The sequence below is a fragment of the Flavobacterium sp. W21_SRS_FM6 genome, assembly GCF_052119645.1.
GTDB lineage: Bacteria > Pseudomonadota > Gammaproteobacteria > Enterobacterales > Alteromonadaceae > Paraglaciecola.
On record NZ_JBGQOM010000005.1, the window covers coordinates 230,686 to 346,028 of the forward strand.

A 115,343-nucleotide genomic window follows, 5' to 3' on the forward strand; every position below is an offset into this window, starting at 1 on the left:
AATGGCCAAAATCGCCCATGAATTGCTGGCTGATCTAGACAAAGAAACGGTTAACTTTGTGCCCAACTATGACGGTCAGGAAATGATCCCTGAGGTCCTTCCTACTAGAGTGCCGAATCTGCTTGTCAATGGTTCGTCGGGTATAGCTGTAGGCATGGCCACCAATATTCCGCCTCACAACTTAACTGAAGTGGTCAATGGTTGTATCGCTCTTGTTGATAACCCTGAATTAACAATTGATGAGTTGATGACCTATATCCCAGGTCCAGATTTTCCAACCGCAGCTATTATCAGCGGTAGAAAAGGAATCGATGATGCCTACAGAACAGGGCGTGGCAAGATATACATGCGCGCTCGAGCGGAAATTGAAACCGAAGCCAATGGCAAAGAAACCATCATCGTTCATGAAATTCCGTATCAGGTTAATAAAGCACGTTTAATTGAAAAAATAGCCGAGCTTGTTAAAGAGAAAAAAATTGAAGGCATTTCTGCGTTACGTGACGAATCTGACAAAGATGGTATGCGTATAGTAGTTGAAGTACGTCGTAACGAGTCTGCTGAAGTATTACTTAACCATTTATACACACAAACACAAATGCAAACTGTGTTTGGTATCAATATGGTGGCATTAGACAAAACTCAGCCTAAAGTTATGAACCTGATGGACATTTTGAAGGCGTTTATTTTACATCGCCGAGAAGTGGTCACCAGACGAACGGTATACGAGCTTAAAAAAGCACGTGAACGGGCTCATATATTAGAAGGCTTGGCGATAGCCTTAGTCAATATTGATCCTATCATTGCGTTAATTAAAGCATCCAAGAGCCCTGCAGAGGCTAAAATAGGTTTAACCGCACAAGGTTGGTCTTTAGGTGATGTCGCTGAAATGCTTGAAAGAGCCGGCGATAATGCCGCGCGTCCTGATTGGCTAGAACCGCAATTCGGCATTCGTGAAGGTTTGTATTACCTAACTGAGCAACAAGCTCAAGCGATTTTGGATTTACGTTTAAATAAATTAACGGGTTTAGAACACGATAAGATTCTCGATGAATACAAAGAATTACTAAATATCATTGCTGAATTGTTGCACATTCTTGCGAGTCCTGAGCGTTTAATGGAAGTCATTCGTGAAGAATTAGAGAAAGTTCGTGACGAATATGGCGATGCTCGTCGTACCGAAATAACCTCTGCATCTCACGATATTGATATCGAAGATTTGATCGAGCAAGAAGAAGTGGTCGTCACCTTGTCTCGCGAAGGTTATGTTAAGTATCAAAAACTCAACGATTATGAATCTCAGCGTCGTGGCGGTCGTGGTAAATCAGCCACTAAGATGAAAGACGAAGATTTCATCGAGAAGTTATTAGTCGCCAATACCCATGATCATATATTGTGTTTCTCAACACGTGGCCGCTTGTATTGGTTGAAAGTCTATCAACTACCACTGGCTAGTCGAAACGCGCGTGGTCGTCCTATCATCAACATATTACCTTTGGAAGAAAACGAGCGCATCACTGCTATTTTACCAATCAAAGAGTTTGAAGAAGGTAAATATGTATTGATGGCAACTGCCAACGGAACGGTGAAGAAAACTCCATTAGTGGAATACTCCCGTCCTCGTTCGAACGGTATTATTGCGGTTAATTTAAATGACGGTGATGAACTTATTGGCGTCGATATTACTAATGGTACCAATGACATCATGTTGTTCTCTGACGCGGGTAAAGTTGTTAGATTTAATGAGAAACAACGTGACGCTGAAACCGGTGAAGTCAAACTCGATCCAGAAACTGGCGAAGAATTATTAGCCTTACGCCCAATGGGTAGAACCGCTACTGGTGTTCGTGGTATCAGATTGCAATATGGTCAGCGAGTTGTATCGTTGATCGTACCAAACGGTGAAGGTGCGATATTAACCGCAACAGAAAACGGTTTTGGTAAACGTACTCCGGTGCAAGATTACCCAGCTAAGAGTCGCGCGACCCAAGGTGTCGTTTCAATCAAAGTATCTGAGCGAAATGGTAAAGTAGTTGGCGCGGTTCAGGTTAACGAAAGCGACGAAATCATGTTGATCAGTGACCAAGGTACGTTAGTGAGAACACGCGTGAGTGAAGTGTCTACTGTTGGCCGTAATACTCAAGGTGTTCGCTTAATTCGTACCATTGAGGGTGAACATGTTGTCGGTTTACAACGTATTGATGAAATAGAAGAAGCTGAATTAGGCGACTTTGAAGATGTTGATAATGAAGTAGAGACCTCTGACGCTGACAGTATCGCGCCAGACACCGAAGAAGGAAGCGACGCTGAATAAGACAGCGTTAATTCTTCTATAAAAACACTGTCAAATCGAATATTAAACTTTAATAATCGAATTCCAGAGTAAAAACGAGTGGCTTGTGCCACTCGTTTTGTTTGTATTAGGGCTAAATAGGAAGCAAATGTCAGATATATTTAATTTTTGTGCAGGTCCCGCGATGTTGCCAACAGAGGTTATGCAACAGGCACAAGCTGAGTTCATTAATTGGCAGGGATTAGGTTGTTCAGTGATGGAAATTAGCCATCGTAGTAAAGAATTTATCGCGCTTGCAGAACAGTCAGAGCAGGATCTTCGGGACTTACTTAACGTGCCTAAAGATTATGCAGTGCTTTTTGCTCACGGTGGCGGTCGCGGTCAATTTTCAGCGGTACCACAAAACTTAGCACATGCAGATCAATCAGCAGCGTATTTAATCAATGGCTCATGGTCAGAAGGAGCTCACAAAGAAGGCAGTAAATATCTTAACGCCCAAGTTATAGGGCGCTCAGTGATTGAACAAGGTTTAGCCTTAGTGCCTGAAATTAACGCTGCGGAGATTGATCAGAGTCTTGCCTATTATCATTATTGTCCAAATGAAACCGTAGAAGGTATGGAGATCAACTGGTTGCCAGATAGCGGCAATGTACCATTAGTCGCTGATATGTCTTCGTGTATTTTATCAAAAGAAATTGACGTGTCTAAATTTGGTGTAATTTATGCCGGTGCGCAAAAGAATATTGGTCCCTCAGGCTTGTCTGTTGTGTTAGTTCGCAACGAATTATTGGACCAAGCGCGAAATACTACCCCGTCTTTCATGCATTACAAGACCATGGCTAATTTTCAGTCAATGTATAATACACCACCTACTTATGCGTGGTACTTAGCAGGACTGGTATTTAAATGGTTAAAAGCGAAAGGTGGAGTCGCAGCAATAGAAAAAATAAATAACCAAAAAGCCGCGCATTTGTATGACTGCATTGATGGCTCAGATTTTTTTCTAAATCATGTGCATGCAGATTATCGCTCAAGAATGAATGTAGTCTTCCATTTAGCCGACCCTACACTTGATGCTCTTTTTTTAAGTGAAGCAGAAAAAGCGGGTTTACGAGCTTTAAAAGGACATCGAATAGTGGGCGGTATGCGAGCGAGTATATATAACGCAATGCCACTAGAAGGGGTTAAGGTGTTAACAGAATTTATGCGCGAATTTGCTAGGAGTCATGGTTAATGGAACAATTGCTATTAGAGCCGATAAAACATGTATCAGGTACTGTAAATGTACCGGGTTCCAAGAGTCTATCGAACCGAGCTTTATTACTTGCTGCACTTGCCAAAGGCGAGACGCATTTAACGAATTTATTAGACAGTGAAGATATACACCACATGCTGACTGCCTTGACTGCATTAGGTATTCAATATCGCTTGTCGTCTGATAAGACAGAATGTTGGGTAACAGGCAATGAAGGCGTGTTTAACACAGGCCAAGAGCTAAGTTTATTTTTAGGCAATGCGGGTACAGCAATGCGTCCTTTATGTGCCGCACTTGCATGTAGTCACGGTCGGTTTGAATTAACTGGTGAACCCAGAATGGAAGAGCGCCCTATTGGTGCCCTTGTTGACTCATTAGAGCAAGCAGGAGCACAAATTACCTACTTAAAAAGTAAGGGCTATCCACCTCTAAGTATTCAAGGAATACCGCTAAAAGGCGGTGATATCAGTGTAGATGGCAGTGTTTCAAGTCAGTTTTTGACTGCCTTACTAATGGCTGCTCCTTTATTTACTGGTGACTCACGTATTCAAATCAAAGGGGAGTTGGTTTCTAAACCCTATATCGATATTACCCTTGATACTATGGCAAAGTTTGGTATTGAAGTCGAAAATGAAAACTATCAAGCATTTAAAGTTAAAGGTAATCAGCAATATCAATCGCCAGGCAAATTTTTAGTTGAAGGGGATGCCTCATCTGCGTCGTATTTTCTTGCGGCGGGCGCAATTAAAGGTGGTAAGGTCAAAGTGACTGGGGTTGGCAAAACCAGTATTCAAGGCGACGTGAGATTTGCTGATGTACTTGAAAAAATGGGCGCTCATATTTCATGGGGAGATGATTATATTGAAGTTGAAGGTGCACCTTTGCACGGTGTGGATTTAGACTTAAATCACATTCCAGATGCTGCGATGACTATCGCTACCACCGCATTATTCGCTACCGGTCCAACGACAATCCGAAATATTTATAATTGGCGGGTCAAAGAAACTGACCGCCTAGCTGCAATGAGTTGTGAATTACGAAAAGTGGGAGCGACAGTAGAAGAAGGACATGACTATATTTCTATAACGCCTCCGGTCAAACTGACTCATGCCGCAATTGATACCTATAACGATCATCGAGTAGCAATGTGTTTTTCCTTAGTTGCACTTAGTGATACTGCGGTGACTATTAATGATCCTGGCTGCACCGCGAAAACATTTCCAGACTACTTTAGCCGGTTTGCCACCATATGCAGTGATTAATTAACGTTCAAACACGGCTAATAATTTTTTCTGCAGCATTAGTGTCATTGCTTATAACTGGGCAATGCGTATAATTGCGCCCGATTTTCACCACTCAGGAGAGGGCATGTATTCTGAACCCATAATAACTGTGGATGGACCCAGTGGTGCTGGTAAAGGAACTATTAGTGTCTTACTAGCCAAAAAGCTTGGTTGGCATTTTTTAGATAGCGGCGCAATTTATCGGGTATTAGCCATTGCTTCTATTCATCATCAAATTCCAGCTGATGACGAAGCAGGCTTGTTACCTTTGGCAACCAGTCTTGATGTTAATTTTGAAACCTCGGAATTTGGCACCAGAATTATGTTAGAGGGAGAAGATGTCTCTGACGCAATTCGGACCGAGGAAGTGGGTGCTGTTGCATCTCAAATTGCATCATTACCAGCAGTAAGAGAAGCCTTGTTACGACGTCAGCGGGCATTTAAACAATCGCCAGGCCTTGTTGCCGATGGTAGAGACATGGGCACAGTGGTTTTCCCAAACGCCCAGGTAAAAATATTCTTAACTGCAAGCGCTGAAGAAAGGGCCTCTAGACGCTTTAATCAGTTGAAAGATGCTGGTCACGGTGTTAGCATATCGCGCCTTTTGGAAGACATCAAGGCTCGTGATGAACGAGACGCCAACAGAAGTGTTGCTCCTCTTGTGGCTGCCGATGACGCATTAATTATTGATTCTACGGACTTATCTGTAAATCAAGTAATTGAAAAGATTGAGGAATTTATTGATTTGAAGTTAACTGAAACTTCTGTTCATAAAACTCTGTAAACCGTAAATTTGCCGACGTCAGGATGACATTGGCTATGAATAACAACCCCGCGTTAACTGGATTGTAATGTGGCTGTCAATTAAAGAAACTATTGAAAACTATGATTGAAAATTTTGCTCAACTATTCGAAGAGAGTTTGAAAGAACTCGAAACCCGTCCTGGTTCTATCGTTAAAGGTACTATCGTCTCTATTGATAAAGACATCGTATTGGTAGACGCCGGTTTGAAATCTGAAAGTGCTATTCCTGTTGAGCAGTTCAGAAATGCAGACGGCAGTTTAGATATCGCTGTTGGTGATAAAATTGATGTTGCACTAGACGCTATTGAAGATGGCTTCGGTGAAACAATTCTATCTCGCGAAAAAGCTAAACGTCATGAAGCGTGGGTTGAATTAGAAGAAGCGTATACTCAAAAGAAAACCATCATAGGTATTATTAACGGTAAAGTTAAAGGTGGTTTTACAGTAGAAGTGAACACAGTGCGTGCATTCTTACCTGGTTCATTAGTAGATGTTCGTCCAGTACGTGATACTGCGCATCTAGAAGGCAAAGAATTAGAATTTAAAGTTATTAAACTTGATGCAAAACGTAACAACGTTGTTGTTTCTCGTCGTGCTGTAATCGAAGCAGAAAGCAGTGCAGAACGTGATTCATTACTTGCTAACCTTGAAGAAGGTCATGAAGTTAAAGGTATCGTTAAGAACCTTACTGACTACGGCGCATTCGTAGATTTAGGCGGTGTTGATGGTCTACTTCACATTACCGACATGGCTTGGAAACGTGTTAAACATCCAAGTGAAGTTGTAAATGTTGGTGATGAAATCAATGTTAAAGTATTGAAATTTGACAAAGATAAGTCTCGCGTATCTCTTGGTATGAAGCAAATGGGCAACGATCCGTGGCAAGAAATTGCTAACCGTTACCCTGAAGGTGCTAAATTAAGCGGTGCTGTCACTAACCTAACTGATTACGGCTGCTTCGTAGAAATCGAAGACGGTGTTGAAGGTTTAGTACACGTTTCTGAAATGGATTGGACCAACAAAAACATTCACCCATCTAAAGTGGTTAACTTAGGTGATGTGGTTGAAGTTATGGTTCTTGAAATTGATGAAGAGCGTCGTCGTATTTCTCTTGGTCTTAAGCAATGTATTCCTAACCCATGGGAAGAATTCGCTAAGGCTCAAAGCAAGGGCGATAAAGTTTCGGGCAAAATCAAATCTATCACTGACTTCGGTATATTCATCGGTCTTGATGGCGGCATAGATGGTTTGGTGCATTTGTCTGATATTTCTTGGAATAAAACAGGTGAAGAAGCTGTTCGTGACTACAAAAAAGGTGACGAAATCTCAGCTGTTGTATTACAAGTTGACCCTGAGCGCGAGCGTATCTCTTTAGGCGTTAAGCAAATCGAGGAAGACCCATTCAATCAATATTTGACTGACACCAAAAAAGGCACAATCGTTACTGGTACAGTAACTGCAGTTGATGCTAAAGGTGTATCTGTTAAATTGGCAGATGAAGTAGAAGGCTATATTCGTGCCGCTGACCTAGCACGCGAAAGAGTTGAAGATGCTTCTGAAGTAGTAAGCGTTGGTTCTGAAATCGAAGCTAAGTTTATGGGTGTTGATCGTAAGAACCGCATCGTAAACCTTTCTGTTAAAGCGAAAGATCAAGCTGATGAGAAAGATGCAATTGATAAAGTGAACCAGCAAGAAGAAGTGACTTTCACTAACGCTTTTGCTGACGCTTTCAAAGCAGCTAAAAACGACTAATATAAGTGTGAGTGCGTACAATTAGTTTTACATTAGTTGCTGCGCACTTTAATATCGGAAATAACAGTTTTTTTGATTAACGGAGAGGTTATATGACCAAATCAGAACTTATCGAAAGACTCGCCGATAAAGCACGTCATATTCCGGCCAAAGATGTTGAATTGGCTATAAAGGAAATACTCGAACAAATGGCACAAACCTTACAAAAAGGTGAGCGCATTGAAATACGTGGCTTTGGCAGTTTTTCTTTGCATTTCCGTGCTCCACGAGTTGGCCGTAATCCTAAAACAGGTGAGACTGTGAAGTTGGACGGTAAATACGTCCCTCATTTCAAACCAGGTAAAGAGTTACGCGAACGAGTAAATGAATTTTAGTAGTAACAGTTTTTATTGAATTCTTATTAAACGGCACTCCAATTTGGGTGCCGTTTTTGTTACAGTAGAAAACAATTCATTATTCTTTAAAGCATTATCGTTTAGCCGGTTATTAATCCCGCAGATTTAACAATGTTTTACTCAATTCTTATAGGTAACAATGAAAGTTAAAGGCTTATTAATACTTATTGCTATACTGATCCTGCTTGTTATAGCCAGTTTTATTGGCTCTTACAATGGTCATCTTGTATTACTTCACTATTTGATTGCTAAATCTGAGATCAAGTTATCCTATGTTTTAGCCGCATCATTTTTGTTAGGGGTATTTGTTTGCTTGTTGAGTATTTTGCCTTACATATTACGGTTGAAATGGAAAATGGCCTTAGTGAATCGTCAAAACAAGAAACTGCAACAAAGGAATACTGATTCCTAATGCTAGAACTGTTATTTTTGTTGTTACCTGTTGCCGCCGGGTATGGTTGGGTAATGGGCAGAAATAGTGTACGCCAAGCGCAGCGTAAACAATCCAGTATTTTATCCAAACACTATTACCGTGGTCTCAATTTTCTCTTATCTGACGAGCCAGACAAGGCCGTAGATACGCTAATCAAGATGATTGATTTGGATAGTGACACAGTTGAAACCCATATTGCCATGGGAAAATTTTTCAGACATCGCGGTGAATTAGATCGTGCTATTCGTGTTCATCAAAATCTTGTTAGCAAAGATGAAATATCCGCCAGTCAAAGAGAGTCAGCGTTAAAAGAATTAGGTAGAGACTATGTATTGGCAGGTTTTTTAGAGCGTGCTGAAAATGCTTTTTTACAATTACTCAACAGTGAAAAACATTTTGTCGAAGCACAAACTCAGCTGTTTAACATTTATCAAACCACCAAAGAATGGGGTAGGGCAATTGAGTTAGCCGAAAACATGATAAACGCCGGAGGCGACAGTGATGAGTTGTGCGCACGGGTTGCACATTTTTATTGTGAACAGGCTCTAATCGAATGGCGTAAAGACAATTTGAGTGCAGCGGAAGACTACTTAAAACAAGCCATTAAAGTTGATGAAAAAACCGTTAGACCTTGGTTAATGTTGGGCGAGTTAGCGATTCAAAAAGAGCAGTATGAATTAGCAATCGAACACCTATCGCAGGTACCCATGCGTGACATTACTTGGCTTTCTGAGGCAATCCCATTAATAGAGAAATGCAGTGAGAAACTGGGTGACGAACGCAAGCTGAGCGGCATTCTTGATTTGTATTGGGAGCAATGTGCTACAGCTTATTTGGCTAAAGTTAAGTTGGTCGCCAAGGATGAATCATCTGTTAAAGCTGCAGAATTGTTACTTGGCCAACTTAGAACGCATCCCACCATGAAAGGCTTCAAGACGCTGATGGGTTTGTATATCGAGCAACAAGAGGATGAAAATTCTACAAATAGTCTTCGACTGTTAAAAGAATTAGTTGAAGAACAAATCAAGTTAAGACCCAAATACCGTTGTCATAGCTGTGGTTTTTCTGGCAGTCAATTACACTGGTTATGCCCATCTTGTAAAAAGTGGGGAGTGGTAAAGCCCATTAAAGGTTTAGATGGTGAATAGTATGGTAGAACCGAAAATTGTCGTTGCATTAGATTTTGACGATGTTAAAAAGGCCTATAACTTTATCGACAAAGTTGAGCCAAGTTTGTGTAAATTGAAGGTTGGCAAGGAAATGTTTACGCATTTCGGACCTGATTTTGTCACATATTTAATCAAAAAAGACTTTAACGTATTCTTAGATCTTAAGTTCCATGATATCCCCAATACCGTCGCTAAAGCCTGTGTTGCCGCGGCCGATCTTGGTGTATGGATGGTGAATGTTCATGCTTCTGGCGGTCCTCTTATGCTGGAGCAGGCTGCAAAAGGCTTGGAGCAGTTTGGCAACGAAAGACCACTGTTGATTGCAGTAACAGTCTTAACCAGTATGGATCAAGCGCAGTTGAATGCGATCGGCATTACTGTTTCACCAACTCAGCAAGTGATGAATTTAGCAAAATTAACTAAATCGAGTGGCTTAGACGGAGTTGTATGCTCCGCCCAAGAAGCGAGCATGTTAAAACAAGAACTCGGTCAGGACTTTGTTTTAGTCACTCCAGGAATCAGACCAGCAGGGAGTGACAAAGGCGATCAAATGAGAATTATGACGCCAAGAGAAGCGGTGATAGCCGGTTCTGATTATTTGGTTGTTGGTCGTCCAATTACTCAAGCCCTCGATCCCTTAGCGACATTAATTGAGATCAATAATACCCTTGTGGATTAGTATGGTGTATCACCTCAATAGAAAACGAAAAGGCCGCTTACAAAGCGGCCTTCATTTTTAACTTTATGGATATCGGTTATACCTATTGTTATTACAGAGTCTCTAGCGCTGTTTTTGCATCCATGTATTCCAAGTTTAACGTTTTGCCTAAGGCATCGGTCACTGCTTTGTAGGTCACCTTTCCTTGATAAACATTCAAGCCATTAAGTAGATGCGGGTTGTCTAACATGGCTTGTTTGGGTCCTTTATTAGCCAAGGCCAAACCAAATGGCAATGTGGCATTGTTCAACGCCATTGTTGAGGTCCTAGCAACGCCACCAGGCATATTAGCAACACAATAATGAACTACGCCGTCAACGGTATAAACGGGTTCTTGGTGAGTCGTTGCTTTTGATGTTTCGAAACATCCACCTTGGTCAATGGCCACGTCTACAACGACAGATCCTTCTTTCATATTTTTAATATGTTCATGGCTTAAGAGTTTTGGCGCGGCAGCGCCAGGAATTAAAACGGCACCAATCACTAGGTCCGCTTTACTAGAGTAATACTCTATTGCGTCTACAGTAGAAAATACGGTTTTAAGACGACCATCAAAAATATCATCTAACTCTCGTAAACGGGGAAGTGATCGATCAAGAATCGTCACATCAGCACCGAGACCTAAAGCCATTTTAGCAGAATTAGTTCCTACCACTCCACCACCTATAATCAATACTTTGCCGGGGGCAACGCCAGGTACGCCACCGAGTAAAGTACCGCTACCGCCATGGGCTTTTTCTAAGTAGTGTGCACCCGCCTGGACAGCCATACGGCCGGCTACTTCACTCATAGGAGCAAGTAAAGGTAAGCCATTTTTGATATCGGTTACGGTCTCATAAGCGATGCACGTGGCACCTGATTCTACTAACAATTTAGTCTGTTTAGGGTCTGGCGCTAAGTGCAAATATGTATAAAGAGTCTGGCCTTTACGTAACATAAGGCATTCATTTTCCTGTGGCTCTTTTACTTTTACAATCATGTCTGCACTTGTAAAAATAGTTGGCGCGTCGGCAATTATCTTCGCTCCGGCGGCAATGTATTCTTCGTCAGTAAAGCCAATGGCGCTACCAGCATTAGTTTCTACCCAAACTTCATGAGAGAAGGTCACGAATTCTTTAACGGCGGCCGGGGTTAAGCCAACACGATATTCATGGTTTTTTATTTCTTTTGGTACACCAATTAACATAGTTTCGCCTTTTCAGTTGGATAGAGTTTGGGTTTAATTTTGCAGCGGCAGTATAGGCGAACTTTGTTAGAAATTTATCCTGTAATTAAATAGCAATAAGTATAATATATTGATAAATAGTGATTTTGCAGAATTTAATATGCTCATCAAAACGCCTAAACACCTAGATAGGATCGATAGAAACATCCTAATCGAATTACAAAAGAATGGAAAAATATCTAATACTGACTTAGCGACTAAAGTAGGGCTTAGTGCAAGTCCTTGTTTAGAAAGAGTAAAAAGGTTAGAGCAGCAAGGTTACATCAAGGGCTATCATGCCAGAGTCGACCCAACAAAACTGGGCGCGTCTATGCTGGTCTTTGTTGAAATAACCTTAGTAAAAACTTCAGTCGATATTTTCGAAGACTTTTCTGCTGCGGTGAGAACCCAAGAAGATATTCAAGAATGTCACCTAGTTTCAGGCAATTTTGATTTTTTGCTAAAGGCTCGAGTGGCTGATATGTCGAGTTATCGTAAATTATTAGGCGACACCCTGCTCAGATTACCCGGTGTGAGTGAATCTCGAACTTACGTGGTGATGGAAGAAATTAAAGAATCAATGCAGGTAAAAATTAGTCTCAAATAGCCATGATTTATTAAATTTGGTGAAATAACCAGCGAAAGCATTGGCTTAGCTAGGATTTTGAAGTTTGCACTGGTATCTTAGCTTTCTTAAATTTGTAGATGTACATATAAACGATAATTGGAACTATGGCGCGACTAACTGGTATTCAAAGGATAATGGAAGTAGGCATGATGCTGAGCTGTGCATTTGCCTTTTTCATTTTATTGGCCTTATCCTCATTTCATCCAGCCGATCCTGGTTGGAGCCAAGCCGGTTTGCAAAGTGATGTGCATAATTGGGTAGGTCCTATTGGCGCGTGGTTTGCCGACATATTATTTTTTACACTTGGCGCTTTCGCTTATGGTTTACCTTTTTGCGCGGCTTTCTTGGGATGGTTTTTATTTCAACAAACTAAAAGTATCTTAGAAATTGATTACCTTACTATTGGGCTAAGAATTATAGGTGTGTTGTTGTTGGTATTGGGTGCTACGGGTCTACTAAGCATGAATATTGACGATATATACAGTTATTCTGCTGGCGGTTTGGTGGGGGACGTCATGAGTACCGCCCTTGTTCCTTATTTTAGTGTGGTGGGTACCACTTTATTGTTGCTATGCTTTTTTTGTACAGGCTTTACCTTAGTCAGCGGTATTTCCTGGTTAAGCATCGTGGATAAGCTAGGTGCAATTACCATTGCGGCTGGCAAGCTGATTTATCGCACGCCCAGTAAAATCAAACAATCTACCGTACCTTTACTCAATTTTACTAGTAAAGAAGCAAACGAAGATGATTCTGCAGAAAAGTTTGTAGCGACAAAACCTGTTATTAGTTCACCCTTTACTAAGTCTAAAGTGGATGCTAAAAACGAGGTAAACACACGCAGTGAACCCAAGATTTTTATTCCTGACGATGTATTTGATGATCCACAAGAGTCTGAGCCCCATATTCAATCAGCGAACGAAATTCGCGCCAAGGTTAATGAGGCGCGCAAAACTAAAGTTGTCACTGCGCCTGTAAGCCAAACTGATGTTAGTGAAGAAACTACGGATGAAACAGATCTCTCACAACCTTTACCCTCTTTTGATTTATTGCAGCGCGCTGATAAGATTAAAAATCCTATTACTCCTGAAGAACTCGAAATTGTTTCACGCTTGTTGGAAGAGAAATTAGCGGATTTTAATATTGAGGCTAACGTGGTTGGAGTGTATCCAGGACCGGTTATTACCCGTTTTGAAATGGAATTAGCGCCCGGTGTGAAAGTCAGCAAAATATCCACTTTGTCTAAAGATTTAGCGCGCGCGATGTCTGCTATGTCGGTGCGCGTGGTGGAGGTGATACCAGGTAAATCTGTTATTGGTCTAGAATTGCCAAATAAAAATCGCGACATGGTTCGATTAAGCGAAGTGATAAGTTGTGATGTGTTTCAGTCAGCCGATTCTGCATTGACTATGGTATTAGGCGCAGATATTTCGGGTGAACCCGTTGTGGTTGATTTGGCTAAAATGCCTCATTTACTCGTGGCTGGTACAACTGGCTCGGGTAAGTCTGTGGGCGTCAATGTCATGATCCTTAGTTTGCTTTACAAATCAACGCCCGAAGATGTGCGTATGATCATGATTGACCCCAAAATGTTAGAACTTTCTGTTTATGAAGGGATTCCGCATTTATTGGCGGAAGTTGTCACTGATATGAAAGAAGCTGCGAATGCTCTGCGCTGGTGTGTAGGTGAAATGGAGCGGCGCTACAAGTTAATGTCAGCACTTGGAGTGCGTAACTTAAAGGGTTACAACCAAAAAGTGAAACAAGCAATTGCTGATGGTGAGCCTATTCGAGACCCTTTGTGGCGATTTGAAGAAAGTATGCTTACCGAAGCCCCATTTTTGGAAAAGCTCCCTGCTATTGTTGTAGTAGTGGATGAATTTGCCGACATGATGATGATAGTCGGTAAAAAAGTGGAAGAACTCATTGCTCGTATCGCACAGAAAGCGAGGGCGGCTGGTATTCATCTAATTCTTGCCACCCAACGTCCCTCGGTTGATGTTATTACTGGGCTTATAAAGGCTAATATTCCTACCCGTATCGCTTTTCAAGTATCATCAAAAATTGATTCAAGAACTATCCTCGATCAGCAAGGCGCTGAAGCTTTATTAGGTATGGGGGATATGCTGTATTTACCGCCCGGCACAGGTGTACCTACTCGAGTGCATGGTGCGTTTGTTGATGATCATGAAGTACATGCGGTGGTCGCTGACTGGAAAAAACGTGGAGCACCGCAATATATTGATGAAATACTCAATGGTGATGCAAACGCTGAAATATTATTACCCGGCGAACAAGCTGAAGGCGAAGATCAAGAGTTTGATGCATTTTATGACGAGGCAGTGGCCTTTGTGACTGAATCACGCCGAGCGTCAGTGTCTAGCGTGCAGCGAAAATTTAGAATTGGTTACAATAGAGCGGCGCGTTTAGTTGAACAAATGGAACAAAGTGGCGTCGTAACACCACCAGGTCACAATGGCAGTCGTGAAGTACTCGCGGCCGCACCACCACGAGATTAATAATACATGTTTAAATCTAGCAAAGTGATACGCATCGCAGTTTGTATGATCACAGTTATCAGCACGCAGGTTTTTGCTGGTTCAGTAGATGCTTCGCTACTATTGAAACAAAGGCTTACGCAATTACACACCTTTGAGGCACAATTTAATCAACGAGTGACTGATGCTCAAAACACCGTGTTACAAGAAGCGACAGGGCGCATTGCGCTGCAGTACCCAAATAAGCTTTATTGGCAGCTATATGCTCCCAATGAAAGTGAGTTAATTGCTGATGGTCAAACACTGTGGCAAATCGACCCTTTTATGGAGCAAGTAGTTGCTGTTAATCAAAATGCTGCCATTGATAATAATCCGCTAATTTTGCTGACCAATCCTAATGGCGCTGCTTGGGATGATTTTAACGTTAGTGAAGATAATAATGAATTTAGTATTACACCTAAGGAAGACCAAGCTACTGTGGTTGAATTGATTTTAACTTTTAATGAAGCCGCATTAGTCGCCATGAAAATTGTCGACGGTCAGCAGCAAATTAGTGCATTGACGTTTAACGACATAAAGCAAAATAACAAATTGAATGAGTCATTATTTATCTTCAAAAACAACAGTAACTTTGAACTAGACGACCAACGTACTCAATGAATAGCGAGTTTAACTTTAATCAGAGCGTAAACTCTTCTGCATTTTTACCTTTGGCCGCAAAGATGCGGCCAAACACTGTTGAAGAGTATTTTGGTCAACAACATATCATTGGCCCTAATACTCCTTTGCGTCATGCCTTATTACGTAAACAATGCCACTCGATGATCTTGTGGGGGCCGCCCGGTACAGGTAAAACAACCTTAGCGGAATTAGTTGCCTTACATTGTGATGCGCACATTGAACGTTTGTCAGCGGTCAGTGCTGGCGTTAAAGATATCCGTCAAGCCATCGATTCTGCTAAGCGTTATCAAGAACAAGGTCAACGTACGATATTATTTGTTGACGAAGTACACCGCTTTAATAAAAGCCAGCAAGATGCTTTTTTACCCTATATCGAAGATGGGACTGTCACGTTTATAGGTGCAACCACTGAAAATCCTTCATTTGAGTTAAACCGCGCTTTACTCTCTCGTGCACGGGTGTATGTATTAAAAAGCCTTTCAGAGGCGGAGTTAAATGCGGTACTAATCCGCGCTTTAAACGACAAAAAATGGGGCTTAGGTGAGTTTAATCTGCAAATTGAGCCAGCGGCTAAAAGCCTACTAATAGACTTAAGTGGTGGCGATGCTAGGCGGCTGCTTAATTACCTTGAGTTAAGTGCTGATTTTTTACCCGCAGATCTCGAGCACAAAGTACTTAATGTTGAGCTAGTTAAAAAGGCCGTCGGTGAAAAAGTCGCTCAGTATGATAAACAAGGTGATCAATTCTACGACCTGATTTCAGCCTTTCATAAATCGGTTCGCGGCTCTTCACCTGATGGCGCTTTATACTGGTATGCCCGCATGTTGGTTGCAGGTTGCGACCCTTTGTACATTGCAAGACGACTCCTAGCTATTGCTACCGAAGACATTGGCAATGCAGACCCTAGGGCGATGCAAGTGTGTTTAAATGCTTGGGATATATTTCAGCGTGTTGGCCCTGCAGAAGGAGAGCGGGCTATCGCTCAAGCGACCATTTATTGCGCCAGTGCTCCCAAAAGTAACGCCGTTTATGTTGCATTTAAACAAGCACTTAGAGATGCGAAGGAACAAGCGGACTACCCGGTACCTGAACATTTACGTAACGCGCCTACTAGTTTGATGAAAGACTTAGGGTATGGCGCAGAATATCGTTATGCCCATGATGAAGCCCATGCTTTCGCAGCTGGAGAAAGTTATTTTCCTGAACAGCTTAAACAAACCCAGTACTACCAGCCCAATGAAAGGGGGCTAGAAATCAAATTAAAAGCAAAATTAGCATTTCTAAATCAATTGAATAATCAGAGCCCAATTAAAAGGTATGAATAAATGCAAGGTGCAATGATATACCTTTACATTGCAGTAGGCGGTGCGAGCGGAGCTTGTATGCGCTATTTTCTATCACAATTGATCTTTCAATGGTTTGGCAAAGGCTTTCCCTTTGGTACACTAGTGGTCAATGTATTAGGTTCGTTCAGCTTGGGTTTGCTATATTCGTTAATCGAACACGGGCAAATGGAAGCTACTTTGTGGCGTGCTACTGTCGGTATTGGCTTTTTAGGCGCATTTACCACCTTCTCTACATTTTCTGTTGATACCTTGTATTTGCTTCAACAAGGCCTCTGGGTAAAGGGAATACTAAATATGTTCCTGAATATGCTGGGGTGTTTATTGGCAGCTTGGTTAGGTACTATTTTTGTTACTTTTTTTGTTAAAGGCTAATTAATACAATATGTTAGATGCAAAATATCTCCGCAGTGATATTGAACAAACCGCTGCAACACTTAAAAAACGGGGTTTCGACCTAGACGTTGCGACGTTTAATTCTTTAGAAGAAAAACGTAAAACCTTGCAAATGCGCACACAAGAATTACAAAACGAACGTAATGTGCGCTCCAAATTAATTGGTAAAGCGAAAGCCTCAGGTCAGGACATCGCCCCCTTGTTAGCTGAAGTAGGTCAACTTGGTGAAGAACTAGACAGTGCGAAAGCAGAACTGACCGCATTGTTAGATGAGATCCAGCAGCTTTCTTTAAGTGTGCCAAATTTACCTGACGAGTCAGTGCCTGTCGGCAAAGACGAGAGTGAAAATCAAGAAATTTTGCGCTGGGGAACACCGCGCACTTTTGATTTTGAGATTAAAGATCACGTTGATTTAGGAGCAAACCTAGCTAATGGTCTCGATTTTGAAACTGCAACCAAGATCACTGGGTCTCGGTTTGTGGTGATGCGAGGGCAAGTTGCTCGCCTAAATCGTGCAATTGCACAGTTTATGTTAGACCTACACACCTCTGAACACGGCTACCAAGAGATGTATGTTCCTTACTTAGTTAATGTAGAAAGTCTTCTAGGTACAGGCCAATTACCCAAGTTTGGTGAAGATTTATTTAATATTAAGCCAGCAACTGAAGAAGGGCAGGGTCTGTCCTTGATCCCGACGTCTGAAGTGCCCTTGACTAATATTGTGCGCGATGAAATCGTTGCAACCGATAAGCTTCCCTTAAAAATGACGGCACACACCCCTTGTTTTAGAAGTGAGGCAGGTTCGTATGGCCGTGATACACGAGGCCTAATTCGTCAACATCAATTTGATAAAGTCGAGATGGTCCAAATAGTGACACCTGAGACCTCATTTGATGCTTTGGAAGAGTTAACTTCTCACGCTGAAAATGTATTACAACGTCTTGAATTACCCTATCGAAAAGTATTATTGTGTACGGGAGATATGGGCTTTGGCGCGTGTAAAACCTATGACTTAGAAGTGTGGTTACCCGCGCAAAATACGTATCGTGAAATTTCATCATGTTCTAATATGTTAGACTTTCAAGCGCGTCGCATGCAGGCTCGCTATCGAAACCCTGAAACCAATAAACCTGAATTAGTACACACATTGAATGGCTCTGGTTTGGCGGTAGGGAGAACCCTAGTTGCTATTTTAGAAAACTATCAACAAGCTGACGGCAGTATTGTTATACCTAAAGTCTTACAGGCTTACATGGGGGGCCTTGAAGTGATCGGCGGCTAATATTAGCTAGAGTTTGAATTTTCAAAAAAACGACACGATTTAAGTGTCGTTTTTGTTTGTCTCATTCATTGTGTTTATCGTTTGTGCTGTGAGTGTGGTCATCTGACAAGTTATCGACTATGCAGGACGGACGTTCCCCTTAACGTGACGATAATGTCGTATAAAAACCAAACTCGCTACCCTTTGGCTCCATGTAAGAATAATCGACCTTTGTCGCTCAAACTTTTCATGTAACAACGATGCTACATCTCTGGAGTAATGATTTAATCGCTCTTAGATTGAACAAATCCTAACTTTGAAAGATAAAAAACGTCTCAGTCCTTAAAGGCATTTTGCTGGTTTTGGTAAACCTGCAATTTTAGTCGCTTGTTTGGCAGGACCTTTGGGGAACAATCGAAATAAATAGCGGCTATTTCCTTTCTCTGAGCCCAGTGTTTGAGCCATGGCTTTGACTAAAGCACGCATTGCAGGGCTTGTTTCAAATTCGAGATAAAAATTACGTACAAAGTTGACTACCTCCCAATGAGCTTCACTGAGCTCTATGTCTTCTTGCTTGGCTAACTCTGGCGCCAAGGCAGGTTGCCAATCAGCCACACGCAGCAAATACCCCGCTTTGTCGGTCTCGATCTGTTGGCCATTAAATTCTAAATAATAATCCATCTTATTTTGCACTCATATTCAATTTATGACCACGTGACTACTTTGTGGTATTGCAAACATAAAGCCAACCACTGCTCGTCATTTACTACTGTAATATTGGTAGTCTGCAGAGTTAGGCCGCGAGCAGCCAGATCTTTATGTGAGACATAGACGCTCAGTCCTCGAGCAATTGCGTGTTTTATAAGGCTGTGCAGATGCCCATAAACCCCTTCCTGCATCAATAGTATGCCGTCTTCATCGCCACAGATGTTGAGGCATTGTTGCAAATGTGACTCAGTGCTAGGGTTAGTGAAAATTTGATGTAATATCATTAAAAACGGATCACCTGTTTGTGGTTCTGCAATAAACCTGAAATCTCATCTTTGCTCAGGGCTTGTGCTTCCATCATCAGATCGTCAGGCGTAAGCCCGCGCTCAAGTAGACTATTAGCGCAGACATAGATATTTTCGATATCATAGAAGTGCAGGGCGGCAAAGCCTTTGGTAAAGTGTTTACGACCTATGGTGCTTGGACTTTGATTAGTTAAAAGCTGATACACTCCATCCTCAATAAAGAACACACTTACTTCTTGCCCAAAGTTCGACATGGCCATAACCAGCTCAAGGCTTTCTTGAGCGCTGTTTCCAGCATACGGACCGCAGCGATTAAGCACCGCTAATTGATTTGCAGATTCTGTCATAGAAATTTACGCTGTAATGTTCAAAATTGGATTAAGCGATCACTTGAATGAATAAGCTCTGATAGCTCACCTAATCCTACCGATTGAAAAGGTGCCTCAAGGGTAGTGTGATTCAAATCATTCTCCTTAGCATCTTTTATAGATAAGATGCCGCGTTTTGTGGCCGCGGTCACACAAACCAACAAGGGGCAGCCATGTTGTAGCGCTAACTCACACCAAGCTGCGTATAAGCGGTACTCATCACTGGGCGTTAATTGCAGACCATTAGCATTGTGCACACCCTCAGAGTAAAAAAAGACACCTTGTAAGGTATGCTCGGACTGAACAACTGTTTGCGCAAAGCGTAATGCAGAGTGAGCACTTTGCGACATTAAGGGGGCCGATGTGATTAATAAACTGATCGTTGCCATATATAGTCTGTTCCACTAAAAAAAACACCCCAGCAAGCTGAGGTGTTCTTCGGATAATTTACCCTAGTTTATTAGTCGTCGCTACCGAAAACGCCCAACAAATGTAGGATAGAAGTAAACAAGTTATAGATGTTTAAGTACATAGAGACAGTCGCTCTAATGTAGTTAGTTTCACCGCCATTAATAATACGGCTGGTATCAAACAGGATGAAACCAGACATGATAAATACGATGGCAGCGCTAACGGCCAAGCTTAACGCTGGAATCTGGAAAAAGATGTTTGCTAAAGAAGCCACTACCGCTACGATGAGTCCAACGATCAAAAAACCACCCATGAAGGAAAAGTCTTTCTTGGTTGTTAATACGTAACCAGACAAGCCAAAGAAAACCAATGCAGTTGCACCAAAGGCTTGCATAATTAATTCTGAGCCGCCTTGAAAACCAGCATAGTAATTCAAGGTATAACCCAAAGAGCCACCTAGTAAACCAGTAAAAGCAAAGACGAACAAAATGCCTGCTGAACTTTGCGAGGCTTTATTTAAAAAGAAAATCATCACCAAAGCTGCTAGGTTCATGCCTAAAGCCATACCTGGAGAGATATTCATTGCTGCGGTGATGCCAGCACAAATTGCGCTGAACGTTAGGGTCATTGCGAGCAACATGTAGGTATTACGCAATACCTTATTGGTTTGCAAAACCGACGCTTGACTGCCACTGGTATAAACTGAACGTTGTTCCATTTGAAACTCCAAGATTGAAATAAACTATACTTTACCATTAATAGTGTATTTGTATGGCTTTTGGTTCAAATTTTCAAGCATTAAAGACCTAATAAACTGTTACAAAGCGCAACACGCTGCAAAAATAGTCACCTTGGGCAAACATTAAGCAAACAAACCTTTTTATTAAATTAAGGCTTTACAAGGCAAAAAAACGTCATTAATATGCGCTCCACAGTTTGAGGAGCAGCTAAGGCAGCTAAACAAACTAAAAAAGTTTAAGGAGAGCTGGCAGAGCTTGGTTTAATGCACCTGACTTGAAATCAGACGTAGGGTCAAACCTACCGGGGGTTCGAATCCCTCGCTCTCCGCCAATTAACAATGAACCCGCACTTGTGCGGGTTTTTTGTTGGCTTTAAAAAATAGAGAATTTATTGCGATGGTGAGGCTCTCCGTCGTTCGACGACATGTCTAGAATATAAGTCATAGACTCGTTGTCCAACAGTGGGTAAAAATTTACCACTTTATTAAAATTAACGCTACTCTTCTGTTTCAATCAATTTTTTAAAAAATGTACAGGTTGCTGATCCAAATGAAGCTGATGAGTCGATCGTTTGGAAACGCTGAGTTGCAATCAACAATCTATGCCCTAACTGAGGGCGATGCCTTATTAAACGCAAAGTGTACAAAGTGCGTATTTTGGCAAACTGTTTCTATTGGGTTGTTCGAACTTACCACGTTTCGTAATGAATGAAAAAGCGTTAGTTTCAGCTAACTTCACTGCTTACTATGGCTTTACTACACTAAGAGAATTTATTACATCGCCTTACGTTTACAACGATTAACGCTAAAAATAGCCAAGCAAGCATGGGTGGTTCAGAGACTTCAACTAAATTGCTGCTTTGTATCGTAATGGTATCAAATTCCACCGTTTGCATCCTACGTTCAAGCGTCTCGGTATTTAAGGTATATATGGTTGCGAGGCCGCTACTTCCGTTGGTGAAAAAATAGGAGTTGTTTCTGTACTGCTCGATAAATTGATTTCCACTCATATCGGACCATCTTTGGTCGCTATAAATTGAATATATGCTATTACCAGTGGTTGAAGTGCTTAGTGCATCAAACATATTTTCGAATAAGCCATTAAAATTAATCATGGCGTCAGCAAATAGAGAAAAACTAGCATTATACGCGGCAGAACTGAGATCTTTGATTGTCCGTCTATCTGTATCTCTATTTTCGACTCCTGGACTGTTGTAAACGTAAACAGAGAGAATACCTATACTGTTGTCGTAAAGAAGGTTCCAAGTTAGGTTGTCGCCGACCTTATAAGAGGAGTTGGTAGATGCCGTAACCGTTGCTGACCAATGTTCTTTGATCAGTGTGGCATTTACGTTAAAAACGATGAAATTAAAAAGTGTTACAACAGCTAAAAATTTTCTAATGTTTAACTTTTTCATTATTATCCTTAATTTTTTATAAGAGAAAAACATGGTTAATTTGATTGAAAATCCACATTCCATGCCCAAATTTTTAAAGCTAACATCGTGCCAATATTGTTTTACATTGGCGAATCAATGAGTTAAAAACTTACCGTTTGTGGGGAGCGTAAAACTGTAAGATTTTATGACAGCCTAATGCACTGATTTAATTGATTAAAATATAAGCGCACAGGTTTTTTGATGCAGTAATCACCCTGTTGTGGGCTTAATCTAGAGTGAATATTTTCAAACATCGACAGAACAGTCCTAATACTCACAATTAAGTAAAACGTTCATGTTAGAGATAATTTGATTGAGCATTTTGACTCTATACGTGCAGCTAGGTTGCCTTAAGTTGCGGCGAGAACATCAATTCAATGATATAAAGTTTATTTCTCTGTCATCGAGCAATTGACTGATTTTAATGGGTTTTCCAGTATTATCTAATTCAACTAAGCCAATTCCTGAACCATTTACCAAGCGTTCACCTTTTGAACATTGGTCAGGTTTTAAAGGGCGAATACGCATATTTCGCCGTTTAGTAAATAGGTTTAATGGAGAGTAGGGCGCAAACAGCCAGCGATTCAATCTATCGAGCCAGTTTAATAAGCCCTCCGGAAAAGTATTTCTTAAGCCACTACTGGTAATTTGCCAAATGTCAGGACTGTTGCTTCGCCGTTTTAATGTTATTTTGTAGGCAAAAGAATAATGCACATCACCCGATAAAATTACAAAATGTTGTGGCGTTTTACGGTGGGTAAATACGTTTAATAAATAATTGGCACTGCCAGGGTGAGCCATCCAGTTTTCGGCATCTACGACTAAAGGCTTTCCTACACGGGTGAAAATGCTTTGAATTGCTTCAATAAGTTTCACGCCAAATATAGGTGCAGGAGAAACCAATATCACTGCTTTTTCATCAATTAACATTTGTTGTAACTGAGATAAGCTCTCCCAATCCATCAATCCCGAAGGTTTATTGTTGTTTGTTTCTGACCACCATCGTTGGGTACGAGTATCTAATACGATAAGTTTTGGGCTGGTTGGCCAGTCATAGTGCCAATGTTCGAATTTAAGTAGGCTTTTGATCAGTTCATCGTGTTTGTCACTGCCTAGTTGATCAATACCGTTTTGTATCCTTGACATAAATTCTGCATTAAAACTAGCCGGGGCATTACCCCAGCCTTGAAAGAGTAAATAAGCAAGTAATGCGTTGCCAATAATACGCCTTGAAAAAACATGCCCATAGGCTTTACTTTCCCAATCTGCAGTAAGATTCCAGTCATCAGTGATATCGTGATCATCAAACATCATGGCACAAGGCAAGTGTGCCATTACCCGACGAACTTTAGCCAATCCGGCGCTGAATTCTGCTATTAAGGCAACGTCTTGCTGATAGTGTTTTTGGCGTTTGCTGTTAATGTTGGGGGGCATGCTTACATCGGCTATTTTCCATAGCTCCGGTGACCAGCATAATAAATACATCGACACTACTTCAGCAAACGAAACGAGATGATTGTTAGCATGAACCGTGGTGAAAACTGGCTTTTCAGCTGATTTAAATAGAGGTATTCGTAGCTTCTGGCTTCCTTGATCATTTGGTAGTAATGCTACGCGTTGATTATACATAGGTTGTGTTGCATGCAAGGTTTCTGAATCATTGACCATCGCTTGATCAAATCTCTCGTTTTTAATGCCTAAGCGACTAATAACACTATGAATGGCGACTAACATGGGGGTCGCAACATCATCCGCGTATATTTGATCACCACTCATCATTAACAAACTTGGCCATTGCTCAATTGATTGATTGTCAGCTAAGTATTTATCCGCGATAACCAGACCATCACTTCCAGCATGATGTGGTTTGCGACATGAGCCATGCAAAATTTTATGCAAAGTAGAACGGATAACAAAGCCGGGTGTCAGCCTATTTGGGTAACACAGATCACTGACTAACTGCGTGAGTAGCAGGGCTTGCTGATTGTTAGACTGAGTAAAATACAGCTGATAGCCTATCCATTGATTAACCGGCAGAGCAGTTTGCAGTTTTACATGCAACAAATGGACATAAATACATTGCCCAAGCTTAATCATACTGTGTTGGTTTTTGCCTAGCTCAAAAAAGATATTCGAGCCGGTATCGGGTGTTAGCTCTAATTTAACCTTACATGGTTGTGTACTAACAAACCACATTGTGAGTTCAGTGGTACTCATTCTCTTTAAAATGGGGCCTGCCAGTATCTGTTGCTGCAAATTACTTTCCTCTGGTAGCACTGCGCTTGCATTTTACACTAATTTAACAATGCTTCAGCCCTAAAGTAAATGAGAGGAAAAGGGAGGATAGGTATTATTAATGACCAAGGTGGTTGATAGTTAGTCACCTTCATTCGTGCTTAGGCCCAAGCATTGTTTAAAACTGCAGCATAAGCCACCTAAGAACGACTTTAATTGATTTTTTGGTTGTTTAATGCGGTGTAGTTACCTTATGCTTAAGCCATCTTATTATAAAGTGCACCTATTGCTTATGTTGCCCTTAAAAAAGAAAAAAAGTATCGCTCGTCGAATTAGTCAAGTAACTCATGTGCCTGCTCACTGTCGATGCGGTGGTGAGCCGAGTAAACCTAAATTAGTGGTTAATTGTTCTAATCGTTGGCAGATACACTGTGAAATTGCGCACTGCTGTGCCAGAAACGAAGGGCAGGGGCTCAGTGATACTATTCTGGGGTGGAATAGATTGAGTCAGCATTTTTATCGTTAAACGTTTTGTAAGTTAAGATTTGTATTTATTATAAACTAGGACGTGATAGTAACTTCAAACTCTACAACTTGTTTCATACCTAAGGGTTGAATCTTTTTTGATATTCGCCGTTTGTCATGTAACTGAGGTAAAAGTTGATAAAGTTGTTATTAGTTGATGACCATGAGCTGGTCAGAACCGGTATTCGTAGAATACTCGAAGACGTTGCTGATTTCAGTGTAATTGGCGTGGCCATCAATGGTGAAGAAGCCGTTAAGTTCTGCCGTAAAAATGATCCCGATATTGTTTTAATGGACATGAGTATGCCAGGAATGGGAGGACTGGAAGCAACCAAACAAATCCTGCGTTTTTCTGAGCAAATTCGCATCATCGTACTATCGGTGCACAAAGAAAACCCCATTCCGGCTAAAGTGATGCAAATGGGCGCATTTGGCTACCTCACTAAAGACTCTGATCCTGAAGAAATGATCAGAGCTATTCGTAAAGTCTCGGTAGGGCAAAAGTATGTTTCTCCTGATATCGCTCAGCAAATAGCGTTAGGCCAGTTAAATTTAAAAGAGGGTAACCCTTTTGAACAATTGTCTGAACGAGAACTTGAGATAGCCTTAATGTTGACTAAGGGTGCTAAAGTTCCAGATATCGCTGTTTTTTTAAATATTAGTGCTAAAACGGTAAACACCCACCGATATCGTATGTTCGATAAACTCGCCGTCTCCAATGATGTTGAACTGACGCATCTAGCACTGAGAAACAAGTTAATTAATTCTGATCTGCTTTAAATAATGTCGAGTGCTGAATCTTTTAACTACAGTGATTTTCTTAAAAATCTGACTAATCAACCGGGTGTTTACCGGATGTATAATCAGAAGCAAGATGTCATTTATGTAGGCAAAGCAAAAAATCTTAAAAAGCGTGTCAGTAGCTATTTTAGAAAAAACCTAGACAGTATCAAAACGCGCTCGTTAGTAAGTCAAATTCACGATATGGATGTCACTGTGGTAAACAGTGAAGTAGAAGCATTCATTCTTGAAAACAATTACATTAAAAAATATAAACCTCGCTACAACGTATTATTGAGAGACGACAAGTCCTATCCTTTTATTTTTTTATCTGCCCATGAACATCCTCGTTTAAGTAATCACCGAGGGCCGCGTAAGTTAAAAGGTGAGTACTTCGGCCCTTACCCGAGTGCGTGGGCTGTGCGTGAAAGTTTACGAACCATGCAACGAATCTTTCCTATTCGTCAATGTGAAGACAGCTACTACCGTGCCCGCACTCGTCCGTGTTTGCAATACCAACTCAAACGCTGTGCAGGCCCCTGTGTCGAGGGCTTAGTGAGTGACGATGAATATTCAGAACAAGTCAATCTAGCGCGTTTGTTTTTAAAAGGTAAAAACAAACAGGTTATCGATTCACTCGTTAAAAAAATGGAAGGCGCTAGTGAAAATTTACAGTTTGAGTCTGCCGCTCGTTATCGTGACCAAATTAGCGCATTAAGTAAAATACAAGAACAGCAATGGGTGAGTGGCGATCAGCAAGAACTCGATGTATTCGGTTTTGCCTATCGAAATGGTATTGCCAGTATTTATGGCTTGTTTATTCGCGATAATAAATTGTTAGGCAGTAAGAGCTTTTATCCAAAGGTGCCAGCGCAATCGAGCGCTGAAGAAGTGTTTCAATCTTTTATTCTGCAATTTTACTTGGCAGGCAATAAACTCATCCCTAAACAAATTGTCATCCCACAAGAACTCGCCGAGCAAGAAGCCATTGAGGTATTACTTAGCCAAGAGGCGGGGCGCAAGATACAATTTTTTAAAGGTGCCAGAGAAGAAAAACGCCGTTATCTGCAGATGGCCAATAACAACGCTGAAAATGCCTTAATTGCTAAACAGACTCAGCAGAAGTCGGTTCATGCACGTTTTGTGGAGCTTGAGCAAATACTTGAATTTGAGCAGCCCATACAGCGAATGGAATGTTTTGATATTAGCCACACCTCAGGTCAACTAACGGTTGCCTCCTGTGTAGTATTTAATCGTGATGGTCCTTATAAAACCGATTACCGTCGATACAATATTGAAGGGATAACACCGGGTGATGATTATGCGGCAATGGCGCAAGCCTTAGCGCGGCGTTATCGTGACGTAAAAGACGAAACAAAAATCCCTGATATTCTATTTATCGATGGGGGCAAAGGACAATTAGCGCAGGCTGAGGATTATTTTGAAAATTGGACGCATGCCAAAACACCCTTATTGATAGGTGTGGCCAAAGGCACGAGTCGTAAAGCGGGATTAGAAACGCTTATATTGGCAGGTAGTCATCAAACTATCCCCATGGCCGGCGATTCCATTGCGCTACATCTTATTCAACATATTCGTGATGAAGCTCATCGCTTTGCTATTACTGGCCATCGAGAGCGCCGTCAAAAAGATAAAAACACCTCCAAGCTTGAATCCATTCCAGGAATAGGTGCAAAGAAAAGACAAAGTTTACTCAAATACATGGGGGGGCTTCAGGGTATACTACAAGCAAGTAAAGATGAACTTACAAAGGTTCCTGGCATTAGCGAAGATTTAGCTGAGACAATCTACGACCATCTACATCATTAATTGTGTGTTAAATTAAGCTTGTAGCGCTGGCTATATAGAGGTAGAAAGTGTCGTTGAATTTATAAAGTTAAAAAATTAGAGTGAATAATAACCCCATGTGGACCATTCCCAATATTATTACCGTTGTTCGAGTTTTATTAATCCCTGTTTTTGTCGTTGTGTATTTTTTAGATTGGAAATGGGCGCATCAAGCTGGTGCGTTTATATTTTGGTTTGCAGCGATCACTGATTGGTTTGATGGCTACCTTGCCCGAAAATTAGAACAAACAACGCCCTTTGGCGCATTTTTAGATCCAGTGGCGGATAAACTCATTGTTGCCACGGCATTACTCCTTATTACCCACACTTATGCAGATATTTGGATTACCATCCCGGCAATATTATTGTTGGCTCGAGAAGTCTATATTTCAGCATTACGTGAATGGATGGGCCAACAAGGTAAACATGAACTAGTAAAAGTGTCGTTTACGGGTAAAGCAAAAACCATGGCGCAAATGTTAGCGCTCATCGGCTTATTGTCCGAAATGCAATCTTTTATGGGTATTCCCATTTATTGGGTGACCTTGGGATATATTTTATTGTACATCGCCGCAATTTTATCACTGTGGTCGATGGTAATTTACACCCTTGCAGCATGGAAAGATTTAAAAAAGAATTAAGTATTTTTATAAAATACGGGTGTTATTGAACGAAAATAGTCCGTTTATGACAAAAAATAAGCAGTCAGTTAAAAATCGATATTTTTGTGGTTGACACATTAGACTTTGAATGTAGAATGCACGCCATTGATTGATGAGGAGCACACAAGCTTATCAACAAGGGCTTAAAAGCCACTGTTAATGAGAGTTCTGAATCGAGCAAAGCGGGAATAGCTCAGTGGTAGAGCACAACCTTGCCAAGGTTGGGGTCGCGAGTTCGAATCTCGTTTCCCGCTCCAAATTTGTAAAAGTAATAATAAAAGTTATTATTGCCAGAGGTTCATTAAGGTTGCTCAGCATTTTATCAATGCTTTAGTTTACATTAATATGATACTCCAAATTTGAAATAGTAAAATTTGGCGGAATGGCAGAATGGCTATGCAGCGGATTGCAAATCCGTGGATCTCGGTTCGACTCCGGGTTCCGCCTCCATAACGCTAAACAACACCAACTTGCTTAGAGCAAGTATCCCATGCCCGGGTGGTGAAATCGGTAGACACAAGGGATTTAAAATCCCTCGATCGTAAGGTCGTGCCAGTTCAAGTCTGGCTCCGGGCACCATTTCTTATATGTAGTAATGTACATAAGCCCCCAGAAAGTATTTAGTGTATCGCTACTATCAAATCATAAATTTAAGTTTAGTCATTTTTTCAATTATCATCTATACCCCTTCATGTCCAAAAACGCAGTAATATTGGGTGTTTAATACGTCCTACTTAACTCACTTGTAATCAGTTCCTCCAAATTAAATTCAGCTTTCAATATTTTACTATATACTCAATTTTAACTTCTCTAACGCATTGCAGAATATGAAAGGACAAGTCAAGGTAATTACAAAGGGGCAAATCATCGTCTCGCACGTTAAGGGGCAGTGGTCCTTGCAAACCGCTTTACGAAACGAAGAAGAGTTGCATCGTGCTGTACTCGCCCTTAAACCTGGCACTACACATGCTCATATGATTTTTTTTGATGAGTGGGAATTACACACGCCTGAGGCCACCCCTGTCATAGAAAGAACGTTTAAATGGTGCGCGGGTAATGGTATGACTCATGCCGCTGAAATCTTAGAGTATGATGCGTTAAAAGAGTTTATTTTGCAGCAAGCAATACATGAGAAGAAAGGACATGTGCAGATACAACGTTTTGATAATGAGGCCGATGCGCTATCGTGGTTAATTCGTGCAGGTTTCGCTTGCCAGTCAACTAGTTTACTTAAGCTTATTTAATCTTAGGAGTAAGCTTGATCCTAGACACGTCTAAATAAACATTAAAATTATTTTTGACGTTGCTGGATTCTTAAACGCCACGCTTTAATTACAGACCAACGCCAGATGTAATTCAGGCTAAAGTACCCTAACAAACCAAAAAATACAGAACAAATAGCACAGCCTAATAAAAATGCTGGGCCGATTGTTTCTACGCTTTCAAGTACCCATTGCCAACTTAATTGAAAAGAGAATTGTTGCTCTGGCGCACCTAACACCTTTACGCCTACCAAATATGCGCCATAGAAAATAGGGGGCATGGTAAACGGATTGGTCAACCACACAGTTGCAACAGCTAAGGGTAAATTTACTCTGAGGGGAATCGCCACCGCCGCTGCTAACCACATTTGAAAGGGTACAGGCCAAAAAGCAAAAAACAACCCAATGCCAAACGCTCCGGCCGCCGAGCGACGATTTAGATGCCATAAATTTGGATCATGCAACAAGGTCCCAAAAACCAATAAAACTTTATGTTGTTTCACGGTGTGTGGATTGGGCAAGAAGCGCTTAATAAACTTTTTCAGGATAATTCTCTATACTTACTTTCTGATGGAATTATTATTTCAACATACTATGGATAGTAAACTTTTTATTTTTATTTCAGCCAGTATAACATCGCTGTACTGGACTAATTTACCCAGTGTTTCTGTCACACTTAGTATGTTCTGTTTAGCAGCATGCGGTTTAGTGTTTAATAAAACTCGAACCTATGCTTTTGCTCTTATCGGCATTTCGTGGATGGCGAGTGTAGGCCATTGGCAATACTCTTTGCAACTCCCTTTGACACAAATCCGACAAGCTGTTTGGGTTGAAGGGCGGGTCTTGTCAATAAATCATCAAGTCGTGAACCCTAGATTTAATTTAAGTATTGACAAAATTGCAGAAAATTCACTTCTAATACCCCGTGTAGTGCGTCTTTCTTGGAACAATGCTCCTTGGCACATACAGCAGGGGCAGCATGTATATTTGTTGGTCAAACTAAAGCCTCCACATGGCTTAGCGAATGAAGCGGGCTTTAATTACCAGCAGTGGTTGTTCAGCGAAAACATAAGTGCAACTGGATATGTCAAAAACGATAGCGGCAATACATTATTGTTGGCCGAAACAAGTTTACGCCAGCGTGCCTTAAATCAACTCATTGCGCTAAACCTGAAACATGAGGCATGGATAGCAGCGTTAACTTTGGGTTATCGGGGACTGCTAGAAACAGATGATTGGAGCTTGGTGCAATCAACCGGTATTGCACACCTCATTGCCATTTCAGGTTTGCATTTAGCCCTTGTTGCAAGCATGAGTTATTTTATTCTGGCGTGGGGACTGGGCTTAATAGTCAGTCGCTTTTATCAACTTCACGGTATTAATCTTCACAAAGTGGCATTGGTCGGTACGGTCCTAACGACTTATGCGTATTCAGCGTTGGCAGGCTTTGGTTTACCTACCTTAAGAGCATGGCTTAGTTTGTTGTTATTAGCGTGTATTTTTTTGGGTAATCTTAATTTGAGCCTTCGTCGAGTAGTTTTGCTCAGTATATCCGGTTTTGTTTTTCTCTTCCCCTTAAGTCTGTTTGGTCTGAGTTTCTGGTTAAGTTTTTCAGCGGTGTTGATTATTCTCTTTATTTTTTGGTGTCGGCCTCATCAATCTCAGGGATTTAATGTAGTTTCTAGTCTCAAGGTGATGATAAAAATTCAGTTGGCACTGAGTGTATTGATGTTACCGATTATCGCGTGGCAGTTTGCTTATATTTCGTGGCTTTCTCCGGTTATTAATTTACTGGCCGTACCTTTAGTAACCTTAGTCCTTGTTCCTTTATGTTTGCTGGCAATTATATTTTTAGCCCTATGGCCACCTTTTGCCCATGTTATTTTCAATTGGGTAGATGCATTGCTTAGCGTAGCGTTGCACTATTTACAGCAAACTCAGTCCTTGAGCTGGGCGGTTTGGTCGTTACCCGCAATACCAATGTCAGTTTGGCTGCTATTTTTAACCGCTATTGTCTGTTTTATGTTGCCCAATATCGGTAAAATTAAAGGGTTTTGTTTGGTGCTATTTCTGCCTATTTTGAGTTACGCTTTCACATCACACAACACCGATTGGCAAATCGACATACTCGATGTAGGGCATGGCTCAGCAGTAGTCATATCGAAACAGGGTAGGGCTGTTATGTATGACGTGGGCGCTGCTTATCCAAGCGGTTTTAACATGGCTGAGAGCGTTATATTACCTTTGTTGAAAGCGCGGGGGATCGCTCAATTAGACAAGGTAATTATTAGCCATTGGGATAATGACCACAGTGGCAGCTTACAAGTGTTAAAGAATAAGATAAGCGTAGCTCACATCCTTACTACCGATACCACTTGTCGCTTGGGTCAGGTTATGCAATGGCAAGGCTTGAGTTTCACTGTTTTGTGGCCAGACAATCCCACCTTACATAATGACAATAATAGTTCTTGTGTTATTCACTTAAGTGATGGGCAGCACAGCATTTTATTAGCCGGGGACATTGATGCAAGTATTGAGAAGCGTTTAGTTGAAAAATGGGGGGACAAGCTTAAAAGCGATATCTTGTTGGCGCCGCATCATGGCAGTAATACCTCTTCATCCGCGCCTTTTATTCATTATGTTTCACCGCAGTACGTGGTTTTTACTCAGGGATTTATGAATCGCTGGTCGTTTCCTCGGCCGGAGGTATTGCGCCGCTACAATGATTCATCGGCCACTTTGTTTAGCAGCTCTGAAGTAGGTCAAGTCAGCTTTATCGTTCCTTATAAACATAAGGAACCCATTGTTGTTCGCACATATCGGCAAGACATTTATCCATTTTGGTATGCTAACTTTCCAAAAGCGCTTACCGAGCCATAGTGCCAATGCACGCGATTCAAATAGTGTTTAATCTTAAAAAGCAATTTTGCTTTTGTATATCTCTTTAAGCTTGAGTAAAAAGTGCCATATTTAAAAGTATCATGCTCACTTGAGATAAAAGATCCCTTTGAAAGTTGGGGATTTTTCTTCAAACAGTTACACTATCGCGGTAATTTATAAATTTTAGAAAGCCCATACTGCATGACTCTTGAAACACCCATTGTCACAAAAGATCCAGAAAGGATCTTTTCTCGATTTAAACAATATTTGAAACCCTATAAATTAGCGTTTTTAGTGGCCATAATCGGCATGATTGGTTATTCGGCCATCGATGTGTACGTTATTTCGCGCCTTAAACCCGTTATTGATGACAGTCTTGGCAATGGCAATTACGAATATTTGCGTATCGCAGCGTATTTGATTGTACCCATTTTTATTCTACGGGGAATTTTCAACTTTCTTGGCACCTATACCGTGGCGTGGATCGGTAGCAATATCGTGAAAACCATGCGCCAAACTTTGTTTTCGCAATACATCCATTTGCCAGTGGAATACCATGACAAAAACAGCACCGGTAGTTTAATTTCAAAAGTGATTTACGACACGGAGCAGGTGTCGAATGCTGCAGGTAAAGCCCTATTAACCCTGGTGCAAGAAGGCGCACTGGTAATTGGTTTGCTCATTTCAATGTTTTATTACTCATGGCAGCTGTCGCTTATTTTTATTTTGATTGGTCCCGTGGTTGCGGTAGTTGTATCAGTCGTGAGCAAACGCTTTAGAGCCGTGAGTAAACGTATTCAACAAACCATGGGTTCACTCACTTCCTCAGTAGAACAAGCCTTGAAAGGGCATAAAGTGGTATTAATGTTTGGCGGACAAAACCTCGAAGACGAGCAGTTTAGTCAACGTAACAATCATAACCGCCAACAGAATATGAAGTTGGTCGTTGCCCGTATTTTAAGCGTGTCGTCTATTCAAGTTATCGCCTCTATTGCGCTCGCGTTTGTGCTGTATGTTGCCAGTTTCCCTCATTTGGTCGAGTCACTAACGCCCGGTATTTTTGTGAATGTGGTGGTGAATATGGTGATGTTGCTCAAGCCTTTGAAACAATTAACCACGGTTAATAGCGAGTTTCAAAGGGGGATGGCGGCTTGCTCGAGTATATTTGAAGTAATGGATCAAGAAGTGGAACGCGACCGAGGCACTCACAAGGTAGAGCGTTCTCAAGGTAGTATTGAATTTAAAGACGTGACCTTTGCCTATTCAGGCAAAACAATTCCGGCACTAAAACAGGTTTCTTTTGCGGTAAAGCCAGGTCAAACCTGTGCGTTAGTGGGACGCTCTGGCAGTGGAAAGTCCACCATAGCCAGTTTACTTACCCGTTTTTATAATCACCAGCAAGGAGAGATTTATTTAGACGGTATTAAACTAGCAGATATCCCGCTAAAAGATTTACGCCGTCAATTTGCCTTGGTGTCTCAGCACGTGGTGTTATTCAATGACACCATCGCCAACAATATTGCTTATGGCGCAACAGGGCCAGTGGATCGCGACAAAATTTTGGCCGCCGCCAAAACCGCTCACGTTATGGAGTTTTTAACTCAGCTACCCGATGGTTTAGAAACGGTCGTGGGGGAGAACGGTTTTATGCTATCTGGTGGTCAACGTCAGCGTATCGCGATCGCTCGAGCGTTGTTTATCGATGCGCCCGTATTGATTCTTGATGAAGCAACTTCAGCGCTTGATACTGAATCAGAACGATTAATTCAAGATGCGTTGTACAAACTACAACAAAATCGCACCAGCATCGTTGTGGCACATAGACTATCAACCATTGAAAATGCCGATCAGATTTTAGTCATCGAGAGTGGTGAAATTCTTGAGCAGGGCAATCATCTAGATTTATTAGCCCAACAAGGCATGTATGCACAATTACACAAGATGCAATTTGGTGACGAGTAACACCAGTGATGTTTAGTCTAACGCAATTTTGGTATGCACCGCGCTGGTATCATTGGCCAATTATTGTCTTATTGTTACCCTTGACCCTGCTCTTTGCCATACTCGCCAAATTAAGACGTTTGGCATTTCGGCTTGGCCTAAAAGTGTCCTCACGTGCTGAAGTACCCGTGATTATTGTGGGTAACATCAGTGTAGGTGGCAATGGTAAAACACCGATGGTGGTGTTTTTGGCGCAATTTTTGAGCGAACAAGGTTATCAGCCTGGGGTTCTTACCCGTGGTTATGGCGGTAAAAGTTCACAGTATCCCAAGGCCGTTACTGAGCACAGCATCGTGACACAAGTGGGAGACGAGCCCATGCTAATGCGCCAGCATATTAGTTGTCCTTTGGTCGTGGATCCCGTTCGCACTCGCGGTGCTCAATTCTTAGTTAAAGAATGTAAGTGTGATGTCATTATTTGTGATGACGGCTTGCAGCATTATGCGCTGAAACGAGATATTGAAATTGTCGTAATAGACGGTAAACGTCGCTTAGGTAATGGTTTATTATTACCTGCAGGGCCACTGCGCGAGGGAGCATGGCGCTTACAACAGGCAGACTTCGTCGTTATCAATGGTAAAACGCAAGCACCAAGTGAATACGCTATGAGCCTAGAAGCAGGGGACCTAATTAACGTAAAAGATCCTCGTCTCAGTCGTAAAGTAGCTAGCTTAGTCGGGCCCGTCACTGCATTGGCTGGCATTGGTCATCCTCAACGTTTCTTTGACCTGTTGGCAAGCTATCCCCTAGAAATACATAAGACCATAAGTTTTGTTGATCACCATCAATTTAGCGCGGATGATTTACCCAACGATGTGCTTATTATGACAGAAAAAGATGCGGTAAAATGTCGTGATTTTGCCCACCAAGATTGTTGGTATTTACCGGTAAAAGCACAATTATCTGCGGCTTTTTCCAGTGAGATATTGGCAAAATTACGTACAATTAAAGCTTCAAATTAACCCTAAATTAAAAAGAGAATATCATGGCTTTTGACAAAAAATTATTGGATGTATTAGCGTGTCCAGCTTGTAAAGGTAGTTTGGTCTACCAAGCCAACAATGCACAGCTTATCTGTAAATTTGATCGATTAATTTACCCTATTGTTGATAACATTCCGGTATTACTTGAGTCAGAGGCCAAGTCTGTCAGCAGTGAAGAACTTGAACAGTTATTGAAGTAGCACACATTTCTCAACCAAAAAAACTTTAAATTGAAAGTAGGACAAGCATGAACTTTAGCGTGATCATTCCAGCTCGATACGCATCTACCCGTTTTCCAGGTAAACCTCTGGTAGACATTAATGGCAAGCCTATGGTGCAACATGTCTACGAACGCGCTATTGAATCGGGTGCCAGTCGAGTGATTGTTGCTACCGATGATCTACGCATAGCTAAAGTTGTTAGTGATTTTGGCGGCCGGTATTGTATGACAGCTGCCCATCATGAATCGGGCACTGAGCGTCTGGCTGAAGTAATTGAAATGGAAGGCATGTTGTCGCATGAGGTTGTGGTTAACGTGCAAGGGGATGAGCCTTTTATTCCAGCGGTGAATATTCAGCAAGTCGCTGAAAACCTGCATCAACACCAACAAGCGGAAATGGCCACCTTGGCGGTTAAAATCACCGATGTTGAAGAAGCATTTAATCCCAATGTGGTGAAGGTGATCACCGATAAGCAGGGGTTCGCTTTATATTTTAGTCGTGCCACTATTCCTTATGACCGTTCCCGCTTTTTAGATGAGGACCTGATTGACGAAATCGGCGATTATTATCTGCGTCATATAGGCATCTATGCTTATCGGGCAGGGTTTATAAAACAATACGTCAGCATGTCTCCCTCTGGCTTAGAACAAATTGAATCCCTCGAACAGTTGCGAGTGCTATGGCACGGTGAGAAAATTCATGTGGATATTGCCCGCCAAACACCGCCCACTGGGATCGACACCCCAGAAGATTTAGTTCGCCTGTTGGCGTTACAAAAGGGCTAGTTTAAACGATGTCGGTTGAATCTATCAGTGAAGCCGACGCACGCAAGTTGGTCTTAATTAGTCAAGGTTTACATCGATCTAATCCCTTTGGTACGAGTCTTAAGGCTACGCTCGATGTCATTGCGCGACTCAGTTACGTGCAAATTGATACTATTTCAGTGGTCGAGCGTGCTCATCATCATTGTGTATGGAATCGACAAAATAATTACCATAAAACCCACCTAGACACATTAATGCAGCAAAAACAGGTTTTCGAATACTGGTCTCATGCTGCAGCTTATTTACCCATGTCTGACTATCGGTTTTCTTTGCCACGTAAACACGCTATTGCTTCAGGTGAAAAACACTGGCATGTAAAAGATAAAAAACTGAGCAAGATCATTTTGCAGCGGATTGAGCAAGACGGTCCACTTCAAGCAAAAGACTTTGAACGAGAGGACACAGCAAAAAACACCGGTTGGTGGGATTGGAAACCAGCAAAAAAAGCCTTAGAGCAGCTTTTTATGGAAGGCGAGTTGATGGTTTTAAAACGTCAAGGTTTTCAAAAGTTTTATGAGCTCACAGAACGAGTCGTGCCAACTGGTATTGATACCTCAATACCCACTGAAACCGAATTTTACGACTATTTGATCATGCGTTTTCTTGCGGCTCAAGGTTTAGGTTCCGCCGAAGATATAGCCTATTTACGCAAAGGCTTAAAAGCTAAAATTAGTCGACGGTGTGAGCAATTGCTAGAAGACAAGCAGTTACTTAAATTGGCCTGCCTAGGACAACAGTATTATGCCTTACCTCAAAGTCTACACCTGTTAAAACAGCGAATGGGGCGCAAACAAGTTCGGTTTTTATCTCCCTTTGACAATCTGTTGATCCAACGCAAACGCCTGAAACAACTGTTTGATTTTGATTATCAAATTGAATGTTATGTACCCGAACCCAAGCGTCAATATGGCTATTTTAGTTTGCCAATTTTGTGGGGAAGTGTATTTGTTGGACGCATGGACGCAAAAATTAATCGGGCATCAGGGGTCTTGTTCATACGCCATCTTCAGCTTGAAACCAAGGATATAGCAGGATTACTAACAGACCTGTTACCGTCGCTGCAGACTTTTTTGAGATTTAATCAAGGTACTAAAATATGCCTTGAAAAAATCTCAGTACCTGAACAGGTACAAAGCCCACTTGAAAATTTTCTGCGTCAACAAATCGAATCAATTCAAATTAGCTAAAATTCAAGAGCAACGCTTAAGCAAAGCGTTGCTCTAAATAACGAATTATCTCGCCACTGTCATACAACCACGTGTCTTGGTCATTTTCATTTATACGCAAACAAGGCACCTGTATTTTACCGCCTTGTTGGGCTAATTCTTCACGAAAGGGACTGCCTTTTTTAGCGCTGCGTTTTTCCATTGGTAAGTTAAGGCGATGCAAAGCGCGGCGAGTTTTTATACAAAAAGGACAGGCAAAAAATTGATATAACGCCATGTTTTTTAGCTGATTTTCTACTTGTTGTTGAACTTCTGGGCTACGTTTGAGTTTAGGGGGGCGAGTAATGATATCGATTAAAGCAATGATGGAGCCAAGGAGATTACGTACTACATTAATTAAAAATGACATGAAAGGACTACACGTTAGAAAATATGGCCGTCATTATAAAAGTAATGCCCACACAAAGTAAGTGCGGTTAAGCCCTATTAATTGAATAATTGCCCAAAGCCTCAAGATGAGGGAGAGACTGCCTGGGTTTTATAAAGGACGATATACAACATTGGGCCAATTGAGCCTAATAATAAGGTAAGTAATATCCATGGCCAAGGATTACGCTTAGCCAATTTTGCATCCTTAATTAACCAAATTAGCACGAGGACTAGAGCGATAATTAAATCTGCTAATACTTGCCAACCAGCTGAGTCGTTTAACAGTGGCGCTATAATTCCCCAATATCCCACTTCAAAAACGGCGTAAAAAGACAAGAGGACAAAAGGGATCAGGACTAACAATGCGATGCGTGATGGGGTGTTCATACCGGTTTCCTTAACTATGTTGATGTTACACACTGAGCTTATCTCTACGAAATAATTAATCAATTACCTCATAGGTTATTGAATTGATAACCCGCATTGCAGATACTTTGCCGCCCTTTACACTTAGGAGCGTTAAAATGCAGCAAAGCTTTATGCAATTATGCCGAGCGTGGCGCTTAAAGCGGAATCTATCACAACTCGATTTGGCACTTGCAGCCGATATTTCACAACGACATTTAAGTTACTTAGAGACCGGTCGGAGTCAACCCAGTCGAAACATGATAGAGCGTTTATCTGCGGTACTTGAGATACCTTTGCGGGCTCGAAATGACTTACTCAGTTCTGCCGGGTTTACCGGCCAGTATCAAGAGAGCCAATTGTGTGAACCTTATATGAAGCCAGTATTTAACGCACTGACACTTATGTTGAGTCACCATGACCCATTACCCGCAGTCGTGTTGGATCGACATTGGAATGTAGTTTTGCAAAATAGGGGGGCCGACTATTTATTTTCTTTAGTCTTTAGTGAACTCGATTATACAAATGAATTTCATTTAGATGGGAAATTTAATTTGGCCATATACTGCCTGCATGATAAAGGATTGCGAACTTATACCCAAAATTGGGCAGAAGTGAGCGCACATCTAGTACGGCGTATTAACGCAAGTATAAGTCAATATACTCAAGTAGAATTTAAACTAAAAATTAGTCAATTGATTGAGCGAATGCCTGTAAATATGAGCCATCCGTTAGCGCAAATTGACTTATTACCTGTATTGCCATTGCAATTAAGCTTGGGCGATATAGAACTACGATTATTTTCGCTTATTTCCACATTTGGTAGTGCCCAGGACATCACTGCCGATGAGTTAAAAATTGAGTCGTTTTATCCCAGTGATGAGAAATCCACTGCATTTTTTAAGCAGCTGAATAAAGGCCAGCAGAATAATAAAAACTAATCTACATAACTGCCGCCCTTTGTTAGCAGTGCTTTACTCTTATAATCTCGAAACTCGCTCTTTACACTGTGCGCGTGGCGAGAGCTGGGGGGATATTTGCGGCTTTTTGTGCTGGACCCCAAACAGCGATTTGTCCAACGAGCCACAGCACTAACATGCCAACAGGGATGTAGTACCAATCAAGCATTTGTAGGCTAAATACATCAACCAACACCATGTTTAAACCTACTGTGAGTAAAGCACCGACGATGACGCCCACACTGGTAATAATAAAGTTCTCAACCATAAAATAGCGAACAATAGCGCCACGTGAAGCCCCTAATGCACGGCGAGTACCAATTTGTTTTTTACGCTGATTTACACTAAAACTGGCTAAACCAACAATGCCCAGGGCAGTGACGATGGTGAGTATTATCATCACCGTAGTGAGTATTTTGATCATGGCAGTATGGCCACGGTAACTACGTTCACGGGTTTCTTGCAAACTGCGCATGCCTTTGATAATGCGTGATTTATTACTGCTGGCCAGCAACTCTTCTATTTGCGCCATAAGGGGGTCCCGTTGGCCTGGCTCGGTACGGATAAAATATCGCGCTGAACTATTATTTAAATATTCTGGAGACAGCATGACATTTTCTACCTTATTCCAGTCTGTCCAAGGGGCTTGTAATTGATCAATTACACCGGTGATGATCATTGGTTCAACGTCTTCAATAAACACGGTTTTACCTACAACTTGCGAGGGCGTTTGGTCAGGAAACAGCATGGCAGCTAAGGCTTTAGTGATAATCACTTTAGCAGGCCAACCCGCTTGCGATTCTTCTCGCCATTGCACATCACTGGCCTTAAAATTTTCGCCAGCAATCAGCGCGACATCTAGTGTATTTAGACCTTGTTCGTCCACCATATACACTGCTGTACCCGTGCCGTCATACTCAGCTCCCGCTTGCGTTTGTAAACCCATAGACCATCCACTACCACTAATAGGTACAGCATTAATTTGTATGGCATTGATTACGCCTGGTAAACGGCGCAACAGGTTTAAGTCTTCTTCAATGGTCACTTTGGCATTAAATTGACTGCCGAAACCTAAACTTGATAAATAAAAGCTATTGTTTTCATCGACGCCGCTAGGACGATCCATTTCTTTGCTGCGCTCAATGATAATAAACACAGAGTTGACGATAATCGTCATCGTTACCGCAATTTGAATGGCGATTAATAAGGCGCCCACTTTGTTTCGCAGCAGGGCCCTAAAAATGGGTCCTATCTCCCAATTCGTCGCCGTTTTTTTATGCTTAGTAGTCGTCATGGCGCTTCCTTATTGGCTTTTTAGTTGACTGGCGGGTGCAATATTACAAGCCCGCCAAGTTGGATATAGACCAGCTAATACGCTGGAGAAAATGGCCAAACTCAAAGCCAAAATCATCATGCTAGCGTCGAGGCTGGCGAGATTATCGACAAAATCGCCATACAAACTTTTCACGCCTTGCAGACCCAGAGCTGCCAATCCCAGGCCTACAACGCCCCCTAGTAAGCCAATACAGCCAGCTTCGATAATATGCTGCTTAAATAATTCAGATTTAGAGGCGCCAACCGCCCTGCGTAAGCCAATTTCAGCTGCTTTTCCGCTAAACTTAGCCAGTAGTAAACCGACAGTATTGAGTAAACAGACCAGTAAAAACATTAACGATAACCACATCATCAGTTTGGCATCTTGATCGACGACTTTTTGTGTTTCCATCCAGGTCATGACGTCAGATAGTCGATTGTTGAGTGGGCGAGGGAATCGACCTAAACTTTTTTGTTCTGCCACATAGTTATCTAAAAAAGCCAAATACTGTGTCTGTTCTGCCTGACTGGGTAATTCAACCCACATTTGAAAATTAATACATTCAGAGCGCAAAAACGCTTTAAACCCTTCACCCTCTGGGGTTTTCCAACAATTCACATTGCCCCAATTAGGTAACTCTAATTCTTCTTTCAAATAAAAGGGCATATACACCTCTTCAGGTGTATCAAAGGCACCATTACCGATATCGTAAAACTTAGGCACGGGTTGCCAATCATCCATTACGCCCAACACTCGAAAGGTGTTACCGGCCATCACAAAATTTCTACCTACCGAGTTTTCGCCACCAAATACTTTGTCGTTCGTGTTTTTACTCAGCACCACCACTAGATCCCGTTTGGTATCGGTTTGCTGATCCCAGCCACTCCCATAGATAAAAGGCACGTCAAACATGCTAAAAAAATCAGCGAACGTAAGTCTAATAGACGCTTCAAAAGGCTTTGCGTCTTGATCTTGAGGCTCGATAATACCGCCTGATTTGGCCATGGCCGCTTGTCGAAACGCTTTGTTAGCTGCCATTAAATTAGTGGCTTCTGTCCAGGTTAATTGATTGGGGGGAGGCGAAACATCATCACTATTGTCAGAGTACGCATCATTAGGATCCCAACTGTCTACTTGCACATAAAACAACTGCTTACTTTTTTGCGGTATTGGATCTGCTGACATTAAATAGTTAACGGTAATCGTGGTAATACTGGCGCCAATCCCAAGTGCGATGGCCATGACCATTAGGGCACTAAGAATGGGATTACGTTTGATACTTTTGAATGCCAACTTAAGGTAATAACTAAACATGATTTGCCCCTATGCCACACTGCAGGTTGCGGTGGATGCCGCGGGCATAGTTACTTCACTCACCATCCCATCCCGCACGAAAATATTGCGTTTGGCTTGCTGAGCAAGGCTGGGATCGTGGGTCACCATGATAATCGTTGTACCATTACGATTAATCTCTTTGAGTAAATCCATAACACTGGTGGCCATTTGGCTGTCAAGATTACCGGTTGGTTCATCGGCGAGTAAAAAGCGCGGTTCACCGGCAAGGGCACGGGCAATAGCAACACGCTGCTGTTGCCCGCCCGATAGTTGTGATGGCAAGTGCTTCATGCGCTGTGCAAGCCCCACCATGTCGAGACTTTGTTCAATGCGTTTTTTACGTTCAGCACTATTAAAACCGCGATAGCGCAGTGGCACGTCAACATTATCGAACAGGTTTAGATCAGGAATTAAATTAAAGCTTTGAAAGATAAAACCGATTTTTTCATTACGCAAACGACTGCGTTGTTTATCATTCAGATGGCTGACGTCTTGACCATCTAGCTCAAACTTGCCACCATCAAAGGTTTCTAATAAACCCGCAATGTTTAAAAAGGTGGTTTTGCCAGAGCCAGAGGGACCGGTAACGGCGACAAAGTCGCCTTCTTTGACATGTAAATTGAAGTCTTTTAAGGCATGCGTTTCCACTAGGGCTGTACGAAACACCTTTTTTACATCGATCATGTTTAGCATCTTTGGCTTCCTTTTTATTCTGTTTTTATTGTGTAATTAGCACGGTTTGTGCGCCATTAAATTGTTCGGTACCCGAAATAATGATGGTGTCACCTTTCGCTAAACCGCTGATAAGTTCAACGCTTGATAGGCTTCTGGCACCAGTGGCAATCGCTGTTTTTTCAGCCACTCCATCACGCACCACGTAGGCAATTCGGCCATTGCCACTTTCTAAAAACTGCCCACGTTGAACCATCAACACATTGCTTTTGTTTTCCATCAAAATACGGGTAGTTAAACGTTGGTTTTGCCTCAAACCTTGGGGTTGGCTCACGCTGCCATCTGCGTTGATGTCAGCAAAGCGAACACGTCCGGTCACTTGATTGTTTTCAATTTCTGGCGAGATCGTAACGAGTTTTGCGTAATGGGTTTCGCCATTGAGGCTGACTTCAGCGGCCATACCAATGGCTAAATCGTCAGCATAACTTTCAGGAATATCCACCTCTAGCTCAAATTCAGTGAGGTCGACTACGCTTAAAATAGATTGGTTTTTAGTGACTTGATTTTTTTGCTGAACCGCTAAATTACCTACGATGCCATTGACCGGAGAACGCATATACAGCTCATCCACTTTGCGTTTTAATTCATCCACCAATAACGTTTGACGCTCAACTAATAACTGACGAGTGCGGATTTCAAATTGCAAACTTTCAATATTTAGTTCGGCATCTTTGACTGCGTGTTGATAAACCAGTTGGGCGTTTTCTAGCTCGTCCTGGGCTTTTTCGAAGTCAATTTCGCTGATAGATTTTGATGAAAAGGCTTTGTCGGCTCGGCGTTTTTCTCTATCTGCGGCGGTTAAGGCGACCTTGGCTAAATCCACTGCCTTTTGGTAAATCAATGCTTCTTTGCTTGACTGAATACGTTCACGGTCAAGCTCCATTTGTAAGCGCTGTAAACCTGATTCTTCTTGTTTTAGTTCGTTGCTGAGTTCAGGGCTGTCGATGATCGCCAGTACCTGATTTTTTGTGACAGAATCACCGGCATCAACTTCAAAGGTAATCGTACCTTGTGCTGGGCTATATAAACGTGGACTCACCGCAGCCACTACTCGACCTTGCACTGATAAGTCACGCACAAAGTCACCTTGGGTGACGGTTGCAAAACGCAAACGATTGACCGAGGCGCTAATATCTGATTGCGACCAATTGCTTAGCCAAGGACTAAAGCTCAGTAAGAGAATAATCACTACGACGCTTACTAAGGCAATAATCCATAATAAAGGCTTTGTAGACTTGGGCTCTACAAGGGTATCTTGGGCGCTGGTATCAGCAATTTTCATTATTTTTCCTGGATGCGATGATTAAACAAGCAATGCGTAAGTCGAGGGCTGACGCAAAAAGGTTTAAAAACTCTACCAGATTTTTTTGTTAGGGTAGGTTTTTAAACCAAAAAAAGTCTTAAATGCACACAGATTTTGAGATTTTTTTGGTATGTCTTCATCGCCATAAATAAAAATGATGCTTGTCTATAATTGGCTTGTTCGTTAACGTCTTGTTTACATACCCTTAGTTCGTATTCTTATGTCCAGCAGCCAGCAAAAACATTTTTCTACCTGTACCTTATGTGAAGCAATGTGTGGTATCGAAGTTACTACTGAAGAACGGCAAATAGTGTCTATAGTCGGAGATAAAAAAAATCCATTTAGTGAAGGTCATGTGTGTCCCAAAGCGATGGCACTCAAAGATTTGTATGATGATCCTGAGCGCATCAAACTGCCTCTCGAAAAAACGGCGACGGGTTGGCAAACCATTAGCTGGGACGAGGCCTTTGACAAGGTGGCAAAAAAGCTGGTTGACATACAGCAACAATGTGGTGATAACGCGATTGGTCTTTACTTAGGCAATCCTAATGCGCATAACATGGGTTCAATTCTCTTCGGTCCGTACTTTTATCGTGCACTAAAAACACACAATCGCTATTCGGCGACTTCAGTTGACCAATTACCTCATCATATCGTTAGCCGTCAGTTGTTTGGTCATCAATCGCAAATTCCGATCCCCGATATTGACCACACGCAATATTTTCTGATCATTGGCGGCAACCCATTGGCATCAAATGGCAGTATCATGACCGTTCCTCATGTTAAACGCCGTTTAAAAGCCATACAAGCCAGAGAGGGTAAAGTGGTAGTTATTGACCCTAAAAAGTCTGAAACCGCAGACATCAGCAGCGAACATTACTTTATTAAACCCGGCACCGACGTGTTGCTGTTACTGGCTATGCTCAACACGGTTTTTGCTGAAGGCTTAGCTAAGCCAGGCAAGTTAAGTGAAATGGCAAGCGAACTGATGAACGTAGAAGCTTTTGTGAAAGATTATCCTAGCGCACGAGTCGCCCCTTTGATTGGAATGAGCGAACAGCAAATTACCCATATTGTGACTGAGTTTTGTGCTGCAAGCTCAGCGGTATGTTATGGGCGAATGGGCGCCAGTGTGCAAGCTTTTGGCACATTAACCCAATATCTCATCATGTTGTTTAATATGTTAAGCGGCAATTTAGATAAACCCGGTGGCATGATGTTTACCCAACCTGCGGCGGATACCTTACCCCATTCAGGCAGGGGCAGTATTGCCCAGTATCATTCGAGGGTGCGAAAATTACCTGCCTTTGCAGGCGAATATCCGGTCTCTACCTTGGCAGAAGAAATCACCACTGAAGGAGTAGGGCAAATTCGGGCAATGGTCATTGGGGCGGGTAATCCTGTGCTGACGACTCCTAACGGTCAGCAATTAGATGATGCCTTTGCTGGCTTGGATTTTATGGTGGCGGTTGATTTTTACCTGACTGAAACCTCGCGCCATGCTGATATCATTTTACCCCCCGTCACCGCCCTAGAGCGGGATCATTATGACGTGGTGTTTCATAATTTTGCGGTGCGTAATTCGACCAAATACTCGCCCGCTGTCTTTAGCCCTGAAAAAGACAGCCTGACAGATTGGCAGATTTACTTGTCGTTGGCACAACGAATCGATGCTTTACGTGGTTTACCCACCGATAAGTATCAAGATTTATGGGCGAAAGAGCCAAAAGGTGTGGTGAATGACTTACTCAAGACCAGTGAATATAGGCATGAAGGCCAGCGCTTAAGTATCGATTTATTACTACAAAATCCGCACGGAATTGATTTAGGCCCGCTCAGAAGTAACTTACCCGATGCGATTTTTCACTCGGATAAAAAGATTGACCTACGTTTTGATTATTTCATGGCTGATTTACCCCGTGTGGATCAGCAGTTTTTCAGCGAAAAAGCCAAGACAAAATACAATTTACTGCTGATTGGCCGCCGCCATCTAAAAACCAATAATTCGTGGTTACATAACAGTCCGCGCATGGTTAAAGGCACGAATAAAGGACTATCTCGTTGTACGGCTCAGTTGCATCCAGAAGATGCCCAGTACCACCAATTGAGCGAAGGGCAGATGATCACTGTCCGATCACGGGTAGGTGAGATTAGCTTGCCAGTTGAAATAACCGATAAAATTATGCCGGGTGTCATTTCTATTCCCCATGGTTGGGGTCACAATAAAGCGGGTTCTAAGTGGTCGGTAGCGCAAGAGCATGCAGGAGTGAATGTGAATGAGCTCACCGATGAGATGGTGTTAGATGAGTTATCAGGTAATGCGGTATTAAACGGCGTACCGGTATGCATAAGCGCCGCTTAGAAGGGCGTATAGACTTGTTAGATAATTTAGGAAGTACTGCGTGGGGCATCTATTTACTACTGTCATTTTAGGCCCTTTGTTACTTATACAAGGGCGCATCGTTCGGCGCAATACCCCTAGATTGGCCGAACCAGAAGGGGTACGCCAAGGTATGGAAGGGTCTGGGCCGCCTCTACGTTTGCTCATAATCGGAGATTCTGCAGCAGCAGGTGTGGGCGTTACTCATCAAAAAGATGCCTTATGTGGTCAGTTAGTGGCCTTACTTGCTCAACATTTTACTTTGAGTTGGGCGCTGCACGCCAAAACAGGGGCAACAACTGCGGATACCATCGAGCATGTTAACACTATGGGTAGTCAAACGTTTGATGTGGTATTAACCTCATTAGGGGTCAATGATGTGACATCAGGAAGTCAACGTTCAAAGTGGTTAGCTCAACAAAATGCGCTTTTTACCTTTTGCCAGCATACGTTCTCAAGTCAATTGTTAGTGATAACTGCTTTACCGCCTATGCATGCTTTACCTGCCTTACCTCAGCCACTAAGAGGATACTTAGGTAGAAGAGCAGCACAGTTTAATGCTCAGCTTAAGCAATTAACGCTAGGGGACAAGGGGAAACACTTTTTAGCCTTGAAAATGACTAACAAAAAAGACGCCATGGCTGCTGATGGTTTCCATCCAGGAGCAGATAGTTATCACCAGTGGGCAAGTCAAGCTGCTGCGGTTATCACCAAACATTTTTTGCCCAGCTAAGTTTTCAACCACGCTTTGAGGGCGGTTTTTTAGCCTTGTTATGGCTTAGAACAATAAATTTCGTATTTTGATTTTCTAAATGACTGAAAGCACGGTAAATTCACCTCACTAAGACTTTAATTACCATTACCTGTTTGTCATGATAAAAATTGCTACATTGGGGCCAGCTGGAACGTATTCAGATACAGCGACGCAGCGTTATGTCCGTAAACAATCTCAAGTGTGTGAAATTCATTATTTTGAATCAATAAAACTTGCGCTCAATGCAGTGGGGCATGGCTGCGATATTGGGGTATTGCCGGTAGAAAATTTTTCTGAGGGTTTTATCTCATTGGTGCTGGATCATTTACTTGATTCAGAGTTATCTGTGGTTAATGAAATCCGCCTGCCTATTCAATTTTCACTGGTAAGCCGAGCCGCCCAGTTGCACGCCATTAAGCAACTCTATGTCCAGTTTGTGGCAAAAGGTCAATGTTCTGAATTTCTTGGCAGCCTAGGCCAAGTAGACATTGAAACCACCGAAAGTAATATGGAGTCTTTGCAATTTGCGGTTTTAGGTGGTGCTGATACCGCGGCCATAGTACCAAGCAGTGCTGTTAAAGAAGGGGATTTCCCCTTGGTGATCGCTGATGTGAATGACTATAAAAATAATGAAACGCGTTTTTTGGTGTTCACAAAAAATTCAGCAGTAGCACAAAAAATTGAAGATACCGAGTATAAAACCAGCATTATTGTGATGGATGAAAATGACCGTCCTGGTTTTCTAGGTGAAGTCCTGCTGTCTTTTTCTAATCGTAAGATCAACTTAACGTCTATTATGTCGCGTCCTACCAAACAAACCTTTGGTAAGTATCACTTTTTCATTGATTTTGATGGCCATGTGCAAGACGCCAATATCGCTCAAGCGCTGGCTGAAATAGCCGTTAATTGTAAGGTAAAATTGCTCGGCTCTTACCCTAAAATAGGCGACGCTGAAGCGCGCGCAAATGCAGCATGATCACGCGTCAATGTGGGTAATACTGGCGTTAACATCCTGCTTCATTCAAGCTAATTTGAAGGTTTAAAATCGCTCAAATCGTTTGATTAGCGTATGCGAGTGCGGTTATTGGTGTCGCGGCTGGCAACGATTAAATCGTTATTAAATGCTAGCTGCGGTGATTTTGTCATACGATCGTAAAGGACCACGTTAACCGTCGCAGCTAAATTCATACAACCAATTGTCGGCACGTACACCACATGATCACACTCATCTAGGATACTCTGTTCGATAGTGCCATCTTCAGGTCCAAACACATAAAGGGCATTTACAGGATGACTAAAATGGGGCAAAGGGATGGCGCCTTCCACTAATTCTACCGCTACCGTTTGCAGGCTCAGAGTTTTTGCCACTGCGATAATGTTCGTTACGTGAGTTGGGCTTATATCGAGATAACGTTTTTTGGTATCTGTCACATATTGGCTCGCGCGGTCGTAGCGAGTGCCTGTGTAATGAATACTGCTGACTTGGTAGCATCCCGACGCCCGCAAAATACTCCCCATATTCTCTGGACTTTTTGGATTAACTAGGCCGATGTGCGCTGAGGTTTTGATTGAGTTAGACAATGATTTGCCTTATTTCGGTTAATTCATCTTGGCTAAAATCGAGGTTCGATAAAGCGGCCGCGCAATCTTCGATTTGCCCGACTTTACTAGCACCAATCAGACAGCTTGTTACTGCGGGATTGCTCAGTACCCAAGCAATTGCCATTTGCGCTAAAGATTGCTCTCGGCGCGAAGCGATGACATTTAATTTTTGCACTTTAGCTACTTTTTCTTTCGTGATGTGGTCAGCGTTAAGGTAAATTTGCTCACTGCGTGCGGCCCGTGAATCTTGTGGGATCCCGCTTAAATATTTATCAGTCAGAAAACCTTGAGCTAAAGGAGAAAAAGCCACCGAGCCGACGCCTTTATCAAGCAACACCTCACATAAGCCATCTTCAATCCAGCGGTCAAACATATTGTAACGAGGCTGGTGCACCAACAAGGGCGTACCTAATTCTTTTAATATTGCGACGGCTCGTTTTGTTTGCTCTGCAGAATAGTTTGAAATACCCACATATAACGCGCGACCCGATCGTACAATATAATCTAAGGCTTGCATGGTTTCTTCTAGCGGTGTTTCTGGATCAAAACAGTGAGAGTAAAACACATCGAAATAATCAAGCCCTGTGCGCTGTAAACTTTGGTCACAACTGGCTACTAAATATTTGCGTGAGCCACCCACACCAAAAGGGCCTCCCCACATGTCGTAACCTGCTTTACTTGAAATTAGCAGCTCGTCTCGGTAGGGCTTCAAACTTTTGGCCATAACGTGGCCAAAGGTGCTCTCTGCTGAACCATAGGGAGGGCCATAATTGTTGGCTAAATCAAAATGATTGATGCCTAAGTCAAATGCACGATGCAACATGGTTTTGGCGTTTTGTGCGGAATCAACTGCACCGAAATTTTGCCACAGCCCAAGCGCCAATGCGGGAAGTTTCACACCACTTTTACCACAACGCCGGTAAGGCATGGTGGTGTAACGCGTATTATCAGCAACGTAAAGCGGATTGGGGTCGTGTTTAATCATGGTTTTGCCTAATGTAACTAAGTGGCGCTAGCCTAAACCAAAGTGCATCCTTGCACAATTTCATTGACCTGGTTTACGCTAGATTTTGACCCAACGACTCACCAATAGCTTACTGTTTTCAATCATGTGTGTGGTTTTTACTCTGAGCTTTAAAAGTAGTAAGTAGGCTAGGGGCACTAACACTAAACTGGTTAAAGTTGAAAACAATAAACCACCAATGATCGCTATGGCCATCGGCGAATAAGGCGGGCCGTCACCGCCTATACGAGTAGAGCCCATCGCCAAGGGAACCAAGCCTAACACAGTGGTGGCAACGGTCATTAAGATAGGTTTTACTCGGGTTAAGCAGGCTTCAATAATGGCTTGCTGCACTGCATAACCTAGGTTAATTAATTGGTTTATTCGGTCCACCAGCACAATGCCGTTGTTTACCACGATACCCATCAAAATAAGCATACCAATCATACTCATGATCGACATGGGCAAACCAGCAAAAAATAGCGCCCAAAATACGCCAGTCATTGAAAACAATAAGGAAGTAATGACCGCAGTAGGGAGTAACAAAGATTCAAACAGGGCTGCCATCACGATATAAATCATACACACCGCTAATAACATATTGGTTTGCATCGCGCTTTCGTTTTGGTTTTGGCGTCTAAATCCGCCATCGAAGGTCCAGCTATAACCCGTAGGCAACTGCATGTATTGCATCACCGCTTCAATTTTTTGCTGTGCCTGCTCCATGGTTAAACCGTCTTCGAGGTTAGCACCAATGGTGATGGATGTTTGGCGGTAACTTCGATTAATTTGAGCTAAGCGCGGTTTAATGCTCAAGCTTGCCACCATATCAAGATTCACGTTTTGATCGCCTTCTCGTTTAATAGTGAGATTTTTTAACGCATCAATAGAGCCTTGTAAATTTTCGTCAAACATTAAACGAATTGCGACTTCTCCGGTTTCACTGTTGCGAAAGGTGCGTAAGTTAGTGCCGCGTAAAGCAGTGGCAACCACATTGGCAATTTCTTCGCTACTCAAACCAAAGCGATATGCTTTTTGTCTGTCTACTTTAATTTGCAGTTCTTCTTTTTGACTAGCGTTATCGGTTTTGACTTCGGCTAAACCTTCAATATTGGCGATGGCAGGTAAAATTTGTTTGGCTATTTGGTTCAGTGTTTCAGCAGAGTCACCGAGTAAAGTCAGTTGTATACCCCCTCCGTTGCCCTGATCCCATTGGAAAGACGGTTTTGCACGGGCAAACTTGGGCATGCTTTCAGTGATCAATTTTTTCACTTCAAACTGCTTTACGGGTAAGTCATCAACCAAGGTTATACCGGAAACCGCAAAGCCAGCAGTGTAATAACTGTAAACTTGCTTGATGTGAAATTTTTCTTGGTTGGCATATAAATAGTTTTCCATTTTAGCCACGGTTTTCTCAACTTCTTCAAGGCTATAGCTACTTTGGATGTCGTAATTCATCCACACACGATTTTGGTCATTATCAGCATCTGCGTCATTGGTCACAGTGCCCATCGGAATAGCGGTACTGAGTAAGATAGCTATCGCGATGACACAGGTTAAACCTTGATGGGCGAGGGCCCAGCGCAGCACTTTCTCATAGCCTTGACTGAGTTTACTTGGGGCGTTGGCGTGACCATTGTTTAGGGGGCGCTTGTTCGATTTTATTTTGCTACTGAGTAAGGGGATCAAGGTCTGTGAAATAAGTAAAGAAGCAAATAACGAGATACAGATTGCAATGGCTACATGCTCAAGAAATACCGTCACATTGACCTTGGCTCCCACAATATTGGGCAAAAACACGATCGCGGTGGTTATGGTTCCCGCAATAACGGCAAGGCTGACCTTGGCTACGCCCGTTTTAGTTGCTTCAATGGGATCATCATTGTGTTGTCGTTCTTGATTAATACTTTCAGTCACTACCACGGCATTATCAACCAACATACCTACGGCTAGCATCAGGCCCATCATAGATAGTATATTGATGGAGTAGCCCATAAAATACATACAACCCAGGGTGATACAAATAGAGAACGGCACCGATAACACCACCAACAAGGTATTGGTAAGATTTCGTAAAAAGGCATATAAGACCACCAACGATAAGAGTGAACCCAATAGCCCTGCATTGAGCAAATCGGCTAAGGACGAGGTCACACTTTCTGCTTCGTTTTCCATAATATACAGGTGGATGCCATTGAAAGCGGGGTTCGCGTTGGCATCTTCTATAACGGCCATAACACGCTTTGCCACCTCAACCATGTTACTGTTTGATTCACGGTAAATATTAAAGCCCACCGCATAACTTTGATCTAAGTGCCTGCCTTCAGTGCGTTTGGGTGTTTCAAACTTTATCTCAGCGATATCCGCTAAACGCACATAAGGCTTGACAATGATATCGCGAATTTCATCCAAGCTCGTCATTTCACCCAGTGGATTAACCGTAATTTTTTGTTGAATATCCGCATCAATAAAATGCCCAGCGCTCATTGAAAAGTTAACCTTACGCAAGCTTTCTCGTAGGTCATTGGTATTGACTTGCAAGGCGGCCATTTGCTCCGTATTTAAGCGGATAGCGATTTGCTTTTTATTGACGCCATACAACTCTACTTTTGATACACCGGGTACCCGTTCAATGGGCATCTTTAAATTACGGTCAAGTAAATCATAGGCATTTGATAGGTCCCGTTCACTTGACACTCGTAAGGAAAAAATCGGCATATCGCTGGTATTAAATTGGTACACCAATATACGCTCAACGTCTTGGGGTAAGTCGTTGCGAATGGCGTCGATTTTCTCGCGGGCTTCAACGCCTTTGGCTTTGAGGTTTTCGTCCCAGGCAAACTCAAGTTGGATCTCTGCGCCATCCTCAGTAGAGCGAGAACGCAAGCGTTTAATGCCCGACATGGTGGCTAAGGACTCTTCTACGGGGCGGGTGATCATCTTTTCGATTTCTGCAGGTGTCGCGTCCTGATAGGGTATTTGTACCGCTATCTCAGGAATATCAATGCTGGGAAACTTTTCTAAGGGCAGCAGCTGACTTGATAACAAGCCAAAGGCCAACATAGAGAAGAAAAACATGCAAACCGTAACTGGCCGGCGAATAGCAAAAGCAGCGAGGGCTGCCCCTGCGCTTTCAAACTTATCCATGTACATTCTCCAAAGAGGTATTGGCTTGTATCTCATTTATAGCAAACTGTTTACGGTCAAATAAGCTATAAATCACCGGTATAAAGAACAACGTAAGAAGAGTGGCAAAAGACAAACCAAAAATAACAGTTATGGCCATCGGAGCGCGTATTTCTGCCCCTTCACCTAAACCAATCGCCATAGGTAATAAACCTAAAGAGGTGGTTAGCGTGGTCATTAATATGGGGCGTAACCGGCTTTGAGCTGAGGCCATAATGGCATTTGTTTTGTTGGCGCCTTCGCTGCGCATTTGATTGATACGGTCAATCAGTACGATGGCGTTGTTTACCACAATACCCGCCAACATAATCAAACCGATAAATACCACAACGCTGACATTGGTTGATGTGAGAAACAAACCGTAAATAGAGCCCGCACAAGCCAGTGGTACGGTGAACAAAATCAACAAGGGGTGTAGCAATGATTCAAATTGTGACGCCATCACCAAGTAAACCAAAAATATCGCAAGGGCTAAGGCAAATTTTAGTGAGGTAAAGCTATTTTCCATTTCTTCACTTTGGCCTGTCACCCTAGACTGCATATTAATTGGTAAATTAAGCGCTGTTAGCTGTTGTTTAGCGGCAATAACCGCATCGTTTAAATCACCATAACCTAAGTTCATGGTCAGCAATGCCACCCGTTGTTGCCCTACACGGGTAATTTCACTGGGGCCCACCGACATGGTGATTTGAGCAACCGCGTTAAGTGGAATCGCTTGCTCTGCTCCTGGGTTTACAATCAGCCTACCAATGTCTGCGACTGAGTCACGCTGGCCCTGCTCGGTGCGAACCAATACATCGACTTTGCGATCCATAATGTTGTATTTAGTGGCTACTTCACCACCGATTTGCACAGCAATTAACTTGGCCACATCTGCAGCGTTTAAGCCTAATTGGCCTAATGCAGCATGATCAAACTTAATTTTTAATTCTGGATTGCCGCTTTGCAAGGTCGATTTTACGTCAGTAAAACGTGAATCGGCGTTAAGCGCAGTTTGAAGTTTTTGGCTATAAAACATTAATTCATCTAGGTTGTAACCACTGATCTCGACCTCGAGCGGCGTCGCCATCGTAAACAGAGCTGGGCTACCAAACTTACTTTGAATACCCGCTTGCTGCGACAAGAAACCGCGCATGCTATTGACCACCGCTTCGCTGGTGTGTTGGTCGGTGTAAGGCGTTAATACTACGTTTAATTTACCCCAGTATTCGCCGCCTTGACTGGCTGATGCGTTCATTAAACTGCCGCTGCCAGCAAGCGCATAAGTGCGCGCTACACCTTCTAGACTTGCGGTAAATTTAGCGAGTTCGTTGAGAACCGCGTCAGTTGATTCAAGTTGAGAGCCACTAGGAAGGGTAAGCTCGACATAAAACTCGCCTTGGGCCATATCGGGTATCAGTTCCATACCCAGTTTTGGAACAAGTAGCACAGATGCCCCGGCAATAACCACGACAGCAGCCAATACCGCAGACCGTGCTGCTAAAGCAAATTGTAAGCCCCTAATATATACCGTTTCTAAAGCCTTAAAAACGCGCTCGAATAGCCATAAAATAGGTTTAAAAATAAAAGCTAAGCCTTTACTCATTAGCCTAAATAGCGTGATTAGTACACTTGTTACGGCAAGAGGCACATAGTAAAAAACAAGCCGTAATATAAAACGCAGTGGCCATACTAAGTAATACACCCCTAGGCCAAGTTTGCTCGTAGGTTTAGCTTTGGGCGAAGCTTGTCCCAGATCCAATGGCTGCGCCGTGCTGCCATTATCAGAATTTTTTTCACGGGCGGCAAGCATAGGAATAAGGGTTAAGGCCACCAGTAAGGAGGCCGCTAAGGCAAAGGTAACGGTTAGGGCTTGATCAGCAAATAACTGACCAGCGATACCTTCAACAAACACCAATGGAAAAAATACCGCCATAGTGGTTAAGGTAGAGGCAACAATGGCCATTGATACTTCTTTTGTTCCCAGTGCCGCCGCAAGTTTAAAGTCTTTATTATTGGCTTTATGGCGGTCGATGTTTTCAAGTACTACGATGCTGTTATCCACCAACAAACCAATGGCCAGTGCGATACCACCTAAACTCATGATGTTTAAGCTGATATCATTAGCGTACATCAGGTTAAATGTCGCGATGATCGACACCGGTATAGAAATAGAAATGATCAGTGTCGGCCAAATATTTTTCAAGAATAAATACAAGACAAACATAGCCAGCACACCCCCAATCAGGCCAGCTGACTTTACCTCAGCGATGGCGCTGGCAATAAAGCGGCTTTGGTCATAGACCTGTTGTAATTGGTAGTGAGCGGGGATTTCTTGTTGCAATTGTTCAATTCTAAAACGGATGTTTCTCGCTACTTCTACCGTATTAGCATCGCCTTCTTTATAAATAGCGATTTCAACACCCTCAAAACCGCTAAAACGATTCATTGAAGTACGCTCTTTAAAACCGTCGACCACCTCTGCAATATCACCTAAACGAATGTTTCGGCCTTCACGATGAGCAATAAAGACATCGCGTATTTCATCCAAGCTTTCAAATTGATTTAAGCTACGGACTAAAAATTCTTGTGCGCCATCTTCTACTCTGCCACCTGAAGTATTGACGTTTTCTTCTTTTAAACGTTTGATTATTTCATTCACACTGATGTTTAACTGGCTGGTGAGCGCTTGATTAACTAATACTTGAATTTCGTTTTCTAAGCCGCCACCGACTTTGACCGAAGCCACACCCGCTACCGATTCAAGCTGACGTTTAATCTGTTCTTCAGCAAATAAACGTAAGGCTTTAATGCCTTGTTCATCTAAAACCGATGCTTGCGCTGGGCTATCAGTTACTGTTTTATCATCAGTCAGAATTGGGGTAATGCCAACAAAACCGAAACGCATAATAGGATCGAGGCTGGGGTTAAATCGTAACAATACGGGCTTTTTAACATCTAAGGGGAGTTGCAAAGTATCGAGTTTTTCCCGTACCTCAAGGCTGGCCATATCCATATCTGTACCCCATTCAAATTCGAGCAATACATCAGATTGCCCCGCTTTTGAGGTTGACGTGACCGTGCGCACACCCTTAACCACACCGATACTTTCTTCAATGGGTTTAGATACCAATTGCTCTATTTCAGCTGGTGCTGCGCCCACATAGTCGGTGCGAATGGTCAGGGTAGGGTAAGACAGTTCGGGTAATAAATTGAGTGCTAAACGTGATAGTGACACCATGCCAAACAAAATGATGGCAAAAGTAAACATCCACACGGTAACAGGGCGTTTAACCGCAATATCAACAATGTTCATGAGTGTGGACCTTAGTTAAGTGCTAGTTTGGCGGCAACAGGGGCAATAGGATCAGTGTTCACGATCTCAACAGGGGCTTTATCACGCAGATTATGATGACCGGTTATGACGACTTGCTCTTGGCCGTTTAAGCCCGCTAGCACTTCAACGTATTCGCCTTCTTGGTAACCTATTTGAATAGGGGTTTTGCTAGCAATACCGTCTTTTACCACAAACACGTTTACACTGTTGTCGATAGCGAGTAGAGCTTTGCGGGGCAATAAAATAGCGTTGGCGTGAGTGTCATAATTTAATTTTACTTGGGCAAACATCCCTGACTTGAGCAGATGCTCGTGATTGGGTACCCGTAACGTGACTTTAAATGTGCCGGTTTTAGGATCGATGACCGGGCTGATACGTTCAATAGTGGCTTCCACGCTTTGACCACCAAAGGCGGTTAAATCTAAACTGGCTTTTTGGTTTTTATGCACGCGAGACAATTCTTTTTCGGGCAAGTAAACAATGCCGTAAAGCTCCTGTTGTTGCACGATATGAAACATTCTGGCGCGCTGGAATGACTCAGTTAAGTTACCTACTTTGGCGTTACGCTCAGCGATGAAACCCGAAATAGGCGCGGTAATAGTGGCTTCTTTTAAGTCCAGTTCGGCAAGAGCGAGGGTGGCTTTTGCACTTTCATATTGGGCATTAAGTTTATCAAAGGTATCGTCGCTGACTAATTTTTGGCTGTAGACTTTATTAATTTTTGCTAGCTCTTTTTGAACACCCACCAAGTCAGCACGAGCGCGATCTAAATTCAGGTGATAACGCTGGGGTTCTATTTGCGCTAATACTTGGTTTTTTTCAACGTAGTCACCTTCTTCAACCATAATTTGCTCAATGATGCCCGACGCGCGAGGAACAACAAACGCTTCTTCTTTGGCCTCAAGAATAGCCGTGGTGGCGTAATTAGATGAGATACTTCCTTGGCTTAACGAAGCGACTTCTACCGGAACTGCAATCACGACCTCTTTTTTCTCAGTATCCACAATGGCTTCTGCATCACCGCAAGCAGTAAGCAAAACGCTTGAGGCTAATACAGCGCAAAGTGCAAAACGGCGTAAAGTGAGTTGTGGTTTAACGGTGTCCATGTGTTTTCTCCTGAATGTGTGCAGCCCAAATGAGCGATTAGTGTATTTTTCAGGAGAGCTGCATTGAGTGTGCCATACAAATAAAAACGAATTAAAACAGATAGATAGTTTGTTTTGCTATCAAGTATTCGCGATTTTATAAAAATAACTTAGTGAATTTGACCACAACTTGGTTTATTTGCTGAATCGACTTAGCCAATGGCCTGAGTATTTTCTCTTTATTAAAATGGGGCGGTGCAAACAACTGGTTTGATGTGAAGCTTCGTCGACCTGGGCAAGCCGTTCGATCAACATTAGACAACATCTTGTTATAATAGCGGTTGGTAAACTCATGTTTTTCTGCCACCTGCCTAAGGTTAGTTCGTCATATTGCTCGTTCGCGTCCTCCTACATCACGTTTAATACATTTAAAATAAAAAACCCCTTTGATTCAGTGCTTCGTTGATAGCTCTGAAAGCCAGACATTTTAATCAAGGGGTAAAAGATGCAAAATTATCAATTAACGATACAAAAACTAACTCACTATGCGCTGAGTGGTTGTGCGGTGCTCATGCTGAGTGTTATGTCCGCTTGTTCTTCAGATACAGGCCAACAAGCCAACTCGGCTGAACAAAACGCAGCACATCCACAAACGCCAGCCACTGCAGTGCCAATAGTAAGTGAAGCTGAACATAGTCACAGCTTAGCTGATGCGCTATCAAGCTCGCAGGCCAATCATGAGATGATGCAAGTGCAAGGCTTAGCCATGAAAATGGCACGTAGTAGGCAAGTATTAGGCTTTGCCCCGCCTATCCCAGTTACCCAAGGTGAAACCTATGGGCCTGTGATTGAAAATGGTGTGAAGTCAGTGGCACTTGAGCCTATTTCGACTTTTTCTATTGATGTTGATACAGGCAGTTATAGCAATGTTCGCAGAATGCTCAATCAAGGACTATTGCCCCCTGCGGATGCGGTCAGAGTAGAGGAGTTTATTAATTATTTTGACTACCAATATTCGGGTCCTGACATGACTACCGCCCCGTTTAGTGTATCTACCGCAATGGCAGTGTCGCCATGGGACAGTGAAAAACACCTAGTAAGAATTGCGTTGAGAGGCTATGAACCTGAGGTGGATACAGCGCTTGGACGCAATTTAGTCTTTTTATTAGATGTGTCGGGCTCAATGGCACAAGCGGATAAACTGCCTTTGCTGAGCCGTTCACTGAACCTGCTAAGCCAACAACTTAAGGCCGCTGATCGTGTGTCGATTGTGGTTTACGCCGGCGCATCGGGAGTGGTGCTTGAGCCTACGCCAGGCGATCAGCACAGTAAAATTCAACTGGCTTTAACGCAACTACAAGCGGGTGGCGCTACCAATGGGCATGCGGGTATTGAACTGGCCTATCAAATGGCCGAAAGAGCCTTTATTAAAAATGGCATTAATCGGGTGATATTAGCTACCGATGGTGACTTTAACGTAGGTATTCATGATCACAATCAGCTTATTGAATTGATCAAGCGTAAAAAGAACAGCGGCATTGCACTCACAACCTTAGGATTTGGGCAAGGTAATTACAACGACCACGTGATGGAACAATTAGCCGATGCTGGCAACGGTAATTATCAGTATATTGATACCATTCATGAGGCCCGTAAAGTGTTGGTGGATGAATTGAGTTCAACGCTTATGACCATTGCTAAGGACGTAAAAATACAAGTGGAGTTCAACCCTGCCAATGTAGCCGAATACCGTTTGCTGGGTTATGAAAACCGTCGGCTCAATCAAGAAGATTTTAATAATGATAAGGTGGATGCGGGCGAAATTGGAGCTGGGCATACGGTAACGGCGTTTTATGAAGTCAGTCTTGTGGGCAGTAACAATAAGTATTTAGACCCCTTACGTTATGGCACGAATAGTCAGCAAAATATTACACGTCCATCAGGTGCACTAGCCAATGAAATAGCACTCGTGAAACTGCGTTATAAACCCCTTGATAGTGACAACAGCGTATTACTGACTCAAACCATAGATAAAAAGCAAATAACTGATTTTAATCAGCAATCAGATGATTTTCGCTTTGCCAGCTCTGTGTTAGGCTTTGCCCATAAACTCAAACGCAGTGTCTACCTGCAAGCCATGGATTACGCTCAATTAATTGACATCGCTCAGCAAGCAAAAGGTCAAGATGAGTTTGGTTATCGAGCGCAGTTCATTCAATTGCTCAAAAGCGCCGCGTCTATACAAGATACAGCGACGGTGAAACAAGATATAACACAGGCAGTAGAGGCAGATAGGCAAAATGATGCACTGCCTCAACCTCGACTTACTGTCGTAAATGGGATGGCAATTAATTAACACCTTAATTAAAACTGAATTAGAGGCCGATGAAACCCTGATGCTGCAATACGCTCAGGGTGACTTTGCCGCGTTTGAGCAATTGTATCAACGACATAAAGGTGGTTTATATCGCTATTTTTTGCGCCAGGTAGGCGAACACGGGCTGGCGGAAGATTTGTTCCAAGACATTTGGGCTAAAGTCATCAGTCAAGCGCCCAACTACCACGTGAAGGCAAAATTTAGTACGTGGCTTTACACCCTCGCTCAGCATAAATTGATTGATCATGTTCGTCATATTAAGGTGGTTAATAAGGTGATAGACGCAGTGCCATTTGACGCTGATGACATTGAAATCAAACATGATATTCATGGGCCAAACACCCTAACACCAGATATCCAACTTGAAAACAAGGGGGCAGCTGGCGCATTAAAACACTGTATTCATGCACTGCCTTTAGTACAGCGAGAATGCTTTTTACTTAAAGAAGAAGCAGGTCTCACCGTTGAGGTGATCGCCACGATTGTTGGCGCTAATTATCAAGCGTGTAAAAGCCGCTTACGATACGCCTACAGCAGTCTTCGACAATGTATTAGCCATAAATTAGGGCAAACATCAGTATGAATCAAGACGATAAAACCCCATCGCTTGAGCCGCAAGATATCAGTGAGCTTTATCAAACACTAAAAACGGAACAAGTGTCTGAAGCCACTGACAATCGGATATTAGCCTTAGCCCGAGATGGGCTAAAAACGGGCGTTTCGCCAAACATGCAAAAACACCAGCACCTAGACAAACCAGAGACTAACAGCCTGTGGCGCCGGTGGCATTGGCCCTTATCAATTGCCGCTTCAGTGATGTTCATTTGCGTTATTTTTATTCAGCAATACGACATGTTCATGCCTCATTCAACAGCACTTGCTCCGCAAGATTTCAGTGACATCGTCTCAGGGGCACAACGACCTGCACCAGCTGCCACACAAAGTATTGATGCGCAAAAAGCATTAGCTGAGACAGAAGCACTGGCTTTGAAGCACAATAGTGATGAACCATTTCATCAGGACACTGAACGATCTACTGAGACGGCTAAGCAAGCGTTGCAAGCCCGCCAAGCTGAACAAAAAAAACGCATTGTTATGGCAGACAAAGCACCCTTAACAGCTGCGACAGAGCAGGGCATTGCAGCACAACACATACCGCCTGACTGGGAAAAAATCGAGCAATTGCAGCTGCAAATTAACGCTAAGCAGGTGCGTTTATTCGAACATAATCAGTCAATAAACAGTTGGCCTCAAGAGGGAGTGGCTCATGATAATCTGATGACAAGTCTGAATGAAAAACAAGATGCACTGGTTCAATTGAAACAAGACATAAACCAGCTACAAATTGAATTATTTAAGCAGATGGCGGTTTATCAACAGCACAATCCTGCTTGGCAAGCAGAGCCAGAAACGCTGCGTTTATTGAGCGTTGAACAACAACTAGCATGGCGCAAGCTACAAAAGACAAATACGCTTAAGTAAAAAGTAAGCGTCATTAATCAGAGAAAAGACTATGAAAATATGGGTAGATGCTGATGCAATCCCAGCAGTAATGAAAGACATCATTTGCCGCGCTGCTGAACGGAAGCAAATTGACACCATCTTTGTTGCAAACCAGTTTATTCGCACACCTCCTTCAAAAGTGATCCGCTCAATGCAGGTCAGTAGTGGCTTTGATGTGGCCGATGACGAAATAGTGAAACGGGTTGAAGTAAATGATTTGGTCATCACCAGTGATATACCCTTAGCCGCAGAAGTCATTGCCAAAGGCGGTCAAGTGTTAAGCTCTCGAGGCGAGTTGTTTACCAAAGATAATATTCGAGAGCGCCTTAATATTCGGGATTTTATGGACACCATGCGCGCCAGTGGCCAGCAATCTGGTGGGCCACCACCGCTAAATCAAGCAGACCGTCAGCAGTTTGCCAATCATTTAGACCGGATTTTGGCGAAAATATAGGGGCTCGTGTCTAAGCGCAGTCCGGTGAGTTTGTTTGTCTTAACAGACTCGTAGTCTGAGCTAAAACTGCAAATAAAGTAATAACATCAATTGATTCAAGGAATGCATTTCTTATGCTATTTAGCACCTTAGGTTTGTGTGAAGAACTGTTAAAAGCGATAGCAGAGCAGGGCTATGCAAGACCGTCAGCTATTCAAGTTACCGCGATCCCTGCAGTGCTGAGTGGTCGAGATGTGATGGCAGCCGCCCAAACAGGTACCGGTAAAACAGCTGCCTTTGTGCTGCCCGTTTTACAAGGTTTAATGAACAAGGCACCTTGTGACTCGAAGCAAGTTCGCGTGTTAATTATCACTCCTACCAGAGAATTGGCAGCGCAAGTGGCCCTGAGCGTTGAGCGCTATAGCCAATATTTGCCTGTTCGCTCGTGCGCCGCTTTTGGCGGCATCAGAATCGATTCACAAATTGAAAAACTGCGATCTAAAGTGGATGTACTGACCGCGACACCAGGACGTTTACTTGATTTGTTTGATAGGCAGGCTCTTGATTTTACTGAAATTGAGGTGGTCGTTTTTGACGAAGCTGATCGCATGTTAGAACTCGGTTTTAGCAAAGAAATTCAGCGTATTCATAGCTTACTGCCTATGGTTCGACAAACATTGATGTTTTCTGCCACCTTTTCTACAGCGATCAAAACCTTGGCAAAGGGCATGTTGAACAATCCACAATTAATTGAATTGGCGGGTCTCAATAAAACTGTTGATGCAGTGAAACAAGTGATTCATCCGGTAGACAAATCACGAAAAAGTGAGCTGTTAATTCATTTGCTCAAAACCCATCGTTGGCCACAAGTATTGGTATTTAGCCGCACAAAAGAAGGCGCGGATCGATTGGTAATTCAGCTGGAACAAGCAGGCATAACAAGCGCTGCAATCCATGCAAATCGTAGCCAGCATGCTCGAACCTTGGTACTCGATGGTTTTAGAAATGGCACCGTAAAGGTATTGGTTGCCACTGATATTGCCTCTCGGGGCATTGATATCAGTCAACTGCCTTGTGTGATCAATGTGGATTTACCCTATGTAGCAGAAGATTATGTGCATCGTATTGGTCGCACCGGCCGCGCTGGTGCCGCCGGTATCGCTATTTCATTGTTCAGTGATGACGAAACTAAGCAGTTAGTCGCGATAGAACGAGCCATTGGACGCAAGTTTAGCCTTGAGCGCATTCCAGGATTTATGCCAAGCAAAAAGGCTGTGCTTAAAGGAGAAGATGACGAAGATGAATACGGTAATTTTGAAGCTGATGCAAAACCTCGCCGTAAAGGCCGCGCCAATGCCCGCAAAAATCATCGAAACAGATAAAGTGGCTCCCGCGTCATTTTTAAAAAGAGTAATGAGGAACCAATTACGATGAAACCCTGTGAAATTGGTAAGGCCTATGATCGCATTACTGATCGCTGGGAAAGCCATACCTTTAATCGTTTAAATGGCATTGAGGCACATAATAAGGCCATCGCTTTTGTGCAAGCAAAAGGTAAAGCCTTGGATGTGGGCTGCGGCTGTAATGGGCGAATCATTGATTTACTGCTAGATAATGACTTTACGCCAGAAGGAATGGATGTTTCTGAAAAAATGCTGACCATCGCTAAAATACGACATCCTGGAGTAAGGTTTTATCAGCAGGATATCTGTGGTTGGCAAGGGACTGAGCAATACGACTTTATTAGCGCATGGGACAGTATTTGGCATGTTCCACTTGAGCAGCAAGAGCAGGTGCTGAGCAAGCTGGTGGCAAGTTTACGTCCTAATGGCGTATTGATTTTTTCTTTTGGTGGTACTGATAAAAAAGACGAACACAATAATAGTGCCATGGGGCCAGCGTTATACTACTCATCACTTGGGATAAACGGCTTTATCACTTTGCTGATCAAATTAGGCTGTATATGCCGGCATCTTGAATACGATCAATATCCCGAGCTACACGCTTATCTTATTGTACAAAAAGCGATAACGTAGCTATTTGAGATAAAATTATAGGCAAGCCTTAGCATATAATAGCAATAAATTTCCCTGGCTTGAGCGCTGAGTCAGATTAACGTTTAGTGGTTGGAATGCGATGTGGTATCACCTTTTAGGTTGGCTCAGTTCTGCGGTATTTATCTTCACTTGGTACGGTTTATCCCATCAAATATTGCAGATGGTAAAGGCTAAAAAACACAGCGGCGCAATAAGCCAAAGTTTATCTATTAACCAATTTTCCTCCAGCTTCTTTGCCTTTTACGCCAATTTTATTTTTGGTTTAGCGGCCAGTAATTTTAATCATTATTTGGTTTGGACGCGTCTTGGGGCTTTGCTATTACTGTTGGTGATCTTGGCGTATATTTGGCGCGATCGTCGTTCAGCGACAAGTCTCATGGCGTGCTCTGGAGCGGCCATGGCTATTTTTCTGGGATTTGTCGCCATGGGATTTCGGCCATTTCCCACTCTTGCCACCTATGGTACCAATACATTTGTGGTTATCGTTGCCCTCATTTTAGTGCAGGGCACGGTGCACCAAATAATGTTAATCAAAAAAGAGCAGTCTGTCGGCTCGCTATCAGAATCAATGATAGTTTCAATTATCGTCAAAGATCTCAGTACCTTAGCCTTTGCTTTAACTATGCCCTTAGCCGCAGCATGGCCACTCCTGTTTATGAATGGTGCCAGCATACTCAGTCGAGGTTTTTTGTGGCTAACGATGCGAAGCATGGCTAAATCCGCCTAACTAAGGGAACAGGTAACATTCAACTATCACGACGTGTAAATCAATTCACTCATTCTCGTTTTATAAAATGACCTATAGTTATTTGGCTGAATAACAAGTAAACGTAAATAGGGTGAGTGTTAAGGAGTTCACCTGAGTTGCAAGGTAATGATGAAAGGAGAGGGTATGAGGCAATATCAAGTGATAGTGGGGATGGTACTGTTAACTTTAGGCCAGACGAGCGCTGCGCAAGAAGTTGAGTTTAAACATAAAGCTGTGTCAAATTGGTTAGCACAAGGTGAGCTGCACTTAGGTGTCGATAAAACTCGGCTTGAAGCTCATAACGCATTACGTTGTATCAAGTTAAACAACTATTGGTGCTTAAAAGATTTTGGCTGGAACGGCGGACTAGGGAAAGATGCCGACGATCATACTGCGTTTAAGACAGGCTATTACGCTGCTCGAGCAGTCGTGCGAAATATGCGCTCTGCTTACAGCAAACATAATCGAAAATCTGCGTTAGCTATTATGAGTGCTTATGCGCCTAGTGATGATTGTGTTGGCAGCCGCGCCGCTATGCGCGCCGATGGGAGTTGTATTCATGGGCAGAACCCCGTTGCTGAATATGCAAAAGCGGCGGCGCGTGGGATAACCAACGACGTGAATGCTGATCTCCAATTATTTGATGAAAATAACAAAGCGACCGATGCCTTAATCACGTTTTTACAAAATTTGAGCACGTTTGAAATAGGCGGTTTTACGGTTGAGGCAGAGACGATAAAAATAGGGATTTGCCTAGAAGACGACAGTTGCCCCCACCCCTAACAACATAAAGCGCAGTGAGTCGTTAACGCTGCGCTTTTTTTGCTAGTCGCAAAACGGTAATGTAACGCTATCAAGTAACTCAATGGCTGCGCGGATAATATTGATACAAACCATGACCTGCGCCTGGATAGGTGTCGATTCCTAAGGCCTTGTATAAAAAACACACACCAAAACTGGCAGACGCCCAAAACAAAATACCCATCACAAATAAGGTGATAGTAGCAGCTAAAGGCAGGGCTAACTCTGCTGCAATAGCTAAACAAATTACCGCAGCAATGCCACGAATAGCGGTGTCTAAAATACCAACGTTTTGTTTCATCATAATGTCCTCAAAAGTAAGTTCAAAGTGAGTATAGGCTGGGTATAAAAAGGAATTTTGATCTAAGTCAAACTTATTTCTATGTGTGTAAAAAAAGGATAAATCAATTTGTTACGGCCATATTTTGCTGAGTATTTCGTGTTTTTACCTGTGAGAGAGAGACCAGTTTTAACCAGTTTGGCCTCTACTCTCGTTTTTTCTGTTTACTGGTTTTAAGTTTATTTATTTTGGTTGCTTGCGTATTAGCTGCGGCTTTTGTTGGTAAGTCTTGCTAGCCTACTGCGTAACGAATTTTTAACAAATGAGGTAGATATGCAGGATTATTGTCGACAAGCTCTGGTCACTTTTAGTCTGTTATTCGTGTTGAGCGCATGCACAGCAACAACGCAAACAAACAACAGCGAAACGCCATCTAATTGGCACTATCTTTTTGACGGTAGCAGCGTGGACAATTGGCGCAATTATCAACAAAGCGATATTGCCCCTGGTTGGACAATTATCGGGGATGAACTGGTGTTAAGTGAGAAAAACGCTGGTGATATTATCAGCCGCACACAATACGCTGATTTTGAGTTACAGCTTGATTGGAATGTAGCCGAAGGCGGTAATAGTGGCATTTTTGTGCGCGCCGATGAAAGGGGTAAACATATCTATTCTCACGCCTTAGAAATCCAAATTTTGGATAATCAGCGTCACCCTGACAGTAAATTAGCGACCCGTCGTTCTGGTTCATTGTATGACTTACAAGCGTCTTCAGCCGCATCTCAGTTACCTGCGGAGCAATGGAACCATGTGCGCATAGTATTTAAAGGGACGCATCTGCAAGTGTGGCAAAATTCGGTGCAAACCGTGGATATACAAATTGGTTCACAGGCATGGCTGCAGGCATTGGACCAGAGCAAATTTAAAGATTGGCCGAACTACGGGCTCAATACCCAAGGCTATATTGGTTTACAAGATCACGGTGACCGAGTTGCGTTTAAAAATATAAAAATTAAATCCTTATAAGGATGTAGCTATGACGAATAAATCAGGACACATCATTGTAATTGGCTCTGGAGCAGGCGGTGCGATGGCAGCCTATACCTTATGCAAAGCAGGCCATAAAGTGTTACTGCTTGAAGCGGGTCGTGATTATGATCCCAAAACAGAAACCCCCATGTTTAAACGAAACTCAGAAGCGCCGTTGATGGGAGCAAGCACTCGTGACAAAGACTTTGGCTACTATGATGCCACGGTTGATGGTGGCTGGTCTGTGCCCGATGAGCCCTATACCACCGCTGAAGGCTCGGAATTTATGTGGTGGCGCGCGCGCATGTTAGGTGGTCGCACGAATCATTGGGGCCGTTTTTCACTGCGTTTTAGTCACCATGATTTTAAAGGTAAATCCCGTGATGGATTAGGTGCAGACTGGCCATTTGAGTATGAAGAACTCGCACCGTGGTATGATCTGACTGAAGAGTTGGTGGGAGTATGCGGCACCAATACGGGCTTAGATGACATGCCTGATTCTGGCGAAGGTATTTTACAAACGCCACCCCAGCCTCGTATTCCAGAACTGCTCTTGTCTGCGGCAGCTAAAAAATTGGGTATTGCCACCGCACCGATGCACCGAGCGGTGCTCACTCGGCCTAAAGACGACAGGGCCGCCTGCTTTTATGCAACACCCTGTGGCAATGGTTGCTCTATTGGCGCGGCATTTCAAACCACCACTTCCTTAATTCCAATGGCCAAGGCCACCGGCAATTTAACCATTATTACCAATGCCATGGTGAAAGAAATAAACGTCGATGAACAAGGGCTGGTCATGGGTGTCAGTTTTGTGGACAAAATTAGCGGTAATACCAATCAGCTTGATGCCCGTATAGTGGTTCTTGCGGCAAGCGCCTGTGAATCGGCGCGCATCCTATTAAATTCTAAAAGTGCTCAACACCCTAATGGCTTGGCTAATTCAAGCGGCCAAGTGGGCCGTAACCTTATGGATTCAACTGGAGCGTGGTTAGGGGCGTCTATTCCTGGCTTGAGAGGGCGGCCAATATACAACGAAGATGGGCATACGGCTAATCACCTGTTTATTCCATGGTGGGGCCACAAAATGCAAGAAAACGGGGCGTTAGATTTTCCTCGTGGTTATCATTTTGAAATTGGTAGCGGTTTTGGTGAGCCTGGCGCCGGCGTACCTGGCGATATTGATGGTTACGGAAAAATGGCAAAAGACGCCGTTAAATTAGAATATGGCGCCTACGTAGGTCTTGGTCTTAGAGGCGAGATGCTGCCAAATGAACACTGTTACATGGAAATTGATCACGAGGTCAAAGACAAATGGGGCATCCCTGTAGCAAAATTTCACTGGGCATGGTCTGAGCATGAGCTTAAGCAAGTCGAGCATGGTTTAAAAACGGCAAAGGCCATTTTAGAAACCATGGGAGCGAGTTTTAGTCAGCCCTTGCCCGATGCTAAAACCGCGATTTCAAAGGGGGGCGAAATAATTCATGAAGTAGGCAGTACTCGCATGGGGGATTCTCCCAGTGATTCGGTAACAAACCAGTGGGGCCAAACGTGGGATTGTGACAATGTATTTGTGATGGATGCGGGCGTTTTTGCATCAAATCCTCATAAAAACTGTACCTTGACCATCATGACGTTAGCCATGAGAAACGCGTCGTGGTTAGCGACTCAGTTAGATAAAGGAGTGTTATAACATGGCTGATAAACCCCATTCACTGACATCTTACGTGCCAAGTTTAACCCGTCGTCAAACCCTAAAGTGGATTGGGGTATTATCTGCCACAGCGGCATTTCCTTTGCTCAGTAGCTGTGACAAGAAGACAAATATCAAGCACGCGCTGGCGGCGCATTGGCCTGATTTGACACTCGCTCCAGTGACAACGCCGGGTTATGGTAAAGATCCGAGTCTTATTGTACCTCCCACATCGCCGTGGCCCCTGTTGCTCGAAGAGGATGAGCTCAATGTAGTGGCCGTATTAGCAGATATAATTGTGCCTCGTGAACTCATGGTGCCTTCGGCAACTGAGGTAAAGGTACCTGAGGTCATTAATGAGTGGGTGAGTGCGCCTTATAGCAGGCAGCAGGAAGATAGACTGAGTATTATGTCGCTGCTGTCTTGGCTAAATACCGAAGCGCTGCAGCGCTCAAAGCAGGTATTTATTCAATTATCAGCACCTGAGCAAATGACAATCATTGACGATATTGCCTTTAAATCGGCACATTCGTCGCTAGAATTTGGCAAACCTGCCGTGGCGTTTGCTGCGTTTAGACGTTTAGTACTTGCGGCGTTTTTCTGTAGTCCACAAGGCAGTAAAGATTTAGGGTATCAAGGTAATGTGCCAATCAGCGGTGATTATCCGGGGCCCACCACAGAAGCTAAAGCCCACCTAGATACCCTGTTAACCCAATTGGGTTTGAGTCTGTAAACGCTAAATAAAATGGCGTGGTCAACACGCCATGTTATTGCTTAAATCACATAAGCGAGTGCCAGCACCATAGAAAACCCCAAGGTATAGGAAAAAAGCAACAGTAAGCTGTATTTGGCATACCGCACAAAACTTAGGCCTTGTACTTTACTCATGGTGACAATACCGGCGGCTGAACCAATCACTAACAATGAGCCACCTACACCCACTGCATAGGTCAGGCTTAACCACGAGGTGAGTTCCATATCGATATTGGTTTTTAATAGCGCGGCAGTCAGCGGCACGTTATCAACTACCGACGATGTAATACCCATAATGTAATTAGCGTAAACAGGTGGCAAAAATTCGTATAACTTGACTAAAAAGTCTAAGGCATGAATTTGCTCTAACATGCCCACCAGCAATAAAATTCCTAGGAAAAACAGTAGGGTATCAAACTCTATGTGGCGGATATATTCTAAAATAGGATCTTTATCATCGCTATCTTGAAACAAATGCGCGACTAAAAACATCACTGACAATCCGGATAAAAAGCTCAGAACCGGTGGAATGGCAAACAATACATTACCCACAATTGTGCTCACGATCGTGATTAAAAATATTGACGCTATCCAGTAATCGAGTTTGCGAATTTGACGGGGTTTATGTTTGATCCTGACTTTGCCATTCATGCCAATACTCAGCAAACTCGCCAAGACGATGACAGCAATGAAAGAGGGCAGTGATAGCCAAAATAAATTTAAGATGCTGACCTTATTGGCCAAAAATATCATCAAGGTTGTAACGTCACCGGTAATTAACGATACGCCACCTGAGTTGACCGCAAAAACGACTAATACGGCAAATCGCATGGTCTTATTAGGGGGTAAACTCAGTGACAAGACTAGCGTAATAGCCACTAATGTTGCTGTGATGTTGTCTGCTAAAGAGGAAAACAAAAAGCTAAATATGGCTGTAAAAAACAGCAGTTTTCTTTCACTGATGGATTCTGGCATTGCACGGTGCAACAAACTCTCAATAAACCCCTTTTTATTCAGATAGGCGACAAAGGTCATGGCCGCGACTAAAAACAGCCATAAGGAGGATATATCCGCTAAGTTTTCTCGTAAATGATGATTAATGAGATCTCGGTCAGCTTCGGTTTGGGCAAACACAAACAAACTTATCCAAGACAAAGTGCCAAAAAACAAAGTGACTTTGGCTTTGTTTATATGGGTGACTTCTTCAAATACGACACCGGCTAAGGCTAAGACAGCCAGGCCGATAAGGAAATAATTGAGCAACATAAAAACCATCAGAAAGGCATGTAAATTTGCGGGGCATTCTATGCCAAGTCTTTAAGAATACAACTAGTTTGAGGCTATAATCTACCGTTGTTTGGCATAAGCATTTCGTCATTAGCGCTTGCAATAACTTAAAGAATACAAGCAAGCTATTGTTCAAATAGGCGCGTGTAATTCACACGAGAAAATACCACTTCACTTTGGGTGATATTAGCATCTTGATAAAATTGTGCCCAGTCAGCCGAGTTTTCAATATTACTCAAGGTGGCAGCATCTTGAGCTTGCAAATAATTACCAAACTTAAAGTAGGCGCCAGCACTATCGGCCACATTTTGACTAACTGTTTGATCAAATGCGGATACACTGACATAGCCAAAATTATTGATAATGCGCAAATCAAAATTATCGCCACTTTGGATGGTTCCTAGGGCATGTTTCGTTTCGCCTGAACCGTCCTGTTTTGCTAAGCGGACATAAACATCAAATATGCCATTATTGGCGACACTGTCAATAAAGCCAGACTCCCTTGAATCGGCGATATATACCTTTACGAGTGTACCTGTGTCGCCACCATGATGTTGAGCAACGATGAGTTTAGCGCCCACCGATAACGTCGCGCTTACATTGGCGTAAAAGGTTTCATCAACCTCGGTCATTGCCACTCGTAAGTCTTTTTTAATCTTTAATTCGTGACGCCACCCTGAACCATTTGGCGAGACATACTGTGCTTTTAACGCATCAAAAACATAGTCATTGCCCACCAAGGGGTTGCCGCCTTCGTTATCCCAAAGGCTCATGTCGATAGACGATTGAGTTGGAATATCTGGACTTGAGTTCATCTGCGGGGCGAGGCTACCACAACCATTTATTTGCACTTCAACGATGCTATTTAACGCTGAGCTGCTGTTTCCTGACCCAGTTAAGCGTAAATATCGTGCTGAGCTATCGACTAATTCAAGCCACTCAAAGGCCGCAACGGCGCCACTGGAGTGGGCGTCACTCAGTACGGATGTCCAGTCAAGGTTGTTAGTCGATGTATGTATAGCAAAGTGATACTGATGTAAATTGCCTTGATACCACTGAATATTCATATCCCGAATTGTAGACTCTTCACCTAAGTCAAAGGTGATTGTTTTACCTATTCCATTCGACGCCCATCGAGATGTATTGGTGGTGTCACCATCAATGGCGTTTAACGGTCCTTTGTTATCTAGCGAGCCTTCATCTGAGGCTGAAACAATGACGAGTGGGTTTGAGGTGCTGCATATTGTTGGTGTTGGTGCTGGTGTAAACGCGGGTGTTTCACTTTTAGTGGACTCGGCACTGCTGCCGCAACCAATAAACAAAGTACTCAACAATAGGCTGAGGCCCACACGAATGTTAGGTGAAGAATGTTTTTGCATAGGGACTCGTTGACCGTCATATCTCTTTTAGCTCTGTTCTGCTGTGGATAAAAGTTATATGTTTTGGTTATGCTTGTTGGTATTACCAATAGTGTTATTTTGGATTCTAATGGTTAACCAAATGTTGCGTGGTGTCAATGATTTTGTTGACCAAATGTTATGGGTAAAAAGTGTCGGCTTCTCAGTAGAAGGGTAAATAGTTGAGTCGTTCATCCGCTGCTCTTGGATATTCATGTGCGTACGGATTGTGCTTTACGTCGCAGTGTGAGGACGACACCATGTTTAATGAGGCACAAAACTCAGATCAATACGCGAGATGAATTAAGGTGGCCAATTCTAGCCCCTCATTGACGAGGCTTGTTTTTTGCTTCTATCCACTGAGCCATATACTGCGTACTTTTGAATTGATGATGTTGTAGCATCTGACCAATAAAATTATGCCCTCGATGTTTATTCAAGTTGAGCAATAACTCATTGATACGTGCCAACAAACTAGGGCGGATTTGCCGTTGATCAAAATGTTGTTCAAGCCAGCTAAAACCCAAACGTTGGCACGCTTGCCACCGTTTTTGATCTTGAAAAAGTGCCACTGCAGCCTCTGCAAAAGCCCTGGCAGTTTTATCTTGTCGTGCCACATCAAAATCAATACTGGCGCCGGGCCACTGCAAACCAAGTGGATTGATTGTTTTTTGCGCTGCGTGTCCCATACCTTCTGTGCCAATAGTGGTGGTGACGCTGGGTGTGCCGCACAGCATGGCTTCGCTTAATTTCCCTTTGATACCTGCACCAAAACGTAAGGGGGCTAAACAGACTTTGGCATGTTTCATAACCTGCTCTGCGTCTTGTGCCCAGCCCTTGATCAAAAATCCTTGTTTAACATTATGCAGTTGGGTGGCCTTCGGTGGCGGGTACGCGCCGTATACATGCAATTCTGCTTGGGGCAGGTTTTTTCGGATCAGCGGCCAAATGGTGTTTTTAAGCCACAACACAGCATCCCAATTAGGCTCGTGTCTAAAATTACCCATGCAGATAAAGTGTTGGCGTTGGTCGTAAGGCAATACATTTTCAGTGAGGTGACTCAAAGCCAGCATAAAAGGTAAATGTAATAGTAAGCGAGCAGGTACTTGATAATGTTCTTGCAACAACTGATATTCAAAATCAGAGATAATTAAAGCCAAATCACAGCGAAAAATAGCCGCTACTTCGCGTTTAGCTAACTCACTGTTGAAATCAATGGTGTTGAGTTCTCGCTCTTGTTTTAGGGCTTGATGACGAGCATTTCTCAGTGAATGCAAGTCTTCGGTATCTAGTACACGCAGGGCATTCGGGCAGTGCTGTGCTACACGCCAACCAAATTGTTCTTCAAGCATAAAGCGATCGAATAGGACGATATCGGGCTGTAATTGTCGAATGAATACATCAAAGCTACTGCAATTCAGAGCAATGGTGTGCTCGCTTATCCCCATGGCCTTGAGGTCTATTTTATGATCACCTTGCACAGCTGGACTTGCAAAGGTGATGTGCCAACCTGCCTGTTGAAATGTGTTAAGTAAACTCAACATGTGTTTACCGGCAGCTGACGAATTTGGCTCTGGCCATACATACCCTAATACTAAAACGTGAATCGGCTTATTCATTATTTGGATACCTTTACACAGTTTCGCCCGGCTTTTTTCGCGGCATACAGGGCAATATCTGCTTGTTTCATAACAGCGTTAAAATCACGGTAAAGTGTGGATTTTTGTGCCACGCCAAAACTGCTGGTAACGTTTACGATTTTATTTTTAGCGGCTATTTGAGGTTTACCACCGGGCTTTTTAGCAGGGCGTGGCTGAGAGCGTAATGCAATGTCGTAGTCCGCTATCAGGCAGCGGATCGCTTCAATATGTGGCAGAACTTGCTCGGGTGTTTTATTGGCAAACAATAGAACAAATTCTTCGCCACCAAAGCGAAAAGCCTGCCCACCGCCGCTCACCTTTGACAGTTTACTGGCAACGAGTTTGAGTACCTCATCACCCACATCGTGTCCATAGGTATCATTAAACTTTTTGAAATGATCAATATCAGACATTACCAATGTATATTTTCGGCCCAAGGTATCGACTTTTTGCATTAGCGCGCGCCGCGAAGGGATACCAGTCAGTTCATCCTTATATGCCATGAAAAAACTATCTCGAATAACCGCGTAAGCAATAATTACTGCCAAAGTACAGACCATTACTTGATTGAGTGTTTGCTCAGCAACAGCAAGTAACACTAAACAAGCTAGCCAACTTAACACCAAGATCACTTGGCTGTTAGTGAGACGTATCACTAACATGATACAAGCTATAGTAGCGCTGATTAAAATAAGCATCACGTCGCTAGGCGTATACCACTGATAAAAACGGGGCCACAAGGTAAACAACCAGCTTGTGCTGGGCATAACAACATATTGCTGCACCATAGGTGCTGCAGTGACCAGAGGCAATAGCCAGACTGCGACAAGCCCGGCACAGCCCAAAATCAAGAAGCTATAGATCAAATTACGCAACGAAAAGCCGCGGTCAATATCCAGCATTAACCAGCCCAACATCACAAGAATAAAACTACTTCTGGCGAAAATTAAACTGTCACTCGCCGGCCAGTGCGGCTCAATTGTTTGTAGGATAAAAAAGAGTACTAAGCTTAACCACACCAAACGGCTGCGTCCAAATTGCCATGCAATAAGGGCGGCAATACCAAGGCAAATAGCGGGTAGCCAAGGTAGGCGGGTAAATGTACTACTGATTAACTGAGGATATAAAAAAAATAGGGTGCATGAACTTGCTAAAAGGATAAGAGGTAAAAAGCCTAATGTAAAAAGACGAGACAAACCCTGCAGGACAGATGCAAACACCACGAATAACAACTCAAAGGATTGAAAAGAAAGCGTATTGTAGATGAAAGAGTAAAGCGAAGTCCAAAGTCAATTGCATTTAATCTGTCCCTCAGCGCATTTTGCGTAAGCGCTTTAATGGAAATTGTATTAACTAGGATAACAGCACAATAAACTCTACCCTAACCAGTAATCGAGGATATCTTTAAAGTTATTTTACCTAATGGATTAGTACCTACTGGATTAGTACCTACTGGATTAGTCCACACTCAATATGACGATTTTAAAATTAGATTTAGACTAAGCCTGACAGTTTAAAATGAGCGAAAAACGGACTGTCAGGTTTCTTTGCACCACGATCTGTTCTACTGAGGTAGCGGTCTGTTCATAACATTCGAAATCAAGGCTTAGCCACTAAAAACGGTTGCCTTATCAAGCAGCCTTTCACTATGGGCTTTTAATGAAAAGTTTAGCATTTGCTATATCAATAATACTGTTCAGTTGAACCAAGTGTTTATTGCCTAATATTCCAATCAGGGGGGGTTGGCCTTCAACGTTGACGGCATTCATTAATGCTGAAAAGTCAGTAATCAGGAAATCATCGATAACCATTTCATTACCAATCAAAACTTTCCCATTTCTAAATACCTTCATCGGTAGCTCAACACCCTCGGCAACAACAGTTTTAGCGGTAGGATGATTTTCTAACTGAAAACCGTATTGGATTAAAGCAGACTCATCCAAAATTAGTTCAGGAGCGCCAGTATCGACAAGGAGTCTAGCGATATTTCCACTCAACTGAATATCAACAAAATTAAACCCCATTGGTGATTTGTGTAGTTCAATAGTTTCATAATGAGCAGTGGTTGATTTGCTCAGCAATATCTCAATGTCATCTTTATTTTCTGGGATAAGCAGTTGTGCTTTTTTTACATCCAACAAAGCGTTCAAATGGGAAAGAGCATCATAACCAATAAGTCCCATGACATCAGGAGCAAATCTTCCAGAAGAATCATTAGAATAAATAGATTTAATATTCAACTGTGTTTGTCCAATCGAAAATTGTGATATGTCAACAGAAAATGTTTCAATTATTCCTGTTTCTTCGTCACCAATAGCCACACCATCAATTTTTTCTTTACCTTTAATTATGCCAAAAACACTAAGTTTATTAGTATCAACTACGGTACCCGTTGCACCAGTATCAAGAATAAATTTTGCGTTAACCTGATTTATCGATGCGTCTATTTCAAAATAACCTTCATGAGTTTTATGGAGAGGAATAACCTGCATTTTTGCATTTAGCAAATGTGGAAAGGCTAACGAAATAGCGAACATAAATGATATGAAATTTTTCAAGCAAAGTTCCTTTTTTATTTTTAAAGCTATGAGAGTCTAGCTTTCTATGTTGGTTCCCAACTTTCAATGGTTCGAAATTGTTTCGCTGAGGTTATTTTTACATCAATTTATCTTATGTCCGCTTTCTGCTTTAACCGCTAAGTTGGCCAACAAGCCATGACTGGCCGCTTTTGGCACAACGTTGACTGTCAGAGTAGTTAAATAGCACTTACTTTTAAATGTCAGATCAAATCTAACTACTGTAATTTATAAGCCTGTATTAGATTCTGTGTAACCGCCATTTAGTTAGTGTCCGTTTTGCGTTTATAGCTAACAAATACTAAAAAAGTATACTGCTAAATTTCCCAAACTCAGGGTATGCCTTGGCTATATTTTTTCTGCTAATGGGGTTTGTTTACTGGGTAGAACGTGGACAGCCGTATTTAGCCCTTAGATGACTTTCCACCTAGTTAAAAACCTTCACCTAAGCTGCCAAAAAGTTGCTTAGTCCCACTGCATTTTCTTACGAATAAATGCACTCAGTTTTGTCGCGTTGGCGCGGTGCTGGGCTACTCGAGGATGTTGGCCGTAACCAGTAAAATCGAAAAACAAAGTATCAATTTTATTGTCACCTGCTTGGCGCATATTACTCACAGCTTGGCGCACGTAATTGGGCCATTTAGCGTCCTGTGTGGCGTCCATACTGCCTAACGCACAAATAATTTGCGCATTGGGGTAACGAGCGCGAATGCTTCTGACAAATTGTTGATAATGAGTCACTCGTTCTTCGTCGGAAGGGAGGGGGTGTAAACGTTTTTCCCGATCAATCAGCCACTTATCATTTTGCATCAGGTTTATTAACACGACATCGGGGGTCCATTGGGTAAAATCCCATTGAGTATCATTGTTACCCACCCCACTTAGCTGGTCGAAAAACTGCGGCATAATAAAGTCAAACCAGCTGATCATGACGCCAATCCCGCTTTGTGAAATTGTATGTAACTCTGCATTTAGCTCTCTGGCGGCAATTGCGCCATAGGCGAGATAGTTGTTTTTGTCGGATTTTAGATGATCAGGGCCATTATCCGCGCCTTCATTACCCATACCACTGGTGATTGAATCACCATAGATTTCTATTCGTCGTTTGGGTTTTTGTGGCGGTGGCAGCATAGTGGCACCGTCTACGATTTCAATTCCCTTAAACCGTGTGCCGCCTTCTTCGCCTTCAGTGCGTTTGTATATCTCAACACTGTGGCCTCCTTGATTCAGCGCAGTGCTAATCGTATAAGTATGTAATCCTTGTTTAGCCTGCAGCACATAAGGTGACTCAATGTCATTATCGATGATGATGTTGAAGTAGTTTTGGCCTTTCTCGTCATCTAACACGACAGAGAGTGAAGAACCACTAAAATTGGCTTTAATGCTGGTGCCAGGCCACGTCACCAATGGGCTATCAGCTTGACTAAAATCGATGCGGCCGCTGTAAACATAATGGTTGTCGCGCGCAGGAAAGAATTGCGCAGCCAGAAGTTGAGACGAAGCAATACTTAATAACAGGATGGCAGTGGCATTTTTGCAAAATAGGGTGGGCAACATCAATTTTTTAGGCATAAGTATCCAAGCAAATAAACATCTTTAGAAGCTTTCAATCTAAAACATTTAAGAAAAAAACGGAAACCCTAAGCAAAAAACATAAACGCGATTTTTTGCTTTTATTTGATCTGTGCAGTACGTGAACTGTGATACGCTCAAATTTTACCAGTTTGATTGAGTGATGAAAGAAGCAACGAAGAACTCCGAGAAAAAAAGCCACCATCTTGTCTTTGGCGCTGGTTTAATTGGCTGTTATTTAGGTGGTGTGTTGTCTCACGTCGGTTTGAGTGCCTTTCTGGTTTGCCGGCCGCTTATTCAAAAAAAATTGTCTGAGGGAATTACATTAACAGATTACCTAGGACATAAAAGTCCCGCTATCTCTTTAAAATTCATAGGACAAAATTCAAAAAACGCCTTAACAGAAATTGATTTTTTATGGCTAACGGTTAAATGCACTGGTATTGAACAAGCAGTGAAAGACATGGCTCCTTATGTGAGTAAACAGACCGTGATTTTTTGCTGTCAAAATGGTTTAGGCTCTGAGGCGATGGTTAAACAGGCATTTCCTAACAACATTGTTTTGCGTGTTATGGTGCCTTTCAACGTGGTTGAGCTAAACGCAGGGCACTATCATCGTGGCTCTCAGGGGACGCTGACCATTGAGTCTATACCAGCAACTGAGCGGGTAGTTCAGGGGCTAATGAATAACATGCAATGCGATTTTCTGCAGGTCACAAATAGCCATGATATGTCGGCTTTGTTGTGGGCAAAGTTACAACTTAATCTGGGTAACAGTATTAATGCTTTGGCTGATATACCGGTAAAAGCAATGTTAGAGCAACGGGCTTATCGCTTGGTTATCGCTAAATTAATGCGTGAATTACTTGCAGTCACTGATGCAATGTCGATTGTCTTACCCAAAGTTACCTCCTTGCCTGCCCACTGGTTACCTGCCGTACTGAGTTTGCCTGACTTTTTGTTTAAACGGGTAGCTAACACCATGCTGGCGATTGACCCCAAGGTTCGTACTTCAATGTGGTGGGATGTATCTCAAAATAAATCAACAGAAATTGATTATTTAAATGGCGCCATTGTTGAACAAGCAAGGAGGCTAAATATTGATACGGCTGCTAATCAAAAAATCATTGCACTTATAAAAGGTATAAAAATACAGGGTGAAAATAAAGATAGGCAGCCGCCGATTGATGGAATTAGACTACTAAAAATGTTGGATTAGTCATCTTAGCTTTTGTAAAGTCAGCTGTAGATAATTAGAAAGGGCGTAAGGATATGAACCAAAGCACATTTCACACCGAACTGTTTGAGCTTATGCCGGTCCCCATTGCCATTACAAAGTCCATTGAAAATAGCACCAATGCGGCAATTGTTTATATTAATCAATGTTTTTTAGACGAATTAGGCTGGGATATAAACGACATTCCAGATAAAAACACGTGGTGGACCAAGGCCTATCCTGATGAAGACTATCGTAAGGTAGTTGAACGGCAGTGGGAATTAGTCACGAGTAATGCAGCGGATAACAATGAAAAAACCGTTAGCATTGTGGTTAATATTGTCACTAAATATGGTGATATAACGCGTTATAAAGTTTCAACCTTGCTTGATGACTATTTAAATGAAGGCTGCAAGGTATCGGTATTTACTCGTGTAGCCTGAGCAAGCGTATGGTGTGCCAGTGAATTTTTTGGCACACCAAGGCATTTAGTCTCGAACCTTATGTCGAAGATCATCCACCCACATTGCAGTGGCTCCACACACGGCAACAGGCATCACTAAAAAGTTAACTAAGGGGATCATCGAACCAATACTCACCGCAATACCAAAACTAAAAGAGTTACCACGGCTGGCATGCAGAGTGCGCCGCATGCGATTAAAATCGACTTTGTGATTGTCAAAAGCGTAGTCACAATATTGTATAGCCATCATCCAGGCACTGAATAAAAACCATAAAATTTGTCCAAAAACCGGCAGGATAAAAAACAAAAGTAAAAAGCCAATGGCTCTTGGAATGTAATAGGTAAATTTAGACATTTCCCTACCAAAAGTACGAGGTATGTCTTTTACAATATCAACCAGTCCCGAATCCCCTAAACTTTGCCCCGTTAAATGCAGCTCTACTTTTTCAGCTAACAAGCCGTTAAAGGGCGCGGCAATCCAATTGGCCAAGGTGCCAAAAATAAGCGCGAAGACCAGCAAAATACTGATAACGGCAATAGGCCAAATGATGTAGCTCAAGCCTTCTTTTAACCAGCTAAGCCATTGCCAATCAGGAATTAGATCGACCACCCACACGATGCTTTCACTAATTTGACCAAACAAAAAATAGAATGCGGTAGCAAAAAGCAATAAATTGACCACAAGGGGGATAAAGACGAAACGCTTCAGTCCCTTTGTGGTAATCAAACTAAAACCTTGAAAAAAATAATGCACGATGTTCCCTCTAACTTGATAAAGTGCGAAGCTGTCGCAGTGGAAAATATAAGGTCATTAACCAACCCAAGTATAAGGGCTGATGGTCATTGATCAAAACGTCAATTGTTACACTTGATGACTTTGCTGATCAATCCTCCTTTTGCTAAGAGCGCTGGTGCGTGATGAATGAATCGTGAGTTAATAACCGATAGCGACTGTCAATAATGCAGTTATCTTTTACGGTCAATGCGACTCAGTTTTTTTGAACCCTGGTGCTGAGGAACTCAATATATTCTGACTTAGTGAGTCGTCCACCTAACTGCCTGTTTTTTACGCGAGGCCCTTTAAAAACCGGTTGAATGTAAACCAAAAACAGACTTGCTTGGTAGATTTAGCGTTTTAGGTAAAACGCTAATTGTGACACTTGACGACATTTGATACATTCGCAGTAGTTCGCATAAAAATTATAAAATCATCGGAACACGCTGTGTCACTATGCGCTTAAAAAAAATTAAATTGGCAGGGTTTAAATCCTTCGTCGATCCAACCACCATTCCATTTCCAGATGACATGACCGCGATAGTCGGGCCAAACGGCTGTGGCAAATCTAATGTCATTGATGCGGTGCGTTGGGTATTAGGCGAAAGCTCTGCTAAAAATTTGCGCGGTGATGCCATGACCGATGTCATTTTTAATGGCTCAACGGCGCGTAAACCGGTATCTCAATGTAGCGTAGAATTGGTGTTTGATAATTCATCAGGGCGAATCCAGGGTGAATATGCCGGCTACAACGAATTATCAGTAAAACGCATTGTAACCAAAGATGCCCAATCAAGTTACCTCTTAAACAACAGCAAGTGCCGCCGCCGTGATGTCACCGATTTGTTTTTAGGCACAGGTCTGGGTCCGCGTAGCTATGCCATTATAGAGCAGGGCATGATCTCACGACTAATTGAGTCTAAACCTCAAGAACTTCGGGTTTTTATTGAAGAAGCCGCTGGGGTGTCAAAATACAAAGAGCGCCGCAGAGAAACAGAAACCCGTATTCGTCACACCAAAGAAAATCTTGAGCGACTAGCTGATGTACGCGGGGAGCTTGGCCAGCAGCTTGAAAAACTGCAGCGTCAAGCCGCAGCGGCCAAACGTTACAAAGAACTCAAGCAGCAAGAGCGTACCTTAAAAGGCCAGTTAGCCGCGATACGCTGGTTAAAGCACAGTAAGAAAATTGAGGGGCTTGAACTCGATATTGAAAAGAAAAATAACGAGATCGAAGCCTACGTTACTCGTCAGCGTGGTGAAGAAAAAGACTTAACAGAATTTAAAGAAAAGCAGCAAGAGCTCAAGCTACAGCTCGGGGATGTGCAACAACACATTTTCAAAGTAGCGACCGATATCAGCCGTATCGAGCAAAATCAAATTCATACCAAACAACGCAGGCAAAAAGTTGAACAAGAAATCAGGGTATTGCAAAGTGCCATTTATGAACACGATGTTCAGTTACAGCAACATAGTGAAACACTGAGTGATTTATATGAACAATTAAGCTTGGCCGAACCAGAAAAACAGGTACTTGAAGAACAGTTAGATGAGGCCCAAGAGCAGCTTTTTAGCAGCGAACAACACGCCAATCAGCAGCAAAGCCAGTGGCGAATGCAAGAACAATCGTATCAAAATAGCAAACAACAAGCGCAAGCTTGTCATGGTCAAATTCAGTCACTACTCAGTATGCAACAGCGCACCGAACAGCGCATCAGCGACATAAAAATAGAATTGTCAGAGCTGGTCGACGCTGAATCAGAAGTAGAGCTTGAACAAGTCCATGCAAGGCTTGCCGAATTACAACAGCAAGTAAGTGTCAGTGGCGAAAGTTGGCAAAAAGAGCAAGATGGCCTAGTAGCACTGCAGCAACAAATAAAGCATCGAGAACAGCAGAAACTGAGTCAACAAGGCGACTTACAGCAGATTAAAGCCCAGTTAAGCGCATTACGTTTACTACAAAAACAAGGTGAAACCAATAATGCGCTGGCTGAGACCTTATCGCAGCATAAGCTCAAATATGATCTGTGGTGGCAAACCTTAGAGGTTAAAGCAGGCTGGGAGAAGGCGTTTGAGTGCCTGACTCAACATTGGCAACAAGCGGTGCAGTTAAAAAATGCGTCTGGGGTATTGCCTTACATAGAAGATTTTGTTGGTAGCAAACTGCTATTGCTGGATGAGTATTCAGATAATATTCCACCAAACAGTGTTGCTGCTAAAATACACAATCCTCGAGTGCCTACTTGGCTTTGTGATGTATTTATTGCTGAAACAATTGAACAAGCAAAAACAGTTGTGACTTCACTTGCCCCTCATCAAAGCGTCATTACCCCGCAAGGGTATTGGTTAGGACATGATTGGCTCATTGTCGGAACGATGACACAACAAGGCGGTTTACTGGAGCGTGCCAGCCAAATTTCGCAGCTTGAAGAGCTACAAAGTGCGAGTGAAAAACGCATACAGTATTTAGAAGACGAACTCGATGAGTTGCAAGGTGAATTGGAAAATGCCACGCAAAAAGTCAGGCTGGCCAAGAGTCAACATGATGGATTTCAGCAGCAACATCAGCAGGTACACACGCAATTAACCTTATTACAGGGGCAGGTGCAACAAAATACGGGGCGCATAGAAAAACTGCAAAATGAACTAATCAAACAACAAGAACTCGCCGCGGATGAAGAAGAGCAACTGGCCCAATTATCAATGCAGGCTGAAGAGTTAGAATTGAGCGTGGCTGATTTGCATGAACAACAAGCTGGTATTGAGCAGGCCAGAGAAGCAAACCAAAGCAAGATTCAAATAGCTCGAAATCAGGTAGACAACAGTAAAACGAAACTGCATCAACTTGCCTTATATTTGCAAAGTATTCAAAGCCAATATAGTAATTTACAAACCACACAGGCTCGAGAAGCCCAGCAACTAAAAAACATGCATGAAAAGCTGGCTGAGCTAAAGGCAGAATTTATCGAGTTAAGCTTGCCCTTAGAGGATCAAGCCGAAAATCTGCAATTATTGTTAGAGCAGCGCGCTGCATTAGATTTACAGCAACAAGACCTCACTGAGCAACTAAGCGAACTTGACAAGCAAATCAGTCTCGCTGAAAAAGGACAGCAAGGCGTTACCGACAAAATTCAGGCAATGCTAACCGAATTACAAAGTATCAAGCTTGATTGCGAAGGTTATCGAGTGAGGGCAAATGGCGTACTTGAACAATTGCAAGAGTTACAACAATCCTTAGATGCTGTGCTTGAACACTTACCACAGGGCGCGGATGAAAACCTGTGGCAACAGGAACTTGAAAAAACCAGTGCTGCCGTAGCCCGTTTAGGTGCAGTAAATTTAGCCGCAGTGGAAGAATATGAAATACAAGCAGAACGTAAACTTCATCTAGACACTCAAAATGACGATCTCGTTTCAGCCTTAGATACCCTTGAGCAAGCAATCCGTAAAATTGACAAAGAAACCCGTTCGCGCTTTAAAGAAACGTTCGATCAAGTCAACGAAGATTTAAAAATGTTGTTTCCCAAAGTGTTTGGTGGTGGCTCAGCGTACTTGGAACTAACCGATGATGATCTACTCGAAACAGGGGTAAGCATTATGGCAAGACCGCCAGGAAAGAAAAATAGTACAATACACCTGCTTTCTGGTGGAGAAAAAGCGCTGACCGCTTTATCATTGGTGTTCGCCATTTTCAGACTTAATCCGGCCCCTTTTTGTTTGTTGGATGAAGTAGACGCACCTCTTGACGATGCCAACGTTGGTCGTTTTTGTAAATTGGTATCAGAAATGTCAAAAACAGTGCAGTTTATTTATATAACCCATAATAAGATTGCGATGGAAATGGCTACACATCTAACCGGTGTTACCATGTCTGAACCAGGTGTGTCACGCATGGTTGCAGTAGATGTAGAAGAAGCTGTGGCGATAGCCCAAGCTTAATGATGAATAATAATAAAAAAGGGTAAATGTTTAAATGGATGATGGTGTATTTCGTTGGATATTACTGGCTCTAGGTAGTTGCATTATTATAGCCGTATTGGTCCATGGTATTTGGACTTCCAGAAAAAACAGTCAAAGTAAACTAACCAAGCGCGGAGCTGGCAAACCTCAATTGCAGCCCAGTGGGTGGCATGATGATGAGTTATCAGAAGATGATTCGTCTCAAGGAGCCGCGGGGTTTTTCACCCGAGATGACGACAAAAGAGACATTAAAATTGATTTTGATGTCGAGCAAGGCAAGGCGCCTCAGGCTCGTCAAGTGCCAGGCGAAGGTGAATTTGACGATCTAGGTGTTGGTGCTGTAAGAATTGTGAGTGCCAAACCAAGTAGTTCAACTGTCGCGCAGCCCCTAACTGACAACGTCGACGATATTCCAAGTTTAGATGATTTTGAGCCCTCTAAACCAGCCATCGTTCCCGAAGTAAAACCGGTTTCCACTGGCAAGGTATATGCCTCTGTTGTCAGCCAGCCTAAACCTGAATATGCCGCTAAATACGGTAATGGCAGCGGTGCTAAGAGCTCGTCGACGGCAAATACGGCTAAACCTGCAGACGAATACCAAGCACCTGAACCACCGCCTTTTTTGTTAAAAAAAGACGAGCCGACATTGCCACAAACATCGGCAGTGGATATGGATGCCTTGAAAAAAAACGCGCAACAAACGCCGCCGCTTGAACAGCCAAAAAGTGCTGAGCCTGAGCCAGTCAAACCGCCTGAGCCTGCGCAAGAAAAGGTCAGCTTAGCCGAACAAGCACGCCAGTTAGTGATGGGGAAAAAAGCAGATATTGCCGGTAAAAAGCGCCGTGAGCCGAAAATTGCAGAAGACCAATTGCGTATCGATTTTGAAGATGAGCCGGTAAAAGAAGCGGCACCTGCGTCGTCAGAGCCTAAGGCGAAACCGGCGGAAATAGCCCAAGAAGTCTTGGTGTTAAACGTCAAAGCAGCAGAAGGACATCCTATCCAAGGTGCGGCCTTGTTACCGATGTTACTGACCTTAGGGTTTAAATTTGGTGATCAAGATATCTTTCATCGCCATGTCAACGCCAACGGTAAAGGCCCAGTTTTATTTAGTTTGGCTAATATGTTTAAACCGGGTAATTTCGATATTGACAACCTCGAGAATTTCACGACTTTGGGTATTTCATTGTTTATGATCTTACCTATTGAAGGTGACCCTCATCAGGTATTTAACATGATGCATAATGCGGCTCGAAAAATCGCTGATGAATTTTCTGCTCACGTTTATGATGGGAGACGGGCATTATTGACCAAACAAAGCTTGCAACAATACGTGGAAAAAATACGTGAATTTGAACGCAAGCGAATGGTTAACCGTCAATAGTCTAATACCAAATAGTACAGAAGCTAAGCCCTGATTACCTCGCTAATCTAGGGCTTTTTAATTCTTTATACTTTCTATTTTCATGTGTTAATTTTTACAGTGGAATGCTAATCAATGGCAAACTTAAACGATGCGACTCTGCGCCTCAATCAATTAAAAAAAGACATTGCTGAATTTAATTATCAGTATTACGTGCTTGATAATCCAACGGTGCCTGATGCTGAATATGATCGTTTGATGCTTGAACTGAAGCAAATTGAACAAACCTTTCCTGAATTGATTAGCAGCGATTCACCCAGTCAAAAAGTAGGCGGCACGCCACTGGCACAGTTTGCGCAAGTTGAGCATGAAGTACCGATGTTATCTCTGGACAATGCCTTTGATGAGGCATCTTTTTTAGCTTTCGAAAAGCGCATGCAGGACCGAGTAAAACGCAACGATGACATTGCTTATAGTTGCGAGCCAAAATTAGATGGTTTAGCGGTGAGTTTATTGTATGAAAATGGCACGTTAGTAAGAGGGGCAACTCGAGGTGATGGCAGTGTAGGGGAGAATATTACCGCGAATGTGCGCACCATTCGGAATGTACCTTTATCACTACGCGGCGATAGTTTTCCTGCTCGCTTAGAAGTGCGCGGCGAAGTGATCATGACCCGAGACGGTTTTGCTGCACTTAACGAGCGCCAAGCGAAAGAGGGCAAAAAAGTCTTTGCTAATCCACGTAACGCCGCAGCGGGAAGTTTACGACAATTAGACTCACGAATTACCGCAGCACGGCCTTTATTGTTTTTTGCTTATTCATTGGGCCTAGTAGAAAACGAACAAGCGCCTTTAGCGCCCACACATTCAGCCCGTTTAGAGCAGCTCAGTATTTGGGGGTTGCCGCTAAGCCAAGAATTAGATGTGGCAGTAGGTGCACAGCAGTGCTTGGCTTACTATAAAAAGATTGGCGAACGTCGCGATAGCTTAAATTATGATATCGACGGTGTCGTATTTAAAGCCGATAGTATCGCGCTGCAACAAGAACTTGGCTTTGTGGCCCGTGCTCCGCGATGGGCCATTGCCCATAAATTTCCGGCCCAAGAAGAAATGACGCAAGTCCTTGATGTGGAGTTTCAGGTTGGCCGGACGGGAGCGATTACACCGGTAGCCCGTTTAACGCCGGTATTTGTGGGGGGAGTGACCGTTTCTAATGCTACATTGCACAATCAAGATGAAATTCAGCGTTTAGGTTTAAAAATCGGTGACAGTGTTATTGTTCGCCGAGCAGGGGATGTAATACCACAAGTAGTTGCCGTGGTTGACGCTAAACGCCCAGCTGATGCTCAAGATATCAGGTTTCCAACTCATTGTCCGGTATGTAACTCAGCGGTAGAAAAAATAGCAGAAGAGGCCGTAGCTCGCTGTACCGGAGGTTTGTACTGCGCTGCCCAGCGTAAAGAGGCAATGAAACATTTTGCTTCTCGTAAAGCCTTCGATATTGATGGCATGGGCGACAAAATAATTGAACAATTGGTGGATCAAAACCTGGTTCTCACACCAGCTGATTTCTTTACATTAGAATTTATGCAATTGGCTAATTTAGAGCGCATGGGTGACAAATCTGCTGCGAATTTACTTATTGCTATTGGGAAGAGTAAAAGCACTACTTTAGCTAAGTTTTTGTACTCTCTGGGTATTAGAGAAGTGGGTGAGGCCACAGCTGCCAATTTAGCCAAACATTTTTGTGATTTAGATGCCATCATCGCGGCTGATTTAGAAGCATTGCAAGCGGTCAGTGACGTTGGGGTGGTGGTAGCAGAACACGTGTACAACTTTTTCAGAGAAAGTCACAATCTTGAGGTGATCGCTGCTTTGATTCAGGCAGGCATTACCTGGCCGAAGATTGAAAAAATCGCTCTTGAGTCTCTTCCTTTAGCCGGACAAACCTATGTTTTGACCGGTACATTAAGCCAAATGGACCGTAATGAAGCGAAAGAAAAACTGCAAAATCTTGGCGCAAAAGTGGCAGGCAGTGTTTCAGCTAAAACCTCTGTGGTCGTTGCTGGGGCAAGTGCTGGCTCTAAGCTTGCTAAAGCCGAATCACTGGGCATACAAGTCATGAATGAAGAGCAGATGTTACAATTATTCAGTGAATTAGAGGCATAGATGGACGCTATTTTATCGCTATTAAGCCAACTTAGCCGTGTTATGCAGCCACATTATTCGGCTATCGCGCTGAGCATGGTAGCCACCGTATTAGTCATATATGGTGATGTGCTGAATAAACGTTTAAAACGTTTTGTTAGTCCTCATCATTTTATTATTCGTACCTTAGTATTTGTTGTGGTGTGCGCGTTTGGTTATGGATTATTAACGGTTTTCGCCGCGCCTTTTGTAAAACAACTTTTGCTCATGATCCCCTTTGTGTATCGCGGAATATCAATTATTTTGATATTTTTACTGTTGGGGTATTTGGCTGAGCGTCGCCGGTATATATGAAATTAAAAAGTAAAAGCAGAACAGCATTGAAAACTACAGGTCTGCTTTTTGCCTTGCTGTTGATGGCAGGATGCGTTGCAAAGCAAGCCATCCAAAGCCCCCAGTCTGTGCCAGCTAAGCAACAAAATACTATCATGAGAGAGAGTTTACTTGGTCAGTGGTGTGGCGAGAAAATACATGAAAATGGCATGTATCAGAAGTGGGTAGTGAATAGAGCGTCAAACGGCACATACAAAATAGATTTTACTACCGTAGAGGTATCAGGCGTTAAAGAGCAGTGGAGTGAGATGGGAATGTGGGGATTTCGCTACCCAATTTATTTTACATCAGTACAAGCGTTTGCCGACAAAGGTAGCGTATATCCTGCTGATACCAGCGATCCTTCACTCTACGATGCGTATGAAATTCAAGAGCTGAACAATGAGTTTTTTTCGTACAAAAGTTATGCGTCGGGTAAGGTATTTACCGTCAAGAGAACATGCGAAACAAACCTAGAGTAAGCTATGCCTCAGGGAAGGCTTGTTTTATTTCTTTGGCTTTGGTTAAACAGATTTAAAATCGCCAAGCAATAAAACGACTTATCTTACTCCCTTGGCTCATGTTGACGGTTTTTACCTCATTGGCATTGACCTTTTCTAGTTGCTGATAGAGTAGCGTTAGATGCTCTTTTTTGGAGACTAAACAAGTAAACCAGCGCACTTGCTTAGCGAAGAGCTGACTTTCGTTTATCATTTTTCTAATAAAAGCCACTTCACCCCCGTTACACCACAATTCATTTTGTTGCCCAGCAAAATTCAAATGATTAAGAGATGTTGAAGGCTGCTTGTCTGCTGTTACCCCCCGTTTTTGTTTATTGCGCCCGAGATTTCTATTTTTTCGTTGTGTGCCGCTAATGGCTTGAGCGGCTGAAGCATGAAACGGAGGATTGCAAATCGTAAACGTCAGTGTATCTTGGGGTAAAATGATGCCTTTAAATATGTTGTCTGCATTGCACTGCGGGCGAAGCGTAATATGCTCCGCAAGCTTCGTATTAGAGTCGATAATACGTTGCGCTGAGGCAAGTGAGCTAGGATTAATTTCGCTCCCTATAAAATCCCACTGATAAACTTGACTGCCGACAATGGGGTAAACAAGGTTCGCGCCAACCCCAATATCCAAGCCAATTATCTGGTTATCGTTCTTGACAATATGTGAGGCGTTAAGGAGATCTGCGATGTGACAAATATAGTCAGCGCGCCCGGGAATAGGTGGGCATAAAAAGCCATCGGGAATATCCCAATAAGTAAGATTATAATAATGTTTAAGCAAAGCTTGATTGAGCAATTTGACCGCGAGGGGATCACTAAAATTTATGGTGAGACGCCGCTCAGAATTGGCAATAACAAAGGGCTGTAATGCAGGTAAAGTACGGGTTAAAAGATTAAAATCGTAGCCATGTTTATGAAGGTTATTAGCGTGCATTTTTATTTAAATTTCAATAATTAAGTCAAAGTGTGAGCACGGATCCAAGGGAGTCGAGACGTGTCGTTTTCGCTATTTTACCACTTTCCTCAACGTTAATTACCCTGATATGAAAATTACTCACTGGTTTTCATTCAATTCAGGCAAATCATCTAATGAGTTGAAGACCATTTTACATTACAATCCGCGGCTTTATTTTAGGCAAACTGGCGGTAAAAATGGCAGCGATTGGAATTGACTACGGTACCTCTAACTCTGAGGCAATTTATTTTGACGGACAACAACACCATTTTATCACCTTAGATCCTTCGCAAGAATCAGCAAACAAAATCCGTTCATCAGTGTTCATTTATTATGACGGGGAATTACCAAGGCCTGCAGATTCAATAATTGAAGCTAAAGTAACGCAGATAAAAGGCGCAATTTCTCAGCAGATTGAAAAAGCCAAAGAAGGGTATTACGAAGCGATTACCCCTGATAAACAACAAATGTTCAGCGATAAAATCGATGAGTTAAGGGCCCAATTTCATAATACTCCGGCTTTACAGCGCCGAGCCATCGAAGTGTTATTAGAGGATATGACCGTGCAAGATGTGCCCTTGCATCGTTTGGTTGAAACCGGTGAATTTGCTTTCGGAGAAGGGGGCTTTAGACGGTATTTAAAAACGCCAGAGAAAGGGCGCCTAATCTACTCACCAAAAAACTTTTTAGGTGCTAATTTAATTGCCGGCCAACACCAAGCTTTTGTTGGTATGATTGCCAAACAATTAGAGTTTTTTCGTCTAAGTGCTGAAAAACAATTGCAACAATCAGTTGATACCGCAGTGATTGGCCGACCAGTTAAGTTTCATGGTTCTAGAGGGGAAGAAGGCAACACACAAGCCATTGACATCATGACGCAAGCCGCTGAAAAAGCGGGCTTTAAACATGTAGAATTTCTTGAAGAGCCTATTGCCGCAGCCTACAAAATTGAACGTACTTTAGACAAACACACTAATGTATTGGTCATCGATATTGGTGGTGGTACCACTGATATTTGTTGCATTAAGTTATCACCAAGTAAATTTGCCAATCTCGATCGCCAACAAGATGTACTGTCGGTTACCGGTGCCCGTTTGGGCGGTATGGAGTGCGACAAAAACCTTATTGTAAAATCCATTGCACCCACTATGGGTCAAGGACTATTAACCTATAATGGTTTGCCTGTTCCACCGGCGTATTTTTCAGATATGTGTGCGGTGGATGATATTCCTAGGCTTAACCAGTTTTTCTCTGACGAATACGGCCTTGAAATCGCCCAAACTAAGTCACTAGTCAAAGAGCCTGAGTTATTAGAGCGACTGTTAGTGGTGCAAGAAGAGAAGTTATCTGCCCGTTTGGTTAACTCATCTCGACTCGCCAAAGAGATGCTGTCATCTAAAGAGCATATTACCTTACCGCTGCACTATATTGAGACTGATTACGACGTTGATATCAGTACCGAAGATTTAAATAAGTCAATGCAATCGTGGCTTACAAAGGTAAAACGCTTAGTCACAGAATGCTTAGCCAACAGCGCCGAGCCACCTGAGATGCTCTTTATTACTGGCGGTATGAGTTTATCTCCTATTGTCAAAAAAGAGCTGCATGAACTGATGTTGCCTCATTTGCCATTGATAGAAGGTGATGCATTTAACTCTGTTTGTGAAGGCTTGGCTATCCAAGCGGCTAAACTGGCAAATAGATAAACCTTTAAAAGGGTGCATTATGTGCACAAAACTCGCTATGCTTAGCTCATAAACTGACGAAAAGAGAATATTATCATGGCTAAAGTGACCGGTATTGGCGGTGTATTTCTAAAGTGTAAAGGCGACAGTAACGCATTGGCCAGTTGGTACGAAAAGCACCTTGGTATGTCGTTGGAAAGTTTTGGTGGCTGCGTACTCAAATGGCCAGATGATAAAGCGAACGACGACGGCATAACGGTTTGGGCGTTGGCTGATAAAAATAGTCAATGGTTTAGCCCCAGTGAATCATCTTTTATGATCAACTATCGGGTGGATGACTTACTTGCCTTAATTGAGCAGTTAAAAGCCGAAAACATTGACTTGGTGGCGGGGCCTGAGTCCCATGAAAATGGCAAGTTTGCTTGGATCATGGATCCAGACGGAAACAAAGTCGAACTCTGGGAGCCGAAGCTGTGGGATGAACGCAACAAGCCCTAACGCTATTTAAGGTATCTGAGTTATGGTGCTCAAGGGCACCAGCAAAAAATTAAGCGACGCACATATTGACGAGCACCTTGCCTTACATACAATAGCGCAAAATTAATATTGAGTTAGCGTATGAGCCCTGTCCAACCTGTAACAAAGCCAAAATTTCAACAGCGAGTCAGTACCTTAGTTGAAAACAGCCTGACTCAAGGAATATTACTCACCCTAATTTTAATCAACGCCATCACGCTAGGCCTAGAAACGGTGCCGTCGGTAATGAACACCATCGGGGGCTTTATCCTATTGCTAGATAAGGCTATTTTGAGTGTTTTTGTGCTTGAAATAGCCCTAAGGCTTTATGCCTATCGCTTAGCGTTTTTCAAAAATCCGTGGAGCGTGTTTGATTTTGTCGTGGTAGGTATTGCTTTATTACCTGCTAGTGGTCCTTTTGCGGTACTTCGTGCATTAAGAGTATTGCGGGTCTTAAGGGTACTTACATTCGTGCCATCTATGCGCAAAATCGTCGGTGCTTTGGTGAAGTCATTAAATGGCATGTTATCTATTGCGATGGTGTTGGCACTGGTCTATTACGTGGCAGCAGTGATGGTTACGAAGCTATTTGGTGAGGCTTTTCCGGAATGGTTTGGCAGTATAGGGGCATCCTTATATACCTTGTTTCAAGTCATGACACTGGAAAGCTGGTCGATGGGAATTGCACGGCCTGTTATTGCTGAATTTCCCTATGCATGGGCATTTTTTATTCCATTCATTCTTATTGCCACTTTTACCATGTTAAACCTGTTTATTGCCGTCATCGTTAATGCGGTGCAAAGCATGCACGATGAAGAGCATCAAGAGGAGCACGACGCCAAACAAGCTACCCAAGAGCAATTATTGCAACTGTTGCAGCAGTTACAGTCAGAGGTTACTGCCCTCAGAGCAGAGCTCAAAAATCCTTCTGCAACTAAATGAGCGTTAGCAACTACGTATCTTTTGTAGGTAGGGCAGGGATGTTAAAAAAAACGGCACAACAATCATCACTGACTGGGTGCCGTAGCCTGAATCTAGACTATAAGGTTGGTTTTGTTTAGCTCATTGCAAGCAAATGGGGTCCCGCACTGACTAATGCTTTACCATTGTTGGTATCAGTAAATTTACTGAAGTTAGTAATAAAAAGATCAGCTAACTCTTCTGCTTTATGGTGCCACTCATCCTCGTCTGCATACGTACTGCGCGGGTCGAGTAATTCTGCTGGCACATGCTTAAGCTGTGTCGGTATTGCCAAATTAAAAATAGGTAAGGGAGTGCAAGTTGCTGCATCTAAGCTGCCGTCTAAAATCGCGTCAATGATGGCCCGTGTGGCTTTAATCGAAATACGTTTTCCTGAGCCGTTCCACCCCGTATTTACTAAATAAGCCTGAGCGTTTGAAGCCTGCATACGTTGCTGCAATACTTTGGCATATGTCGTTGGATGGAGTGTTAAAAAAGCCGCGCCAAAACAACTTGAAAATGTTGGGGTAGGCTGGGTAATACCGCGCTCAGTACCTGCAAGTTTGGCAGTAAATCCTGATAAAAAGTAATATTGGGCTTGTTCAGGTGTCAGTTTAGACACCGCCGGCAAGACACCAAAGGCGTCGGCCGTTAAGAAAATCACTTTATTGGCATGACCGGCACGCGAGATAGGTTTTACGATGTTGTCGATATGATCGAGCGGATAAGACACTCGGGTGTTCTCGGTTTTAGACTTATCGGCATAATCGATATGCCCCGCGGCATCAACAGCAACATTTTCTAAGAGGGCATTTCGGCGGATCGCATGGTAAATGTCAGGTTCGTTTTCTTGCGATAAATCGATGGTTTTGGCATAACAGCCGCCTTCAAAATTAAAAACACCCTTATCATCCCAGCCGTGCTCATCATCTCCGATCAACTGGCGATGCGGATCGGTTGACAGCGTAGTTTTACCGGTCCCTGACAAGCCGAAGAATATCGCTACATCACCGTCTTTGCCCACATTGGCGCTGCAATGCATTGACGCGATACCTTTGAGGGGCAATAGGTAGTTCATCATCGAGAACATGCCTTTTTTCATTTCGCCGCCGTACCATGTACCACCAATGAGTTGAATTTTTTCGCTGAGGTTAAAGGCCACAAAATTCTCTGAATGTAATCCTTGCAGTTCCCAATTTGGATTGGTGGTTTTCGCCCCATTCATCACCACAAAGTCTGCTTCAAAATCAGCTAACTCCTCTTCGGTAGGGCGAATGAACATATTTTTTACAAAGTGAGCTTGCCAAGCGACTTCAGTAATAAAGCGCACTTTAAGACGACTATCTTCGTTTGCGCCGCAGTAGGTATCTACCACAAATAAACGTTTAGCGGATAATTGCTGGGTAACTAATGACTTTAAATCTTGCCAAATGGCTGGACTAATGGCTTTGTTGTCATTTTTACCTTGGGTTGACCACCACACGGTATCTTTGGTGACATCGTCAAATACTATGTATTTATCTTTAGGTGAGCGTCCGGTGAAAATACCAGTATCAACTGATACCGCGCCAGATTCAGTTTGCATCGCTCGCTCAAAGCCAGTCAATGAAGGCAAGGTGGTTTCGGTAAACAGTTGCTCATAAGATGGATTGTGGATGACTTCACTGACGTCCATGATGCCGTATTGCGCTAATTGCTTAATAATCATTGTTTGTGCCATAAATCGCGCCCCCCAAAGGTGTCTTTTAAAAAAACGTAAAGCATATACGCAATTACATTGAGCCAGATTGCCTAGATGCTGAGTAGTCTTTTGTCGTTATATTGGTTATCACTCAGGCTTATAACTGTCTGTCGCTGAGCCAATAGAGGGCGTTAGCCTATAAGCTAGGAAGGAATTTGTCGTGCGGGCTTAAAACATCGTATTAACAATTGTGTGCAGAAAATGTTACAGGCAAGGCGCTAGGTATATAAAAAGGCAACTAAATCAGGGTTCAGTTGCCTTTGGAACTAAAAAACCGTTACGCTACTGCGGCTTCCAGGATAGCTTTACTTTGCTCGAGTGTAATCGATTGATTCTCACCGATTTTAACCATGCCGTGTTTTTTCAACTGATTAAGAACGGCTTCAACTGCTGCGTTTTTATCGCTACCGTGTTCAGTCAACTGAGTTGCCACATCTAAGCTGTGATAGAAGGCTTCAATAGCTTGGACAGTTCGCTCTGCTAAGTCTTCACCATCACTGAGGCCAAATACGTTGCGGCCCATTTGCTCTAATTTGGCTTTTTTATAGCTCATTTGATTGCGTAGCAATGAAGGCTGCACGATGGCCAGTGAACGAGCGTGGTCAACACCGTATAAAGCGGTCAATTCATGACCAATCATGTGAGTCGCCCAATCTTGTGCAACACCAGCACCAATTAAGCCATTAAGTGCTTGGTTGGCTGCCCACATCAAATTTTCGCGCCAGCTGTCATCTTGCTTGTCAAAGTTGCTGGCAAGGGTGGTGAGGATTTTAAGCAAAGATTCAGCGTATGCATCTTGTACCATAGCATTAGCTGGGAATGTTAAATATTGCTCACAGGTATGGACAAATGCATCTACTACACCATTGGCCAATTGACGCTGTGGTAAGGTTTTCATTACGTCTGGATCCATCACGGCAAACTTTGGAAATACCAAAGGAGATATAAACGCGAGTTTATCTTGGGTTGCTGCTTTGGTGACAACCGATGCACCGTTAGACTCTGAACCTGTAGCAGGAATAGTCAAAATGGCACCGATGGCCACTGCGTCGTTAACTTGATGTTTACCGGTTAGAATATCCCAACCATCTCCATTATATTTTGCTGCTGCTGCAACGTATTTAGCGCCGTCGATCACTGAACCACCACCAACAGCAAGAATAAAGTTAATGCCTTGATCTTTAACGATGGCAACAGCTTTGTCTAAGGTTTCAGCGGTAGGGTTTGGCTCAACACCAGAAAACTCTTGCCAATCATGTCCAGCAAGCGCTGTCACAACCTGATCATAAACACCGTTCTTTTTGATTGAACCGCCACCATAGATAACCAGCACTTTACTGTCTTTGGGAATATTAGTTTTGATAGTGGCGATCTGGCCTTGGCCAAACTCAATTTTAGTCGGATTTAAAAATGAAAATTTCATACTCTGTCTCCTGTTGATGATTGATAAAAGGATATTCAATCGTGTAATACTAAATCTATTTTGTAGTGTGCTTATATAATAGTGCTTTAAAATAAGTTTTATAACCGATAAATGCGCCAATATCTTGCCTAATCCTACTTTTTTAAGTAGATTCATCAAACTTCTACAGGATAAGCTTTTATATGTTAGATATCGCAAGCATGATGCAAGATTACGTTGCCCACATGCACTTACAAAACTTAGAGGGAAATAGTTCAACTTATTTGCCCGGTGTCCATTTTTATCGCGCCAGTCAAAGCAGCGTGCGCCAACCTCTTTTGTATCAGTCAGGTATTATTATTGTTGGCCAGGGCCGAAAGGTCATTCATTTAGGCGACCACGCGGTACAGTACGGCGCTGGTAATTATTTGGTAATCGGTGTACCGCTGCCCTTGGAATGTGAAGCCTTTGTCGAAGATGATCAAGCGATACTCGGACTCAGTATTGATGTTCCACCTTCATTTTTACACGAACTAGTCAATTTGCTTTATCTTGAACAGGGGCTGCAGAGCAATAACAAACAAGTGCTCGAATGTGGCTTAAAGGCAGCTAAGTTAGATATGGCGTTTCAAATGTCTTGTATTCGCTTACTCGATGCCTTGAAAGATAAAACCGCCTCTACGATCTTAGGTCCAGGACTTATTCGAGAGATTGTTTATCAGGTTTTAGTAGGGCCACAACGGCATACGTTACTGGGATTAGCCCAATACGAAGGGCACTATGCGCGTATTGCCAAAGCCTTAAATCGAGTGCATGTGGACTATTCGAAAGAGATCAGTGTTGAAGCACTCGCCTCTGAAGCTAACATGAGCGTATCGGCGTTTCACCGCGCGTTTCGTCAAGTCACCATGGAATCACCCTTGCAGTATTTAAAAAAGGTGCGTTTAGGCAAGGCCAAAGAGCTGATTCATGTGGGTGGAAAACGCACCAATGAAGTGGCAAATTTGGTCGGATATAGTAGCCCATCACAGTTTAGTCGTGAATTTAAACGCCATTTTAATCAATCACCTAGCAGCTATTGAATGTTAACATCATGCATAAGTCGCTAGTCTTGCTGATACAGCAATAACTCAACACCACATTGACCCATTCTATGACTACAGCAAGTACCGCTGAGGGTAAAACTCAGAACCGCTTTAAACGCAAAATTGAACTGCTTTACCTTGGTAATAGTCGTGCCGCTAATCGTTTTCGATGGAGTTTGCTGGCCTTTGATGCCTTAACTATTTGTTATTTTATTATCTCCTCTTTTTTTCATTATTTTAGTGAATTACGCTGGATTGAAATTGGTATCGGCCTTGTTTATGTAGTTGAACTGCTAGCCAGACTATTTATCAGTAAAAAGCGGGTACAAGATATACTGCATCCCGTTGGTTTGGCGGACTTGATCGTTATTTTATCTTTATTCGCTCCTTCTTTGGCTGCAAACTTTAGCTTCTTGCGGGTTGCCAGAGCACTGCGCTTATTACGTTCTTATCATGTTATAAAAAACCTGCGTCGCCAGTCGTCTTTCGTGCGAGCCAATGAAGAAATTTTGTTTAGTATTGTTAATCTTCTGGTGTTTATTTTTGTTATTACCGCCGTGGTGTTAGTGAGTCAAGAGGGTAAAAATCCGGGGATAGCCAATTACGTTGATGCATTGTATTTTACAATTACCACCTTAACGACCACCGGATTTGGTGATATCACTTTATTAGGTACCGATGGGCGTATACTGGCAGTGCTGATTATGATCTTTGGGATTTCATTATTTTTGCGCCTGATCCAAACCATATTCCGGCCAAATAAAGTCAAATATGAGTGTCCTAGTTGTGGTTTGAATCGCCATGACAGTGATGCCATTCATTGTAAACATTGTGGTCATATTGTGCATATCGAAACAGAAGGAAGTTTGTAATCTCTAAGCTCAGTAAGCCCGTAAACCTGTTATTTGTATGTACAGAAAATCGGCTCAGAAGCCCTACTGCTGAGGCTGTTTTTAATGAGTGCAAAGGCTTATCTGCCATTGGTTGTGGTACCAATAAAGACGCTGAAACTCCTTTGTCGGGTGATTTAATTGAGTGGGCTGATATCGTTTTTGTGATGGAAAAAGCCCACAAAAGTAAAGTAAATAGCAAATACGATAAGCTGCTTAAACATACCCCGGTGGTCTGCCTCGCTATAGCCGATAATTACGTGTATATGCAGCCTGAGTTGATCAGTTTGTTGATTCAAAAAGTATCCCTGCACATTCATCTTGAAGGATGATATGCATGGTTGTGTTGTTTAGTGTTTTTTGCTCTGTTCGTGCGCTATTTCGTGTTTAAGGGTCATGCCAATTAAAACGATTGAACCGATACAACCTCCGACTAAGAGTACAAAGCCACCATCCCAACCGAAGTGATCAACGGTGTAACCTAAGGCGATATTAGCAATAACGGCGCCCCCTAAATAACCAAATAAACCTGTTAGCCCTGCTGCAGTACCCGCTGCTTTTTTGGGTACTAGCTCTAAGGCAAACAAGCCAATTAACATGACGGGGCCGTAAATCAAAAAGCCAATAGCCATCAATGCGGCAATATCAACCGCAGGGTTGCCGGCGGGATTTAGCCAATAAATTAATACCGCCATGAGGACTAACACCATATATAAAATGGCGGCTGGCGCACGGCGTCCTTTAAACCATTTGTCACTGATATAACCACACAGTAAGGTGCCTGGAATGCCCGCCCACTCATACAAAAAATAGGCCCAAGAGCTTTTATTGATTGAGAAGTCTTTTGCTTCAGATAAATAGGTCGGTGCCCAGTCGAGTACGCCATAACGGATCAAGTAAACAAATGCATTGGCCACAGCGATGTACCACAATAATTTGTTATTGAGTACATAACTTAAAAAGATTTGCTTGGCAGTGAGTTCTTGTTCATGACTTTGATCATAGTTTTTGGGGTAGTCTTCACGGTAATCTTCGATAGAGGGCAGGCCAAGAGATTGCGGGGTATCTCTGAGCGTTAAAAAAACAAACACAGCGACAAAACTTGCGACTGCCGCAGGTAAATAGAAGGCGCTTTGCCAATCATTAAACCATGACATTCCTAAAATGAAGATTGGGCCGATTAACCCCCCCCCAACATTATGAGCGATATTCCAAAACGACACCGTACGGCCACGCTCGTTGCCTGAAAACCAGTGCACCATAGTACGACCACAGGCGGGCCAGCCCATACCTTGCGCCCAACCATTGAGAAATAACAAAATAAAAATAGTGCTAACGCTTCGAAGTGCCCAATCACTAAAACCAAAAATAAACATGATCCCGGCTGAAATAAGCAAGCCAGTAGTTAAAAAATAGCGAGGATTACTGCGGTCAGATACGCTACCCATTAAAAATTTACTTAAACCATAAGCAATGGAAACCGCTGACAAAGCGATACCAAGCTCGCCCTTGCTGTAACCATATTCTTCAATTAAAAATGGCATGGCTAGGGAAAAGTTTTTACGTACCAAGTAATAGGCGGCATAACCGACAAAAATACTGATAAAGATCTGCCACCGATATCGTTTGTAAGTGCTGTCTATTTTATCTTGTTCGATTAGGGGTTGGTGGGGGGCAGGTCTAAAAATTCCAAACATAACAAGGCTTTAAATATAGTGTTTGGCTAATTAGAGCAAATAAAGCAAGGACTTGTCTATGGTTGTAAACAAGTCCTTAACATTTATTAAGGCTGTAAATGAGTAAACCAGCGCGCGATAACTTGGCGCTCATCCTCTGTCATTGCGGTCTTGTTCATCAAAGGCATATCTTTAGACACCGCAGCACGTTGGTATATAAGTGGAGCACGAGCCTCAACTTGTTGCCAGTTATCTAACATCAAACCAAGCGGAGCCACCACAAAGATATCATCAGTGGGATTCGCGCCGTGGCAATTAGCGCAATGTGTTTGAATTATATCAAACACGTCCTGTTGCTCCTCAGTGAGCACGGGGGCGCTTACTTGGTTTACCCTTGCAGCATTGTCACCGAACTCACCTACCGGCTCTGAGCGTGGCATCGACACCCATAAAGCGATTAATACCATACCAATAGCGCCGGTAATCAGCACTGATGGACGGCTTATACCGATGTGTTTAAGGTTAAAGTAGTGACGTATCCATGCTGAAACAATGCCAATTGCGACCAATATCAACCAGTTAAGCTCGTGCTGGTAGGTCATGGGGTAATGATTACTGATCATGATAAACAGCAAAGGCAAGGTAAAGTAATTATTGTGCACGGACCGTAACTTAGCGGCTTCGCCCCAGGCGGGATCAATTTCGCCTTTGTTTGCCACTGCGTTCACCATTAAGCGCTGAGCGGGCATGATCTTAAAAAAGACATTGCCAGCCATGATGGTACCTATTAAAGCTCCCACATGCATAAACGCCCCACGGCCACTAAACCAATGACAAGCTAAATAGCTAGCTAAGGTGATGAGGGCCAATAAAAATACCGCAAAATAAACAGGTGAACGCCCTAATGGACTGCGACAAGCCGCTTCATAAATGAACAAACCACCAAAAATTAATCCCAAACCACGGGCTATGGCTTCTGCCACTGATAGCTGCATTACGCTGGCGTCAATGAGATAAATAGACGCACCGTGATAATACACTAAGCCCAATAAGAAAAAGCCACTTAACCAAGTGGTGTAGGCTTCCCACTTAAACCAGTGGAGTTTTTCTGGTATTTGCGCGGGGCCGTAAGCATATTTAGCAACTTCGTAAAAACCACCGCCATGCACTGCCCACAAGTCACCTTTGATGCCTTTTTCTTTTTTCCAATCGGGCGGGGTACGTAAGTTGTTATCCAACCAGATGAAATAAAATGAAGCACCTATCCACGCGACACCAGCGATGACGTGAAACCACCGAGCAAATAAACTAATCCAATCAAACCAAGGCATTTTCTACTTCCTTCTATTACTACAAGTCACCCCGAGGGGCTTGATAAACGGGTTTACCGGCAATGTAAGTTGCCACGGTGGCGCGGTCATCAGCTAGCATACTTAGCCCAAAGATTAAATCTTGGGGCGTGTGGTGGTGCGCAAACCGCAAACTACTGAGCTCGTCAAACATCGGATCAAGGATCACAAAATCTGCATCAGTCCCTGGATTTAAATTACCGATATGGTGCTCAAGACCAAGTCCAAGCGCGGCTCCTTGCGTCATCAAATACAAACCGTGCATCGGATCGAGCTGATTGCCTTTAAGCTGACATATTTTGTAAGCTTCACCTAACGTTCTGAGCATGCTAAAACTGGTTCCGCCGCCCACGTCTGTGGCGAGTAAGACCGGAATGTGATGCTGTTCAGCTTTCGCTAAATCAAACAAACCACTGCCTAGAAACAAATTAGACGTAGGGCAAAATGCGATACTGGCGCCTTTGTCTGCTAAACATTGCCATTCATCCTGTTCTAAATGAATACCATGACCAAACACAGCTCCTTTTCGTACCAGACCATAATGATCATAAACATCAAGATAGTGCTTGCGATTTGGATAAAGTGATTTTACCCAAGCGATTTCATTGTGATTTTCACTTAAGTGGGTTTGAATAAATACGCTGGGATATTGTTTGGCAAGTTCGCCCAGCGCAGCTAATTGCGCTTCTGTGCTAGTTGGTGCAAAACGAGGCGTGATGACATAGTGCAAACGGTCTTTGCCGTGCCAAGTATTAATTAAATCAGCGCTGTCTTGTTGGGCCGTTTGCGCAGTGTCTTGTAGCCACGTGGGGCAATTTCTGTCCATGCAAACTTTACCCGCCATTAACAACATATTCTGACGCTGCGCCGCTGTAAATAATGCATCAGTTGCCGTTTTGTGCACAGATGAATACACCATGGCTGAAGTGGTGCCATGGCGATACAATTGACGCAAAAACACCTCAGCGATGGCGCTAGCGTAGTCTTTGTCAGCAAACTTATTCTCTACCGGAAAGGTGTAATCTGTCAGCCAATCAAGCAACTGTTCACCGAAACTGGCAAGCATTTCGGTTTGCGGGAAGTGCATATGGCTATCGATAAAACCAGGTAGCAGTAATTTTCCAGAGTAATCCACTAATTTTAAATTATCATATTGATTTATATTGCTTTTATAATCGCCAATAAATTCAATTTTATCGTTACGCGTAACTAGTAGGCCGTCAGTTATGAACACATAATCGCTTTTTGGTGAAGCACTGGCCTGTGGAAAATGCAAAATTTGCGCACGATAGCCCTGACGCATTTCCGCTTCCAATATTGGAGAAGTAATTTGCATCAACTACCCCGATAACTGCTAAAGCCAAAGGGCGATATCAGCAAAGGCACATGGTAATGACCGCCATCTTCTACCAGCTCAAAATGAATATCCACATAGGGATAAAAAGCAGCAGCATGGTGCTCAAGTAAATAGCTTTTGGTATGAAAACGAAGCTGATAAATACCTGCTGTAAATTCGGTGGCTTGCCATTGATTACACCGACCATCGTTATTAGTAAGGGCTTCTACTTCTCTACCTTCAGGGGTGATCAGAGTGAGCTTCATGTTGGCAGCGGGTTTACCTAGGGTCGTATCCAGTACGTGGCTCGAGAGACTAATAGACATATTAATGGCTTAATCCTTTGTTAATGCGTAATAGGGTGATTTTCAACTGCTCAGCAGCAGCCAATGAAATTTCAGTGGCAGTATCGTTATCGTAACGGGCCTTTAGTGCATTAAGCATGGTCTGTGCACTGAGCCCGGTGGCACATATAATGAAAATAAAGCCGTGTTTAGCGAGGTATTTATGGTTCATTTCGCTCAATTCTATCAAGGTAGCTTCGTCTGCCTCAGCAGCGCCTTGTTGCTCTTTACTCGCCAGTGCCTTAGTACTGGCATACTTAGCACGCAGTGACGCTACATCACCAATCATCGGATGGCCATCAAAGGCTTCAAGGTAGTCAAGCTTGCTACACGCTTGCCAGTTTTGTTGGGCCCATGAGAGGAGACTAGCGAGGTCAGAAAACGGTAGAGCGTCAACCATCAATTTACACCAGTGGCTTGATACACAGCATTGGCTAAACCAGCTAAATGCTTCATCACTGGGTAATTCATTCAGTTCACTTAGTGTCATTTATTCGTCTCCAGGGTGGATATAAGCTGGCGGTTATATTGCCACTTGGCTTTTTGTTCGATGGGATCCTGCTTGCCACTATCGAGGCGCTGCATTAATTGCGCGGCAATTGAAACCGCAACATTAATTGGCTCTTTACCTGGGATATTTAGCTCACCTACCGGACTAATTAGACGGTTTATGTCTAATTGATTAAGCCCTCGATGACCTAACCTTGTGGTGAAGCGCCTTGCTTTAGTATCCGAACCAATCATGCCTAAATAGGCGATGTCAGGGCGCGCTAAACCGGCGGTGACCAAATCAAAATCGAGTTGATGATTGTGTGTCATCACCAGCATCCAAGCCTGTGGTTTGAGCTGATTAACACTGGCGACTGGGTCGTCACTGACCCAATACTTAAGGTTGCTGCTAAGGCTAGGATGATGAGGTTTGAAGTCTTGAAACAGTGTCTCGCGCTCATCAATCCACAAAATTTGTAGCGGCAATTGGGCAATAATCGGTACTAAGGCTTGTGCAACGTGACCTGCACCGTAAATAGCCAATTGCTGACAATGCGCGACAAAGACTTCAAATAGTACATTGGTCGCACCGCCGCAGCATTGGCCTAATTTACTGGATAAGGGAAAGTGCTCAAGGTGCTGGGTATTATGCTCGCTGCGCGCTTGGTGGTTTTGACTCTCAACAAGTAAACCACGAGCCCGCTGCGTGACGATGTGTTCGAGATTACCGCCGCCAATGGTGTCAAAGGTTTCATCGGCACAAACCAGCATTTTAGTTCCGCCGTCTCTCGGCGTTGACCCTGCGGTGGCGAGCAAGGTTACTAGTACGTAACTTTCACCTTGTTGTTGGCAGTGATGCAAAGCATCAAACCAGGTGCGCGGTTTGATCATAGCGATGATCCTTTGCCAGCAAAGCGTTGAGCTTCACATACTGCCCAATAGACTTTTTCTGGCGTAGCGGGCAAGGGTAGCTGAGGATCAAGTTTATAATGCGTAATACTGGATATAGCATCCTTTAAGGCACACCAAACCGAGTTTGCCAACATAAATGGTGGCTCACCCACTGCTTTAGAATGGTAAATACTGTCTTCACCGTTAGGCCTTGGGAACAGTTCTACGTTAAATTTATCAGGAATATCTCCAATGGCCGGAATTTTATAGGTTGCAGGGTTATGACTGAGCAGTTTACCGCTTTTATCCCACAACAATTCTTCACTGGTAACCCAGCCCATGCCTTGCACAAAACCGCCTTCAATTTGGCCGATATCAATAGCAGGATTTAAGCTTGTACCTACATCGTGCAAAATATCCACGCGTTCAACTTTGTATTCACCGCTAAGGGTATCAACCGACACCTCAGAGCAACTTGCACCATAAGCAAAATAGAAAAAGGGCCGACCTTTACCTATTTCACGATCGTAGTGAATTTTAGGGGTTTTATAAAACCCCGTAGCGCTAAGTGACACACGGGCAAAATAGGCTTTTTGAATGAGTTCGACAAATTCAATACGGTGTTGTTTGCAGTGAACCTGTTGATCAACGAAAATGACATCTTGCGGCTCTGCATTGCATTCTTTAGCGTACAGCTGTGCCAAGCGTTGTTTTATTTCAATACAGGCGTTTTGCGCCGCCTTACCATTCATGTCAGTGCCTGACGACGCGGCAGTAGGCGAAGTGTTGGGTACTTTATCAGTACGTGTAGATGTCACCTCAACCCAATCAAGTGGTACAGCAAATTCATTGGCTACGATTTGACCAATTTTAGTATGCAAACCTTGGCCCATTTCGGTGCCGCCATGGTTGATTTGCATGCTGCCATCGGTATAAACGTGCAACAACGCACCAGCTTGGTTTAGGTGTTTAGCGGTAAATGAAATACCAAATTTAACCGGAGTTAAGGCAAGGCCCTTTTTAATCACCGGGCTAGTTGCATTAAATGCAGTGATCTCTGCTCGGCGCTGCCAGTAATCTGCGGTATGAGTCAGTCTATCCATGATTTCAGGCAGTAAGTTATGCTCTACCTTCATGCCATAATGCGTGGTGTCTTTGCCTTCTGGGCCATATAAATTGCGAAGTCTGACGGTGAGCGGATCGCAATCGATCTTTCTAGCGATTTTATCCATCATCGCCTCAGCCATGATCATACCTTGTGGTCCACCAAAGCCGCGATAGGCTGTGTGTGACACATGATTAGTACGGCAGCGGTAGCCCTCAACGGTACATTCACCAAGATAATATCCATTGTCACAATGAAACATGGCTCTGTCGACAATGGCGTCAGATAAATCTGGCGAATGGCCACAAATACCGTTGATATCCATGTAAGTCGCTTTGATAACCCCTTGCTCATCAAATCCGACTTGATAACTGTTTTCAAACGGATGGCGCTTACCCGTAGCTTGCATGTCTTGCATGCGAGGTAAACGAAGTTTCACTGCAACATCATTTCGTTTTGCCAACAGGGCAGCTATACAGGCCCACTGTGCAGCTTGTGTTTCTTTGCCACCAAAACCGCCGCCCATGCGCCGCATATCAACCACGACTTTGTGCAATCTAACATCAAGGACTTCCGCGATTAACTTTTGCACTTCGCTGGGGTGTTGGCTAGAGGTATACACTACAACGCGGTCTTCTTCTTCAGGAATGGCCAGCGAAACTTGCCCTTCAAGGTAAAGGTGCTCTTGACCACCAATTTTTAGCTCACCTGAAACGTGCAAAGGACTCGCGGCAAAACCTTGTGCAAAATCACCGTGTTGCATTTTATGCATCGGGCGAACAAAGTAGCTTTCAGCTCTGGCTTGTTCAACACTTAAACACGCTTTACTGTGTTCAACCTCTACCTTGGCTTTTAATGCTGCTTGGCGCGCTAATGTGGTACTTGTGGCCAATACTGCAAATAAGACTTGGCCATGATATAAAATTTCTTTATTAGCAAAAATCGGATCGCCTTTAAATACCGGGCCAATGTCTATGTGCCCCGGTACGTCATCTACGGTGATGACATCTATCACACCTTCACTGGCTTTTACTTCACGTAAATCTAGCTGGGTAAGGATGCCTCGCGTGACCTGACTTAAACCGACCGCTGCATGGTGTAAGTTTACAGGTTCGGGCATGTCATCTACATAACGGGCAGAGCCACTCACTTGGCGTTTAGCACTTTCATGGGGCTGACTCTTACCTGCAGTGCTGAAGGTCGAAGTTGGTTTAGTTGACGCTTCAATTAGCTTACGCATGGCTGGCCCCTTTGAACGGCTGATTTAGGTTTACAACTCGCGTAGCAATAGACTGTTGCTGACTATTAGTCTCTAACCAAAAACGCCGCCAAAGATTAACCAGCATCTCTACTCGGTACTCTTTTGAGGCTCGTACATCGTCGATTGGCGTGAAACTATCTCGTATTAAAGGCAAGGCCAAGTCAAAGGTTGCTGCTGCAGACCAGGATTTTCCGCGCAACAACTCGTTTAATTCAATACTCGCAGGGGTTGCCGCAACACCACCAAATCCACAGTCAATTTTTACTACCAGGTCGTCTTTTAATTGCAAGTTGAATACTGCGCACACCGCTGAAATGTCGTCTTCCATACGCTTGGATATTTTGTAGGCCTTAAGGTGAGAGTCTTTGCCTAAAAAAGGAATAAATATCGCTTCAATCCATTCGCCTTGCACCATAGCGGTTTGGCGATAATCTAAAAAGAAGTCTTTGGCAGCGATGGTGCGTCTTTGTGTGCCATTGTCGAGATGAATATGTGCATTTAAGGCTAACAGAACAGGGGGCATATCACCGATGGGCGAGGCGTTAGCCACATTGCCGCCAAGCGTTGCTTGATTGCGAATAGGGTAAGACGCAAAGCGCGTGAATAATTCTTCAAGGGCTGTAAAGTGACTTAATAAAGTGTGTTCGATATCACTAAAAGGAAGCGCCGCACCAATGTACAAACCATCTTCTTGAACCCTTAGTTGCGTGAGCTCTTTGACCCGGCTGAGTGAAATTAAAGTGGGAAACGAACGTAACTGTTGCGTTACTTGAAGGGCTAAGTCAGTACTGCCAGCAAATAATGGTGCTTCAGGATAAGTGGCTATTGCCTGCGCTAAGCGCGACCTTGAATCGGGCAATAACAGATGTTGCTGGTTTTCTTGGGTGCGCTTAATGTTATTCAGTTGAGCAATCGTGTCTGCACTGTTTCTGTCAAATGAATCCGTTTGTTTATTGGCGCATGCTTGAATGGTGGCATCAATAATGGGGCGATAACCAGTGCAACGACATAAATTACCCGATAAGGCATGATTTACGGTTTCACGGTTTGCCTCGTCATTACGATGATAAAGGGCAAACATCGACATAATAAAACCAGGGGTGCAAAAGCCACATTGGGAAGCATGATTGTCTACCATACTTTGTTGAACAGGGTGGAGTTGACCGTTTTGAGAAAGATGTTCAACGGTAATTAGCTGCTTGCCTTGTAAAGCTGACATGAAGGTTATGCAGCTATTGACTGAGCGATAATGTAACTTATCTGTGGTGTTTTCACATTGCCCAGTAAGCTCTGCTTTCGTTTCGGCCAACACCACGGTACACGCACCACAATCACCCGATGCGCAGCCTTCTTTACTACCCGTCAGTTTTTGGTGTTCGCGCAAATATTCAAGCACGGTTAAATCAGCCTGCTTAGGGCTATAACTAACGAGCTTGTCGTTGAGTAAAAATTGAAACATTGAGGCCTCGACACATTTGCATATTGATCTTATTTGCTATTATCACGATAGCGTTTCTGAATTACAATCAAAAACTAGACCATTTGGTCAAGGGTTGGAATTGTTATTGCTTATGACCATCTACGAAAGGTAAATCAATAAACAAAAAAGCAGGGTGTGAGTGGCGCACTAGTGAATTGAATAAACACAACTGAGAGTAATATGAAGCAAAAGGAATACCAGAAGGACGACACTATCGGCGCCATAAATCGTCATAAGATTTTGGCCGCTGCAGAAGTGGAATTTGCTCTACATGGCTTTGCTGGCACGCGTGTACAGCATATTGCAGATCGCGCACAATTACCCAAAACAAATGTACTGTATTATTTTAAAAGTAAAGAAGGCCTTTATTTAGCCTTATTAGAAGACATACTCAGTTTGTGGAATGGCGAATTTGACCATGCCACAGTTGATGATGATCCAGCCAGTGTATTGGCCAATTATATTGCCGACAAAATGGAGATTTCACGCACACGGCCCGATGCTTCCAAAATATTTGCACTAGAAATAATCAACGGTGCACCAAATTTGAGCGGCTTTTTCAAAGATCAACACGCTAGTTGGATGAAAGCCCGAGTACAGGTAATTGAACAGTGGATTGAACACGATAAATTATCAGCATTGGACCCACACTATTTATTGTTTAATATTTGGGCAACGTGTCAGCACTATGCGGATTTTGCCATTCAAATTACCGAACTCAGGGGTAAGCCTATGGATGAAAATGACTTTAAGGATGCGACCAACAATTTGGTGGCACTTATTTTGAAGGGCTGTGGTCTAGCCGTACCTGACACATTTATAACAACTAAAACAAAGAATTAAAGGACACTTATGAGTCATGCTTATCCTAGAGATCTAATTGGTTATGGGCAATTTCCACCTGATCCAAAATGGCCCAATCAGGCTAAAATTGCTGTTCAGTTTGTGCTGAATTACGAAGAGGGCGGTGAAAATTGTGTATTGCACGGTGATGAAGCCTCTGAAGTATTTCTGTCTGAAATCATTGGTGCGCAAGCTTATCCTGATAGACATCTTAGTATGGAGTCTATGTATGAATATGGCAGTCGCGTCGGTTTTTGGCGCTTACATCGCTTGTTTGAACAGTATAAATTACCGATAACGGTCTTTGGTGTGACGATGGCTTTGCAACGAAACCCTGAAGCCGTGGCCGCTATGTTAAGTGCAAATTGGGAAATCGCCAGTCACGCCATGCGCTGGATCCACTTTCAAAATATGCCTGAAGCGCAAGAAAAGAAAATGATCCATGCCGCTATTCAGCTTCATCAGGCAATCACCGGCAGTAAACCCGCAGGCTGGTATACCGGCCGTACCAGCCCAAACACCTTAAAACTGTTGTCTGAGCGCGACGATATTCTCTACTGTGCTGACTCGTATGCTGATGATTTACCCTATTACGATACCCAACACGATAAACCCTTACTAATTGTACCTTATACCTTGGATACGAATGATATGCGCTTTGCTACGCCGCAAGGTTTTAATAGTGGAGAGCAGTTTTATCAGTACCTTAAAGACGCTTTTGATGTCTTGTATGCTGAGGGCGACGTTGCACCTAAGATGTTATCAATTGGTTTACATTGTCGTATCGTTGGCCGACCTGCGCGGATGGCAGCATTACAGCGTTTTATTGAATATGTGCAAAGCCATGACAGGGTATGGTTATGTACCCGGGAAGAAATTGCACGTCATTGGCAAGAACATCACCCCTTTGTTGCATAAAGTAAGGTAACCTTGATAAATAACTTAGGCTTTTGCTTGGGTTATTTTCTGTTGGCTAACGATCTTATGGCCGTGTATTAAGTGCCTTATCTTCATTGCTATTATGAGGTAAGGTGTTGCTTCATCGTAAATAATTAAGAATACCTCATGTTTAAAAAGTCACTATGTATTGTCAGTGTTGTCTTTGGCTTTAGCGTCAGTGCTGGCACGGTTAGTACGCTTGATCCTACGGTTGATTTTCAGGCTGTTCATCGTATTGGGCCTTCAATTTGGGCAAGCGGTACGCAGGGAGGTATTTTTCATAGTCAAGATAATGGTATTCATTGGCAGAAAGTTGCGGGCCCTGCAGAGACTCAGAGCCTGCAATTTCGGGATATTCAGCCCTTAGAAGATGGTTCAGTGGTAATAATGAGTGCGGGTGAGGGGGCAGCATCCCGTGTTTATCGCAGTGATAGCACGTTAGCTAATTGGCAACTTCAAGCACAAGGCATGGCGCCAGAGACCTTTTATGATTGTTTGCACTTTAGCTCTATGCAACAGGCTTGGTTATATGGTGATTCTGATAAGACAGGTTTATTTATTTTGGCCACTCAGGATGGCGGGGCAACGTGGCAAAGGCAAAGTCTACCTTTTGCGGCGCAAGCCAATGAGGGTGGTTTTGCTTCAAGCGGCACGTGTATAAATCAAGGGCAAAATAAAACTATCTATATCGGTACCGGCAATACCCAAAATCCGCGTATTTTAGTGAAACAAGAAAAAACTTGGCAAGTTATTGACACTCCTTTTGGTGGAGGCGAAGCCGCAGGTATATTCAGTGTGCAACAGAATGGACCATGGCTGTATGCCTTTGGTGGTAGTTTGAAAACAGAACAACAGCCTGCTGTAGCGAAGCGCTACAACCTAGATACGCATGTGTGGTATGACCTACCAATTGTTCCTCTCAAAGGAGCAATTTATGGCTCAGCGCTAATAACGACAAACAATACCACGCATGTACTAATTTCTAATCCTCAAGGCGTCAGCCTGTGGCAAGAAGACGCTGATACTTGGACCTCTTTGAGTACAAATAACATCTGGAGTTTAAGTTGTGATGACAAACTAGGCTGTGTGGGGGCTGGCAAAGAGGGGTTAGTCGAGCGTTTCACCTTTAATTAACGGGGTACGGGTTAACAACACAATGTTAGTAACACGAAACTTAAGATTTTAACTCTAATGTGGCGTGATGCATTGATGGTGAGTTATCAGGTTCGTCGGGTAGTTCGAAGACGGTATTGCGACCGCTATCTTTTGCTTGGTATAACGCCACATCGGCAAGTTTGATTAACTCTTCAAGTCGGCTTAAGTGATTAACATAGCCAGCCACACCAAAACTGGCAGTCACCGTAAGCGACTGACCATCATGAATAACGCGCAGAGCTTGAATGTCTTCCCGTAAGGTATTTGCAAGCCCAGTCGCTGCTACCTTGTTGGTATTCGGCAAGAATATAATAAATTCTTCTCCACCCCAGCGAGCTAAAACATCACTTTTTCGAACCTTATTTTTTAAGATTGAGGCTACTTTTTTCAGGACTGCGTCGCCCGCTGCATGGCCATGGTCATCATTAATTTTTTTAAACCAGTCGATATCCAGCAAAATCATCGACATGTTTTTGTGAAGTCTGAGATTTAAATGCCATTGGTTGTTTGCCACAGAGCTAAAAGCTCGCCGGTTATACAAAGCGGTTAGATGATCAAATTGAGCGTCTACTTCTGCAATTAGGCGAGCTTTATTCACTTCTTTTAAATCAAATGCCAAGGCTAAAGCAAAAATGAACATCTCTATCAGCATACCGATTTCAATACTGTGAAATAACATGGCATTGTATGAAATGATCCCCCACGTTGTTGCTGCCGAAATAGCCGCGCCACCAGCTCCCATTAAAACGGCGGGAATAAAAAATTGCACGACACGGTGGTTAGATTTAAAGGTTACAAACCCTAAAGATATAAAAACAACGACCAACAGTGAGGTTAATATCACTCCAATATGCACGGCAAGAAGTTGCTTACCGGTGATAAATAACGAACCGCCTATGATAATCAAAGCCGCATAAATCCAGATTTTAAGCTTGTATAAGCGGGGCGTGAATACCTTTAATTTAAGGAATTCAAAGCAAAAGGCGATTGCAAATATGATGTAAAAGTATAAAAAGATGATCATTGCCCAACTTTGGACATACAAATTATCCGGCCAAATATACTTAAATCCATGGCCAGTGTACGCAATGTTGAGGCTTAAAAAAGACAGTAGATACAAGGAGTAAAAGACGTAGCGAACGTCCTTTAGACCAACAGAAAGCGCGATGTTATAAATCAGCAATATAAAAAATGCGCCATATAGAAAACCATAGAAGTAGCTGGATAAAGCAACATTGTTTTGAACTAGACTCTCGTCGGTCAAATAAATAGGGATCAGTAGAGGATCGTTTGACTTAAAGCGCATAATCACATCGGTAGTGCCTGGTTCAAACACATATTGTTGCGTCATCATGCGGGTGCGATTTGGTCTTTCGGCAAAAGGCAATGTATCGCCAATTGAGTTTTGCTTCACTAGGGCGTTGTGGCGTATAAAATAAAAATCGCCGCGATCTAACCAAGCACTATCAATGTAAAACACTTTCTTAATGCTATCAGCACTAGAATTAGTTATTGATACTGACGCCCACACCACATCGCTGGTAAAGCCGAAACTGACCTTGCTATTTTGCTTTTGTGAAAAACTACTGAGTTGATATTGTTGAAAGACTTGTTCGAAAGTTAAATTTTCATCAGTCGATTGAAGGAAATCAAGGTGCTCATTGATGAAAAATTCGTCAGAAACTGCAGACAACTCAATAGTTTTGCTGATGCAGCAAAAACTAAAAAATAATAAAAACAAGCATGAATAACGAATGATATTCAACCTAACATACCGTCGATATTGTTAGATTATATCCTCAATGACCTTTTGTCTAACAACTATAAACAACACCTTAAACGATTAACACGTTTGGTTGGAAGGACACTCTGCAAACAAAGACAAAAGCGTCGTATTCAGTCACGGACTTACTTTCATGGTTGAGGTAAAAAAATGTAACTTTTTTGTTTTTTGAATCAGCTCAAGAAAAACTAGATATTTTTAGATTTGAAAAAGGCCTTAGATTCTAAGCTCATGACAATAAGCCCATCTTGATTTAATACTTGGTAATTCATGCAAACTAAACCAACTCCTGGCTTACTTTCTGTCAACCTACATTCGCTTACCGTGCTTTTCACATTTAGTATATAGCCTGGATAAACAGGGTGTAACCACCTGAGATTATTAATACCTGGCGAACCGAGTGAACCATGTTCTTCTGGCAAATTATCAATTAACATTCGCATAAACATCGACGCAGTGTGCCAACCACTTGCGCACAAGCCGCCGAATAAAGAGTGTTTTGCTGCTTCGTTGTCGAGATGAAAAAATTGCGGATCATATTTACCGGCAAATTCTTTGATTTCGGCTTCGGTCACTAAATAAGCACCAAACTGAGCTGTTTGCCCAGGATAAAAGTCTTCAAAGAACATATGAGCTCCTGTAGTTAATCAGATTGCATTCTGCAGGTTATCTACCTTAGCCGTCTTGAGATTTGCAAAAAAGGGCAGACTAAAGCAGATAATCGGACTTTAGATGTTCTGACCCTAGAGGGCCGGGTTTTGCTTATTTAATTAAAATAAACAGTTAGAAGCCGTGATAAGTAACAAAGTCTTTATTATCGGCTCGAGTAGAGCGAACATCATTGGCTGGAAAATTCTCGTCAGGGTAACCCATTGCGATACAAATCATAATGGCTTCATTGTCAGGAATTTGCGCATGTTGATGTACAACATCTGATTGCATAATACCTTGACCATTAATGACACAGCCAAGGCCAAGATCCCATGCCGCCAGTACTATGCCATAGGCTAAAGAGCCTAAACCAAATTGGGTGATACCCGCAGGCTCTAATGCTTTATCGTAAGTTAGTACCAATGATACTGGGGCATCAAACTGCCGAAAACCTCTCATCATCCAGTCCATGCGCTTTTCTTTGTCTTCTCTGCTAATTCCCATGACTTCAAACAATTGTACTGCGACATCGATTTGTCGTTGTCTGTGAATACCTTGATAGTCTTCTTTGTAGGGAAAATCCCGAACATTAGGTTTCCCTGCTAGCGTATTATTGGTATTACCCTCGCGGATTTTATCAAGAACCTCACCTGTAACAGCATGAATGCGCCAGGTTTGGGTATTGTAAGAAGAGGGCGCCCATTTCGCGGCGTTAATAACAGCATCAACGACCTCTTTAGTAACGGCTTGTTTACTAAAACCACGCACGCTTTTTCGTGATGCCGCAAATTCTGCAAAATTCATACACACCTCTTATTTTAAGTTCAAGAAAGCCTTAACTTTAAAGAGGGAAAATTATTTGTGACACTTTATCTTATCAATAGCCGTTAATTGATAAAATAAATGCAAAAGTAACCCGAACTCTGGATAAGAAGTGTCGTTATAACTTCAATTACAAACGAAAGATTAGCGGTTTCTACCCGAGCTGATATTCACTCGGTGACGAAAGTTTTGTGGATAGTAGGGCTGGATTTCGTACGAAATAGCTGACTATTGCTAGAAACCCCAGCGCTGCTAGGCGCAATAAGAGCGTTATTGAGAGCCGCGGCTCATCCAAAGTTCAGTAAGTAGGCAACCCAGCGTTAAACACAATATATGACTTGTTGAACTTTTATGTGCATGGTTGTAGCAGCCTGTATTTCAATGAGGCACCGCCGATGTTTGCAGGTTTAGTGGGCGACAAAAAAACGCGCTTCAGATAAACAAAAAATACACAAGGGCCGACTCACCTCGGTATTAAGGAAGGCTCTGTGCTTAGCCACCGCTCTTTATAGTTGACCATTACAGCAGTAGGACTGTTTTGGGTTTAAGATGCCGCCATTTTGCTTTTAAAGGTCAGCAAGCCCTAGAAAACGACAATGATTCCTTAAAAATTTATTAGGCTCTTACAATGAAAAGCGTTCGCGTAAAAAGTGCGCGATACCATCTTTATGATTGTGACCAATAACACCGCTTGCCGATTGTTTGACTTCGTCTCGGGCATTTTCAGGCGCATAACTTTCATCCGCTAAAGCAAACATGCTCAGGTCGTTATCACCATCGCCAAAACAAATAACGTTGCTGGCACCTAATTGCTTTTTTAAGTTTGTTACCGCACTACCTTTGTTAGCAAGACAGTGATGCACATCCATCCAACGATAACCTCTACCTTCAAGTGCTGGGCCTGAATAAGCAATTAAATTCGTATGGGTATTAAGTTCTTGCCACATCTTACTGATGATATCTGCTTTGCCAATCATACTGATATTGGTTACATGACTGTTGCTAGGTAGGGCATGTAAAGGTAGAAGCTTTGCATCAGTTTGAGAAAAAAACTTACGAATGAGTTCTCGCTCTACTTCGTGGCGTGTTTCAGCGTGGAAAATATAATGATGATGCTCAATTTTATTTGGCGCATCAATGGCGTTAACAAAAGGAGCGATACCTTGTGATAGGGCGCAATCGACAATGGTGGTGATTTCTGATTGACTGAGCAAATTTTCAAAAGTCAATCGCTGGACTTTAGGATCCCAAACGGTAACGCCATTATTGTATATTTGCGGTAAGTCGAAATAATGCCCATCTATGATGCGCTGAGCTGAAAGCATTGTGCGTCCGGTGGCTACCGTATAAGCAATATTTTTATCTTTTAGCAGGTTGAGGGTGTCTTTGGTAAATGTCGATATTTCAGATGCATCGTTTAACAGTGTGCCATCTAAGTCGAAAAAAATAAGATCCATAATAATTTCTACAGCTCGTGCGTTGAGGCGAAAAGGTTGCCTAGTTAGGGATTAGATGCAACAGCCATTATACGCATTAACAACCAAATTAGTTTACTCAGCTTATTATTTGCTTAGTGTTCGAGTTAAATTCAAACCTTCTCAAGTCTAAAACTAAAACAGGTCTAGCGTAGTCCTTAATAGCAACGTGGTGAATCTACCTATATTTAAAATCAAGCACTTAGGCTACATAATTCAGCATGATAGAATCTAGCACTTTGGCTCAGGAGCCGGCCAACAAACGCAAAGTAACAAGGGTTAAAGCTAAAAATAGC

The 115,343-nt window shown here is 42.9% G+C and carries 100 protein-coding genes and 4 tRNA genes (1 of these 104 running past the window's edge); 61 read left to right on the forward strand and 43 right to left on the reverse strand.

Going from position 1 to position 115,343, the window contains the following annotated elements; genetic code table 11:
- The 9 genes from gyrA to pyrF form a co-directional block, all read left to right on the forward strand.
- A protein-coding gene (gyrA, locus tag ACEN2L_RS10690) for a DNA topoisomerase (ATP-hydrolyzing) subunit A (protein WP_441743597.1) crosses the window boundary here: on the forward strand, window positions 1–2,311 show its 3' portion. 377 nt of this gene lie to the left of the window's left edge; only the last 2,311 of its 2,688 coding nucleotides appear in the window; its start codon lies off the left edge, out of view; it ends in the stop codon at window positions 2,309–2,311.
- Window positions 2,312–2,438: 127 nt separating this feature from the next.
- Complete coding sequence (gene serC, locus ACEN2L_RS10695; RefSeq protein WP_441743599.1) at window positions 2,439–3,524, forward strand: 3-phosphoserine/phosphohydroxythreonine transaminase; 1,086 nt, start codon at window positions 2,439–2,441, stop codon at window positions 3,522–3,524.
- Window positions 3,524–4,807: a 3-phosphoshikimate 1-carboxyvinyltransferase gene (gene aroA, locus ACEN2L_RS10700; protein ID WP_441743601.1), complete on the forward strand. Its 1,284-nt coding sequence runs from the start codon at window positions 3,524–3,526 to the stop codon at window positions 4,805–4,807. Before serC ends, aroA begins: the two co-directional genes overlap by 1 nt.
- Before the next feature lie 106 nt (window positions 4,808–4,913).
- On the forward strand, window positions 4,914–5,612 hold the full coding sequence (cmk, locus tag ACEN2L_RS10705; protein ID WP_306022229.1) for a (d)CMP kinase: 699 nt from the start codon (window positions 4,914–4,916) through the stop codon (window positions 5,610–5,612).
- A 101-nt stretch (window positions 5,613–5,713) separates the two neighbouring features.
- Window positions 5,714–7,384, forward strand: coding sequence for a 30S ribosomal protein S1 (rpsA, locus tag ACEN2L_RS10710; RefSeq protein ID WP_306022248.1), 1,671 nt, complete (start codon window positions 5,714–5,716; stop codon window positions 7,382–7,384).
- A gap of 92 nt (window positions 7,385–7,476) precedes the next feature.
- On the forward strand, window positions 7,477–7,758 hold the full coding sequence (gene ihfB / locus ACEN2L_RS10715; RefSeq protein WP_306022230.1) for an integration host factor subunit beta: 282 nt from the start codon (window positions 7,477–7,479) through the stop codon (window positions 7,756–7,758).
- Window positions 7,759–7,918: 160 nt separating this feature from the next.
- The gene (locus ACEN2L_RS10720; RefSeq protein ID WP_441743603.1) at window positions 7,919–8,191 is read left to right on the forward strand and encodes a LapA family protein; all 273 of its coding nucleotides are present in this window, start codon (window positions 7,919–7,921) and stop codon (window positions 8,189–8,191) included.
- On the forward strand, window positions 8,191–9,360 hold the full coding sequence (gene lapB / locus ACEN2L_RS10725) for a lipopolysaccharide assembly protein LapB (RefSeq protein WP_306022232.1): 1,170 nt from the start codon (window positions 8,191–8,193) through the stop codon (window positions 9,358–9,360). The genes ACEN2L_RS10720 and lapB overlap by 1 nt, the downstream gene beginning before the upstream one ends.
- Before the next feature lies 1 nt (window position 9,361).
- Complete coding sequence (gene pyrF / locus ACEN2L_RS10730) at window positions 9,362–10,060, forward strand: orotidine-5'-phosphate decarboxylase (protein WP_441743605.1); 699 nt, start codon at window positions 9,362–9,364, stop codon at window positions 10,058–10,060.
- Between the two features lie 91 nt (window positions 10,061–10,151).
- On the opposite strand, the gene ald is transcribed toward pyrF, so the two are convergent.
- Complete coding sequence (gene ald, locus ACEN2L_RS10735; protein ID WP_441743607.1) at window positions 10,152–11,285, reverse strand: alanine dehydrogenase; 1,134 nt, start codon at window positions 11,283–11,285, stop codon at window positions 10,152–10,154.
- A 139-nt stretch (window positions 11,286–11,424) separates the two neighbouring features.
- Here ald and lrp point away from each other — a divergent pair, with 139 nt between their 5' ends.
- The 6 genes from lrp (at window position 11,425) to serS (ending at window position 18,128) form a co-directional block, all read left to right on the forward strand.
- The gene (lrp, locus tag ACEN2L_RS10740; protein WP_306022235.1) at window positions 11,425–11,910 is read left to right on the forward strand and encodes a leucine-responsive transcriptional regulator Lrp; all 486 of its coding nucleotides are present in this window, start codon (window positions 11,425–11,427) and stop codon (window positions 11,908–11,910) included.
- Between the two features lie 125 nt (window positions 11,911–12,035).
- Window positions 12,036–14,447, forward strand: a complete 2,412-nt coding sequence (locus ACEN2L_RS10745; protein ID WP_441743609.1) for a DNA translocase FtsK 4TM domain-containing protein — start codon at window positions 12,036–12,038, stop codon at window positions 14,445–14,447.
- Between the two features lie 6 nt (window positions 14,448–14,453).
- Complete coding sequence (gene lolA / locus ACEN2L_RS10750; RefSeq protein ID WP_441743611.1) at window positions 14,454–15,086, forward strand: outer membrane lipoprotein chaperone LolA; 633 nt, start codon at window positions 14,454–14,456, stop codon at window positions 15,084–15,086.
- The gene (locus tag ACEN2L_RS10755) at window positions 15,083–16,432 is read left to right on the forward strand and encodes a replication-associated recombination protein A (RefSeq protein ID WP_441743613.1); all 1,350 of its coding nucleotides are present in this window, start codon (window positions 15,083–15,085) and stop codon (window positions 16,430–16,432) included. The genes lolA and ACEN2L_RS10755 overlap by 4 nt, the downstream gene beginning before the upstream one ends.
- A gap of 12 nt (window positions 16,433–16,444) precedes the next feature.
- A complete protein-coding gene (crcB, locus tag ACEN2L_RS10760; protein WP_441743774.1) occupies window positions 16,445–16,825 on the forward strand; it encodes a fluoride efflux transporter CrcB in 381 nt (126 codons plus the stop codon).
- A 10-nt stretch (window positions 16,826–16,835) separates the two neighbouring features.
- The gene (gene serS, locus ACEN2L_RS10765; protein ID WP_441743615.1) at window positions 16,836–18,128 is read left to right on the forward strand and encodes a serine--tRNA ligase; all 1,293 of its coding nucleotides are present in this window, start codon (window positions 16,836–16,838) and stop codon (window positions 18,126–18,128) included.
- 321 nt (window positions 18,129–18,449) lie between these two features.
- Here serS and ACEN2L_RS10770 read toward each other — a convergent pair whose 3' ends face one another.
- The 5 genes from ACEN2L_RS10770 to ACEN2L_RS10790 form a co-directional block, all read right to left on the reverse strand.
- A complete protein-coding gene (locus tag ACEN2L_RS10770; protein WP_441743617.1) occupies window positions 18,450–18,788 on the reverse strand; it encodes a TusE/DsrC/DsvC family sulfur relay protein in 339 nt (112 codons plus the stop codon).
- A gap of 23 nt (window positions 18,789–18,811) precedes the next feature.
- Window positions 18,812–19,099, reverse strand: coding sequence for a sulfurtransferase complex subunit TusB (tusB, locus tag ACEN2L_RS10775; RefSeq protein ID WP_441743618.1), 288 nt, complete (start codon window positions 19,097–19,099; stop codon window positions 18,812–18,814).
- Window positions 19,099–19,467, reverse strand: coding sequence for a sulfurtransferase complex subunit TusC (gene tusC, locus ACEN2L_RS10780; protein WP_441743620.1), 369 nt, complete (start codon window positions 19,465–19,467; stop codon window positions 19,099–19,101). The genes tusB and tusC overlap by 1 nt, the downstream gene beginning before the upstream one ends.
- Before the next feature lie 20 nt (window positions 19,468–19,487).
- Window positions 19,488–19,877, reverse strand: coding sequence for a sulfurtransferase complex subunit TusD (tusD, locus tag ACEN2L_RS10785; protein WP_441743622.1), 390 nt, complete (start codon window positions 19,875–19,877; stop codon window positions 19,488–19,490).
- A 71-nt stretch (window positions 19,878–19,948) separates the two neighbouring features.
- The gene (locus tag ACEN2L_RS10790; protein ID WP_306022245.1) at window positions 19,949–20,617 is read right to left on the reverse strand and encodes a Bax inhibitor-1/YccA family protein; all 669 of its coding nucleotides are present in this window, start codon (window positions 20,615–20,617) and stop codon (window positions 19,949–19,951) included.
- 261 nt (window positions 20,618–20,878) lie between these two features.
- Between ACEN2L_RS10790 and ACEN2L_RS10795 the strand changes: the two genes are divergently transcribed.
- Window positions 20,879–20,970, forward strand: a tRNA-Ser gene (locus tag ACEN2L_RS10795).
- A gap of 429 nt (window positions 20,971–21,399) precedes the next feature.
- On the opposite strand, the gene ACEN2L_RS10800 is transcribed toward ACEN2L_RS10795, so the two are convergent.
- Window positions 21,400–22,056, reverse strand: coding sequence for a hypothetical protein (locus ACEN2L_RS10800; protein WP_441743624.1), 657 nt, complete (start codon window positions 22,054–22,056; stop codon window positions 21,400–21,402).
- Window positions 22,057–22,446: 390 nt separating this feature from the next.
- Complete coding sequence (locus ACEN2L_RS10805; RefSeq protein ID WP_441743626.1) at window positions 22,447–24,333, reverse strand: alkaline phosphatase D family protein; 1,887 nt, start codon at window positions 24,331–24,333, stop codon at window positions 22,447–22,449.
- 232 nt (window positions 24,334–24,565) lie between these two features.
- Here ACEN2L_RS10805 and ACEN2L_RS10810 point away from each other — a divergent pair, with 232 nt between their 5' ends.
- From ACEN2L_RS10810 to ACEN2L_RS10845, 8 genes are all read left to right on the forward strand, one after another.
- Window positions 24,566–24,838, forward strand: a complete 273-nt coding sequence (locus ACEN2L_RS10810; protein WP_306019869.1) for a hypothetical protein — start codon at window positions 24,566–24,568, stop codon at window positions 24,836–24,838.
- Window positions 24,839–24,972: 134 nt separating this feature from the next.
- Entirely contained in the window at window positions 24,973–25,617 is a 645-nt protein-coding gene (uvrY, locus tag ACEN2L_RS10815; RefSeq protein ID WP_441743628.1) for a UvrY/SirA/GacA family response regulator transcription factor, read from the forward strand.
- Window positions 25,618–25,620: 3 nt separating this feature from the next.
- On the forward strand, window positions 25,621–27,447 hold the full coding sequence (gene uvrC, locus ACEN2L_RS10820; protein WP_441743630.1) for an excinuclease ABC subunit UvrC: 1,827 nt from the start codon (window positions 25,621–25,623) through the stop codon (window positions 27,445–27,447).
- 80 nt (window positions 27,448–27,527) lie between these two features.
- The gene (pgsA, locus tag ACEN2L_RS10825) at window positions 27,528–28,106 is read left to right on the forward strand and encodes a CDP-diacylglycerol--glycerol-3-phosphate 3-phosphatidyltransferase (RefSeq protein ID WP_441743632.1); all 579 of its coding nucleotides are present in this window, start codon (window positions 27,528–27,530) and stop codon (window positions 28,104–28,106) included.
- Between the two features lie 203 nt (window positions 28,107–28,309).
- Window positions 28,310–28,384: transfer RNA gene (locus ACEN2L_RS10830), tRNA-Gly, on the forward strand.
- 119 nt (window positions 28,385–28,503) lie between these two features.
- Window positions 28,504–28,577, forward strand: a tRNA-Cys gene (locus ACEN2L_RS10835).
- A 42-nt stretch (window positions 28,578–28,619) separates the two neighbouring features.
- Window positions 28,620–28,706, forward strand: a tRNA-Leu gene (locus tag ACEN2L_RS10840).
- A 248-nt stretch (window positions 28,707–28,954) separates the two neighbouring features.
- Window positions 28,955–29,371 (forward strand): hypothetical protein, encoded by a 417-nt coding sequence (locus ACEN2L_RS10845; protein WP_441743634.1) that lies wholly within the window; start codon window positions 28,955–28,957, stop codon window positions 29,369–29,371.
- A 47-nt stretch (window positions 29,372–29,418) separates the two neighbouring features.
- On the opposite strand, the gene ACEN2L_RS10850 is transcribed toward ACEN2L_RS10845, so the two are convergent.
- Window positions 29,419–29,910 carry a DUF2062 domain-containing protein gene (locus ACEN2L_RS10850; RefSeq protein WP_441743636.1) on the reverse strand — a complete coding sequence of 164 codons (492 nt, stop codon included), beginning with the start codon at window positions 29,908–29,910 and terminating at the stop codon, window positions 29,419–29,421.
- Between the two features lie 73 nt (window positions 29,911–29,983).
- Between ACEN2L_RS10850 and ACEN2L_RS10855 the strand changes: the two genes are divergently transcribed.
- The 6 genes from ACEN2L_RS10855 (at window position 29,984) to ACEN2L_RS10880 (ending at window position 37,485) form a co-directional block, all read left to right on the forward strand.
- Window positions 29,984–32,269, forward strand: coding sequence for a DNA internalization-related competence protein ComEC/Rec2 (locus ACEN2L_RS10855; RefSeq protein WP_441743638.1), 2,286 nt, complete (start codon window positions 29,984–29,986; stop codon window positions 32,267–32,269).
- A gap of 201 nt (window positions 32,270–32,470) precedes the next feature.
- Window positions 32,471–34,231, forward strand: coding sequence for a lipid A export permease/ATP-binding protein MsbA (gene msbA, locus ACEN2L_RS10860; RefSeq protein WP_441743640.1), 1,761 nt, complete (start codon window positions 32,471–32,473; stop codon window positions 34,229–34,231).
- Between the two features lie 8 nt (window positions 34,232–34,239).
- Entirely contained in the window at window positions 34,240–35,232 is a 993-nt protein-coding gene (lpxK, locus tag ACEN2L_RS10865; RefSeq protein WP_441743776.1) for a tetraacyldisaccharide 4'-kinase, read from the forward strand.
- 23 nt (window positions 35,233–35,255) lie between these two features.
- Complete coding sequence (locus ACEN2L_RS10870; RefSeq protein ID WP_306024191.1) at window positions 35,256–35,453, forward strand: Trm112 family protein; 198 nt, start codon at window positions 35,256–35,258, stop codon at window positions 35,451–35,453.
- A 47-nt stretch (window positions 35,454–35,500) separates the two neighbouring features.
- Window positions 35,501–36,259: a 3-deoxy-manno-octulosonate cytidylyltransferase gene (gene kdsB / locus ACEN2L_RS10875; RefSeq protein WP_441743642.1), complete on the forward strand. Its 759-nt coding sequence runs from the start codon at window positions 35,501–35,503 to the stop codon at window positions 36,257–36,259.
- 8 nt (window positions 36,260–36,267) lie between these two features.
- Window positions 36,268–37,485, forward strand: coding sequence for a winged helix-turn-helix domain-containing protein (locus ACEN2L_RS10880; RefSeq protein ID WP_441743643.1), 1,218 nt, complete (start codon window positions 36,268–36,270; stop codon window positions 37,483–37,485).
- Window positions 37,486–37,501: 16 nt separating this feature from the next.
- Here the strand turns inward: ACEN2L_RS10880 and ACEN2L_RS10885 are convergent, their stop codons facing one another.
- Complete coding sequence (locus tag ACEN2L_RS10885; protein WP_441743645.1) at window positions 37,502–37,873, reverse strand: glutathione S-transferase N-terminal domain-containing protein; 372 nt, start codon at window positions 37,871–37,873, stop codon at window positions 37,502–37,504.
- Between the two features lie 101 nt (window positions 37,874–37,974).
- Window positions 37,975–38,280, reverse strand: a complete 306-nt coding sequence (locus tag ACEN2L_RS10890; RefSeq protein WP_441743647.1) for a hypothetical protein — start codon at window positions 38,278–38,280, stop codon at window positions 37,975–37,977.
- Window positions 38,281–38,417: 137 nt separating this feature from the next.
- Between ACEN2L_RS10890 and ACEN2L_RS10895 the strand changes: the two genes are divergently transcribed.
- The gene (locus tag ACEN2L_RS10895) at window positions 38,418–39,239 is read left to right on the forward strand and encodes a helix-turn-helix domain-containing protein (protein WP_441743649.1); all 822 of its coding nucleotides are present in this window, start codon (window positions 38,418–38,420) and stop codon (window positions 39,237–39,239) included.
- A 61-nt stretch (window positions 39,240–39,300) separates the two neighbouring features.
- Here the strand turns inward: ACEN2L_RS10895 and ACEN2L_RS10900 are convergent, their stop codons facing one another.
- Genes ACEN2L_RS10900 through ACEN2L_RS10915 form a run of 4 tightly spaced genes read right to left on the reverse strand, consistent with a single transcriptional unit; the run spans window position 39,301 to window position 43,921 of the window.
- Entirely contained in the window at window positions 39,301–40,551 is a 1,251-nt protein-coding gene (locus ACEN2L_RS10900; protein WP_441743651.1) for an ABC transporter permease, read from the reverse strand.
- 9 nt (window positions 40,552–40,560) lie between these two features.
- Entirely contained in the window at window positions 40,561–41,886 is a 1,326-nt protein-coding gene (locus tag ACEN2L_RS10905; protein ID WP_441743652.1) for an ABC transporter permease, read from the reverse strand.
- 9 nt (window positions 41,887–41,895) lie between these two features.
- Window positions 41,896–42,600: an ABC transporter ATP-binding protein gene (locus ACEN2L_RS10910; RefSeq protein WP_441743654.1), complete on the reverse strand. Its 705-nt coding sequence runs from the start codon at window positions 42,598–42,600 to the stop codon at window positions 41,896–41,898.
- A 25-nt stretch (window positions 42,601–42,625) separates the two neighbouring features.
- Complete coding sequence (locus ACEN2L_RS10915) at window positions 42,626–43,921, reverse strand: efflux RND transporter periplasmic adaptor subunit (protein WP_441743656.1); 1,296 nt, start codon at window positions 43,919–43,921, stop codon at window positions 42,626–42,628.
- A 241-nt stretch (window positions 43,922–44,162) separates the two neighbouring features.
- Here ACEN2L_RS10915 and ACEN2L_RS10920 point away from each other — a divergent pair, with 241 nt between their 5' ends.
- The 3 genes from ACEN2L_RS10920 (at window position 44,163) to pheA (ending at window position 48,052) form a co-directional block, all read left to right on the forward strand.
- Entirely contained in the window at window positions 44,163–46,304 is a 2,142-nt protein-coding gene (locus tag ACEN2L_RS10920; protein ID WP_441743658.1) for a molybdopterin oxidoreductase family protein, read from the forward strand.
- Window positions 46,305–46,344: 40 nt separating this feature from the next.
- Window positions 46,345–47,055, forward strand: coding sequence for an SGNH/GDSL hydrolase family protein (locus ACEN2L_RS10925; protein WP_441743660.1), 711 nt, complete (start codon window positions 46,345–46,347; stop codon window positions 47,053–47,055).
- 139 nt (window positions 47,056–47,194) lie between these two features.
- Window positions 47,195–48,052, forward strand: coding sequence for a prephenate dehydratase (gene pheA / locus ACEN2L_RS10930; protein WP_441743662.1), 858 nt, complete (start codon window positions 47,195–47,197; stop codon window positions 48,050–48,052).
- An 86-nt stretch (window positions 48,053–48,138) separates the two neighbouring features.
- On the opposite strand, the gene ACEN2L_RS10935 is transcribed toward pheA, so the two are convergent.
- From ACEN2L_RS10935 to ACEN2L_RS10955, 5 genes are all read right to left on the reverse strand, one after another.
- Window positions 48,139–48,657, reverse strand: a complete 519-nt coding sequence (locus ACEN2L_RS10935; RefSeq protein WP_441743664.1) for an RNA methyltransferase — start codon at window positions 48,655–48,657, stop codon at window positions 48,139–48,141.
- Complete coding sequence (locus ACEN2L_RS10940) at window positions 48,650–49,663, reverse strand: aldo/keto reductase (RefSeq protein WP_306023282.1); 1,014 nt, start codon at window positions 49,661–49,663, stop codon at window positions 48,650–48,652. Before ACEN2L_RS10940 ends, ACEN2L_RS10935 begins: the two co-directional genes overlap by 8 nt.
- A 78-nt stretch (window positions 49,664–49,741) precedes the next feature.
- Window positions 49,742–52,828 (reverse strand): efflux RND transporter permease subunit, encoded by a 3,087-nt coding sequence (locus ACEN2L_RS10945; protein WP_441743666.1) that lies wholly within the window; start codon window positions 52,826–52,828, stop codon window positions 49,742–49,744.
- Complete coding sequence (locus ACEN2L_RS10950) at window positions 52,821–56,162, reverse strand: efflux RND transporter permease subunit (protein WP_441743668.1); 3,342 nt, start codon at window positions 56,160–56,162, stop codon at window positions 52,821–52,823. Before ACEN2L_RS10950 ends, ACEN2L_RS10945 begins: the two co-directional genes overlap by 8 nt.
- Window positions 56,163–56,173: 11 nt before the next feature.
- On the reverse strand, window positions 56,174–57,289 hold the full coding sequence (locus ACEN2L_RS10955) for an efflux RND transporter periplasmic adaptor subunit (protein WP_441743670.1): 1,116 nt from the start codon (window positions 57,287–57,289) through the stop codon (window positions 56,174–56,176).
- 484 nt (window positions 57,290–57,773) lie between these two features.
- On the opposite strand from ACEN2L_RS10955, the gene ACEN2L_RS10960 reads away from it, so the two are divergent.
- From ACEN2L_RS10960 to ACEN2L_RS10995, 8 genes are all read left to right on the forward strand, one after another.
- Window positions 57,774–59,624 (forward strand): vWA domain-containing protein, encoded by a 1,851-nt coding sequence (locus ACEN2L_RS10960; RefSeq protein ID WP_441743672.1) that lies wholly within the window; start codon window positions 57,774–57,776, stop codon window positions 59,622–59,624.
- A complete protein-coding gene (locus tag ACEN2L_RS10965) occupies window positions 59,605–60,228 on the forward strand; it encodes a sigma-70 family RNA polymerase sigma factor (RefSeq protein ID WP_441743674.1) in 624 nt (207 codons plus the stop codon). Before ACEN2L_RS10960 ends, ACEN2L_RS10965 begins: the two co-directional genes overlap by 20 nt.
- Entirely contained in the window at window positions 60,225–61,127 is a 903-nt protein-coding gene (locus tag ACEN2L_RS10970; RefSeq protein ID WP_441743676.1) for a hypothetical protein, read from the forward strand. The genes ACEN2L_RS10965 and ACEN2L_RS10970 overlap by 4 nt, the downstream gene beginning before the upstream one ends.
- A gap of 31 nt (window positions 61,128–61,158) precedes the next feature.
- Window positions 61,159–61,602 (forward strand): YaiI/YqxD family protein, encoded by a 444-nt coding sequence (locus ACEN2L_RS10975; protein ID WP_306023289.1) that lies wholly within the window; start codon window positions 61,159–61,161, stop codon window positions 61,600–61,602.
- Window positions 61,603–61,715: 113 nt separating this feature from the next.
- Entirely contained in the window at window positions 61,716–62,963 is a 1,248-nt protein-coding gene (locus tag ACEN2L_RS10980; RefSeq protein ID WP_441743678.1) for a DEAD/DEAH box helicase, read from the forward strand.
- A gap of 48 nt (window positions 62,964–63,011) precedes the next feature.
- Complete coding sequence (locus ACEN2L_RS10985; protein ID WP_441743680.1) at window positions 63,012–63,617, forward strand: class I SAM-dependent methyltransferase; 606 nt, start codon at window positions 63,012–63,014, stop codon at window positions 63,615–63,617.
- A 100-nt stretch (window positions 63,618–63,717) separates the two neighbouring features.
- A complete protein-coding gene (locus ACEN2L_RS10990; protein WP_441743682.1) occupies window positions 63,718–64,365 on the forward strand; it encodes a hypothetical protein in 648 nt (215 codons plus the stop codon).
- Window positions 64,366–64,530: 165 nt separating this feature from the next.
- A complete protein-coding gene (locus tag ACEN2L_RS10995; protein ID WP_441743684.1) occupies window positions 64,531–65,169 on the forward strand; it encodes a hypothetical protein in 639 nt (212 codons plus the stop codon).
- Between the two features lie 79 nt (window positions 65,170–65,248).
- Here ACEN2L_RS10995 and ACEN2L_RS11000 read toward each other — a convergent pair whose 3' ends face one another.
- Window positions 65,249–65,491, reverse strand: a complete 243-nt coding sequence (locus ACEN2L_RS11000) for a YgaP family membrane protein (RefSeq protein ID WP_441743685.1) — start codon at window positions 65,489–65,491, stop codon at window positions 65,249–65,251.
- A 309-nt stretch (window positions 65,492–65,800) separates the two neighbouring features.
- On the opposite strand from ACEN2L_RS11000, the gene ACEN2L_RS11005 reads away from it, so the two are divergent.
- From ACEN2L_RS11005 to ACEN2L_RS11015, 3 genes are read left to right on the forward strand one after another with little or no spacing between them, the layout of a single operon-like run.
- Window positions 65,801–66,496: a 3-keto-disaccharide hydrolase gene (locus ACEN2L_RS11005; protein ID WP_441743687.1), complete on the forward strand. Its 696-nt coding sequence runs from the start codon at window positions 65,801–65,803 to the stop codon at window positions 66,494–66,496.
- A 10-nt stretch (window positions 66,497–66,506) separates the two neighbouring features.
- On the forward strand, window positions 66,507–68,189 hold the full coding sequence (locus tag ACEN2L_RS11010) for a GMC family oxidoreductase (protein ID WP_441743689.1): 1,683 nt from the start codon (window positions 66,507–66,509) through the stop codon (window positions 68,187–68,189).
- A gap of 1 nt (window position 68,190) precedes the next feature.
- A complete protein-coding gene (locus ACEN2L_RS11015) occupies window positions 68,191–68,922 on the forward strand; it encodes a gluconate 2-dehydrogenase subunit 3 family protein (protein WP_441743691.1) in 732 nt (243 codons plus the stop codon).
- A gap of 41 nt (window positions 68,923–68,963) precedes the next feature.
- Here ACEN2L_RS11015 and nhaD read toward each other — a convergent pair whose 3' ends face one another.
- From nhaD to ACEN2L_RS11045, 6 genes are all read right to left on the reverse strand, one after another.
- Window positions 68,964–70,208 (reverse strand): sodium:proton antiporter NhaD, encoded by a 1,245-nt coding sequence (nhaD, locus tag ACEN2L_RS11020; RefSeq protein WP_441743693.1) that lies wholly within the window; start codon window positions 70,206–70,208, stop codon window positions 68,964–68,966.
- A 146-nt stretch (window positions 70,209–70,354) separates the two neighbouring features.
- Complete coding sequence (locus ACEN2L_RS11025) at window positions 70,355–71,608, reverse strand: polysaccharide lyase family 7 protein (RefSeq protein WP_441743695.1); 1,254 nt, start codon at window positions 71,606–71,608, stop codon at window positions 70,355–70,357.
- Between the two features lie 344 nt (window positions 71,609–71,952).
- On the reverse strand, window positions 71,953–73,245 hold the full coding sequence (locus ACEN2L_RS11030) for a glycosyltransferase family 4 protein (RefSeq protein WP_441743697.1): 1,293 nt from the start codon (window positions 73,243–73,245) through the stop codon (window positions 71,953–71,955).
- Entirely contained in the window at window positions 73,245–74,486 is a 1,242-nt protein-coding gene (locus ACEN2L_RS11035; protein WP_441743698.1) for a diguanylate cyclase, read from the reverse strand. The genes ACEN2L_RS11030 and ACEN2L_RS11035 overlap by 1 nt, the downstream gene beginning before the upstream one ends.
- Before the next feature lie 426 nt (window positions 74,487–74,912).
- Entirely contained in the window at window positions 74,913–75,824 is a 912-nt protein-coding gene (locus ACEN2L_RS11040) for an aspartyl protease family protein (protein ID WP_441743700.1), read from the reverse strand.
- Between the two features lie 483 nt (window positions 75,825–76,307).
- Window positions 76,308–77,414, reverse strand: a complete 1,107-nt coding sequence (locus ACEN2L_RS11045) for an SGNH/GDSL hydrolase family protein (RefSeq protein WP_441743702.1) — start codon at window positions 77,412–77,414, stop codon at window positions 76,308–76,310.
- Between the two features lie 163 nt (window positions 77,415–77,577).
- Here ACEN2L_RS11045 and ACEN2L_RS11050 point away from each other — a divergent pair, with 163 nt between their 5' ends.
- Together ACEN2L_RS11050 and ACEN2L_RS11055 are read left to right on the forward strand one after the other, a co-directional pair.
- Window positions 77,578–78,633: a 2-dehydropantoate 2-reductase gene (locus ACEN2L_RS11050; RefSeq protein ID WP_441743703.1), complete on the forward strand. Its 1,056-nt coding sequence runs from the start codon at window positions 77,578–77,580 to the stop codon at window positions 78,631–78,633.
- Window positions 78,634–78,686: 53 nt separating this feature from the next.
- On the forward strand, window positions 78,687–79,073 hold the full coding sequence (locus ACEN2L_RS11055; protein WP_441743705.1) for a PAS domain-containing protein: 387 nt from the start codon (window positions 78,687–78,689) through the stop codon (window positions 79,071–79,073).
- Window positions 79,074–79,118: 45 nt separating this feature from the next.
- Here the strand turns inward: ACEN2L_RS11055 and cysZ are convergent, their stop codons facing one another.
- A complete protein-coding gene (gene cysZ / locus ACEN2L_RS11060) occupies window positions 79,119–79,847 on the reverse strand; it encodes a sulfate transporter CysZ (RefSeq protein WP_441743708.1) in 729 nt (242 codons plus the stop codon).
- A gap of 477 nt (window positions 79,848–80,324) precedes the next feature.
- On the opposite strand from cysZ, the gene smc reads away from it, so the two are divergent.
- The 5 genes from smc to ACEN2L_RS11085 all read left to right on the forward strand — a co-directional run bounded on the left by smc (window position 80,325) and on the right by ACEN2L_RS11085 (window position 88,187).
- Entirely contained in the window at window positions 80,325–83,804 is a 3,480-nt protein-coding gene (smc, locus tag ACEN2L_RS11065) for a chromosome segregation protein SMC (RefSeq protein WP_441743710.1), read from the forward strand.
- 34 nt (window positions 83,805–83,838) lie between these two features.
- The gene (gene zipA / locus ACEN2L_RS11070) at window positions 83,839–85,206 is read left to right on the forward strand and encodes a cell division protein ZipA (RefSeq protein ID WP_441743712.1); all 1,368 of its coding nucleotides are present in this window, start codon (window positions 83,839–83,841) and stop codon (window positions 85,204–85,206) included.
- A 114-nt stretch (window positions 85,207–85,320) separates the two neighbouring features.
- Window positions 85,321–87,354 (forward strand): NAD-dependent DNA ligase LigA, encoded by a 2,034-nt coding sequence (gene ligA / locus ACEN2L_RS11075; RefSeq protein ID WP_441743714.1) that lies wholly within the window; start codon window positions 85,321–85,323, stop codon window positions 87,352–87,354.
- Window positions 87,355–87,687 carry a DUF3392 domain-containing protein gene (locus tag ACEN2L_RS11080; protein WP_441743716.1) on the forward strand — a complete coding sequence of 111 codons (333 nt, stop codon included), beginning with the start codon at window positions 87,355–87,357 and terminating at the stop codon, window positions 87,685–87,687. It abuts the gene before it with no gap.
- Window positions 87,688–87,713: 26 nt separating this feature from the next.
- Window positions 87,714–88,187: a hypothetical protein gene (locus tag ACEN2L_RS11085; protein WP_441743718.1), complete on the forward strand. Its 474-nt coding sequence runs from the start codon at window positions 87,714–87,716 to the stop codon at window positions 88,185–88,187.
- Between the two features lie 52 nt (window positions 88,188–88,239).
- On the opposite strand, the gene rlmF is transcribed toward ACEN2L_RS11085, so the two are convergent.
- The gene (rlmF, locus tag ACEN2L_RS11090) at window positions 88,240–89,148 is read right to left on the reverse strand and encodes a 23S rRNA (adenine(1618)-N(6))-methyltransferase RlmF (protein WP_441743719.1); all 909 of its coding nucleotides are present in this window, start codon (window positions 89,146–89,148) and stop codon (window positions 88,240–88,242) included.
- A gap of 218 nt (window positions 89,149–89,366) precedes the next feature.
- Here rlmF and ACEN2L_RS11095 point away from each other — a divergent pair, with 218 nt between their 5' ends.
- From ACEN2L_RS11095 to ACEN2L_RS11105, 3 genes are all read left to right on the forward strand, one after another.
- Window positions 89,367–90,875, forward strand: coding sequence for an Hsp70 family protein (locus tag ACEN2L_RS11095; RefSeq protein ID WP_441743721.1), 1,509 nt, complete (start codon window positions 89,367–89,369; stop codon window positions 90,873–90,875).
- A 75-nt stretch (window positions 90,876–90,950) separates the two neighbouring features.
- Complete coding sequence (locus ACEN2L_RS11100; RefSeq protein WP_441743723.1) at window positions 90,951–91,352, forward strand: VOC family protein; 402 nt, start codon at window positions 90,951–90,953, stop codon at window positions 91,350–91,352.
- Window positions 91,353–91,472: 120 nt separating this feature from the next.
- Entirely contained in the window at window positions 91,473–92,312 is an 840-nt protein-coding gene (locus ACEN2L_RS11105; protein ID WP_441743725.1) for an ion transporter, read from the forward strand.
- A 115-nt stretch (window positions 92,313–92,427) separates the two neighbouring features.
- Here ACEN2L_RS11105 and pckA read toward each other — a convergent pair whose 3' ends face one another.
- Together pckA and ACEN2L_RS11115 are read right to left on the reverse strand one after the other, a co-directional pair.
- Window positions 92,428–94,050, reverse strand: coding sequence for a phosphoenolpyruvate carboxykinase (ATP) (gene pckA / locus ACEN2L_RS11110; RefSeq protein ID WP_441743727.1), 1,623 nt, complete (start codon window positions 94,048–94,050; stop codon window positions 92,428–92,430).
- Between the two features lie 298 nt (window positions 94,051–94,348).
- Window positions 94,349–95,494: an iron-containing alcohol dehydrogenase gene (locus ACEN2L_RS11115; protein ID WP_306022782.1), complete on the reverse strand. Its 1,146-nt coding sequence runs from the start codon at window positions 95,492–95,494 to the stop codon at window positions 94,349–94,351.
- A gap of 182 nt (window positions 95,495–95,676) precedes the next feature.
- Here ACEN2L_RS11115 and ACEN2L_RS11120 point away from each other — a divergent pair, with 182 nt between their 5' ends.
- The 3 genes from ACEN2L_RS11120 to ACEN2L_RS11130 all read left to right on the forward strand — a co-directional run bounded on the left by ACEN2L_RS11120 (window position 95,677) and on the right by ACEN2L_RS11130 (window position 97,780).
- Window positions 95,677–96,555 carry an AraC family transcriptional regulator gene (locus ACEN2L_RS11120; protein ID WP_441743729.1) on the forward strand — a complete coding sequence of 293 codons (879 nt, stop codon included), beginning with the start codon at window positions 95,677–95,679 and terminating at the stop codon, window positions 96,553–96,555.
- A gap of 71 nt (window positions 96,556–96,626) precedes the next feature.
- Window positions 96,627–97,430, forward strand: a complete 804-nt coding sequence (locus ACEN2L_RS11125; RefSeq protein ID WP_306022784.1) for an ion channel — start codon at window positions 96,627–96,629, stop codon at window positions 97,428–97,430.
- Between the two features lie 143 nt (window positions 97,431–97,573).
- A complete protein-coding gene (locus tag ACEN2L_RS11130; protein ID WP_441743731.1) occupies window positions 97,574–97,780 on the forward strand; it encodes a hypothetical protein in 207 nt (68 codons plus the stop codon).
- Window positions 97,781–97,798: 18 nt separating this feature from the next.
- Here ACEN2L_RS11130 and glpT read toward each other — a convergent pair whose 3' ends face one another.
- The 8 genes from glpT to xdhA all read right to left on the reverse strand — a co-directional run bounded on the left by glpT (window position 97,799) and on the right by xdhA (window position 107,358).
- The gene (gene glpT, locus ACEN2L_RS11135; protein WP_441743733.1) at window positions 97,799–99,145 is read right to left on the reverse strand and encodes a glycerol-3-phosphate transporter; all 1,347 of its coding nucleotides are present in this window, start codon (window positions 99,143–99,145) and stop codon (window positions 97,799–97,801) included.
- An 86-nt stretch (window positions 99,146–99,231) separates the two neighbouring features.
- Window positions 99,232–100,455, reverse strand: a complete 1,224-nt coding sequence (locus ACEN2L_RS11140; RefSeq protein ID WP_441743734.1) for a urate hydroxylase PuuD — start codon at window positions 100,453–100,455, stop codon at window positions 99,232–99,234.
- Between the two features lie 19 nt (window positions 100,456–100,474).
- Entirely contained in the window at window positions 100,475–101,809 is a 1,335-nt protein-coding gene (guaD, locus tag ACEN2L_RS11145) for a guanine deaminase (protein ID WP_441743736.1), read from the reverse strand.
- Window positions 101,809–102,135, reverse strand: coding sequence for a hydroxyisourate hydrolase (uraH, locus tag ACEN2L_RS11150; protein ID WP_306022789.1), 327 nt, complete (start codon window positions 102,133–102,135; stop codon window positions 101,809–101,811). Before uraH ends, guaD begins: the two co-directional genes overlap by 1 nt.
- Before the next feature lies 1 nt (window position 102,136).
- A complete protein-coding gene (gene uraD, locus ACEN2L_RS11155) occupies window positions 102,137–102,643 on the reverse strand; it encodes a 2-oxo-4-hydroxy-4-carboxy-5-ureidoimidazoline decarboxylase (protein ID WP_441743738.1) in 507 nt (168 codons plus the stop codon).
- Complete coding sequence (gene xdhC, locus ACEN2L_RS11160; protein ID WP_441743740.1) at window positions 102,640–103,533, reverse strand: xanthine dehydrogenase accessory protein XdhC; 894 nt, start codon at window positions 103,531–103,533, stop codon at window positions 102,640–102,642. Before xdhC ends, uraD begins: the two co-directional genes overlap by 4 nt.
- On the reverse strand, window positions 103,530–105,878 hold the full coding sequence (gene xdhB, locus ACEN2L_RS11165; RefSeq protein ID WP_441743741.1) for a xanthine dehydrogenase molybdopterin binding subunit: 2,349 nt from the start codon (window positions 105,876–105,878) through the stop codon (window positions 103,530–103,532). Before xdhB ends, xdhC begins: the two co-directional genes overlap by 4 nt.
- Complete coding sequence (gene xdhA / locus ACEN2L_RS11170) at window positions 105,871–107,358, reverse strand: xanthine dehydrogenase small subunit (protein ID WP_441743743.1); 1,488 nt, start codon at window positions 107,356–107,358, stop codon at window positions 105,871–105,873. Before xdhA ends, xdhB begins: the two co-directional genes overlap by 8 nt.
- Before the next feature lie 201 nt (window positions 107,359–107,559).
- Here xdhA and ACEN2L_RS11175 point away from each other — a divergent pair, with 201 nt between their 5' ends.
- From ACEN2L_RS11175 to ACEN2L_RS11185, 3 genes are all read left to right on the forward strand, one after another.
- Window positions 107,560–108,222, forward strand: coding sequence for a TetR/AcrR family transcriptional regulator (locus ACEN2L_RS11175; protein ID WP_441743745.1), 663 nt, complete (start codon window positions 107,560–107,562; stop codon window positions 108,220–108,222).
- Between the two features lie 9 nt (window positions 108,223–108,231).
- The gene (gene puuE, locus ACEN2L_RS11180; protein WP_441743747.1) at window positions 108,232–109,140 is read left to right on the forward strand and encodes an allantoinase PuuE; all 909 of its coding nucleotides are present in this window, start codon (window positions 108,232–108,234) and stop codon (window positions 109,138–109,140) included.
- Between the two features lie 147 nt (window positions 109,141–109,287).
- Window positions 109,288–110,295 (forward strand): hypothetical protein, encoded by a 1,008-nt coding sequence (locus ACEN2L_RS11185; protein WP_441743749.1) that lies wholly within the window; start codon window positions 109,288–109,290, stop codon window positions 110,293–110,295.
- A gap of 40 nt (window positions 110,296–110,335) precedes the next feature.
- On the opposite strand, the gene ACEN2L_RS11190 is transcribed toward ACEN2L_RS11185, so the two are convergent.
- The 4 genes from ACEN2L_RS11190 to ACEN2L_RS11205 form a co-directional block, all read right to left on the reverse strand.
- A complete protein-coding gene (locus tag ACEN2L_RS11190; protein ID WP_441743751.1) occupies window positions 110,336–112,009 on the reverse strand; it encodes a sensor domain-containing diguanylate cyclase in 1,674 nt (557 codons plus the stop codon).
- Between the two features lie 278 nt (window positions 112,010–112,287).
- On the reverse strand, window positions 112,288–112,728 hold the full coding sequence (locus ACEN2L_RS11195) for a MaoC family dehydratase (RefSeq protein ID WP_441743753.1): 441 nt from the start codon (window positions 112,726–112,728) through the stop codon (window positions 112,288–112,290).
- Window positions 112,729–112,882: 154 nt separating this feature from the next.
- The gene (locus ACEN2L_RS11200) at window positions 112,883–113,554 is read right to left on the reverse strand and encodes a nitroreductase (RefSeq protein WP_441743755.1); all 672 of its coding nucleotides are present in this window, start codon (window positions 113,552–113,554) and stop codon (window positions 112,883–112,885) included.
- Window positions 113,555–114,195: 641 nt separating this feature from the next.
- Entirely contained in the window at window positions 114,196–115,029 is an 834-nt protein-coding gene (locus ACEN2L_RS11205; RefSeq protein ID WP_441743757.1) for an HAD family hydrolase, read from the reverse strand.
- Window positions 115,030–115,343 lie beyond the last annotated feature (314 nt).

Coding starts and splice junctions, on each gene's coding strand:
- serC (WP_441743599.1), top strand. CDS start 2,439: ATGTCAGATATATTTAATTTTTGTGCAGGTCCCGCGATGTTGCCAACA.
- aroA (WP_441743601.1), top strand. CDS start 3,524: ATGGAACAATTGCTATTAGAGCCGATAAAACATGTATCAGGTACTGTA.
- cmk (WP_306022229.1), top strand. CDS start 4,914: ATGTATTCTGAACCCATAATAACTGTGGATGGACCCAGTGGTGCTGGT.
- rpsA (WP_306022248.1), top strand. CDS start 5,714: ATGATTGAAAATTTTGCTCAACTATTCGAAGAGAGTTTGAAAGAACTC.
- ihfB (WP_306022230.1), top strand. CDS start 7,477: ATGACCAAATCAGAACTTATCGAAAGACTCGCCGATAAAGCACGTCAT.
- ACEN2L_RS10720 (WP_441743603.1), top strand. CDS start 7,919: ATGAAAGTTAAAGGCTTATTAATACTTATTGCTATACTGATCCTGCTT.
- lapB (WP_306022232.1), top strand. CDS start 8,191: ATGCTAGAACTGTTATTTTTGTTGTTACCTGTTGCCGCCGGGTATGGT.
- pyrF (WP_441743605.1), top strand. CDS start 9,362: ATGGTAGAACCGAAAATTGTCGTTGCATTAGATTTTGACGATGTTAAA.
- ald (WP_441743607.1), bottom strand. CDS start 11,285: ATGTTAATTGGTGTACCAAAAGAAATAAAAAACCATGAATATCGTGTT.
- lrp (WP_306022235.1), top strand. CDS start 11,425: ATGCTCATCAAAACGCCTAAACACCTAGATAGGATCGATAGAAACATC.
- ACEN2L_RS10745 (WP_441743609.1), top strand. CDS start 12,036: ATGGCGCGACTAACTGGTATTCAAAGGATAATGGAAGTAGGCATGATG.
- lolA (WP_441743611.1), top strand. CDS start 14,454: ATGTTTAAATCTAGCAAAGTGATACGCATCGCAGTTTGTATGATCACA.
- ACEN2L_RS10755 (WP_441743613.1), top strand. CDS start 15,083: ATGAATAGCGAGTTTAACTTTAATCAGAGCGTAAACTCTTCTGCATTT.
- crcB (WP_441743774.1), top strand. CDS start 16,445: ATGATATACCTTTACATTGCAGTAGGCGGTGCGAGCGGAGCTTGTATG.
- serS (WP_441743615.1), top strand. CDS start 16,836: ATGTTAGATGCAAAATATCTCCGCAGTGATATTGAACAAACCGCTGCA.
- ACEN2L_RS10770 (WP_441743617.1), bottom strand. CDS start 18,788: ATGGATTATTATTTAGAATTTAATGGCCAACAGATCGAGACCGACAAA.
- tusB (WP_441743618.1), bottom strand. CDS start 19,099: ATGATATTACATCAAATTTTCACTAACCCTAGCACTGAGTCACATTTG.
- tusC (WP_441743620.1), bottom strand. CDS start 19,467: ATGACAGAATCTGCAAATCAATTAGCGGTGCTTAATCGCTGCGGTCCG.
- tusD (WP_441743622.1), bottom strand. CDS start 19,877: ATGGCAACGATCAGTTTATTAATCACATCGGCCCCCTTAATGTCGCAA.
- ACEN2L_RS10790 (WP_306022245.1), bottom strand. CDS start 20,617: ATGGAACAACGTTCAGTTTATACCAGTGGCAGTCAAGCGTCGGTTTTG.
- ACEN2L_RS10800 (WP_441743624.1), bottom strand. CDS start 22,056: ATGAAAAAGTTAAACATTAGAAAATTTTTAGCTGTTGTAACACTTTTT.
- ACEN2L_RS10810 (WP_306019869.1), top strand. CDS start 24,566: ATGCTTAAGCCATCTTATTATAAAGTGCACCTATTGCTTATGTTGCCC.
- uvrC (WP_441743630.1), top strand. CDS start 25,621: ATGTCGAGTGCTGAATCTTTTAACTACAGTGATTTTCTTAAAAATCTG.
- ACEN2L_RS10845 (WP_441743634.1), top strand. CDS start 28,955: ATGAAAGGACAAGTCAAGGTAATTACAAAGGGGCAAATCATCGTCTCG.
- ACEN2L_RS10855 (WP_441743638.1), top strand. CDS start 29,984: ATGGATAGTAAACTTTTTATTTTTATTTCAGCCAGTATAACATCGCTG.
- msbA (WP_441743640.1), top strand. CDS start 32,471: ATGACTCTTGAAACACCCATTGTCACAAAAGATCCAGAAAGGATCTTT.
- lpxK (WP_441743776.1), top strand. CDS start 34,240: ATGTTTAGTCTAACGCAATTTTGGTATGCACCGCGCTGGTATCATTGG.
- ACEN2L_RS10870 (WP_306024191.1), top strand. CDS start 35,256: ATGGCTTTTGACAAAAAATTATTGGATGTATTAGCGTGTCCAGCTTGT.
- kdsB (WP_441743642.1), top strand. CDS start 35,501: ATGAACTTTAGCGTGATCATTCCAGCTCGATACGCATCTACCCGTTTT.
- ACEN2L_RS10880 (WP_441743643.1), top strand. CDS start 36,268: ATGTCGGTTGAATCTATCAGTGAAGCCGACGCACGCAAGTTGGTCTTA.
- ACEN2L_RS10885 (WP_441743645.1), bottom strand. CDS start 37,873: ATGTCATTTTTAATTAATGTAGTACGTAATCTCCTTGGCTCCATCATT.
- ACEN2L_RS10890 (WP_441743647.1), bottom strand. CDS start 38,280: ATGAACACCCCATCACGCATCGCATTGTTAGTCCTGATCCCTTTTGTC.
- ACEN2L_RS10895 (WP_441743649.1), top strand. CDS start 38,418: ATGCAGCAAAGCTTTATGCAATTATGCCGAGCGTGGCGCTTAAAGCGG.
- ACEN2L_RS10900 (WP_441743651.1), bottom strand. CDS start 40,551: ATGACGACTACTAAGCATAAAAAAACGGCGACGAATTGGGAGATAGGA.
- ACEN2L_RS10905 (WP_441743652.1), bottom strand. CDS start 41,886: ATGTTTAGTTATTACCTTAAGTTGGCATTCAAAAGTATCAAACGTAAT.
- ACEN2L_RS10910 (WP_441743654.1), bottom strand. CDS start 42,600: ATGCTAAACATGATCGATGTAAAAAAGGTGTTTCGTACAGCCCTAGTG.
- ACEN2L_RS10915 (WP_441743656.1), bottom strand. CDS start 43,921: ATGAAAATTGCTGATACCAGCGCCCAAGATACCCTTGTAGAGCCCAAG.
- ACEN2L_RS10920 (WP_441743658.1), top strand. CDS start 44,163: ATGTCCAGCAGCCAGCAAAAACATTTTTCTACCTGTACCTTATGTGAA.
- pheA (WP_441743662.1), top strand. CDS start 47,195: ATGATAAAAATTGCTACATTGGGGCCAGCTGGAACGTATTCAGATACA.
- ACEN2L_RS10940 (WP_306023282.1), bottom strand. CDS start 49,663: ATGATTAAACACGACCCCAATCCGCTTTACGTTGCTGATAATACGCGT.
- ACEN2L_RS10945 (WP_441743666.1), bottom strand. CDS start 52,828: ATGGATAAGTTTGAAAGCGCAGGGGCAGCCCTCGCTGCTTTTGCTATT.
- ACEN2L_RS10950 (WP_441743668.1), bottom strand. CDS start 56,162: ATGAACATTGTTGATATTGCGGTTAAACGCCCTGTTACCGTGTGGATG.
- ACEN2L_RS10955 (WP_441743670.1), bottom strand. CDS start 57,289: ATGGACACCGTTAAACCACAACTCACTTTACGCCGTTTTGCACTTTGC.
- ACEN2L_RS10960 (WP_441743672.1), top strand. CDS start 57,774: ATGCAAAATTATCAATTAACGATACAAAAACTAACTCACTATGCGCTG.
- ACEN2L_RS10965 (WP_441743674.1), top strand. CDS start 59,605: ATGGGATGGCAATTAATTAACACCTTAATTAAAACTGAATTAGAGGCC.
- ACEN2L_RS10970 (WP_441743676.1), top strand. CDS start 60,225: ATGAATCAAGACGATAAAACCCCATCGCTTGAGCCGCAAGATATCAGT.
- ACEN2L_RS10975 (WP_306023289.1), top strand. CDS start 61,159: ATGAAAATATGGGTAGATGCTGATGCAATCCCAGCAGTAATGAAAGAC.
- ACEN2L_RS10980 (WP_441743678.1), top strand. CDS start 61,716: ATGCTATTTAGCACCTTAGGTTTGTGTGAAGAACTGTTAAAAGCGATA.
- ACEN2L_RS10985 (WP_441743680.1), top strand. CDS start 63,012: ATGAAACCCTGTGAAATTGGTAAGGCCTATGATCGCATTACTGATCGC.
- ACEN2L_RS10990 (WP_441743682.1), top strand. CDS start 63,718: ATGTGGTATCACCTTTTAGGTTGGCTCAGTTCTGCGGTATTTATCTTC.
- ACEN2L_RS10995 (WP_441743684.1), top strand. CDS start 64,531: ATGAGGCAATATCAAGTGATAGTGGGGATGGTACTGTTAACTTTAGGC.
- ACEN2L_RS11000 (WP_441743685.1), bottom strand. CDS start 65,491: ATGATGAAACAAAACGTTGGTATTTTAGACACCGCTATTCGTGGCATT.
- ACEN2L_RS11005 (WP_441743687.1), top strand. CDS start 65,801: ATGCAGGATTATTGTCGACAAGCTCTGGTCACTTTTAGTCTGTTATTC.
- ACEN2L_RS11010 (WP_441743689.1), top strand. CDS start 66,507: ATGACGAATAAATCAGGACACATCATTGTAATTGGCTCTGGAGCAGGC.
- ACEN2L_RS11015 (WP_441743691.1), top strand. CDS start 68,191: ATGGCTGATAAACCCCATTCACTGACATCTTACGTGCCAAGTTTAACC.
- nhaD (WP_441743693.1), bottom strand. CDS start 70,208: ATGTTGCTCAATTATTTCCTTATCGGCCTGGCTGTCTTAGCCTTAGCC.
- ACEN2L_RS11025 (WP_441743695.1), bottom strand. CDS start 71,608: ATGCAAAAACATTCTTCACCTAACATTCGTGTGGGCCTCAGCCTATTG.
- ACEN2L_RS11030 (WP_441743697.1), bottom strand. CDS start 73,245: ATGAATAAGCCGATTCACGTTTTAGTATTAGGGTATGTATGGCCAGAG.
- ACEN2L_RS11045 (WP_441743702.1), bottom strand. CDS start 77,414: ATGCCTAAAAAATTGATGTTGCCCACCCTATTTTGCAAAAATGCCACT.
- ACEN2L_RS11050 (WP_441743703.1), top strand. CDS start 77,578: ATGAAAGAAGCAACGAAGAACTCCGAGAAAAAAAGCCACCATCTTGTC.
- ACEN2L_RS11055 (WP_441743705.1), top strand. CDS start 78,687: ATGAACCAAAGCACATTTCACACCGAACTGTTTGAGCTTATGCCGGTC.
- smc (WP_441743710.1), top strand. CDS start 80,325: ATGCGCTTAAAAAAAATTAAATTGGCAGGGTTTAAATCCTTCGTCGAT.
- zipA (WP_441743712.1), top strand. CDS start 83,839: ATGGATGATGGTGTATTTCGTTGGATATTACTGGCTCTAGGTAGTTGC.
- ligA (WP_441743714.1), top strand. CDS start 85,321: ATGGCAAACTTAAACGATGCGACTCTGCGCCTCAATCAATTAAAAAAA.
- ACEN2L_RS11080 (WP_441743716.1), top strand. CDS start 87,355: ATGGACGCTATTTTATCGCTATTAAGCCAACTTAGCCGTGTTATGCAG.
- rlmF (WP_441743719.1), bottom strand. CDS start 89,148: ATGCACGCTAATAACCTTCATAAACATGGCTACGATTTTAATCTTTTA.
- ACEN2L_RS11095 (WP_441743721.1), top strand. CDS start 89,367: ATGGCAGCGATTGGAATTGACTACGGTACCTCTAACTCTGAGGCAATT.
- ACEN2L_RS11100 (WP_441743723.1), top strand. CDS start 90,951: ATGGCTAAAGTGACCGGTATTGGCGGTGTATTTCTAAAGTGTAAAGGC.
- ACEN2L_RS11105 (WP_441743725.1), top strand. CDS start 91,473: ATGAGCCCTGTCCAACCTGTAACAAAGCCAAAATTTCAACAGCGAGTC.
- pckA (WP_441743727.1), bottom strand. CDS start 94,050: ATGGCACAAACAATGATTATTAAGCAATTAGCGCAATACGGCATCATG.
- ACEN2L_RS11115 (WP_306022782.1), bottom strand. CDS start 95,494: ATGAAATTTTCATTTTTAAATCCGACTAAAATTGAGTTTGGCCAAGGC.
- ACEN2L_RS11120 (WP_441743729.1), top strand. CDS start 95,677: ATGTTAGATATCGCAAGCATGATGCAAGATTACGTTGCCCACATGCAC.
- ACEN2L_RS11125 (WP_306022784.1), top strand. CDS start 96,627: ATGACTACAGCAAGTACCGCTGAGGGTAAAACTCAGAACCGCTTTAAA.
- glpT (WP_441743733.1), bottom strand. CDS start 99,145: ATGTTTGGAATTTTTAGACCTGCCCCCCACCAACCCCTAATCGAACAA.
- ACEN2L_RS11140 (WP_441743734.1), bottom strand. CDS start 100,455: ATGCCTTGGTTTGATTGGATTAGTTTATTTGCTCGGTGGTTTCACGTC.
- guaD (WP_441743736.1), bottom strand. CDS start 101,809: ATGCAAATTACTTCTCCAATATTGGAAGCGGAAATGCGTCAGGGCTAT.
- uraH (WP_306022789.1), bottom strand. CDS start 102,135: ATGTCTATTAGTCTCTCGAGCCACGTACTGGATACGACCCTAGGTAAA.
- uraD (WP_441743738.1), bottom strand. CDS start 102,643: ATGACACTAAGTGAACTGAATGAATTACCCAGTGATGAAGCATTTAGC.
- xdhC (WP_441743740.1), bottom strand. CDS start 103,533: ATGATCAAACCGCGCACCTGGTTTGATGCTTTGCATCACTGCCAACAA.
- xdhB (WP_441743741.1), bottom strand. CDS start 105,878: ATGCGTAAGCTAATTGAAGCGTCAACTAAACCAACTTCGACCTTCAGC.
- xdhA (WP_441743743.1), bottom strand. CDS start 107,358: ATGTTTCAATTTTTACTCAACGACAAGCTCGTTAGTTATAGCCCTAAG.
- ACEN2L_RS11175 (WP_441743745.1), top strand. CDS start 107,560: ATGAAGCAAAAGGAATACCAGAAGGACGACACTATCGGCGCCATAAAT.
- puuE (WP_441743747.1), top strand. CDS start 108,232: ATGAGTCATGCTTATCCTAGAGATCTAATTGGTTATGGGCAATTTCCA.
- ACEN2L_RS11185 (WP_441743749.1), top strand. CDS start 109,288: ATGTTTAAAAAGTCACTATGTATTGTCAGTGTTGTCTTTGGCTTTAGC.
- ACEN2L_RS11195 (WP_441743753.1), bottom strand. CDS start 112,728: ATGTTCTTTGAAGACTTTTATCCTGGGCAAACAGCTCAGTTTGGTGCT.
- ACEN2L_RS11200 (WP_441743755.1), bottom strand. CDS start 113,554: ATGAATTTTGCAGAATTTGCGGCATCACGAAAAAGCGTGCGTGGTTTT.
- ACEN2L_RS11205 (WP_441743757.1), bottom strand. CDS start 115,029: ATGGATCTTATTTTTTTCGACTTAGATGGCACACTGTTAAACGATGCA.